The organism is Flavobacterium sp. J27, assembly GCF_004303025.1.
Taxonomy (GTDB): Bacteria; Bacteroidota; Bacteroidia; order Flavobacteriales; family Flavobacteriaceae; genus Flavobacterium.
In genome coordinates, this window is sequence record NZ_PJQW01000015.1 from 1 (window position 1) to 83,847 (window position 83,847).

Annotated in this window: 89 protein-coding genes, 3 tRNA genes and 1 riboswitch; of the genes, 30 read left to right on the forward strand and 62 right to left on the reverse strand. The window is 30.7% G+C overall.

Features of this window, described 5'->3' with window-relative positions; translation table 11 throughout:
- Window positions 1–112 precede the first annotated feature (112 nt).
- On the reverse strand, window positions 113–778 hold the full coding sequence (locus CX675_RS17160; RefSeq protein WP_130736481.1) for a hypothetical protein: 666 nt from the start codon (window positions 776–778) through the stop codon (window positions 113–115).
- 299 nt (window positions 779–1,077) lie between these two features.
- Here CX675_RS17160 and CX675_RS17165 point away from each other — a divergent pair, with 299 nt between their 5' ends.
- The 9 genes from CX675_RS17165 (at window position 1,078) to CX675_RS17200 (ending at window position 10,540) form a co-directional block, all read left to right on the forward strand.
- Complete coding sequence (locus CX675_RS17165) at window positions 1,078–2,484, forward strand: glycogen synthase (protein WP_130736482.1); 1,407 nt, start codon at window positions 1,078–1,080, stop codon at window positions 2,482–2,484.
- A 3-nt stretch (window positions 2,485–2,487) separates the two neighbouring features.
- Entirely contained in the window at window positions 2,488–3,750 is a 1,263-nt protein-coding gene (locus tag CX675_RS17170; protein ID WP_130736483.1) for a glucose-1-phosphate adenylyltransferase, read from the forward strand.
- Window position 3,751: 1 nt separating this feature from the next.
- Window positions 3,752–5,659, forward strand: coding sequence for a 1,4-alpha-glucan branching protein GlgB (glgB, locus tag CX675_RS17175; RefSeq protein ID WP_130736484.1), 1,908 nt, complete (start codon window positions 3,752–3,754; stop codon window positions 5,657–5,659).
- A 47-nt stretch (window positions 5,660–5,706) separates the two neighbouring features.
- On the forward strand, window positions 5,707–8,127 hold the full coding sequence (locus CX675_RS17180; protein WP_130736485.1) for a glycoside hydrolase family 31 protein: 2,421 nt from the start codon (window positions 5,707–5,709) through the stop codon (window positions 8,125–8,127).
- A gap of 141 nt (window positions 8,128–8,268) precedes the next feature.
- Window positions 8,269–8,394, forward strand: coding sequence for a carboxypeptidase-like regulatory domain-containing protein (locus CX675_RS20215; protein ID WP_240723681.1), 126 nt, complete (start codon window positions 8,269–8,271; stop codon window positions 8,392–8,394).
- Window positions 8,395–8,530: 136 nt separating this feature from the next.
- Window positions 8,531–8,740: a hypothetical protein gene (locus CX675_RS17185; RefSeq protein ID WP_130736486.1), complete on the forward strand. Its 210-nt coding sequence runs from the start codon at window positions 8,531–8,533 to the stop codon at window positions 8,738–8,740.
- An 8-nt stretch (window positions 8,741–8,748) separates the two neighbouring features.
- Window positions 8,749–9,297: a hypothetical protein gene (locus CX675_RS17190; protein WP_130736487.1), complete on the forward strand. Its 549-nt coding sequence runs from the start codon at window positions 8,749–8,751 to the stop codon at window positions 9,295–9,297.
- Between the two features lie 29 nt (window positions 9,298–9,326).
- A complete protein-coding gene (locus CX675_RS17195; RefSeq protein ID WP_130736488.1) occupies window positions 9,327–9,686 on the forward strand; it encodes a TfoX/Sxy family protein in 360 nt (119 codons plus the stop codon).
- Between the two features lie 185 nt (window positions 9,687–9,871).
- Window positions 9,872–10,540: a Crp/Fnr family transcriptional regulator gene (locus CX675_RS17200; RefSeq protein WP_130736489.1), complete on the forward strand. Its 669-nt coding sequence runs from the start codon at window positions 9,872–9,874 to the stop codon at window positions 10,538–10,540.
- Here the strand turns inward: CX675_RS17200 and CX675_RS17205 are convergent.
- The 3 genes from CX675_RS17205 to rmuC all read right to left on the reverse strand — a co-directional run bounded on the left by CX675_RS17205 (window position 10,537) and on the right by rmuC (window position 12,955).
- Entirely contained in the window at window positions 10,537–11,100 is a 564-nt protein-coding gene (locus tag CX675_RS17205) for an acyl-CoA thioesterase (protein WP_130736490.1), read from the reverse strand. The two genes, CX675_RS17200 and CX675_RS17205, sit on opposite strands and share 4 nt — an antisense overlap.
- Window positions 11,101–11,191: 91 nt before the next feature.
- Entirely contained in the window at window positions 11,192–11,572 is a 381-nt protein-coding gene (locus CX675_RS17210; RefSeq protein ID WP_130736491.1) for a 6-phosphogluconate dehydrogenase, read from the reverse strand.
- A gap of 3 nt (window positions 11,573–11,575) precedes the next feature.
- Entirely contained in the window at window positions 11,576–12,955 is a 1,380-nt protein-coding gene (rmuC, locus tag CX675_RS17215; protein ID WP_130736492.1) for a DNA recombination protein RmuC, read from the reverse strand.
- Between the two features lie 102 nt (window positions 12,956–13,057).
- Here rmuC and CX675_RS17220 point away from each other — a divergent pair, with 102 nt between their 5' ends.
- Complete coding sequence (locus CX675_RS17220; protein ID WP_130736493.1) at window positions 13,058–13,627, forward strand: pseudouridine synthase; 570 nt, start codon at window positions 13,058–13,060, stop codon at window positions 13,625–13,627.
- Window positions 13,628–13,778: 151 nt separating this feature from the next.
- Window positions 13,779–15,020: a T9SS-dependent choice-of-anchor J family protein gene (locus tag CX675_RS17225; RefSeq protein WP_130736494.1), complete on the forward strand. Its 1,242-nt coding sequence runs from the start codon at window positions 13,779–13,781 to the stop codon at window positions 15,018–15,020.
- A gap of 65 nt (window positions 15,021–15,085) precedes the next feature.
- Here CX675_RS17225 and CX675_RS17230 read toward each other — a convergent pair whose 3' ends face one another.
- The 5 genes from CX675_RS17230 to CX675_RS17250 all read right to left on the reverse strand — a co-directional run bounded on the left by CX675_RS17230 (window position 15,086) and on the right by CX675_RS17250 (window position 18,902).
- Window positions 15,086–15,850 carry a dienelactone hydrolase family protein gene (locus tag CX675_RS17230; RefSeq protein ID WP_130736495.1) on the reverse strand — a complete coding sequence of 255 codons (765 nt, stop codon included), beginning with the start codon at window positions 15,848–15,850 and terminating at the stop codon, window positions 15,086–15,088.
- Window positions 15,851–15,923: 73 nt separating this feature from the next.
- Complete coding sequence (locus CX675_RS17235; protein WP_130736496.1) at window positions 15,924–16,703, reverse strand: ABC transporter ATP-binding protein; 780 nt, start codon at window positions 16,701–16,703, stop codon at window positions 15,924–15,926.
- A gap of 429 nt (window positions 16,704–17,132) precedes the next feature.
- On the reverse strand, window positions 17,133–17,870 hold the full coding sequence (locus CX675_RS17240) for a class I SAM-dependent methyltransferase (RefSeq protein ID WP_130736497.1): 738 nt from the start codon (window positions 17,868–17,870) through the stop codon (window positions 17,133–17,135).
- A gap of 100 nt (window positions 17,871–17,970) precedes the next feature.
- Window positions 17,971–18,402 carry an SRPBCC domain-containing protein gene (locus CX675_RS17245; RefSeq protein ID WP_165396076.1) on the reverse strand — a complete coding sequence of 144 codons (432 nt, stop codon included), beginning with the start codon at window positions 18,400–18,402 and terminating at the stop codon, window positions 17,971–17,973.
- A gap of 5 nt (window positions 18,403–18,407) precedes the next feature.
- The gene (locus CX675_RS17250) at window positions 18,408–18,902 is read right to left on the reverse strand and encodes an SRPBCC domain-containing protein (protein ID WP_130736499.1); all 495 of its coding nucleotides are present in this window, start codon (window positions 18,900–18,902) and stop codon (window positions 18,408–18,410) included.
- A gap of 200 nt (window positions 18,903–19,102) precedes the next feature.
- Between CX675_RS17250 and CX675_RS17255 the strand changes: the two genes are divergently transcribed.
- Entirely contained in the window at window positions 19,103–20,092 is a 990-nt protein-coding gene (locus CX675_RS17255; protein WP_130736500.1) for a GlxA family transcriptional regulator, read from the forward strand.
- Between the two features lie 84 nt (window positions 20,093–20,176).
- On the opposite strand, the gene CX675_RS17260 is transcribed toward CX675_RS17255, so the two are convergent.
- The 34 genes from CX675_RS17260 to CX675_RS17415 all read right to left on the reverse strand — a co-directional run bounded on the left by CX675_RS17260 (window position 20,177) and on the right by CX675_RS17415 (window position 49,932).
- On the reverse strand, window positions 20,177–20,680 hold the full coding sequence (locus CX675_RS17260) for a YdeI/OmpD-associated family protein (protein WP_130736501.1): 504 nt from the start codon (window positions 20,678–20,680) through the stop codon (window positions 20,177–20,179).
- Window positions 20,681–20,714: 34 nt separating this feature from the next.
- Window positions 20,715–21,641, reverse strand: a complete 927-nt coding sequence (locus CX675_RS17265) for an AraC family transcriptional regulator (protein WP_130736502.1) — start codon at window positions 21,639–21,641, stop codon at window positions 20,715–20,717.
- A gap of 9 nt (window positions 21,642–21,650) precedes the next feature.
- On the reverse strand, window positions 21,651–22,526 hold the full coding sequence (locus CX675_RS17270; protein ID WP_130736503.1) for an SDR family oxidoreductase: 876 nt from the start codon (window positions 22,524–22,526) through the stop codon (window positions 21,651–21,653).
- A gap of 269 nt (window positions 22,527–22,795) precedes the next feature.
- Window positions 22,796–23,896: a hypothetical protein gene (locus CX675_RS17275; protein WP_130736504.1), complete on the reverse strand. Its 1,101-nt coding sequence runs from the start codon at window positions 23,894–23,896 to the stop codon at window positions 22,796–22,798.
- Between the two features lie 166 nt (window positions 23,897–24,062).
- The gene (locus CX675_RS17280) at window positions 24,063–24,716 is read right to left on the reverse strand and encodes a hypothetical protein (RefSeq protein ID WP_130736505.1); all 654 of its coding nucleotides are present in this window, start codon (window positions 24,714–24,716) and stop codon (window positions 24,063–24,065) included.
- 31 nt (window positions 24,717–24,747) lie between these two features.
- Window positions 24,748–25,248 (reverse strand): GNAT family N-acetyltransferase, encoded by a 501-nt coding sequence (locus tag CX675_RS17285; RefSeq protein ID WP_130736506.1) that lies wholly within the window; start codon window positions 25,246–25,248, stop codon window positions 24,748–24,750.
- Between the two features lies 1 nt (window position 25,249).
- Entirely contained in the window at window positions 25,250–25,726 is a 477-nt protein-coding gene (locus CX675_RS17290; RefSeq protein ID WP_130736507.1) for a hypothetical protein, read from the reverse strand.
- Between the two features lie 155 nt (window positions 25,727–25,881).
- A complete protein-coding gene (locus CX675_RS20285; RefSeq protein WP_255509231.1) occupies window positions 25,882–26,007 on the reverse strand; it encodes a hypothetical protein in 126 nt (41 codons plus the stop codon).
- Between the two features lie 29 nt (window positions 26,008–26,036).
- Window positions 26,037–26,609 (reverse strand): hypothetical protein, encoded by a 573-nt coding sequence (locus tag CX675_RS17295; RefSeq protein ID WP_130736508.1) that lies wholly within the window; start codon window positions 26,607–26,609, stop codon window positions 26,037–26,039.
- Between the two features lie 133 nt (window positions 26,610–26,742).
- Window positions 26,743–27,186: an acyltransferase gene (locus CX675_RS17300; protein ID WP_130736509.1), complete on the reverse strand. Its 444-nt coding sequence runs from the start codon at window positions 27,184–27,186 to the stop codon at window positions 26,743–26,745.
- Window positions 27,187–27,398: 212 nt separating this feature from the next.
- Window positions 27,399–28,319: a YeiH family protein gene (locus tag CX675_RS17305; protein WP_130736510.1), complete on the reverse strand. Its 921-nt coding sequence runs from the start codon at window positions 28,317–28,319 to the stop codon at window positions 27,399–27,401.
- 75 nt (window positions 28,320–28,394) lie between these two features.
- Entirely contained in the window at window positions 28,395–29,279 is an 885-nt protein-coding gene (locus CX675_RS17310; protein ID WP_130736511.1) for a LysR family transcriptional regulator, read from the reverse strand.
- Between the two features lie 498 nt (window positions 29,280–29,777).
- Window positions 29,778–30,089 carry a hypothetical protein gene (locus CX675_RS17315; RefSeq protein WP_130736512.1) on the reverse strand — a complete coding sequence of 104 codons (312 nt, stop codon included), beginning with the start codon at window positions 30,087–30,089 and terminating at the stop codon, window positions 29,778–29,780.
- A 126-nt stretch (window positions 30,090–30,215) separates the two neighbouring features.
- On the reverse strand, window positions 30,216–30,842 hold the full coding sequence (locus CX675_RS17320) for a hypothetical protein (protein WP_130736513.1): 627 nt from the start codon (window positions 30,840–30,842) through the stop codon (window positions 30,216–30,218).
- Window positions 30,843–31,112: 270 nt separating this feature from the next.
- Window positions 31,113–31,604, reverse strand: a complete 492-nt coding sequence (locus CX675_RS17325; protein ID WP_130736514.1) for a hypothetical protein — start codon at window positions 31,602–31,604, stop codon at window positions 31,113–31,115.
- Window positions 31,605–31,855: 251 nt separating this feature from the next.
- A complete protein-coding gene (locus CX675_RS17330) occupies window positions 31,856–32,350 on the reverse strand; it encodes a hypothetical protein (RefSeq protein ID WP_130736515.1) in 495 nt (164 codons plus the stop codon).
- A gap of 122 nt (window positions 32,351–32,472) precedes the next feature.
- Complete coding sequence (locus CX675_RS17335; protein ID WP_130736516.1) at window positions 32,473–33,054, reverse strand: hypothetical protein; 582 nt, start codon at window positions 33,052–33,054, stop codon at window positions 32,473–32,475.
- Window positions 33,055–33,665: 611 nt separating this feature from the next.
- Window positions 33,666–34,643, reverse strand: coding sequence for a hypothetical protein (locus CX675_RS17340; RefSeq protein ID WP_130736517.1), 978 nt, complete (start codon window positions 34,641–34,643; stop codon window positions 33,666–33,668).
- Between the two features lie 200 nt (window positions 34,644–34,843).
- Complete coding sequence (locus tag CX675_RS17345; RefSeq protein WP_130736518.1) at window positions 34,844–35,623, reverse strand: AraC family transcriptional regulator; 780 nt, start codon at window positions 35,621–35,623, stop codon at window positions 34,844–34,846.
- Between the two features lie 9 nt (window positions 35,624–35,632).
- Window positions 35,633–35,992 (reverse strand): hypothetical protein, encoded by a 360-nt coding sequence (locus CX675_RS17350; protein ID WP_130736519.1) that lies wholly within the window; start codon window positions 35,990–35,992, stop codon window positions 35,633–35,635.
- A 7-nt stretch (window positions 35,993–35,999) separates the two neighbouring features.
- Complete coding sequence (locus tag CX675_RS17355) at window positions 36,000–37,037, reverse strand: aldehyde reductase (protein WP_130736520.1); 1,038 nt, start codon at window positions 37,035–37,037, stop codon at window positions 36,000–36,002.
- A gap of 260 nt (window positions 37,038–37,297) precedes the next feature.
- Window positions 37,298–37,942 (reverse strand): hexitol phosphatase HxpB, encoded by a 645-nt coding sequence (gene hxpB / locus CX675_RS17360; RefSeq protein WP_130736521.1) that lies wholly within the window; start codon window positions 37,940–37,942, stop codon window positions 37,298–37,300.
- Between the two features lie 291 nt (window positions 37,943–38,233).
- Window positions 38,234–38,404, reverse strand: a complete 171-nt coding sequence (locus CX675_RS19905) for a hypothetical protein (protein WP_165396078.1) — start codon at window positions 38,402–38,404, stop codon at window positions 38,234–38,236.
- 487 nt (window positions 38,405–38,891) lie between these two features.
- On the reverse strand, window positions 38,892–40,478 hold the full coding sequence (locus tag CX675_RS17365) for a hypothetical protein (protein WP_130736522.1): 1,587 nt from the start codon (window positions 40,476–40,478) through the stop codon (window positions 38,892–38,894).
- A 176-nt stretch (window positions 40,479–40,654) separates the two neighbouring features.
- Window positions 40,655–41,299 carry a hypothetical protein gene (locus CX675_RS17370; RefSeq protein ID WP_130736523.1) on the reverse strand — a complete coding sequence of 215 codons (645 nt, stop codon included), beginning with the start codon at window positions 41,297–41,299 and terminating at the stop codon, window positions 40,655–40,657.
- A gap of 193 nt (window positions 41,300–41,492) precedes the next feature.
- The gene (locus tag CX675_RS17375) at window positions 41,493–41,996 is read right to left on the reverse strand and encodes a hypothetical protein (RefSeq protein WP_130736524.1); all 504 of its coding nucleotides are present in this window, start codon (window positions 41,994–41,996) and stop codon (window positions 41,493–41,495) included.
- 52 nt (window positions 41,997–42,048) lie between these two features.
- Window positions 42,049–42,516 carry a DUF695 domain-containing protein gene (locus CX675_RS17380; RefSeq protein WP_165396079.1) on the reverse strand — a complete coding sequence of 156 codons (468 nt, stop codon included), beginning with the start codon at window positions 42,514–42,516 and terminating at the stop codon, window positions 42,049–42,051.
- 218 nt (window positions 42,517–42,734) lie between these two features.
- Window positions 42,735–43,124 (reverse strand): hypothetical protein, encoded by a 390-nt coding sequence (locus CX675_RS17385; RefSeq protein ID WP_130736526.1) that lies wholly within the window; start codon window positions 43,122–43,124, stop codon window positions 42,735–42,737.
- Between the two features lie 226 nt (window positions 43,125–43,350).
- Window positions 43,351–44,025 carry a hypothetical protein gene (locus tag CX675_RS17390; RefSeq protein WP_130736527.1) on the reverse strand — a complete coding sequence of 225 codons (675 nt, stop codon included), beginning with the start codon at window positions 44,023–44,025 and terminating at the stop codon, window positions 43,351–43,353.
- 162 nt (window positions 44,026–44,187) lie between these two features.
- The gene (locus tag CX675_RS17395) at window positions 44,188–45,549 is read right to left on the reverse strand and encodes a Shedu immune nuclease family protein (protein ID WP_130736528.1); all 1,362 of its coding nucleotides are present in this window, start codon (window positions 45,547–45,549) and stop codon (window positions 44,188–44,190) included.
- A 126-nt stretch (window positions 45,550–45,675) separates the two neighbouring features.
- Window positions 45,676–46,713, reverse strand: a complete 1,038-nt coding sequence (locus CX675_RS17400) for a site-specific integrase (RefSeq protein WP_130736575.1) — start codon at window positions 46,711–46,713, stop codon at window positions 45,676–45,678.
- Window positions 46,714–46,827: 114 nt separating this feature from the next.
- A complete protein-coding gene (locus CX675_RS17405) occupies window positions 46,828–47,559 on the reverse strand; it encodes a hypothetical protein (RefSeq protein ID WP_130736529.1) in 732 nt (243 codons plus the stop codon).
- Between the two features lie 212 nt (window positions 47,560–47,771).
- Window positions 47,772–48,794: an iron ABC transporter permease gene (locus CX675_RS17410; protein ID WP_130736530.1), complete on the reverse strand. Its 1,023-nt coding sequence runs from the start codon at window positions 48,792–48,794 to the stop codon at window positions 47,772–47,774.
- Between the two features lies 1 nt (window position 48,795).
- A complete protein-coding gene (locus tag CX675_RS17415) occupies window positions 48,796–49,932 on the reverse strand; it encodes an ABC transporter substrate-binding protein (protein WP_130736531.1) in 1,137 nt (378 codons plus the stop codon).
- 80 nt (window positions 49,933–50,012) lie between these two features.
- Here CX675_RS17415 and CX675_RS17420 point away from each other — a divergent pair, with 80 nt between their 5' ends.
- The 7 genes from CX675_RS17420 (at window position 50,013) to CX675_RS17450 (ending at window position 57,156) form a co-directional block, all read left to right on the forward strand.
- Window positions 50,013–50,375 carry a cysteine-rich CWC family protein gene (locus CX675_RS17420; protein ID WP_130736532.1) on the forward strand — a complete coding sequence of 121 codons (363 nt, stop codon included), beginning with the start codon at window positions 50,013–50,015 and terminating at the stop codon, window positions 50,373–50,375.
- Window positions 50,376–50,443: 68 nt separating this feature from the next.
- On the forward strand, window positions 50,444–50,950 hold the full coding sequence (locus CX675_RS17425) for a bifunctional adenosylcobinamide kinase/adenosylcobinamide-phosphate guanylyltransferase (protein ID WP_130736533.1): 507 nt from the start codon (window positions 50,444–50,446) through the stop codon (window positions 50,948–50,950).
- Between the two features lie 5 nt (window positions 50,951–50,955).
- Complete coding sequence (locus tag CX675_RS17430) at window positions 50,956–51,600, forward strand: diphthine--ammonia ligase (protein WP_130736534.1); 645 nt, start codon at window positions 50,956–50,958, stop codon at window positions 51,598–51,600.
- A 116-nt stretch (window positions 51,601–51,716) separates the two neighbouring features.
- Window positions 51,717–53,393, forward strand: coding sequence for a nicotinate-nucleotide--dimethylbenzimidazole phosphoribosyltransferase (cobT, locus tag CX675_RS17435; RefSeq protein WP_130736576.1), 1,677 nt, complete (start codon window positions 51,717–51,719; stop codon window positions 53,391–53,393).
- A gap of 13 nt (window positions 53,394–53,406) precedes the next feature.
- The gene (locus CX675_RS17440; protein WP_130736535.1) at window positions 53,407–54,189 is read left to right on the forward strand and encodes an adenosylcobinamide-GDP ribazoletransferase; all 783 of its coding nucleotides are present in this window, start codon (window positions 53,407–53,409) and stop codon (window positions 54,187–54,189) included.
- On the forward strand, window positions 54,174–54,704 hold the full coding sequence (cobC, locus tag CX675_RS17445) for an alpha-ribazole phosphatase (RefSeq protein ID WP_130736536.1): 531 nt from the start codon (window positions 54,174–54,176) through the stop codon (window positions 54,702–54,704). Before CX675_RS17440 ends, cobC begins: the two co-directional genes overlap by 16 nt.
- Before the next feature lie 188 nt (window positions 54,705–54,892).
- Window positions 54,893–55,145, forward strand: a riboswitch (cobalamin riboswitch).
- A 79-nt stretch (window positions 55,146–55,224) separates the two neighbouring features.
- Complete coding sequence (locus tag CX675_RS17450; RefSeq protein WP_240723683.1) at window positions 55,225–57,156, forward strand: TonB-dependent siderophore receptor; 1,932 nt, start codon at window positions 55,225–55,227, stop codon at window positions 57,154–57,156.
- A gap of 56 nt (window positions 57,157–57,212) precedes the next feature.
- Here the strand turns inward: CX675_RS17450 and CX675_RS17455 are convergent, their stop codons facing one another.
- Window positions 57,213–58,643 carry a S41 family peptidase gene (locus CX675_RS17455; protein WP_130736537.1) on the reverse strand — a complete coding sequence of 477 codons (1,431 nt, stop codon included), beginning with the start codon at window positions 58,641–58,643 and terminating at the stop codon, window positions 57,213–57,215.
- 94 nt (window positions 58,644–58,737) lie between these two features.
- On the opposite strand from CX675_RS17455, the gene CX675_RS17460 reads away from it, so the two are divergent.
- The 4 genes from CX675_RS17460 to CX675_RS17475 all read left to right on the forward strand — a co-directional run bounded on the left by CX675_RS17460 (window position 58,738) and on the right by CX675_RS17475 (window position 60,810).
- Complete coding sequence (locus CX675_RS17460; RefSeq protein ID WP_130736538.1) at window positions 58,738–59,253, forward strand: RNA polymerase sigma factor; 516 nt, start codon at window positions 58,738–58,740, stop codon at window positions 59,251–59,253.
- A complete protein-coding gene (locus tag CX675_RS17465) occupies window positions 59,234–59,674 on the forward strand; it encodes a hypothetical protein (protein WP_130736539.1) in 441 nt (146 codons plus the stop codon). Before CX675_RS17460 ends, CX675_RS17465 begins: the two co-directional genes overlap by 20 nt.
- Window positions 59,675–59,681: 7 nt before the next feature.
- On the forward strand, window positions 59,682–60,209 hold the full coding sequence (locus tag CX675_RS17470; protein WP_130736540.1) for a DUF4252 domain-containing protein: 528 nt from the start codon (window positions 59,682–59,684) through the stop codon (window positions 60,207–60,209).
- Between the two features lie 73 nt (window positions 60,210–60,282).
- Entirely contained in the window at window positions 60,283–60,810 is a 528-nt protein-coding gene (locus tag CX675_RS17475) for a DUF4252 domain-containing protein (RefSeq protein ID WP_130736541.1), read from the forward strand.
- A gap of 235 nt (window positions 60,811–61,045) precedes the next feature.
- Here the strand turns inward: CX675_RS17475 and CX675_RS17480 are convergent, their stop codons facing one another.
- The 7 genes from CX675_RS17480 to CX675_RS17510 form a co-directional block, all read right to left on the reverse strand.
- Entirely contained in the window at window positions 61,046–62,446 is a 1,401-nt protein-coding gene (locus CX675_RS17480; RefSeq protein ID WP_130736542.1) for a pyridoxal-dependent decarboxylase, read from the reverse strand.
- A gap of 152 nt (window positions 62,447–62,598) precedes the next feature.
- Window positions 62,599–63,816 (reverse strand): hypothetical protein, encoded by a 1,218-nt coding sequence (locus CX675_RS17485; protein ID WP_130736543.1) that lies wholly within the window; start codon window positions 63,814–63,816, stop codon window positions 62,599–62,601.
- Window positions 63,817–64,028: 212 nt separating this feature from the next.
- Entirely contained in the window at window positions 64,029–64,595 is a 567-nt protein-coding gene (locus CX675_RS17490) for a YdcF family protein (protein ID WP_165396081.1), read from the reverse strand.
- Window positions 64,596–64,653: 58 nt separating this feature from the next.
- Window positions 64,654–65,955: a hypothetical protein gene (locus CX675_RS17495; protein WP_130736545.1), complete on the reverse strand. Its 1,302-nt coding sequence runs from the start codon at window positions 65,953–65,955 to the stop codon at window positions 64,654–64,656.
- Window positions 65,956–66,541: 586 nt separating this feature from the next.
- Window positions 66,542–66,623: transfer RNA gene (locus CX675_RS17500), tRNA-Leu, on the reverse strand.
- 41 nt (window positions 66,624–66,664) lie between these two features.
- Window positions 66,665–66,737, reverse strand: a tRNA-Lys gene (locus CX675_RS17505).
- Between the two features lie 24 nt (window positions 66,738–66,761).
- Window positions 66,762–66,834, reverse strand: a tRNA-Lys gene (locus CX675_RS17510).
- 129 nt (window positions 66,835–66,963) lie between these two features.
- On the opposite strand from CX675_RS17510, the gene CX675_RS17515 reads away from it, so the two are divergent.
- On the forward strand, window positions 66,964–67,479 hold the full coding sequence (locus CX675_RS17515; RefSeq protein ID WP_165396082.1) for a shikimate kinase: 516 nt from the start codon (window positions 66,964–66,966) through the stop codon (window positions 67,477–67,479).
- Here the strand turns inward: CX675_RS17515 and CX675_RS17520 are convergent.
- The 3 genes from CX675_RS17520 to CX675_RS17530 are packed head-to-tail and all read right to left on the reverse strand — an operon-like array spanning window position 67,471 to window position 68,928.
- Complete coding sequence (locus CX675_RS17520; RefSeq protein ID WP_130736547.1) at window positions 67,471–67,965, reverse strand: phosphoribosyltransferase family protein; 495 nt, start codon at window positions 67,963–67,965, stop codon at window positions 67,471–67,473. The genes CX675_RS17515 and CX675_RS17520 overlap by 9 nt on opposite strands.
- A gap of 8 nt (window positions 67,966–67,973) precedes the next feature.
- A complete protein-coding gene (locus CX675_RS17525) occupies window positions 67,974–68,552 on the reverse strand; it encodes a methyltransferase domain-containing protein (protein ID WP_130736548.1) in 579 nt (192 codons plus the stop codon).
- Complete coding sequence (locus CX675_RS17530) at window positions 68,539–68,928, reverse strand: RNA-binding S4 domain-containing protein (protein WP_130736549.1); 390 nt, start codon at window positions 68,926–68,928, stop codon at window positions 68,539–68,541. Before CX675_RS17530 ends, CX675_RS17525 begins: the two co-directional genes overlap by 14 nt.
- 75 nt (window positions 68,929–69,003) lie before the next feature.
- On the opposite strand from CX675_RS17530, the gene CX675_RS17535 reads away from it, so the two are divergent.
- Window positions 69,004–69,957 carry an FKBP-type peptidyl-prolyl cis-trans isomerase gene (locus CX675_RS17535; RefSeq protein ID WP_130736550.1) on the forward strand — a complete coding sequence of 318 codons (954 nt, stop codon included), beginning with the start codon at window positions 69,004–69,006 and terminating at the stop codon, window positions 69,955–69,957.
- 75 nt (window positions 69,958–70,032) lie between these two features.
- Here CX675_RS17535 and CX675_RS17540 read toward each other — a convergent pair whose 3' ends face one another.
- The 6 genes from CX675_RS17540 to CX675_RS17565 form a co-directional block, all read right to left on the reverse strand.
- Window positions 70,033–70,986 carry a transketolase family protein gene (locus CX675_RS17540; protein WP_130736551.1) on the reverse strand — a complete coding sequence of 318 codons (954 nt, stop codon included), beginning with the start codon at window positions 70,984–70,986 and terminating at the stop codon, window positions 70,033–70,035.
- Between the two features lie 72 nt (window positions 70,987–71,058).
- Complete coding sequence (locus CX675_RS17545) at window positions 71,059–71,907, reverse strand: transketolase (protein WP_130736552.1); 849 nt, start codon at window positions 71,905–71,907, stop codon at window positions 71,059–71,061.
- 144 nt (window positions 71,908–72,051) lie between these two features.
- Complete coding sequence (locus tag CX675_RS17550; protein WP_130736553.1) at window positions 72,052–72,771, reverse strand: glycosyltransferase family 2 protein; 720 nt, start codon at window positions 72,769–72,771, stop codon at window positions 72,052–72,054.
- A 4-nt stretch (window positions 72,772–72,775) separates the two neighbouring features.
- On the reverse strand, window positions 72,776–74,419 hold the full coding sequence (locus CX675_RS17555; RefSeq protein WP_130736554.1) for a glycosyltransferase family 39 protein: 1,644 nt from the start codon (window positions 74,417–74,419) through the stop codon (window positions 72,776–72,778).
- Window positions 74,420–74,519: 100 nt separating this feature from the next.
- On the reverse strand, window positions 74,520–75,905 hold the full coding sequence (locus CX675_RS17560) for an NAD-dependent succinate-semialdehyde dehydrogenase (protein ID WP_370277855.1): 1,386 nt from the start codon (window positions 75,903–75,905) through the stop codon (window positions 74,520–74,522).
- 10 nt (window positions 75,906–75,915) lie between these two features.
- The gene (locus tag CX675_RS17565) at window positions 75,916–76,194 is read right to left on the reverse strand and encodes a hypothetical protein (protein ID WP_130736555.1); all 279 of its coding nucleotides are present in this window, start codon (window positions 76,192–76,194) and stop codon (window positions 75,916–75,918) included.
- A gap of 183 nt (window positions 76,195–76,377) precedes the next feature.
- On the opposite strand from CX675_RS17565, the gene tgt reads away from it, so the two are divergent.
- The 5 genes from tgt (at window position 76,378) to dnaB (ending at window position 82,204) form a co-directional block, all read left to right on the forward strand.
- The gene (tgt, locus tag CX675_RS17570; protein WP_130736556.1) at window positions 76,378–77,508 is read left to right on the forward strand and encodes a tRNA guanosine(34) transglycosylase Tgt; all 1,131 of its coding nucleotides are present in this window, start codon (window positions 76,378–76,380) and stop codon (window positions 77,506–77,508) included.
- A gap of 14 nt (window positions 77,509–77,522) precedes the next feature.
- The gene (locus CX675_RS17575; RefSeq protein WP_130736557.1) at window positions 77,523–78,602 is read left to right on the forward strand and encodes an LptF/LptG family permease; all 1,080 of its coding nucleotides are present in this window, start codon (window positions 77,523–77,525) and stop codon (window positions 78,600–78,602) included.
- Window positions 78,589–79,500 (forward strand): DMT family transporter, encoded by a 912-nt coding sequence (locus CX675_RS17580; RefSeq protein WP_130736558.1) that lies wholly within the window; start codon window positions 78,589–78,591, stop codon window positions 79,498–79,500. Before CX675_RS17575 ends, CX675_RS17580 begins: the two co-directional genes overlap by 14 nt.
- Window positions 79,501–79,550: 50 nt before the next feature.
- Window positions 79,551–80,504 carry an acetyl-CoA carboxylase carboxyltransferase subunit alpha gene (locus tag CX675_RS17585; protein ID WP_130736559.1) on the forward strand — a complete coding sequence of 318 codons (954 nt, stop codon included), beginning with the start codon at window positions 79,551–79,553 and terminating at the stop codon, window positions 80,502–80,504.
- 152 nt (window positions 80,505–80,656) lie between these two features.
- Entirely contained in the window at window positions 80,657–82,204 is a 1,548-nt protein-coding gene (dnaB, locus tag CX675_RS17590) for a replicative DNA helicase (protein ID WP_130736560.1), read from the forward strand.
- 50 nt (window positions 82,205–82,254) lie between these two features.
- Here the strand turns inward: dnaB and CX675_RS17595 are convergent, their stop codons facing one another.
- Complete coding sequence (locus tag CX675_RS17595; protein WP_130736561.1) at window positions 82,255–82,773, reverse strand: hypothetical protein; 519 nt, start codon at window positions 82,771–82,773, stop codon at window positions 82,255–82,257.
- Between the two features lie 122 nt (window positions 82,774–82,895).
- Window positions 82,896–83,847, reverse strand: a 952-nt coding sequence (locus CX675_RS19910; RefSeq protein WP_165396083.1) for a T9SS type A sorting domain-containing protein, incomplete at its 5' end; no start/stop codon positions are given.

Sequence of the window (83,847 nt, forward strand, 5' to 3'; positions counted from 1 at the left end):
GCGCTTTTCTTCTTTGTTTGCTAGTCTATTCATAATAAGTCGATTTTGTGTCAACTTATTTCAGGACGGGACAATCATGTAAAAAAAAGCTCCAATTTTATTGGGGCTTTTTTTATCGAACTTGTTGAATGGTAAAAAAGCAATCTTCACTAGTACCTAAAATAGAAACAGAAAGAAGGTCACTAACAATTTCGAAAATGATAGTATCACCAGTTGTCATTTCTATCAAAGACTCTACTTGTCTTACTGGAGGAGTTACATTCGTAGAAAGTACACTTATATTTGCAAAACTATTTCTGTTTACTACTGTACCGTTTTTAGATATGGCTACACCAAAATTTGTCGCTACTCCTACAGTTGAATTCGATTTAATCTGAACTTTAACTGCATAAATACCATCTTGTTTTGCCGTAAAAGTATTAGTAGCTGTATTAAATTCGGTATTAGCATCAAATTGAATAAAATCAAAAGGGATTTTAACTCTATTGGAAAGTAGATTTAAGCTAACTAATGAAGTACTCGAAAACTGTCCTTTAATAACTGTCTTAAGATAACTGTTTACAACTGTTTTTGAAGAAACACGTTTAGAGTTTCCTATATTATCCACTACAATGATAGAATCTTTTGCAGCCGTTAAATTAGTTGTTAATGTCGTACTTCTAATTCTTAAATCACCATTAATATCTAATGTACTTGTGGGATTTGTAGTTTCTATCCCCACTTGGGCATACAGGCAAGTAGTAAGTAGAAAACTCACTAATAGTGTAAAATTTTTCATGTTTTTGTGCTTTAGATTGTTTCCTATAAAAGTAAAACACACGGGTGTTAATTTATTACATTTTTATTGTGTAAAATGTTAATTTATAATGGTTTAGGTTTGTAGTGGTTATAGGATAATAATGGAGAAATTGGAAGGCTTTTCTTAACAAAAAATAAGAGGTATTGTTAAAATTAATCAAATAATAACATATTGCTAAAATTTAAGCTTATAAAACACTTTTTTAGCAATAAAAAGAGCTATTTATTTTCTTTTTCTTAACTAGTTTTATGTGAAAAAATTGTAATTTAACAAAAAAAATGGCAATAATTCATATAGCATCTGAATGTTTTTCAATTGCAAAAGTGGGAGGTTTAGCAGATGTAGTAGGTGCTTTACCGAAATATCAAAATCAAAATAATCAAGAGGCAATGGTTATTATGCCTTTTTATAATGTGCCGTTTACTCAAAATAATCAGTTTACTACTGTATTTGATGGTGAAGTTCCTTTATATGGTAAAAATTATACTTTTGAAATTTTAAGTCTTTTAGACGATATTGGTTTTCCAATATATTTTGTAGCCATACCTGAACTTTTGTTTACAGAATATGTTTATTCACAGGATGATACCTTGCGTTTTTTAGCTTTTCAAATAGCCGTTTTAAAATGGATGATAACTTGGGAAAATCAACCCGATATTATTCATGTGCACGATCATCATACTGGATTAATACCCTTTATGATGACACAATCCTATCAATTTGAAAGTTTGAAAATGATTCCTACTGTTTTTACCATTCATAACGCACAATATCAAGGTTGGTTTTCACATGATAAAGTAGGATTGTTGCCCAAATTTGATTTTTCAAAAGTAGGTTTACTAGATTGGAATGGGGTAATCAATCCGATGGCTGCAGCTATAAAATGCGCTTGGGCGGTTACTACTGTTTCTCCTTCCTATATGAAGGAATTACAAATTATAGCTAATGGCTTGGAAAATTTATTAGCTCATGAAAAAAATAAATGTGTTGGTATTTTAAATGGAATTGATGTTGAGGTTTGGAATCCAGAAACCGATGCTTTTTTGAAGAAAAATTATAAAAAAACAAATCTTGTTACTGGAAAAAAAGCCAATAAAAATTGGTTATGTGAACAGTATAATCTAGATAAGGATAAACCTTTAATCGTTTTTATTGGAAGATTTGTGCATGATAAAGGGTGTGATTTGTTTGGGATGCTTTTTTCTGAGTTTTTACTTGAGTTAAATATTTCTGTTTTAATCCTAGGTTCAGGTGATGTAGCTATCCAAAATGAATTAGAAGGTTTAAATACTGTTTTTTCAGGAAAATATAAATATGTTTCAGGTTATAACGAAGCATTGTCTCATATTATGTATGCTGGGGCAGATTTCCTACTAATGCCCTCTCGTGTTGAACCTTGCGGCTTAAATCAAATGTATGCCCTTCGTTACGGAACAATTCCGATAGTCAATAAAGTGGGTGGTTTAAAAGATACGGTTGTCGATTTTAAAGAACACAATGGTTTTGGAATTGTAATGAATGAATGTACTATATTAGAAATGAAAAAAGCAATTGTAAATGCCTCTGATATATATGCTAATCCTATCCTGTTTAAAACCACAAAGAATCAAATCATGAAAATAGATCATTCTTGGTTAGCTTCTGCAAAAGAATACCAACAACTATATAAAAAACTAAAAATGTAAATTATGTTTTCAGAAAAAGTCTTATCGATTATTTTAGGAGGCGGACAGGGGTCTCGCTTGTATCCATTAACAGACAATAGGTCTAAACCAGCCGTTCCAATTGCTGGAGAATATCGTTTAGTGGATGTACCCATTTCAAATTGTATTAATTCTAATTTTAAACGCATTTTTGTCTTAACACAATTTAATTCGGCTTCTTTAAATAGACACATTAAGAATACATATCATTTTAGTTTTTTTAGTTCTGCATTTGTAGACGTTTTGGCCGCAGAACAAACACCGATGAGTCAAAAGTGGTTCCAAGGAACGGCCGATGCCGTAAGACAAAGTATGCATCATTTTGTGAAACATGATTTTGAGTATTTTTTAATTTTATCAGGAGACCAATTGTATCAAATGGATTTCCAATTAATGCTAGACAATCACATTGAAAATAAAGCTGAGATTTCAATAGCTACTATTCCAGTTAATGCCAAAGACGCTACAGGTTTTGGAATTATGAAGACAGATGAAAACAATACCATTACTTCATTTATTGAAAAACCAGCCAAAGAATTACTTCCCGATTGGAAATCATCTGTGAGTGCTGAAATGGAAGAGAATGGAAGAGAGTATTTAGCCTCAATGGGGATTTATATTTTTAACCGAGAATTATTGGTTAAACTAATGGAAAATCCAGATACTATCGATTTTGGGAAAGAAATTATACCTCAATCTATTCATACCAATAAAGTGGTTAGTTATCAATTTGAAGGATATTGGACCGATATAGGAAATATTGAATCTTTTTTTGAAGCCAATTTAGGTTTGGCAGACGATTTCCCGCAATTTGATTTATATAACAGAACTAAAAGAATTTATACTAATGCGAGAATGTTGCCTACTTCAAAAGTTTCAGGTACCCAAATGTTTAAAGCCGTTGTCGCTTCTGGTTGTATTATCAATGCAGAAAAAATAGAATATTCTGTGATTGGAATTCGCTCTAAAATTGAAAGTGGATCTATAGTGATTAATACTTATATGATGGGAAGCGATTTTTATCAAGCTTTAGAAGATATATTAGATGAAGACATTGTTAATATGGGTATTGGGAAAAACTGTTATATTAAAAACGCTATTTTAGATAAAAACTGTTGTATAGGAGATCACGTAAAGATAGAAGGGGGCTCGCATTTAGAGGATATTGATACACCTACATACACCGTTAGAGATGGCATTGTTATTGTTAAAAAAGGAGCAATAATACCATCTAACTTTACAATATAATATGGGGAATGTTATTGCACATAGTCTCTTTACAGAGTTCGATATTAATTTATTTAAGGCTGGAAAACAATTTCGGTTGTATGAGAAATTAGGATCACATACGATTCATTTGAACGGACAAGAAGGAACTTATTTCGCTGTTTGGGCACCTAGTGCTTCTCGTGTTTCGGTTATAGGCGATTTTAATTATTGGAATGAAGAGGAACATCTTTTACATGTACGATGGGATTCTTCAGGCATCTGGGAAGGTTTTATTCCTTATGTGAGAAAAGGAACTGTTTATAAGTATGCTATTCAATCCAAAATAACATCTGAAAAAATAGAAAAAGCCGATCCTTTTGCCAAACGCTGTGAACACCCACCCAAAACAGGATCCATCGTTTGGAATGATGACTATGCTTGGCAAGATCAACATTGGATGCAGGAAAGATTTCATAAGAATAGTTTGCAAGCCCCATTTTCAGTCTATGAAGTGCATTTGACTTCTTGGAAACGAAAAGTAGAAGAAAATAGGTCTTTATCTTATTTTGAATTGGCAGAAGAATTAGTACAATATGTAAAAAAAATGCATTTTACTCATGTTGAGTTTATGCCTATTATGGAATATCCTTATGATCCTTCTTGGGGATATCAAATTACAGGATATTTTGCGCCCACTTCAAGACTCGGTTATCCCGAAGAGTTAAAATATTTGATAGATGTTTTTCATCAAAACAGTATTGGTGTAATTTTAGATTGGGTGCCTTCTCATTTTCCTGAAGATACGCATGGTTTAGGTAAATTTGACGGATCTTGTTTGTATGAACATCCTGATCTTAAAAAAGGATACCATCCCGATTGGAAAAGCTTAATTTTTAATTATAGTAGAAATGAAGTAAGAGCTTTCTTAATTAGCAATGCTTTATTTTGGTTAGATCAATATCATGTAGATGGTCTACGAGTGGATGCGGTTGCTTCCATGATTTATTTGAATTATTCAAGAAAAGAAGGAGAATGGGAACCCAATATTTTTGGCGGAAATGAAAATTTGGAAGCCATCAGTTTTCTAAAGGAATTAAATGAAACTGTATATTTGAATTATCCCGATGTGCAAACCATTGCAGAAGAATCAACTGCTTTTCCCATGGTATCTAAACCTACTTCCATAGGTGGTTTAGGTTTTGGTATGAAATGGATGATGGGTTGGATGCATGATACCTTGCACTATTTTAATAAAGATACTATTTATCGAAAGTACCATCAAAATGAAATCACTTTTAGTTTAACCTATGCTTTTAGTGAAAATTTTATGCTACCGTTATCTCACGATGAAGTAGTTTACGGAAAAAAATCAATCATAGGAAGAATACCTGGAGATGAATGGCAACGATTTGCTAATCTGCGCTTACTGTATGGTTATATGTTTACGCATCCAGGTACTAAACTCTTATTTATGGGTAACGAAATAGGCCAATATGAAGAATGGGATTTTCAAAGTAGTTTAGATTGGAATTTATTATCCTATTTCCCACATATTAATATCCAACAGTTTGTTTCAGATGTAAATCTCTTATATAAAGAAAATAAAGCACTTTATGAAAAACAATTTTCACAAGAGGGTTTTGAATGGATTAGTTATGATGATACAGAAAATAGCGTAATGTCTTATTACAGAAAAGGAGAGAATAAAGAGGATACATTATTAATTATTTGTAATTTTTCTACCAATGCTCTTCATAAGTATAGAATAGGGGTATATAAAGAAGGAATATTAGAAGAGATTTTCAATAGTGATGCTTCAAAATATGGTGGAAGTAATGTAATAAATGAGAATCCAATTCCTGTAGAAAGTAGTTTCTATCATAATCAAACGTTTTCGTTCATAACTTCTTTGCCTCCATTAGGAATTTCCGTATATAAGTATAAATAATTTGTTATTTTAGAGGATATTAATAAAAGATTGTAAAAAAGTAAGTTATGATTTTAAATACAGAGTTAGAATATAAAGGAAATCTTTTTCCAGATAAAATAGTTTCCTTTAAAAAAGATGTTGATAAAATTTACTTTTATACAGCAAATAATGTAGTATTACAAGTTACCGTTTTGCGAGATAGTGTACTTCGGTTTCGGTTCACTACTGTTGGTTCTTTTAGTAGAGATTTTTCCTATGCAATTTCGCCTAGTGCCAGTAGAGGATATAATCAATTAGAGATAACAGAAACTACTGAAAGTTATGAAATTAGCACTTCAAAAATAATCTGTGTTATTTCTAAAAAAGATTTAAAAACGGTATTGTATGATGCTGTCGATAAAACCTTAATTTGTCAGGACGAATTAGGATTTCACTGGGAAGAAAGTTATGAATTGGGTGGTGATATTGTGAAAATGTCCAAACATTCGGAAACCAGTGAGAGTTTTTATGGTTTAGGTGACAAGCCCTGTCAAAATAATTTAAAAGGAAAACGTTTTGAAAATTGGGTAACCGATTCCTATGCGTTTGGAAAAGATACTGATCCAATTTATAAAGCGATTCCGTTTTACATTGGTTTACACTCTAAAAAATCCTACGGCATTTTCTTTGATAATACCTTTAAAACCTATTTCGATTTTTGCCATGAAAGAAGAAGTGTAACCAGCTTTTGGGCTATGGGTGGCGAAATGAATTACTACTTTATTTATGGTCCTGAAATGAATGATGTAATTGCTAATTATACCGATTTAACAGGTCGTCCTAAACATTTGCCACCCTTATGGGCATTAGGTTATCATCAATGTAAATGGAGCTATTTTCCAGAATCTAAAGTAAAGGAGGTAACTCAAAAATTTAGAGATCTCAAAATTCCTTGTGATGCCATTTACCTCGATATCGATTATATGGATGGTTTTCGTTGTTTTACATGGAATAAAGATTATTTTCCAGACCCTAAACGTATGGTGGCTGAATTAGCTGAAGACGGCTTTAAAACCATTGTTATTATTGATCCTGGTATAAAAATTGATCCCGATTATTGGGTGTTTCAAGAAGGATTAGAAAACAAATATTTTTGCAAACGGGCAGACGGACCTTATGTAAAAGGAAAAGTTTGGCCAGGAGAATGTTATTTTCCCGATTTTACCAATCCAAAGGTAAGAGAATGGTGGGCCGAATTATTCAAAGAATTAATAGAAGAAATAGGAGTAAAAGGGGTTTGGAACGACATGAATGAACCTGCTGTTATGGATGTGCCTAATAAATCGTTTCCAGATGATGTAAGACATAACTATGACGGGTCCAATTGCAGTCATAGAAAAGCACACAACGTATACGGCATGCAAATGGCTCGTGCTACTTATCACGGATTGAAAAAATTTTCGTATCCGAAGCGTCCCTTTGTAATTACTCGGGCTGCTTACTCTGGAACACAACGCTATACTTCAACTTGGACAGGCGATAATGTAGCAACTTGGGAACATTTACAAATTGCCAATGCGCAAGCCCAGCGAATGAGTCTTTCTGGTTTTTCATTTGTAGGTTCCGATATTGGAGGTTTTGCAGAACAACCGAATGGTGAATTATACGCAAGATGGATACAATTAGGCGTATTTCATCCATTTTGTAGAACCCATTCCTCAGGGGATCATGGAGATCAAGAACCGTATGCTTTTGGAACTAATATTACAGACATCGTTCGCAAATTTATAGAAATTCGGTATCAATTATTACCCTATTTATATACCGCTTTTTGGAAATATATTGAAGAAGGAGTGCCTATTATTAAATCCTTAGTAGTTTATGATCAAGAAGATCAACAAACCTATTTCAGAAACGATGAGTTTATCTATGGAGATAGCATTTTAATTTGTCCTATTATCGAACCCAATTCAAAAGGGAGAAGAATGTATTTTCCTAAAGGAAAATGGTATAATTTCTTTACCAACGAATTAGTTGAAGGCGGTGAGGAAAAATGGGTAGATGCCGATATAGATACCTTACCCGTTTTTGTAAAAGAAGGAGCTATTATTCCAAAATATCCAATACAACAATATGTAGGTGAAAAAGAAATTACCGAATTAAAAATTGATGTCTATTATAAACTAGGGAAAGAATCTTCCATGGTTTATGAAGATGGGCAAGATGGTTACGATTATATGAAAGGGCGTTATAGTATTCGCAATTTCAATGTGGTAGGAAAAGAAGAAGTATTAATTATTCAGCAATTTAAATCGGGTAAATTTACTACCTCTTATGAAATTATTGAATTGAATATTATTGGTTTGCCTTTTGAAAAAGGAATCGTAGAAGTAGACAGCGAAATCATCGATTATTCAGCTATTCAATCTAATATTGTAAAAGCCAGAAAAGATTTTACTGAAATCAGAATTTATAACAAATACTGTGAAATTCCTTTGAAAGACTAAATAAATTATGTTATAATGTTTAAAAAAAATGATTTAAAAATATAGTTATGGTACTCTTTTTTTATGTCGTAGCTTTTAGTCAGAGTAACATTAATAGGGGATAGTTTATCTGGAAAGTTGTCAGGAGATTTAAATTCAAAAATGAGATCAGGACAAACTTTTTTAATGCTGTATCCAAAAAAAGAAGATATATTAACAGATAGTTTAGGTAATTTTACAATTGAAAGTCTAGCTACAGGTAACTATTACTTATTAGCTACTGAATAAATATAATGAAAAAGAGAAAATATTTTTTCAAATTGATTCAAGCTCTATTACAAATTTTGAATATAAAGTTAAGATTGATTGTTCATTTTTAAGCAAAGAATAAGCTTTCGCATATATTAAAGAAGAATGCCTAAACTTGATAGTGTCATATGATTCCTCATTATATAGACAAGAAATTTTAGAGAAAAAATATCATTTTAAATATAATTCTTTAGGATGTATGGTTTATTTAGTTGGTTGTGCAAAGTTGTACAATGATGCAATTTTTAAATATTTAGATAGTAAATATGGAAAAAAATGGCGAACAGAAATTAGGAACGATGTAATTGGTCTTCAATTAGAATAAATTTCACCATGAACGTTTTAATTTATAAAATTGGAATCTTTTTTTTTATTTTGTTTTATAATGTTATCCTGTCTCAGGAACAAATATATACATCAAGAAAAGGATTAAAGTTTTTTCCATCTCATTTAGAAATTGTTGTAACTGTTTCTAATGAAACAATTAAATATGAACTGTTTAATCATTGGTATTCAAATTCCTATGTGCAACTAAGGGAAGTTGTTGTTCCTTTAGATAGTTTAACTAAGTTTAATAAAGAAAACGAAACCATAAAAATCAAATTTGAAAAAAATAAGATTAAAATTGTAGACAAGAAATATAAGGTTTCTAAAAAAATGAAACACACTGCTTTATGTACTTCATTAGATGTCATGAGGAAAATATCGTATGCATATGAAATCTCAAAAGCATATAAAAATATCGGACATTTTGTACTTTATACAACATTTGATCTTAAATTATCAGAAACCGATTTTAAAATAAAAGTTGATGAGAATTTAAAAGAAATACTTGAAAGAGATAATTCACGAAACCGTTTACTTTTAAATAATAAATTATAATTAAATTTAGAGAGTCAAATTGATTTTTAATGGCTTTTAATGAAAATACAATTCAAAGAATAAGATATTTCTTCCAAGAAAAAAACGTAAACTTTTACGAAAAGAAAATGTTTAGCGGTATTTGTTTCATGGTAGAGGATAAGATGTGTTGTTGTAATCATATTGATAAAAAATATGAGGAGGATTTTTTATTATGCAGAATAGGTGAAGAAGCTTATTCTAAAGCTTTAGAAAGCGAGTATGTTATTCCTATGGAATTTACTGGTAAAGCGATGAAAGGATATGTTTATGTTACAGAAAATGGGTTTTTAAAAACGAAAGATTTACATTATTGGCTACAACTCTGTTTGGATTTTAATCCTATGGCGAAATCAAGTAAGAAAAAATAAATGACATTTCTAAAAATTGTATTTCAGAATATATTTACTTCCTAATAAACGTTTTTCATATTAAGGATAACTAATAAAATACAAAACGAAATAAGTTAATTAAATGATAAAACTGCTCTAGAATGTCTGGAGCATTTTTTTATTGTAATAATATCAGTATTTTTGATATACTAAAATAATTGCTAATGAATTCCATGTGGTATTTTGAAGATGTAAACTTATTTAATATCATGTGCCCGCATAAATACAAAGATGCAGGGCACAGCCATTCGTCTAAAAATTATAAGAAAAACGATATCATCTATACAGAAGACGATGCAGCAGATAAAATATATCTGGTAAGCAATGGTAAAATTAAAATTGGGTACATCAACGAAGAAGGTGAGGAGATTATATCTGCCATTTTATCCAAAGGAGAAATTTTCGGAGAAAAAGCTATTTTAGGAGAAGAAAGAAGGAACGAATTTGCATTGGCACTCGAAAATAATACAACCATTTGCCCTATTGCAGCCGATGAAATGCTCGAATTAATTAGAGGAAACCGAGAACTTAGCTTAAAAATTTATAAGTTTATTGGTTTCAGATTAAAGCGATTAGAACGCAGGTTAAAATTATTATTATTTAAAGATACCAAAACCCGTTTGAAAGAGTATTTAAATGAATTAGCTTTAGATTATGGCTATAAAAATACAGTTTCAGGAGATACCGTTATCAGACATCCTTTTACTCAAAAAGAAATCGCTTCTTTAATAGGTACTTCTAGACCTACGTTAAATATTTTAATCAACGAACTTCAAGAAGAAGGTTATCTGCAATTCGATAGAAAAGAGATCATTCTTAAAAATTGTGGTTAAAAATCATGAGGTAAATCGATAATAACACGATAAGCTTTGAGTAAATCAATAGCCGCTTTGGAAGTATAGTCAAACGAACCCTCTTGATCAATTCGCTTTTTATTCTGTTCAATACGTCGTAGCGCATCAAAAAAACGTCTTACTTCTTGTAAATCAGATAAAACTAAATGAGGAACCGAAGTGGTTTTTCCCGATTCGTCTTTGGCAACCATAGTAAAATAACTCGAGTTGCAATGTTTAATCACTCCAGTTTGTATGTTTTCTGAAACCACTCGAATGCCTACAACCATAGAGGTGTTTCCTACATAATTTACAGAAGCTTTTAAGGTAACCAATTCTCCGATTTCAATAGGATTTAAAAAGTCTACCTTATCTACCGAAGCCGTAACGCAATAACAACCCGAATATCTAGAAGCACTGGCAAAGGCAATTTGATCCATTAACTGTAACAAATAACCACCATGAATTTTACCACTAAAGTTAGTGTGTGAGGGAAGCATTAATTCGCTCAAAGTAACTTTTGAAGCTTCAACGCTATTCGATTCTTTTTTCTTATTCATTGTTTTTATAAACTCCAAGTTTTTTTCGTTAGTATTTATGTTAGTTCGATAAATTCAGGTAATTAAATGCTATTTTAAAAAAAGTTATTCATTACTCACCGTTATTAAAATAAGGTGACGTTTCTTTTTCTACTTTGGTAATAAAATAACGGGTGTCTCCCCACCAAAAAAAAGTGCGTAAACGCTCTACATATTCTACTTTTACAAAGTTCCCTTGTAGTATTTTTAAGCTGTCTATTACTTTTTGATCTTTGTCTAAAACAGAAAAGTTAAAAACTTGAGCACCAGATATACCTTGACTTATTTCTCCTTCCCAAGTTTTAACAACATATCCTTTATGACTTATTTTAATTAATTCTCCAGAACGAATACCTGTACTATATGGAACATAAAAAACATAGGCCATATAAGCAGAAATGCTAAAAATAGCAATGATTATACTAAAAAAAACGATTTTCTTAAAGACAGACATAGGCTATTCATTTTCAATTGTTGTATTTATTTCATTCTCTGTAGCTCTTTTTAAAACGCTCTCTGGAAGTGCTTTTTTGGCTTTGGCACCCATTTTTTTCAAGCGTTCTACACTGGTAATTAAATTTCCTTTACCATCAACTAATTTGTTCATAGCATTGCCATATTCAGATTTAGCTTCGTCCATTTTTTTACCAATTTTAATTAAATCGGAAACAAAACCTTCAAATTTATCATATAATGCTCCAGCTTGACGGGCAATTTCGATGGCGTTTTCCTGTTGCTTTTGATTGGTCCACATACTATCAATAGTGCGAAGAGTAGCTAATAAAGTAGCAGGTGTTACAATTACAATGTTTTTTTCAAAAGCTTTGTTGTATAAGGTGTTGTCTTCATTTAGTGCCAATGCAAATGCAGGTTCAATTGGAATAAAAAGCAATACAAAATCCGGACTTTCCATATGGTAAATGTCTTGATAATTTTTATCACTCAATTGATCTACATGACGTTTTACAGAAGTAACATGCTCTTTTAAAATGATACTTTTAGCCGTTTCGTCTTCTTCGTTTATGTAACGTTCGTAAGCGGTTAAAGAAACTTTTGAATCGACTACCATTTTCTTACCATCAGGAAGATTGATAATTACATCTGGCATAATTCTATTGCCTTCTTGATTGGTAAAACTTTGTTGTACTTCATATTCACGGCCTTTTTCTAAACCTGATTTTTCCAAAACACGCTCTAAAACCAGTTCGCCCCAGTTTCCTTGCATTTTGCTGTCTCCTTTTAAAGCTTTGGTCAAATTAACTGTCTCTTTCGACATTTTATCATTCATTTCTCTCAAACCTAAAATTTGCTGACGTAGAGCGGCATGGTAATCGATACTTTCTTTGTGTGTATCTTCTACTTTCTTTTCAAACAACTGAATTTTTTCCTGTAACGGATTTAAAATAACTTTCAGATTTTCTTTGTTTTGTTCTGTAAACTTAGTTGTTTTTTCTTCTAAAATTTTGTTGGCCAAATTTTCAAATTCTTTGGTAAACTTTTCCTGAAGCTCATTTACTTCTTGTTTTTGCTCTTTATTTCGCTCTAATAAATTATCAAAATCATTTTCTTTTTTGGCTAAATGAATAGCTAAAGCTTCTTTTTCTTTTTGGATACTTTCTTTTTCATTAACAACTTGGGCTAAGTTTTTTTCAAATTGTAATTTTTCGGCTTGCAATTGATTTTTTACTTCTTCCATTTGGTTTACCAAACCAGAAACTCTCTCTTCTAAGGAAGATTTTTCTGCTTGTGATTGGGTTTTAGAAAGCAATTTGCCAAGGTAAAAACCTATGGCTAAAGCGAGGATAAATACGGCTAATACTAAAAAAATCTGTGACATATACATTGACGAATTTCAATTGTAAATTTAAGGAATTAATTCAAGTAAAAAATGAGAATTCTTATAAATTGAATACTGTATTTTTGTACCAAATTGATAAAAATGAATCACCAGCACTTTATGCTTCATAAACCACATGGCTATTTGAGTCAGTTTATTTATGAATTGAAAAGAAAAAAGAAGTTATTAGGCGAATTGTATCCTTTTCCAGAAGGCACAATGGCTATCGGAAGACTAGATGAGGATTCAGAAGGGTTGCTGTTACTTACAACAGATGGTAAAGTGAGTGAACAAGTGCGAAGGAAAACCGTTGAAAAAGAATATTATGCTCAAGTGGATGGATTGGTTACCGATGAAGCGGTACAACAATTACAAAAAGGAGTGGAAATAGGACTAAATGGTTCAAAATATACCACATTGCCTTGTAAAGCGAAAAGAATTGAAACGATTCCTTCTTATATAGGTATTGGTAAAAAAATACGAGATGAACGGCATGGACCTACTTCTTGGGTGTCCATAACTGTTACCGAAGGAAAATTTCGTCAGGTTAGAAAAATGACTGCTGCTGTTGGTTTTCCTACACTTAGACTTGTTCGAGTTAGAATTGGTAAAATGCATTTAGAAGGTATAGCTACTGGATCAGTTCAAGAAGTTGCAAAAATTTTGCTGTAATGTGATTGTTAATTTTCTTTAAGTAAAATAATATAAGTTTATTTTTTTAGTATAAATTATGTTTTTTTAACAAAAAAAAGTTAATAAATGTTAAATAATCTTTATTTTTTCATTGCTTTTTATATTTTTAGTGTAAATAAAATATTACAAAATGAAAAAAATTTTACTTACTGCGTTTCTTTTAGGAAACTTTTTTTTAGCTACATCACAAAATACTTGTGCAACAGCTGTTACGGCAACTGCAGGAACTACTACTGTTGGTACAATAGATGGAACACTTATAGATGGATGTGGTAATGGTTCTGCTTCAGCTTCAGAATGGTATACTTACACATCGACTATATCTGGAATTGTAACAATTACCTCTAATTTACCTCAAAATGACGGTATTACAAATAGTGATGATACTTATATAAATGTATATTCTGGAAGTTGTGCTACTTTAACTTGTGTAACATATAATGATGATGTTGCATCAAGTAATTATTTATCTGAAGTGAGTTTTGTAGTGCAACCAGGAGAAGTTTTTTTTCTAGAATGGACAGACGAATGGAACGATGCTGGTTTTGACTTTGAATTGACTGAAACGGTAGTAAATTGCCCAACTACAATGGCTCCACCATTTACAGAAGATTTTACCAATACAGGCGTTGCTTATGTTTGTTGGCAATCTTTAGATGAAGATGGTGATGGTTTTAATTGGGGTGTAGCTGATTATGATTTAGATAATAATGGTACTCCAGACGGAAATCCTTGTTTGCGTTCAGCTTCATATGATAATAGTTCATTTTCACCTTTAACACCTGATAATTGGATTATTTCTTATCCTATCGATTTATCCTCTTATGCTAGTGGAGCTACAATTGAATTGTCTTGGTTGGCAAGAGGTATTGATGAAAATTACCCTGATGAAAATTACTCTGTTTATGTAGCAACTACTAATACAATAACAGACTTTTTGGCATCACCAACTACATTTACTGAAGTTATAGGCCAAAATGGAGGCGATGGTGTTTTTGTACCTAGAACCTTAGATATTTCTTCTTTTTATGGACAAACAATCTATGTAGCCTTTAGACATCATGATGTTACTGATCAATATGAATTAAATATAGATGATGTAGCGGTTAGTGGTGCATTAAGTTCTAGGATATTTGCAGTAAATGGTTTTAGTATGTATCCTAATCCTGCAATAAATCAATTAACAATCTCTTCTGAAAATACGCAAATGAATTCTATTATTGTTGTAGATGTTAATGGAAGAGTGGTTAAACAAAACCTTGTTAATGCAACTGAAACTCAGATAAACGTTTCTGATTTAGTAGCTGGAGTTTATATGGTTACGATAGCTTCTCCAGAAGGTACTAGTGTTCAAAAATTTGTAAAGCAATAATTAGGTAAAACTATAAAAAACGAAAAAGGTTCACCATGGTGAACCTTTTTTAGTATTTATTTAATTTAATTGAAAATTTCTGTAAAGAAATCTTTCATAGCTTGCCAACTTCTTTTGTCTGCTAATTCGTTATAAGCAGCTCCTTTGCTGTTGTCTGTATCTAAATCTTTATGTGTAAAGGCGTGTACAGCATTAGCATAAAAATTCATTTGCCAATTTGCTTTTCCAATTTTCATTTCGTCTTGAAAAGCCAATACTTCTTTTTGAGGAACATAAGGATCATCTGCTCCATGAAGTACTAATATTTTTGGAGTGATAACCTGAGTTTGTCGCATAGGGTCTTTTCCTAAACCACCATGAAACGAAACTACACCTTTTACATTTAGATTACCTCTTGCTGCTTCTAAAGCACCTGTTCCCCCAAAACAATACCCAATAATAGCAATTTCATCTGGATTAGCTCCTTGTTTTACTAATTGATCAATGGCTAATTGAATTCTTCTTTGGTAATCTTTATAACTGTTTTTAAAATAACCTGCTAATTTTCCGGCTTCTGTGGTATTATTTGGGGTATTGCCAACACCATAAATATCTGCAACAAAAACATGATAGCCTAATGCAGCTAATGCTTCAGCAGATTCTTTTGCATGTGCATCAATACCCATCCAAGCTGGTAAAACAATAATTCCAACGTTTTTCGGATTTTCTGTGGTTGCTTTCGCAAAAAAACCTTCTAATTTTTGACCACCATCGGTATAAGCTACAGTTTTTAATTGTGCATTCATTGACAAGCTAATTAGGGAGATAAAAAGAACTATATATTTTTTCATGAATTAATTTTTTTATAAAATTACTAAATACTTTAGTTATTTTGGCAACCAAATTTGTGAAATAATTTTAGTATCAAACCACTTTAAATTTTCCAATCGTTTTATCGAAAGTAATTGCTTCATTCTGAAACAATTCATTAAAAATGTTTTGTTCAATTAAATTGCAGGGTTGGTCTTTTACTAATTTGTTTGGTGTTAAAACTATCATTTCATCACACAATTGAATGGCTAAATCAATATCATGGGTAGAATATAGAATTGTTTTGCCCGTTTCTTTAGTTAGTTTTTTTAAGAGTTTTATTAGAGAAACTTTGTGTAATAAATCGAGATGCGTAGTAGGTTCGTCTAAGATAATAATAGCTGTATCTTGTGCTAAAGCTCTTGTTATTAAAGCTTTTTGAAGTTGACCATCACTTATTTCATAATGTTTTTTATCGATAAAATTACGTATTCCAGTTAGTGCAATTGCATGATCAATTTTTTCTTTATCTTCTTCAGTTAATGTGCCTAACCAATTGGTATAAGGTTGTCTACCAAGAGCTACAATTTCATAAACGGTTAAATTACTTGGAGGCAAATGTTCGGTTAAAACAATGCTTAATTCTTGCGCTAATAAGTTAGGGTTGTATTTCTTTAACGGTTTACCCTGTAGCATTATTTCCCCTTCTAAAGGAGGAATAATACCAGTTAGTGTCTTTAATAGTGTTGATTTACCTATACCATTGGCACCAATAAGCGCCACCAATTGCCCCGCTTCTAAATTAATAGTACAATTTTCAAGAATCGTTTTAGAGTGATTTTTATATGTATAACCGATAGATAAATTTTTGCTATGTAAAACAGTAGATGTCATTAAGTGAGACTAATTTTGTTTTACAAAGTTAAAGTTTTACAAGGTAATAATATATTATGAGGATATATTTATTCTTTATCTAACATCTTATGCTTAGAATTTTGATATGTTTTTTAATAATATTAAAATGTACGCCCAAAAAATGGTAATAGTTTTTTCAAAGTCATTTTGGATACGATTCGAAATATTATTTCTAAAAGGATTCGAAAAGTTATTAAAGATAATACAATTAAGAATAAGGGGTATGCTTCTTTTTGAATGATTATATATATTGAAGATACTATGTTTACGATGAGTAAGGCACTGAATAATACTTTGATTTTTAAACTGATAGTAAGGTTTACAGAAATCTTATCAGGTTATTATAATTTTTTGATAAGGAAATGCTTATATCTTTTTCTGGAAATAATTTCATTTAAATACACTTCTTTAGTTTACATAACCCACACGCAAAAGTATAGGAAAACGCACTTCTCTTATTTTTTCCGTTCCCCAAATTTTTTCTAATTCAGTTTCTAATTCAAGTATTGGGTTAACCTGATTTTGTTTCATGTAGTGTTTTACAGCAGACCAAGTATTCAAATAACCTATAAGATGTTCCAAACTCCAGTGTTGTGTATTCGTAAAAAGTGGTGTTGCAATTTCATCAAATGGAAAAGGAATTGTGTTGTAATTGGCATCAATGTATTTTCGTTCATTATCCCAATATGTGCCAATAACTTCTGTGTAAAAATGAGTAATGATTGCATCGATTTCTTCTGAAATAGAGATTCGACCATATCCTAAAGCCACAAATACTGCCTTTTCTTTTGCAGTACGTTGTACTTCATCATAAAACTTTTCAAAATCAAACCAATGAATTGCCTGTGCTACAATAATTAAATCAAATAGGTTGTCTTTAAAATTGGTTTTCTCAGCGGGTTGTACCGAATAAAAAATTTGTTTTGAAGGTGCCGCATTATCAATTTGAGACCGACTAATATCGGTAGCAAAAACGGTTGTATAGGAGGTTGCTAATTCTTGAGCTACCTGACCATTACCTGTACCACAATCCCAAGCTTTTTCTTTAGTAAGAACCAAAGTATTCAGATATTCAAAAAGTTCAGCAGGATATTTAGGTCTGTATTTTGCATATTGATCTGATTGCGAAGAAAAATTATCTTTCATGTAAGTATTCGTTAACTTGAAATGGTCGTTTTATCCTCAAAAAAAACTAACCAAAACAAATATACTGGAATTACATAGAAAAGGTTAGAATATTTTTTACTTAATCTTCTAAGGCTACTTTTAAATTTTGTAAATATTGAGACCAAGCATTGGAACATTGCTCATAACACGCTATTTCAGGAATAAGTCCGTTGTGAGTAAAAGTAACTAAGGTTTGGTTTCCTGTTTCTTTCAATTCAAAGCTAATTTGCGTTTCGTTCCATTCGTCTTTTTGATCTAAAAAAGATAAATAACTTTGAGTAACTAACCAGACTATTTTTTGGTTTGGCACCCTATCAATTAGTTTTTGAACCGAAAAATGAGCACCATTTCCAGCTTGAAAGGAAAATTCGTCTCCAATTTGTTCACTTTGTCCTTCAATTTCTTCTGCAAATAATCCTGACCACCACTTTTTTGGGTTAGATACTATTTGAAAAATAGCAGCAGCCGATTTGGAACTGCTAAAACAATAGGTGTAATTCGTGTGTTTCATAATATTTATTTTTTTGGAAGTCCCCATTTTTCTACTAATTCAGCATTTAAACCTCCTTCTTTTGGATTTGGTTTTCCAATACCGGTTGTAATTAAACTATTTAAACTACCTTGAATATAACTTGTCCAAGCATCTTCACATACTTGGTAGCATTCATAGGTAGGAATTAATCCTTCGTGTGTAAAAGTTAGTTGTGTGCTTGTGCCTTGCGATTCTATTTCAAAAATAAGTTTGGTATTTACCCACTCACTTTGATCTTTCGTAAAATTAAACTGATTTTCAGTTACTAAATACACTAGTTTTTTATCTGTAATTTGTTCTGTAAGTTTTATTTTACATAAATGAACGTCTTTGTAATGATAGAAAAAGATTTCATTCAATACATTGGTTTTTCCTTCTATGTCCATAGACCACCATGCTCTAAAATCTTGTATAGCTTGAAATACTTCTGTTGGCGTTTGGTTTACTTTAAACGAAGTTGTAAATGATGTAGTTGTCATATTATTTTGTATTTTAATTATAGATTGATTTTGTGAATAGTATAGAATTATTTGTAGAAAAAGTATAAGGCATAAAAGGTGTGTTTTCATCTTTTTTTACAAATTTCAGTCATTTAATTTAAAATGTAACATTGTAATATAGACATTGTAATGGGTTGATTTAGACAAGTGTTTTTCGTATATTTGTGAGAAAAGATATCATGAAGCACTTAACGATATTGGTTCCAAATGGAGAAAACAATTTAAGTAGTATTGTAGGAGTTTATAAAATTTTTAATCGTGCCAATGCTATTTATGCCAGTAAGGGATTTAAAGCTGTTTTTAAAATTGAATTGGTTGGTACTTCTCAGAAAGTTGGGTTTTATGATGATTTGTTTACCGTAAAACCACATAAAAAGGTATCGGAAATAAAGAAAACAGATTTTATTATTATTCCTTCTTTGAATCATAACTTTGATAGTGCTGTCCATGAAAATAAGGAAATAATTAATTGGATTGCCAAGCAATATCGTTTGGGTGCAGAAGTTGCTAGTATTTGTACGGGTGCTTTTTTACTAGCTACCACAGGTTTGTTAGATGGGAAAAAATGTTCCACCCATTGGTCTGCGGTTTCTATTTTCAAACAGCGTTTTCCAGGAATACACTTGCAACCAGATCAATTAATAACAGATGAAAATAGAATTTATACTAATGGAGGTGCTTACTCTTTTCTAAATTTAATTTTGTATTTAATTGAAAAATTTTACGATAGAGAAACGGCTTTATTGTGTTCTAAGATTTTTCAAATAGATGTAAGCAGGAGTCATCAGTCTGAATTTATGATTTTTAATGGGCAAAAAAATCATGATGATGGAGCCATTTTAGAAGCACAAGAGTATTTAGAAAAGTATTTTCAGGAAAAGATATCTATAGCTTCTTTGTCTTCTAAATTGCATATTACAAGAAGGAATTTTGATCGACGATTTATAAAAGCAACAGGAATAACTCCTTTAGATTATTTGCAAAGAGTAAAAATTGAAGCAGCTAAAAAACAACTAGAGAATTATCCCAAAACGGTAACAGAAGTAATGTATACAGTGGGGTATAACGATGCAAAGGCATTTAGAGACGTTTTTTCTAGAATTACAGGTTTGTCTCCAGTAGATTATAAGTTAAAGTATAATAAGTTTTCAAACTCAGTTTTGTCTTAGTGAATTAGGAGATACTACAACATTACAGACTTCTATTTAGTGTTTTTGTTATAAATTAGTCGAAAGTTACAAAAGGAGCTATTATCATTCTTTTTTTATAGGATCTCTTCCAATAAATCTATTTTTCCCTTCTAAAAAACCTATAACTTTATCTATATTTCTAAGAATTGTGCTTTCTTGTTTTAAAAACGAGATATAACGTATTATTTCTTTTTGTAGCGAAGGTGATAAATTATCAAATACTTTTTTAGCTTCCAAGTTTTTATTTAAGGCAGCTATTAGTTTAGGATGTATTGCTATAATTCTTTCAATAGGGTCAAAAGAAATAGTAATGGTAATTATTTCTCCTATACGTTTGGGAGAATTTTTCAGCATAAAAGTATTAATGTAAAGTCGCCAAGCACCACTATATTTTACTAAATTTTGTTTATAGTTTTTTCCGTTAATTGTACCTGTTATTGGAATTGCGCCTTTGTTTTTGCTTGCTTTTTCAAAAATGTGATTTAGGATTTCTTCAGGAACAGGTACAAAAGGATTAATGCCAATGCAATCTATAGGAGCTGAAAAAGTATAAAATTGAGTACTCATTTTTTTTAGTAAATTATCATGTTTCTTTATTTCTTTAATTGAATGATTGTCTGAAGGCTAAAGGTGAAAGATGTGTTTTGGTTTTAAATAATTTACTGAAAGATTGTGAATGCTCAAAGCCTAATTGATATGCTATTTCACTAATCGAAAGAGTACTAGTGGAAAGTTTTTCTTTCGCTTTTTCAATCAATTTATCATGGATGTGTTGTTGCGTACTTTGTCCTGTTAGAACTTTGAGTAAACTGCTTAAATATTTAGGAGAAATGTTTAATTCGTTTGCAATGTTTTGTACAGAGGGTAGTCCTTTGGTTATTAAATCTTCATTTTCAAAATAATCTTCCAATATTCTTTCTAACCGTTCCAAAATTTGATGATTCACTTTTTCTCTTGTAATAAACTGACGATGATAAAAACGTTCTGAGTAATTTAATATGGCTTCTACATGAGAAATAATAATTTGTTTACTAAATTGATCGATTGTTGCATGATATTCTTGTCTTATATTTTCGATAATTCCTTGTAGTATTTTTTCCTCTTTTTCTGAAAGGAATAAAGCTTCATTTACAGAGTAATCAAAGAAGTCATAGTTTTTAATATTTTTTGCTAAAGCAGTGTTCCAAATAAAATCAGGATGAATAAGAAGCATCCATCCTGAGCGTTTTACTTTTGAATTGCGATCTACAGCAATATTAAAAACCTGATTTGGTGCGATAAAAAACAGGACACCTTCATCAAAATCAAAATCATACTCGTTTTGTCCGTATTTGAATTTGCCATCAATACCCCTTTTAACAGAAATCTGATAAAAATCAAAAATCCAGTTAATTTCATCGCTATCCATAGGTTTTTTTATCGAATTATAATCGATAATACTGATTAGCGGATGTTCTGGTTTTGGTAACCCTCTCAATTGATGAAATTCGCTAATGGTTTTGATTCTTTGTGTTTGTCTTTGTTCCACTATACAAATTTAAAAATAATTTTGGTCCATATCTTCAAGTAAACCAATATGTTTGGGTTGCCAATTTAATATTTCTTGTGTTTTTAGATTAGTAGCTGGTGCATCAAAAGTGATGAAATGACTCATCCATTCAAAATGTTTTGCAGTTTCTTCGTTAGATAATGCAACCAATGGTAAATTTAATTTTGTACTTATTTGTGTGGCAATACTTTTTATTGTGATACTATTTTCTCCAATAACATTATAGAGAGCACCTTGCAATCCTTTTTCAATGGCTAAGCGAAAGGCTTTGGCGGCATCTAATCGATGTACTGCTGTCCAGCGATTTAAACCCTCATTAGGATAAGCTGCACAACCCTTTTTACGAGCCTGCTCAATAATAAATGGAACAAAACCTTTGTCCCCTTTGTCATGAACAGAAGGAGCTAAACGAATTACCGAAGCATGTACTCCTTTTGCGGCTAATTCTAATGCCGTAAGTTCAGAGAAACGCAACGGGTTTTCGGTAGTACTTTCTTCTGTAATGTATCCGTTTGTAAGAGGTAAACCCAAAATACCTGCTGTTACGACCATTGGTTTTTTGGTCCCCATTAAAATAGTTCCCATAGCATTTATGGCTGCTTTATCCATTGCTGCTGCTTTTGTGAATTGAGAGAAATCATGAAAAAAAGCAGTATGAATTACTGCATCAGCGTGTTGAGCGCCTTGTTGTAGTATTTCCAAATCTTCTAAGTTGCCTAATAAAGGTGTTGCTCCTAGTTCTTTTATTTTTTTAGCCGATGATTCAGAACGTGCTAACCCGATGACTTGATGCCCTGCTTGAATTAATTCTGTTACCACAGCTGAGCCAATGAAGCCTGATGCTCCTGTTACAAATACTTTCATTTTAAGTGTTTTTTAATTAGAGTGTAAAGGTCTATACCAATTAAAAAAGTACTGTAGTCAAATGTCTGCTTGTTGTAGTCAAAAGGGAAGAAGGTGATTATTCAGAAAAATGATTCTTAGTAACCAAATAATACCAATAAAGAAACTAGCAAGTCCCAATAAAAAGAGAAAAGTATACACAGGATGTCCTATAGTTGTAAACTCTATACCATTAAGTAATCATCCGAAAAACAACATCGTTAGGTTTTGAAACTGTAACGATGTAACTATTATCTTGTTTTCTCAATCTTATCTATTTCATACCAGGAGTTTTCTCCTGATACCATATATTCGTATTGATTATTTAATGAATCTTCAAAGATAAATTTAGATTGAAACGTTAGTATTTCTGGATCAATAGATGTGTTTGCTTCAATGTAATATGTTTCTAGATATTTATAAGAATTAATTTTAATGGGTAAGCTGTCTACCCATTGTACATTGTTTTCTTTGCTCTCAATTTTGATTAAATTCACTGGAATACCAAAATTTTGAAGCATTATTTTAAATGACCAGGATCGATCATTTTTAAATCCTGTAAATTTTGAATTATAATACTGAAATTTCTTTTTTCTAATGACATCCCAAAAATACCAATCTATTTTTCCATCGATAATTGGAGAATCAAAATAGTGAATAGCTTCAATAATGTACTTTTCATTTCCTATAAATTTAACGCCATAAGACTCGCGTTTTTCAATAACATCATAATCAGTACAAATGGCTTGTTGCAGTTCTTGTTTTGTGAATGTTAAGGTGTCTTTACCCCAATTTACAATAGAATAGGTTTCGTTTGAATATTTAGGAACGTTAATTCTGTATTTTACAAAACTATAATAATCATTATTAATGGCAATTAATTTAAGTACGGTTATATCATCGTTTGGTTTTTGTGGGTTTGAAATTCTTAAATAGGCATTTTCTGAAAGTGATGCTAGTTTGTGTTGTACTTCTTGTGTAGCTATTTCATATGATTTTGCATCTTCATTATAATGGTTGTGTCTCATTATAGATTCTGCTATATAAATATAAACTCCAGTAATAATAGGTATCGTAATCAGTAGGATAGGAAGTAAAAAAGAATACCAAGGTGTTCTGATGGTATCTTTATTATTTATTTTTGTAATAATAAGATGAGGTATTTCGTATAGTTTACCCTGTTTTCTTACAGCATAAATTTTTCCTAAACTAAAAAAAGGAATCCAAAAAAGATGAAATACTTTTTGACGCACTTCAAAATCTGATTCTTTCCATTCTTCCATGTTTAATTGTAAATCTTTTGCAGTGTAAGATTTTATCTTAAAACTATACCATCCAAAAACTAAACTCATAATTATTTATCTTGTTTTTTGTGAAATGAATATTACTAAATGACCATGTTAAGGAAGAATGCAATACTATAACTAACCAAATCAAATATAGAGAAACTTTTAAGTATTTTAAGACGGGAGTGAATTAAAAAGATACAAAAAATGGGAAACTTATTTAATATTAAAGTTATTTTATGGTTATCCAGCTCATTATTGCCTCCGTATTTATGGGTTTTGAAGGAACTTCTGCTATATCATATTTTCCAATTCTATTATTTTCTTCAGTTGTAAAGATAAAGTCCCAGTTGTTTTTTTCATCATGCATATATTCCCAATCCATCATTAAATCAAGATTAACCTCAATATTGGGATATTTTGCTTGTATTTCTTTTACTGTTGCATTTGGAGTAAGACCATTTGTCGTTTTTATATTTTTAGCAACTGCAATAATGACCAATATTTCTTCAGAGTCTGCTTTAGTAATAAGCGCTAAAACATGTTGGTCTTCCCAATAATATAGATACGATTTGCTACCACCGTCATAGCCAAAAGCAAAAGCATCGCATTCCATTTTTGTTAAATTAACTAATTCTTTTTCTGCTTCAGAGATAGACATCCCAATTTTAATTGGGCCAAGATTTCCTTTACCAATTTTATACTTGTCGAAATTAATAGGAACTTTTTTGTCGTATTTTTTTGACGATTTATTTGTGGGTTCTACAGTTATTTGAGTATTATCTTTACAAGAAAAAAAGAGAAGAAGAAACATTATAAATACTAGTTTTACCAAATGATTAGCTATAATTTTTTTTATAATTTCTTGATTAGATTTATAGAACATATATTTTTTTCTGGTGTTAATTTTTTCAATCTTATAGTTTTAAAGCCATTTGATCCTCAGTAAAATAATTTCCTTTCCACTTAATGGCATTTGTTTCAGAACCAAATGTTACAAAACCAAACTTTTCATAGAGTTTTTTAGCAGTATCATTATGTGTAATTACAGTTAAATTGATGCTTTCAATATCTGAAATTTGTTTTACTCTATCCACAAGTGATGCAATTAACAATTTCGCAATTCCTTGTCCGCGATAATCTTTGGAAACATACATTCTAAAGAGAATACCTTTGTGCCTTAATTTTTCTCTATTTTCCCCATCTCTAGTAAAACTAACTATACCAGCTAAATTGTTGTTTGAAAAAGCGCCAAGTGTAAAACTGTCTGGTTTGTCTTTTGTAGGAAAAAGAGTGTCTAAATCATCATTTGGAGTAATCCGGAAATTTTCTTCATCATGAATGAGACCAAAACCTAGAAACTGTTTATACAATTCGATTTGGTTCGATTTAATTTCTGTAATTTGTATGGTATTCATTTTATAAATTTGTCGATAGGTTTTGCTTTGCAATATCTTTTAATGAGGAATATAATTTTCTAAGTTGGCTGTTATTAAACCCCAGGAAATTACTATTTAATTCTTCCATTTCTTTATCGGAATCCAGAATAATTACTCTTAATTTAGGGATGATGCTTTTCTTTTTTCCATTTCCAGTTTTTAATTCCGTTTTTAAATTTTTAAATTTTATTTTTATGCTTTTTGATGAAAAAAGAGATTCTTTATTTATTTCTATGTATTGTTGAGCAGTATTACTATTTATTTCATTGATTTTAAAACTGGTTAATCCATTAATTATTAAAGCAATACTAAGTAAAGGCCCAGCAAATGACCACATATTTGGATAAATATCATTTTTAAATAGATACATGAAAAAGGTTAGAATTACTGTTCCACTAATAAGCTCTATAAAGAAAAGTAACCTAAGCGGAATATAATGTTTATAGATGTTTTTCAAAGTATTAGATTGAGGTTTTTGTTTTTAGGGTTCCAAATAATTTCATTGTGTTGTTTAAATAGTGTTGTTAAAAAGCATTTCTTTTTTTAATTCTTGATTAGAAATTTTTTCTTTTTTATCCATTTTGCCTTCTTTTTTGCTAATTTTTATAAAGTTCAATGCTTTTTTCTAGGTTCTTGGTTTTCTTTTTCTTGATAGTATTTTTGAATGGTTTTAACAGCTTGTACGCCATATTTTCTAGAGTAGTAGTAACCAATTAATAAGGCGATTAAAATACGCATTGTGTCATTTTTAAATAGTACTATGTAACTTAACTAATATTTTGTAATTGCATGTACTCTGAAAGAACACTTTTAATAAAAATTAAATCTGTTTTTAAGTATTCTCGTTGGGTACCATAAATCGTTAATAAAATGATTTTATTATCTGAAAGAGTAGAGGTAACATATATAGAGCCAGCTGTTTCTCCCATATCGTCTGCTTTTTCAAACAAATAATCTAGCGTGAGAATTTGTTCTTTTTGTATCTGTATTACTTTTGCCTCTTCTTCTATGTGAATGGCACTCGGGCTAATGATTTTCTTTTTATTACTCTTTTTTAACTTGGATGTTTTGTTTATTTCTGTTCCACCAAAATAAATTAGACCTATAGGAAACAACATGAATATTTTGATTAATAGTTTACTTTTAACACCTATGTCAACCAATAAGCCTATTGCTAAAATAAAAAGTAATAGTCCAATAATTATCAAGGCAATACCAATGATTTTTTTTTGATTGCTATTTAAAGATTTTCCTATTTCTATTTGATTCAAACTTTCATTATAAAAAAAATGAATTTTATGTCTTTTTAATTTTAATCGAAGCGTTTCTAAACTTTTCATGCTATTCTTTTGAAATGATTTTTTAGCGATAATGCATCTAAACAAGAAGCAATCAAAAATAGCTAAAAATTAGAAAAATTGTATTTTTAAACAGTTACTTTCTTTTTGTATTCTAATCTTATGATAAATAGACTTAATGAAAATTGAACATTAGATTTAGAAGGCTGGTCGCAAGAAAACAAAATCCAATTATAAAAAGATTTACAAAAGCTCTGATAATCCATTTTTGATGCGATAAATCATAGTTGACTAGTTTAGAGAGAACGACTACAACTCCCATTATTAAAAACCAAACAGAAAAAAATAGAGCCATTTCACCTCTTAGTAATGAGGTTACAAAATCATGAATTAATCCGCAGAAAACAAATGTTATTACTATGGAAAGTTCTATGGGAAGTATTTTTTTTAGTGGGCGAAATATTTTTGTGCCTAAGTAATAACCAAAAATGGGATTCCAAAAATTCCAAAATGTTGAAAAATTGCTTGCCCCTAATGACCTTTTCAGATTATTTCGAAGTGAATTCGGATGCCCAAAAGGAACGCCATTTCTTTTTTTAACATATTCCGATAATTTCATTTGCTCTGTTTTTTTCTGTTTTATGACTATTTTTTTAGTCCTATTATTTCAGGAATAATATATTCATCCAAGAATTTGTTGTCTGATCATGAGACTTCATTCCTCCAAAGTTGCTAAAACCAATCAAAATCATATCAATTTACTCGTTAAACTAGTTTTTTACTCAAGTGTAATCATCCCATTTTTTATCATTTTCCAGATTATTATCCGTATTAATTCAAAAGGTATAGTAATGTAAATATAGAAATAAATACCCATAAAATTAAGGCTAAAATCATAGGTTTTAGCCCTGTAGATTTTAGGTCTTTTATTGAAATAGTAGTGCCCACCAAGAATAAAGTTATAATCAACAATCGTTTTGCCACTGTTACAATTAATGTAGTAGTCCATTCTGGTAAAATGTGAGAACTATTGATTATTATAGCGAGTAGGAACAAAACAATAAAATAAGGAATTTTTATTTTTTCTCCTTTAGTTTTAAACAAAAACATAGAAAAGATTGATAAAGGGATAATCCATAAGGTTCGAGACAGTTTTACCGTGGTGGCAATTCTTAAAGCATCATCTCCATATTCTAAAGCAGCACCCACAACCGAACTAGTATCGTGTATGGCAATGGCACACCATAAACCAAACTCTTCTTGTGTTAAATCTAGAAAATGTCCGATAGCTGGGAATACAAATAAAGCTACTGAGTTTAATAAAAAGACAATGCCCAAAGCAATACTTATTGTTTTACTTTTGGCCTTAATTACTGGAGAGATGGCAGCAATAGCGCTGCCACCACAAATAGCAGTTCCTGATGTAATGAGATGACCTAGTTTTAAATCTAGTTTTAAAATTCTTGTAAAAAATAAGCCCAATGTAATCGTTACTACTATAGAATAAAAAGTTAAACTCAAACCTGCGATACTCGTTTTTAAAGTTTCCGTTATTAACATTCCAAAGCCTAAACCTACAACAGCTGTCTTTAAAAAATAATGTATAGCGATATGACTATAGGTCTTGTATGGATTATTGAAAAAAAGTGTATATCCAAAGCCAAGTAATAATGCTACAGGACTATTTATAAAACCGAATAGAGCCACTGCGATTAAAAAAATGAAAATTATTTTTTGAAAAAAATAGTTCATATTGTATCTATTATTTGATACAAAAGTAATAAGGTTATATAACTTTTTTGCAAATTATATTGTTATATAATATAACTAAAAGTTATGGTTGTTGATGATAAATTTTTTAAAATAATCGAAAGTTTTAGAATGATATCCTGTTCTGTTTACAAAGTAAAACCATCTTTCAATACTTAAATCTTTAATGTCTATTATTTTAAGTTTGTGATTCATTAAATCATCTGTAATAGAATGGATAGATAGTAAGGCATAATCATTGGAGTGATGCAAATAACTTTTAATAGCTTCTGTACTGTTCAATGTTACAACAGAATTTAGTTTAGAAATTTTATTATCAATTAAAAAACGATCAATAATTTCTCTTGTACCAGAACCTATTTCACGTTCAATAATTGGAATTTTTTGTAGTGTTTTTAAAGTAAGACTTTCTTTACTAATTGAAGCATTATTAATATTGGTTACGAGAACGATTTCATCTTTAATGAACTTTTCAAAATAGAGTTTGGGATTAGAAAAATTTCCTTCCGTTATTCCAAAATCAATGTCTCCATTTAAAATTAAATTTTCAATATTTTCAGAATTATCACTAATGATATTAAATTTTGTTTCTGGGAATTGCATTCTAAACCTCGCTATTACTTTCGGAATGACATAGTTGGATAAGGTAGTACTTAAACCAAAGTGTATTGATTTGGGGAAGATGTCTTTTTTATTTAGAAACTGTTCATCCATTTCAGTATAAATAGACATTATTTTATTAACATAAATAAGAAATGCTTTTCCGGCTGTGGTTAATTCAATAGAATTCCTTTTTCTAACAAAAAAAGTGGTTTTATATTCTTCCTCTAAATTTTTAATAGCTTTGGAAATGGCTGGTTGTGAAATATATAATTGCTCAGCAGCTTTTGTGAAACTTAAGTGTTTCGCAACAATTTTGAATATATGTAGTTTGGTTTTCATTAACTGATGTTACGAAATAGTATTTATTAATTCCTCTGCTTTTTCAATATCTTGTTTGCAAACTAATCGTTTAGACTTTATTAATAAGATATCATTAATTATTTCAAATTCAAAGTTTTCAAATTCAGAAATTTTAGATAAAAGTGTTTTTGTATAGGGTTCAAGATAAGATTTTTTTATTCCTTCACAGTAATAATTATTATAAAATATTGAACTATTATTTATGTTTTTAACTAATTTTTGTATTGTCTTATAGTTTTGTGAAGTTATATGTTCTAACAACCTAAACCTTCTGCTAAGATATAATTTCTTAAAAGAAAAAATGAATTTTCGTACTTTTCGTAATATCACAAAACTATTATAGCGTTTATTTATAACTCTTTATGATAAAAGAAGCTCATGTTATGTGATTTTGTTTGAGTTATGCCAAATGTAATGACAGGTTAAAACATAAGAATTGTAAAATTTTGATGTTACTTGTTCAACGTTATTTTAAATTTACTTGTAAAACTTTCTTCTATCTATATAATCAATAATGGTATCACTATCATAAATCATACATTTTGGTCCATTTTCTAATTTTAATACATAGCCAGGATAGTCTATTGGAAGTGTTATGTTCCATTCTCCTTTACCGATTTCTTTTTCATTCTTGAAAATTTTGTAAATATAATTTTCTTGAACATCGATAAAACAAGTATTGCATATTTCTCCATCAAGTTTTAGTAAACGATATTTTTTAACAAATGATTTTTCATTTTCTTTCGATAAGAAGGAGTTACAACTTAGAAAAGAAAACAAGATAAACATTACATAATTTTTTTACATGATATAATTTTCATTTTTTAATTTTCGAATTTAGGAGCAAAAATATAATTTGTTGTTGAAAAACAAGTTTTACTTTTTTTCTTCATGCCAAACTATAACTTTCTTTTGTTAATAGTGTTTAAGGTTGTTAACCTTTAAGTATTTATTGCTGTTTTTCGAAATATCATAGTTGTAATCGTATGGAAATTGACAACTATCTTTTTCTAATGTTGTATTTTTTTCGTCAACCAATTTATACGTTTTATCAATAAGTTTAAAATCGGAATCATAAAACTCGGTTCGTGTTTCAAAAGCGATTCCGTTTGTACAAATACTATTAAAAAAATTGGTTTGTCTTTCAAATGCAAATGTTTTTCCTTTTTTATCAAAGTAGTGTGAAAAGGTAATGCTCCAATCTCCGCTTTCGCTAAATGGAAATTCAGAAACGAGCATTACATTTCCTAAACTGTCTTTGAGAATATTGTAGGTTGTTTCTACATTTTCGGGAAAATTTCCATTTTTAATTAGGATAGGTTCGTTACCATCTGTCAATTTAGCTACTACTATTACTTTGTCTGTGTTGTGTTTAAAAAGGGAGTCAATATTATTTTTTTGATATCTTAATCTTTCCATCACATCGGACTCGGGTAAAAGTCGTGAAGAAGTACTTAAGGATGTTTTGTTTTCAGACGAATTACAGGATGAAAAAAGTCTTACAAAAAGTATCAGCATCAATAGGTGGCTTAGTTTTCTCATTTATGGGTATGTGTTAAATTAGTGAGTTCTAAGTTGAGGCTAAATTTAAAGAAAATAAAAAATCATTTATTAAAACCATATTTTTGGAAATTTTTGTCATTATGTTAGAATTTATTCTAAGATTATTTAGAAAGCAGCTAAGTATTTCCTTTTAATTTTTTATTGCTTCAATTGAGTTCCATGTAATGAAATTTATAGTTGTACTTGTTCGATATTTTTGCTTTTAAAACTCAGGAGAATAAGCCATACTTTTAGTTATTTTAGAAAGAACTATTTTTTAATTTGTTGTAATTCAGAAAGTCGGTTTTTATACATGTCAAAAATTATCTCTGGATTCCATTCTTCGTTTTCTGTTTTTCCATGTCCCAATGAAATAAGCGTGATTAATTTTCCATTCTCTGTATAGAATTCGCAATTCCAACTTATTTGAGTAAAATGATTTCTAGGTATATAATTTTCGGTTTCTTTTGCATATATGAGTTTTCCGTTTTTTTCAAAGTAAATTTCCTGAAAATAGGTCTCTTTTTCGTGCGATTCAATTGTTATTATTCGGTTTCCTTTTTCCAAGTTACAAATACTCCAAAATTCTGTTTTCCCATTAACGTCGGTAATTGCGTTAATTTCACGATTACAATTTGATGCGTTTTCTTGAAATTCTGAGTTAATTTTTGAACGTATTTTTTCTTCTTTTTCACTTTGGCTTTGAGCGTTCCAACTTAAAAAAACAAAGGTTATTATGAATGTTAAAAGTGTTTTTTTCATAAAATGAAGATCCAAATATTTATTTTTAAATTTTTATATGATTTCCCAAAAGCAAAAAGGGTTTCTTAAGTTAAATCAATTTATATTATTGCAAGCATTGCCTTTTTATGATACCAGTTTTATGGCATTTGACTATAAGTAATGGTGTGATTGATAACTTTCCTAAATCAAAAATAGACAAAATTTAGTAAACTTGTAGTCTTAATTGAATCGAATTGAGATAGTGATTTTTCGAATTTTTATTAAAGGAGTTATTCTTGTTTATAGCTTTTTTGTAATTTATTTTTCACAATATCATAGCTTATTCCAAAAAGAATTAACGTAAGACTAACTAATGGAGAACTTACCAAAATAGACATGCCCGTTTGTCCATCATTTTCACAATTATAGAGTGTTCCAATTTGGAAAAGGTAAAATGGAACTTGAAGGATATAAAACTGTAATAATAAGAAAATTCCAAAAAGAAAGATTTTAGTTTTTTGAATAAAAATTGATTTAATTCTAAAACAGATAATGTAGAAAAGAATTGTAAATACTATGGCTATGGCTACATAGATGACAGCAGTTAAAATAACTTCTTTGTTACATTTATTAGCTGTATTTTGGTTAACAAGATAATTTTTTACAAATAAATAAACTGTTCGAGACTTAGTAGCTTCAATTTGAATTATTGGATATAATAGTGCAGTTGGAACTGTAAGTACGCATATAAATAATGATAGCATTGTTCCTAGTAATTTTTCCATTTACATATTTTAATTTGCTAGTATCTTCTATTCAGTTATTTTAATAGAAAGCGTAAACTACGTATACCTAATGAAAGTAGTAAAAATCATTACTTTCACAAAGTTCTTAGATGCTTAAGATTTTATTTTGCTCTAAATGTTGATTTTAAAACTGAATTTTCGGCATTTTTTCTGTCTTCTTCATCAATATTTATTAATAGAATCATAAATTCTTTCTCATCTATTTCAGCTATATAAAAAGATTTAGTTCCAACAAAGCCTTCTTCTTCAAAGAGCGTAGTTTGTCTAATGACATTAAATTTAATGTTGTCGATTACCATTTCATCAATGATAACAGTACTCTTATTATTGGGATATTCTTTTTTACAATTTTCAATTAATAAATCTTTCATTAATTGAGTATATCCATTTAATGTGTGTTCTTTTATCGTTAAATTATTTTTATAGCTAACAAATATTGCATTTGCACTTGAATCTTTTTTCTCAAGTGCTAGTAAAATAACATCATCAGTTGAGGATGTTATATTAGCCTCTTGTTTTAAATATTCTTCTCCTCTTTTTCTTTCTTTTTCAAAATTGTCAATTTTAGGTATATAGTTAATAGGAGTAGTATACGTCCATGTTATGGTATTTATTTTATATGTTTTTTGACCTATTAAATAATTGCTAATAAGTAATATTAAAATGAGAATTTTTTTTTTCATTCTTTTTTTGATTTTTGTAAATGTTACTGGTTATTTATAAAGATGTTTTTAACTAAAATAAGTCGTTTCAAATATAATCTATTTTTCTAGGTTTTAGTAAGTTGTAATGCTTAGTATGAAGGTCAAAAATTTGAGAGTGGGTAATGGCTATAATGTATATTAATACCGTGTATGGTTATTATTTAGTTCTGTTTTGTTCCGAAATGATAATTGGTAGTCAGTGGAACAGTAATGTAATTGGTTCTTTCTGAATATTCGTTCGTAAAAATTAAAAAATCAATATTTTTAGTTCCCATTTTTTTATAAATTCTTGATTAAGACATTTTCTTTACCCCTTGTTAACATCTGTTTTTTCAACTGTCACAAAAAAATGCTGCTAGTGTTAGTTGCGTAAATTTATGACATAAGATTAGAAGTAGAAAACCCCTTGTGGAATTTTACCCGAAAATTTCACACACACTAAGTCTAGTAATTTCTAAAGCGACTATTAGCAGTTTTAACTTTTTACTTTTTCAATAAACTTTTTAATTACAGTTTCATATTCCTTTCTTGCTCCTTTTATATTTTGGAGAAGTTGGTTTTCAAGTTCATTAATAGCTTTTTTTCTTCAGTTATTTTGGTAAAAACCTTTGGTGGTCGTACAATTTTTTTTCAGTAATATACTGTAAAACTAAATTCTGCTTTTGCACGTTTGTCAAATTCTGATTGTATTTATTTTGGACAATATTTTCCAGTCGGTTCAATTCTTCTTTTGGTAAATTTTCGAAATATGAAAGTATCAACTCTTTGTCTTCCAGTTCTTCTAAATTTATTTTTGGTAATTCTTCGTTTTGTGAATGGAGTTCTTTTGGTTTTTCTTTGACAACCTTATTTTTATTACTCGTTGTTTTTTCAGGTTTGGATTTTGCTTCTTTTGTGTGGTTATCAAAATCTTTCAAAGCATTTAAGTCGGAAAAACTCATACTAAAGACTTTCTTGATTACCAGTCCTATTAAAATGGATAGTGTAGCCTTTGTTAAGAATTGAAAGATATCAGTTCCTAATAAACCAAATGTTCCTAACAAAGAAAAAAATCCATAAACGATAAATGTATAACCAAGTATTTGAACTATTTTTTTTTCAACTAGATCCATTTTTCTTATTTTATTTCCTAGAAGAATGCAGATCAAAATAAGTGCAAAATTTGAAATAAAAAGAAATATGGCACCTGAAATAGATGAAGTTGCAAAAGCTGTTAAAGCATTAGAAGAATTTCCTTCTTCAAGCGATGTATAAACTCTAATTGAACGATAAACTACATTTGCCAAAGATAAAGTTGTAATACCTAAAAAGATTAAATGAGCATTTATCAATACATCTGCCTTACTGTAATTTAATATGCGGTTTAAAAACCGTTTGAATATAAAAAGTATTCCAAACCACATTAGTCCGCTTAAAACTGAAAATCCATTTGATGTAAACCCATGAAGCCAAGTTCCGTCAACATAGAAAAATTGATTGTAAATTGCATATGATAATAATAGAACTGAATAAATAAAGGCAATTAGTACTGTAACTTGATAAATTTTCGGTAAGTTATTTTGTTTCATGAATTTTATTTTTTTCTTTTTTAACTGTTTTACTCAAAATGGTGTTCAACGGTCTGTGGTTAAATAAAGTAGTGTGAGCCAAAAATAGACAAAATTTAGAAAATTTGGAAACAGGAGCACAAAGTTCGAACTCGTGAAACAATTTTCGGGGAATTATCGACTAAGTTTTTTGCTTTAGCTGATGTTAGCTGCTGGTCTTTTTATCTTTTTGTTAATTCTGTCGGTGTGTATTGAAATTGTTTTTTGAAAGCAACCGAAAAATGAGACAGACTTTCAAAGCCCAAATCAAGATAAATATCATTGACTTTTTGATGCATGTTTTCTATTAAAAAATGAGCTTCTTCCAATCGCTTTTTTACCAACCAGCGACTTGGCGTTTCATCAAATATTTCTTTAAAATCTCTTTTGAATGCGGACAAACTTCTACCTGTCAGAGTCGCAAATCTTTCATTACTCACATTGAAGACGAAATTTTTGTTCATATATGTTTCCAAATCTATTTTGCCTGGTTTTCTGAAATCAAATAATACTTCTGCCAATTCAGGTTTCATTTTTAACAAAATGAGTAACAATTCTTCATATTTGACATCTTCAAATTCTTTTTCTAACTCCATCACACCTTTGTAATAAGGCTTTATGGATTTTATAAAACTGTTGATTAACTGGTTTTTCGAAAGTTTGATAAAGGCTTCTTTTATCGCTTTATTTTTGGGTTGGATACCGTGCTTCTTTTTAAATTCCTGTAAAAACGGTTCATCAAAACAAAAAATAATCGGTTCAAAACCATCTTTGCTTTCCAAAAGCGCATACTTTGCCAGTCGGTTTTTTTGTGCAATGCCAAAATCACCTGCCTTAAAAATAGTTTTTTTATTTCCGTCAAATGTTTGAATAGCACCTTTGACAACATACAAAAACACGTTGTCTGGAATAAATTGTTCCATCAAAATATTGGTGCTTGTTTCTTCTGTTATCTTTCTCATTTCGATTATTTAAAATGAAATATTTTTTAATGGATGCCCTAAAAAAATCAAAATTAAAGGCATCATTATAAAAGGGATTTCAATTAAGGCAAATTTAAAATTTCCGGCTTTAAGTGCTAAAGCCATCATTACGATAAGTAGAACTGCCCGAACTGTATTGCCGATAAAGAATGTTTTTGGGAATAGAATTAATGAAGCCGAAAGAATGGAAATAACACCTATGGTAATTCTTATAGAATTTGTAATGCCTAAAGCAGACATCATTTCCAAGTATTGTTCGGTTGGTTTTTGAAATACTCGTGACCCGTGGTTAAAACCAATATATACGGTAGCTATAAGTAGGATTCCACTGATTATTTTAGTTGTCATTGTTTTTTTATTTGAGTAAGTTATATTTCGTGATAGAGTCTACAGCAGCTAAAATGGTATTTTCCTGTGTGGCAATTGGTTTCCAATGCAATGTGTTTTTTGCTTTTTGGTTGCTCACATTTCGATTCATTTTGGTAAGTAAAACACCCTCTTTGGCTTGTGCATTGAAAAGAGAAACGATTTTCAAAACAAAGTTTGGAAGTTTTCTTGAAGATACTTTTTGTGCAATTTCAGGTCGTTTGTTTCTTAAAAGTTCCGCAATTTTGGGTAAGGAAATTTGTCCGTCTGCTGATGCAATAAAGCGATTTCCGTTAGCCTCTGGTGTTTCCATTGCTCGAATATGCAAATCAGCAACATCTCTAACATCTACCACATTCAAAGGAATATTGGGAATGGCTTTCATTGTTCCATTTAGCAAATTCTCCAATAAATGAAAACTACCTGAAACGTGGGCATCCAAGGATGGGCCTAAAATTGCCACAGGGTTAATAGTCACAAACTCCAAATCGCCTCCTTCCTTTTCTATAAACTCCCAAGCTGCCTTTTCTGCAAGGGTTTTAGACCGCTCATATACGGAAACTGCTTTATTGTTGGTGTTTGTCCAGTCTTTTTCAGTTGTGGTTCTGTTTTTGTCAAATTGGGTAAAGCCAACCGCTCCAAAATTAGAAGTCATTATTACTTTTTTTACACCTTCCTTTTTGGCAAACTTCAAAACTCGTAAGATACCTTCTCTTGCAGGTCTAATAGCTTCTTCTTCATCTTTAGGTTTATCGAAAAACACAGGTGAAGCTACACTTAAAACATAAATGCAACCTTTTATTGCATTGTCCCAATTTTCATTTTTGGTGAGTTCGGTTTGTACAAATGATAGATTTTCAAATGACTCAATGCCATTTGCTTTTAAGGTGTTTTTGACCTGATCTACACTTTTAAGATTTCTAACGGTTGCTCTTACTTTGTAGCCTTTTTCTAATAGTTGTAGAATAATTTGCATTCCAACAAAACCAGTTCCGCCTGTTACTAATACTGTTTCTTGATTTTTCATTTTTTTACTTTTTGACTATTAATGATGATGCAAATTTCTGTATTAGTTGGTAGAATTAGTTTATTGAGAAGTCCAAAAATACTTTATTGAGAAGTCCGATTTTTGTAAAAGCCCAATTTTTTCAGACTTGTAGCTAACGTTCTCGGACTTTACGTTCTGGCGGGTTTCGAAGTACAAATTTTCAATTTATTTCTAAAGTTCATTAAAAGCACAAAACTGCACGTCAGCCCGCCTGACGCAAAACCTGTGTTAGCGATAGGTTAATTAAGTCGTTCAATATCGAAATCATCAAACCTATCAATTTTATAGTCTGCAATGTCAAAATTTAATAATGCGTTGTCATTGGTAAAAGCAATAACTGTCATACCTGCTTTCTTTGCTGCCAACATACCTGAATATGAATCTTCGATTGCAATACAGTTTTTAGCAGTAATATTGAGTTTGGCTGCTGTTGTCAAATAGATAGCAGGGTCTGGTTTTCCGTTTTCTTCAAAATCGGCTGATGAAACTGCATCAAACAGGTGTTCAATTTCTAACTTTTGCAAAACTGTTGGTATTATTTTATTGGGCGAATTTGTTGCAAGTCCAATTTTAAATTTTTTGGATTTTAGATTTTCTATAAAATTCTTAACACCATTAATTTTACAGTCTTCATTTTCAATAAGTTCTATAACCTTGTCAATAACCATTTGTTCTACAACGTCTAATCCTTTATCTTGCCAAGGAAATTTATCGAACCAAAATCTTGTAACTTCGAAAGTCGTCATTGACTTTGTTAGTTTAGAATATTCATCTGTTACTTTTACGCCCAATGAAGTAAAAACTTCTCTCTCAGCCTTTTTCCAAAGACACTCAGAATCTACAATTACTCCGTCCATGTCGAATATGACCGCTTTTTTTATCATGTCTATTTGTCAATTTATAGCCGTTTGTGTTACTTACCGTTAACGTTCTGTCTCTAGTGGTAGTTGTGTAAATTTATAGTAAAAGTTAACAAATACAAAACTCCTCATGGAATTTTCGGAGACTCGTGCACAATGTGCGAGTTGGCGTAGCAAAATTCGGAAGTAATCCAAGCCTAGCAATTGCTACAAATGGCTGTTAGCTGCTGGCTTTTATTCCTTTTTTAGATGTCTTTTTTTTATTATTTTATTCATCCAAATTGTTGTTAAAATAAAAGCTGTAAGAGAAGTAATTCATCCACAAAGAATAGCTAATATAGGCATTACGAATTCAGGATTTCCATTTGCATTAAATCTTTTTGAAGGATTAATATATTCTACAATTTCAAACGTTTTTATATATACAATCCAACTTGCCAATAATGTGAATGAAATACTAATTGTATATCGGATAAATGTTTTCATAGTTTGGCTTTTTTGGATAATCTTATAGTAAAGATTATTACGGTTATTAAACTAACATAACTCAGTAAAAATTTGAAAGATGAAGTATGAAAATTTCTAATAATTAACAAAGTAAAATAACCAAAAAGTATGAAAAAAATAATGTTTAAAATGTTCTTTGTCGTGCTCTTAAATTTTCCAAAATAATCAAATTGGTTAATTAATATGACGGTTAAGAATGGAACGAAAAGTAAAAAAAAGAAAGAATAAGCAATCAAAGTTCCAAAACCAAAATCAATTCCAGTCATAATCCTTTTTTTATTAATTAGACATTTTTCAACGTTACAATTCAGTTTTGTGTACTTACCGCTAACCTAACGTTTTGGGCTATGAGTAGTTGCGTGGGTTACCACTTAACTTTGCAAGTACACACCTAACTGACACTAGCGCAGCAAACTGACGTAAGCAAAATCCGCGAGGATTTTCAGAACTAGGCGAGAACAAGCAATTACTTATAGCCATTGTTGGCAGGCGTAATTATTTGTTTGTCAATACGTTTTCCGTTCTTGTCTAATGTGTATAAATATATTTCTTGTTTTACATCTATTGGTAGTTCCGTTTTCTTTCCTGATTTTATTATTGTTGTAAAATATGGAACTTTTTTAATATAATCGTACTGGTTTGCAATCTCATTACCAAAGAACAATGCAATTTGAACATCATTTTCAGTACTGTTTTTGTATTGATATGATGCTGTCATATTTTCCATTTGAATTTCTGTAGCGTTGTTAAGAATCAAATAATCTATGGAGTTTAATCTTTCATTATCAAAAAGGTTGCTGTTAATAATTCCATATTTTGATTTAATATGTTTTCTATATAAATTTAGATGCGTTTGGCTAATGGTAAGTGGGTCAATATTATAGTTGTTCTTAAAAACGGTAGCCATCCATTCTTTTCCTCTGCTTGTTGGTTTTTCAAGTATATGGTCAATTCCAGCTAAGACCACAACTTTACTGTTTGGGTTAATTAAAAAGGTTTTATTGTATAAATTTTCCGCTTGACCAATTTCCCTGTTTTTACTGTTGTCTGTGTTTTCATAAGCTATAAATTTAAATCCTAATTCTTTCGCCTTTCTTATAAGATTCGAGTAGTTCTGTTCACTCGTGTAAAAACCTGTTTCAAGAACAGGATAGGAATTCACTAAATTCAATATGCTGTCTTGTTTGGTGTTTAGTGCCTCCAAGGCCAGATAATTATAGCCTATTTCTTTTAAGTTTTTTAACAAATCGGAAACTAATATCCTATGATTGGGATAAAAGTGATTTTCATTTATCATTACAATGTTATGCTTTTCAGCTTCTTTAATAATTGTATCAATAACCTGCGAATTAAAAACTGAATTTTCTCCTATTATTTCAGAAATAGTGTCATTTGGTTTAAATCTCGATTCGAATTTGTTCAAATAGGTTTCATAAAATTCATTCTTTCCGAGAAACGAAGAAAACGTAAGCTCCATTTGTAGTTTAGACCATTCCTCTTGTTTGTCGTAGGTTGGAAATTCACTTATTTCATTGAGTGCAGCGTAGAATTTATTGGAAGGTTGATGTTTTTTCACAATGTCAAAAACTGTACTGATTTGTTTTCTATAAGTAGAGCCTAATTCTAAACTCTTGAAAATATTGTTCAAATCAATTTCTAAAGTTCTTTTTGAGTTTTTTGCCAGCGGATTCCCTATAAAGCATATCGTTTGATTATTGATTACTGTGTCAAAAACAATAAGTTCTTTTGGGTAGCTTTGGTTGCTTCTTTTTGAAACAGTTACAAAATATTCGTATGGAGGCTCATCAGTTTTGCCATAAACTAAAACACTATCTAACAGTTTAAATTTCTCATTGCGGATAATTTTCTTTAATTCCTTTTTGTTAGTTGTATAGGTTATATCCGCTGGTGTTTTAAAATATAGTTGCAGGGAATCATTTATTATATGAATGCTAAAGTTTCTAACGTATCTATTTTGTTCAAAATGTTCACTTATTTTTGGTGAACATCCAAGTAAAATAAAAAGTATTGATATGAATGTTAGTTTCTTCATTATGACTGCCAACGGTCTGCCGCTTGTGGCAGTTGCGTAAATTTAAGCCTAAAAATTACAAGTACAAAACTCTTCATGGAATTTTCGGAGACCCGAGCACTTTGTGCGAACTGACGAAGTAAAATTCCGAACACAAACCAAGCCTAGCAATTGATCGAAACGGCTGTTAGCAGGCGTTATTTCAACAATTCAAAAATTGCATTTTTTTTAGTCGTTCCGTAAAAATCTTCTGATTTTATTTTGTTGTTTTTAAAATTCAAAACTCTTGTGAAATTTGATTCAAAATGATAGTAGCTGTAAATATCATATGCAGTGATTATTAAGGCGCTTAATATATTAATATCTCGTAATTCAATATTTATTATAGAACCTTGTATAAACGTTTCTACAATTGGAAGTTCGTCCTTTTTAAGTTCTGATTTTGGGATTTTAAGTTGTCCATCAAAATCTGTGTAATAATATTTTTCATTGTATTTAATATGACCCATAGATTTGCTAATCTTTTTATCAATAAATTTTACAATTAGTGTGTCAAATACATTTGATTTATCGTAAATTCTCTCAATTTGCGTTTCACTTTTAATATTCTCTTCAGAATCGCCAAAATCTAAAATTATTTTGCTCTTTTTTATTGTGTACGTTCCTTTTCCAAACCAAGTTTGTCCATCATCGGTTTTAAATATATGCTCAAATTTGTTTGTTTTAGGGAATAATAAATATTTATTGCTAAACATTAAAGAATTCTTCTGTGAATAGATTAATGTATCTTGAGCAAACATTTTGACAGTTACTAGGAGAAAAATAAATAAAGTTTTTTTCATACGATTTTTCGATAATGACTGCTAACGATGAGCCGCTTGTAGCAGTTGCGTAAATTTAAGCCAAAAGATTACAAGTACAAAACTCCTCGTGGAATTTTCGGAGACCCGAGCACTTTGTGCGAACTGACGAAGTAAAATTCCGAACGCAAGCCAAGCCTAGCAATTGCAACAAACGGCTGTTAGCAGCTGGCTTTTATTTAAATATTTTAATAATTTTTTTCACTATGCTTTCAGTTTTTTGTTTGTCAAGATTTGCTTTCCAATTTACATCAAATTTTTCTTCACTATTTGCTCCGTTTTGAGATGAAGTTACAACAACAGCTTTAAATGGGCCAGTTCCTCTTTCTGTATAATAAATTTCATTTTCTTCTTTAAATTCGCGACTAAATTCAATTTTTACAATTGTTTTTTCTGAGTTCGTCAGGTAAATATTGCAATCAGCCCATTTTGGAGTTTTCCCATTTTTATAAAAAAAAGCTACAACCTGTTCAAACGATAATTCTTTATTCTGTATTTTTTTCCAAGTTTTTAAATATTCATTTTCTTCTTCAGATAAATATTCTCTAATATTCCAGTCACTAGGTTGTAAAATGAATTTATAATTTTCAGAAATTTCATTAAAGCAAAATCTTTCAGTTATCTCACGCAAATGAATTATTAAAAGTTTAAAATTTTCTATAAATTTTTCTTTTGTCATCTTTATCCACTGTTTTTTTAAGCTTACTAGCTGTTACCAGTAGTTTTTTTATTTAAAACGATTTGTACGTTTTCCAATTTACGTCTTCTTTATTGTAGCTTGTAAGTTCGTATTGCTTATATTTCGCTTGTAGTTTCGAAAGTCTATTTTGAAATTCTTGCAAGTCTTTTGTATAAATGACATATTCTCTAAAACCCGAAGTTGTTATAACAATTGGAACAATTGAGTTTAAATCTTTTTCAAATATTTCAAAAATGTCATCTTCTAAATTATTCAATTCAGGTTCTTTTTCTATTTGTGGCAATCCATTTTCATCAGGAAATTTTACTTGAAATGCAATTCCGCAGCCTGTAGAATAATTTTTATTTCCCGCAATTTTGTCGCAACCAACATTTTTTCGGATTAACATTGGTTTTCCATTATTTTCTGATTTTAGTATTGACCAGCTTTCAGGAATGTTTAATATTTCTTCACTTTGTTCGGTTACTTTCTTATTAAAAATTTTGTCAAATATTCCCATTTTATTTGTTTGTGAGTTTGTGCAACTTATTAAAGATGTAATTGTTAAAGTTAAAAAAGTTAAAATTTTAATATTTAGTTTCATAGATTTTTCTGTTTTCTACGGCAAAATTACAGCTAACGTTCCGCGACTACAAGTATTGGCGTAAACCATTACCAAGCCATTTCAAATATAAACTAATTTTAGAAAATTCGGAGAATTTTCGGAATAGTACTGACCTAGCCATTACTTGTAACCGCAGTTGTGTGTAGTTTTTTTGACCATTCAACTAATTTTTCTCTGACTTTGTCAAACTCTTTGCTTTTCATCCATTGTTTTTCAATCAGATAAAATCCATTTTCACCTTCAATTTCAATAACTTGGTCGTAAGTGTCTATTTCTCCTATATTTTTAATTTCCGAAAACATTATTTTAGTTCGTGTTTTCCAACGTCCAGGAATTACAATAAAGTCCGCTCCAATTTTCAAACCTCCAACATTGAATTTATTAATAAAAAGCCAGAGAAAAGCAATTCCCATTGCAATTGTCAAAAGAAAAAACACCAACGTTATAATTCGTAACCAGATTTCTCCGTTTCCAATTGTTACAGCACCAAACATTGTCGCCATAATTAATCCTCCAATTCCAACAAATAAGTATTTAAAAGGAGGTCGATATCTATATTCGTTTATCAATTATTTTCTTGTTTATCTGATATTCTAAAATTACACACAACGTTTTGCAGATTTGCGATGGGCGGGCTTTTTAGAACAAATGTTTATTCGGAGCACAAAACTTTCGGCTTCCACAAAACTGTCTGCGGTGCACGAAACCCCGCCTAATGCAAATGTGCTGTTATGCGTTGCCATTCTTTCCATTTAGATATTTGTCAAAGTCAAAAATTCCGTCATTAACATCGTCAACAAATTGTCTTACCGATTTATTTATAAGTTCAATTTTGTATGGGTCGTGAATTAATCCGAATACTTGTCCTTTGTTGTCAATTGCAATGAAGTTGCCGTCTTCAAGGTCTTTTATTTGGTAGTAAGTCTTGCCTTCAACATCAAACCCTCCAAGGTTTGTCAGGTCAAGCTGCTCACAAGTCAGACCGCTAACGAGTTTTTCAATTTTTGAGTCTGGGGCAAACTTGCTTTTACTTTTCTTAAATGATGATAAATCAATTTGAAAGTTATTAAATTCTAAAATGTTTTTTTCAATTTCAAAACCTATCCAAAGTCCTTCGTGAATTGTAATATTTAATTGGTATGCTTGTCCGTCCTGTTTAATAATGATACTCTCTAATTCAAACTGCTTCCCTTTTGTCATTGACTTATCGGATTGCGATGGGTCAAAACCTACGTAAAAATGTCCTTTCAATGAATGGTTTACTGAAAACCTTCTATAAAGTCCTTTATCAAGTCCCTCAGATAAAAATTGAAACTCGGCAGGCAACTGAATAAAAAGTTTCCGGAAAAAGTCAAGTGCTTTTCCTTCAATTTTCCAACTTGTCTTTTTAAATAGTCCGAACATTGTAGTCTGTCTTTTTATGGTTACGCATAACGGTCTCGGCTATGAACAGTTGGGGATTTTATGCCCTAACTTTTCAGTTTAGCACTGACCTTTGTTTTATGTTTATTTTTTCGTTTTATCACTTTCGCCCCAATTGTTTATAGCCATTGTTGTGCGTAGGCTTTACTTTATAATGTTGTCTTTGTAATTTTCTGCCATATTTAACAATTCGTCAAAGGTTATAATTGAGATATTGTTAAGTCCATTTCTCAATTTGGTAAAATCCCGTTTTACTTTTTGAAATTCTCCATCTGTTGGTTTAACTCCTTTAACTAAATGCTCATAACTAGAAATTATTATTAAACCTTCCGGTCTGTAAATATTTCCTTCAAGAATTTTTCCTTTAAGGTCTTGTTTAGCCTTTTTGTTTTTAATCTTTTCTTGGATTAGAGCGTCCATATAATTTATCGTTTGAATTAATGCTTTACTCATTTCAGATGAAAAAGCATAATTATCGTGGCTTGGGTCTTTTGTAAGAGCGTTTTTTAGATGTGTTTTGATTTCAATTACATCTACGCCACCATAATGATTTATCCCAATAAAGTCTGGATATTTTTTTTTCAGACTAACATTAAGTTCAATTTTCGGGTAAATTTCTCGATATGAAAAAATTAGAAACGAAAGGAAGTTTTCAAAGTATTTTTGCCATACTGATTCAAGTTGTTTAATTTTTCGCTTATCAGATTCAACTTTCTCTATAGTTTTTCTAGCAATTTGAGTTTTAATATTTGAACTTTTTAACGCAAGAATTTCACGCCCTAGTTTTATAATGTCTTCAAGTCTTGCCTTTATAAAATAGTCATTTAAAACTGTAAGGAATTTCGTTCCAAAGACTTCCTTTTGAATTAATTTCAAACTTAAATCTTGCAGAGAAATAAGGTCATTTTCGTTTAGGTATCTTTCAAAATCTGATTTAGTCCTTTTTGTTGGAAGATTAAAACGGTCAATTAAAAATGTAAATTCTCCCTTATTTGAAAGTGTTTTTCTTTCTCTTTCTAAACCAAAATAGCTCCTTTGATATTCTCTAGATTTATAGTTTACATATTTTGATTGGTAATTTTTTGCTCCTTCATAGATTTGATTGTATGTGTTCAAAACTTCTATTATTGCATCAGGATTAAAAATCAAAACATTGTTTTCTACTGTATAGTCATTAATGTCAGCAGAAATTGAAATGGCTATTATGTTGTGAGAGTTAAATTGAAAAACTTCATTAAGTTTTGAGTAATGCCGAAGTTTTAATTTATTATTTACAAAGTTTTCGATTGGAAATTCGATTGGAAATTCAATTCTTGTAAGATTATTGTAACTGTTTACATATGTTACTTTTCCTTCATTTGAAACTCTCCTGTCAAGTAGATTTAAAGTCGCATTTCCATTAGCTGAAGTTAAAAGAACTAAATCTGTCCCATCGATAGTAATGTCTCCATTTATTTGAAGTTCCTCCCATCCTAAATCTTGTATTTTCTGTATCAGATTTTGCATATTGTTTTTCAGCTTACGCACAACTTGTTTATATGTCTGACTTCGTCAGACCTATACAACAACCATTTGTTAGATAGGTCTGAAAACAGTCAGACTTTTTTCTTACCCAAAAATAATAATTATCTATTACAAATCATCAAAAGGGCTTTTTATTTGTTCTAAACTTTTTGTGCTTACATGAGTATATATTTCCGTTGTTCTACTACTATTATGACCAAGCAATTCTTGTATGTATCTTAAATCGGTACCGCTTTCTAATAAATGAGTCGCATAACTATGTCGCAACCAATGCAAGGTGACAGGTTTTGAAATTTTAGTTTTCTGCAATGTTTGTTTTAAAACACTTTGTAAACTCTTTTCAGAATATTTAACACCTTTATTTTGTCCTTCAAAGAGCCAAACCATAGGTTTGTATTGTACATAATAGACTCGTAGCATTTCTAAAATTTTGTTAGACAAAGGTACAATGCGGTCTTTTTTTCCTTTACTTTGTCTAATGAGCACAATACCTCTTTTGGAATCAATATCTGTAGGTTTTAAATGCAATAATTCGCTACGTCTTAAACCACAACTGTAAATCATTGAGAGCATTGTTTTATGTTTTAGATTGCTAGGTGCTTCTAAAATGAATTTTATTTCTTCCTTACTCAAAACATTAGGCAATACTTTTTCTCGTTTGGGACGATGAATTTTATCAATAATCAATACTTCATTACGTATGGTTTTAAAATATAATTTGATTGCATTTACAATCTGATTTTGATAGGAAGTGGAAAATTTGTTTTTTAGAATGTGTTCATTGGTAAACCATATGACATCGTCATTCGTAATTTCTGAAACAGTTTTGTGAGTATAAAACGTTAAAAACGATTTTAGTGCATCTGCATAAGTTTTAATGGTATTTTCACTATACCTTTTCGCTTGTAACCATTGTTTAAATTTTTCTAATTGCCGAATGCCTTCCTCCGATAGAATTGGAGTTGGAGGTATTTTAAAATGTGCTCTGTTTGCTATAGTATCAGGCAAATGCCAATATTTTTTAGAAGCACTCCAAGTTGCTCCTTTAAAAGTTTTAATACGTGAAAGTAAAAGTACGTCTTTATCAAAAAATACAGCAATACGAGGTATTCCTTTGTGAGTAATTAATTTGGCTTTCCAATACATTTTGTGTGGCTTATATACTTTCAAAAATACTATTATTTACTTATATATTTTAAAAAAAGCTTTTGTTTTAAAAATAAAACCAAACACCACCAACCACCAACCACCAACCACCAACTAACCCATAACCTCAACAACCTCCATAACTCCTTTCGATATAGGATAAAAACTACCATTTACTTCTTGAAATAAACGTCCAATGGCTACAACAATACAAGAATGATAATCGGTTAGTGGTGGTACAGCTAAAGCTACATCTCCTGAAAAACTACGATCTATTGCTACCTTTTCACTTTGTATAAATGAAAAATCCCCATTAGCATCAACTAAAACATAACGTAGAACTATTTCCATTTGACTGGCTACAGTACCCATAAATAAAGAAGAGGTATTGAAATGAGGTACTTGCAATCCATTTTGCCCATCAAAAGTATAGGCTTGTTGCAGCATGTTTTGTAAAGAACCGTCTTGGGTAAGTACATAACCGCATAATAAATCACGACCAATAGCTGTAGTCAAACCATTTGCAAAAGTACGTTGTCCTCTTTCTGAAGTAATATCAAAGGCTTTCAATTGGGTAAACACGCGTACCAACCGCTGATGTAGCTTGCCATCTTTTAAAAGCTGTAAATAGGGTTGGAGCATTTGCTTAAAAGAAGCTACCGCTTGCATACATTTTTTAAATTCCGAACTGTTCTCTCGCACCCGCACCATAGAGGCTTTGGTCTTTATGGCTTCTCCATTAAAACCGCCTCCCGCAGTACGCACTACTTGTTTGCCATCTAAAAGATAAAATGTTAATCCTTGTATGGTTCCTGTTAATTGTACAATGCCTTTTCCTTTTGCCATAGTAAAGTCGTTTAAAAGTCTAAGATACTAAATATTTATTATAAATATATACTAAATATATGGCTAGTATATGGTAAGGTTATAGTAACTATATAGTAAGTATAAGTGCAATAAAAGTGCTGGGTAAGTGTACAGTAACAGTACATTATGTCGTGTGAATAACGGAGTAAAGTTAGCGAAATGAAAACTAAAAAAAGGAATATAAAGAGGGTTTACCCAATTCTTTTTTTGCGTACCAAAAGCCAAACTACTATGGGGGCTCCTATAATGGAAGTAATCGCATTGATGGGTAAGGTAATATCATTACCGGGCAATTGGGCTACAATATCACAAAACAATAGCACAATAGCACCTAACAATGAGGTGCTCCAAAACAAGATAAAATGATTGCTGGTTTGAAACAACAACTTAGCCATATGGGGTACCGCTAACCCAATAAAGGCTATTGGGCCCACAAAAGCTGTAATACTTCCGGCTAAAATACTGGTAGCAAACAAAATAATGTAACGGGTACGCTTAAAATTAACGCCTAAACTGCTCGCATAACGTTCTCCTAATAATAGGGCATCCAAAGGTTTGATTACTAAAAAACTAAGGCTAATGCCAAGGCAGGTTACAATGGCTAAAAAACTAACATTGGACCAACTCAAATTGCCTAAACTCCCCATCTGCCAAAAAGTGTATTTCTGTAACTGTTCGGCGGTAGTAAAATAGGAAAGTACAGAAACGATAGCGCTGGTTAAACTACCAAACATCAATCCTACAATTAAAATAGACATGGTGTCTTTCAATCGTTCTGATACTAATAACACAGCCAATAATACTAACGAACTGCCTATTCCAGAAGCGAATACTAATCCTAGCGATGAAGTAAATATTTTAGAAAGACCTAAAGGTAAAATACCTGCTCCTAATACTACTATGGCTACACCCAAACTGGCCCCAGAACTCAACCCTAAAACATAGGGTCCTGCCAAAGGGTTTCTAAAAAGAGTTTGCATCAATAAACCACTAATCGATAAAGCAATACCTACTAAAATAGCGGTGATCGCTTTGGGTAACCTAAAGTTTAAAATGATATAATCCCAAGAAGTTTTTGAAGTTGAATTACCCATCAACGCTTGGGCTACTTCTTTAAAAGGTATTTTAATAGAACCTAAACTAATATTTAATAGGGTTAAAAATACTAAAACAAGTACTAAACAAATCAATAATATGGTAAACTTCTTGGTCACTTTAGTCTAACTTTTTGGCAAAGGTAAAGGTATAATTGGGTAAAACGGTAGGATGAAAGATTTTAATATAATCTTTTAAAACTAAGTCTGGTCTACTGGGAGCACTTTCATAATAAACAGTACCACCAGTAGCTCCTTTCTGACTTTCAAAGGAATACACGTTTTTATGTTGAAAAGCATCAAACTTCGCATAATGATGGTTTTCTTCTAAAAGTTGGTCTAAACTCATAATCGATCCATTGGTAATCCAAATATCGGCATGCTCAGCAGTATCAAATACACTTTCAAAACTTAAGGGTTCGCTACCCATTCCTGGTAAATCTTTCCATAAATAATCGGCTTTGGCATCTTGTATAAATTGTGCAATCCAACTATTTCCTCTAGCTACAAACCATTGGTCTTTGTACAAGGAACCATACAATACTTTTTGTTTGGGCGCAAAGTCTTTTACTAGGGTAAGGGTTTGTTGGTAATTGTTGGTAATGGAGTTAAATATAGAATCCCCCTTTTTTTCTTTTCCCAATAAGGCAGCATAAAACTTAATCCACTCGGCTTTACCTAATGGAGATTGTTCCATCCAATCGCCCTGAAATAATACATTTAATCCGTTGGAAGTCAGTTTGTCAACCATAGGATTGGTATTGTCTACTCCAAAGGTCACGATCGCATCGGGTTGCATGTCAAAGAGTAATTCAATATTTAAGCTTTCGTTTTGTCCTACATCTCTTACTTTGCCACTGTCAATTAAGGCTCTGGTTTTTGTTGACGAAATATAATTGGTATGAGGAAAGCCAATGAGTTTCGTTTCGCTGTCTAACATCTCTAAAAACGGAATAATCGTGGTAGACGTAACGACTAACTTTTGTAAGGGAACCGTAACCATAGTATAGTCTTTTAAGCTGTCTGGTATAACAACGTTTTGTTGCTTCAAAATATAGGTAAAGGGTTTTTCGGCTTTTGGCCAAGGATTCAAAACTTTTACGACACTATAACCATTGTATTTGTAAATGGCTAAGCCGCTAGCATATTGGATTTTATTTTTAGGAGATTGGCTAACAACTGAAGTGTTTTTAGTAGTTTCTTTACAGCCTATTAGTAAAAAAGGGAGTAACAGTAGAAGTCTATAAGCGAATTTCATGCGGTTTTTTCGTTTGCACAAATGTATGAAAAATTCTACGCTTCCATTTTATTAAAAATTAGAAACACTATCTTTACCACATGAATACGGTAAGAGAAAAGACATGTGCACAATGCCAAACTGCTTTTGGTTGTGGCAATCCATCAGAAACAATCAAATGCTGGTGTAATGATTTACCACCTATTTTTTCTCTAGATAATTATTCCGACTGTTTGTGTCCCAATTGTTTAAAACAAGCTACTATTACAAAAATTAACGAGTATGTGGCAACCTTAACTCCTGAAAATAGTAAAACCAACAAAGCAAAAGACTTGCCTAAAACCACACATCTTGTGGAAGATATTGATTACTATCTGGAAAATGGGAATTATGTGTTTACCAAATGGTTTCACCTCAAAAGAGGCACTTGCTGTGGCAACAGATGTAGACATTGTCCTTATTAATTAAAAATTATGAATTACAAGTTTTAATAAATAATAAAAACACAACATTACTAATCACTAATTACAAAATGATATATTTAATAACTGGAGGGGAACGTTCTGGGAAAAGTGGATACGGACAAGACCTAGCCTTATCTTTATCTGAAAATCCCATGTATGTAGCAACTGCAAGAAATTGGGATGGCGATTTCCAAAAAAGAATAGACCGGCATCAAAAAGATAGAGACGAACATTGGGTTAATATAGAAAAAGAGAAACACTTAAGCGAGATAGACTTCTCTGGAAAAGTAGCGCTAATTGATTGTGTTACACTTTGGCTAACCAATTTCTTTGTCGATACTAAAAATGATGTTGAGGCTTGTCTTGAACTGGCTAAAAAAGAAATCGAGCTCATCTTGGAACAAAAAGACATCACGCTGATTATTATTACGAATGAAATCGGAATGGGAGTGCATGCTGCCACACACGTTGGTAGAAAATTCACCGAGTTACAAGGCTGGATGAATCAGTATTTAGCTAAAAAAGCAGATAAAGTAGTCTTAATGGTTTCTGGAATTCCAGTACCAATAAAATAAAATACATGAAAGTTTTAAGCTCGTGGAGTGGTGGTAAAGACAGCTGTTATGCACTAATGAAAGCAGTGCAACAAGGATTACAACCTATAGCGCTACTCAATATGATGAATGAAAACGGGAAAGTATCGCGTTCGCACGGCATTCCGTTAGCTATTTTGGAACAACAGGCAGCCCAAATGCAATTGCCTTTAGTGGCGGTGCCAGCCTCATGGTCTCAGTACGAAGAACATTATATTGCTACTTTACATCAAATAAAAAAGAAGTATGCTATCCAAGGAGTCGTTTTTGGTGACATTGATTTGGAACCACATCGAGAATGGGAAGAAAAGGTGTGTACTGCGGCCAATTTAAAAGCGTTCTTGCCTTTGTGGCAACAAGATAGAATTGGTTTGGTGCACGAAATGCTAGATAATGGGATTCAAACCCTAATTGTTTCTTGTAATTTACAAATGGGAGAAGGGTATTTAGGAAAGGTCCTTACTAAAGAATTAGCTTTAGAATTACAAAAAAAAGGGGTTGATCCATGCGGAGAAAATGGGGAGTTTCATACCCTAGTAATTGATTGTCCTTTATTTGAAAATAAAATTCAATTGCCTAGTTTTGAAGTGAAAACCTATGAGAATTATTGTTTTATAGTTTGGAACGACTAACTTCAAATATGATAATTCCTCGTCAGTTCGAGTGTTTTTTACGGAAAGAAATGGAATAAAAAATGTATCGAGAACCAATAAGAAACGCTATCCATAACAAGATTTTAAAAGTAGAAATGAAAGATTTATATGATATCATAACGTCTCGAAGAGACACCCGACATTTTACTACAGATACAGTTCCAGAGGAAGTACTTGCCAAAGCGATTGAAGCTGGGCATCATGCTCCTTCTGTAGGACTGACCGATGCAACACGCTATTATATCATCACAGCAACTGAAATTAAAAAGCAAATTAAAGCTTTGTTTTTAGCGTATCATAAAAAGGCGGCTGATGCAACAGATACGGAAGCTCAAAAAGAAGCCTATCTCAACCTAAAATTAGAAGCCATTGAAGAAGCGCCTGTTGGAATGGTAATTGCTTATGATCGTTCGGTCTTAGACACTTTTACCATTGGAACTGTTGGTAGTAATGAAGCTATTAAATTTAGTGCAGTATGTGCTGCTCAAAACATTTGGTTGTCACTAACGGAACAAGGTTATTCAATGGGTTGGGTTTCTATTCTAAATTATTATGACTTCAAAACCTTATTGGATATACCTGAACATATTGAACCATTAGGATACTTTTGCATTGGTAAACCCGCTACCGATTATGGAAAACAACCTATGTTGCAACAATTGCATTGGAAAGATAAGAGAGGGTCAGCCAATGTTACTCATATTAAGTGTAGTAAGACTATTTCTAAAATTACAAAGGAAGAAAACACACCTTTTCAGACTCCAAAAGAAACGCTAAAAAAACAATTACAACATAAAATAGATCAGAAAACAAAACCAGAAGGTGCTTTAGGTCTTTTGGAAAAACTGGCCTTACAAATAGGACTGGTTTTTGAAACCGATACACCTCAAATAATTGAACCTCACATTGTAGTCTTTGCAGCGGATCATGGAATTGCAAATCATGGGGTGAGTGCGTATCCACAAGAAGTAACCCAACAAATGATTACTAATTTTCTAGAAGGAGGTGCCGCTATTAATGTGTTTTGTAACCAACACGATATTGCTTTAGAAATTGTAGATGCAGGGGTAAATTATGACTTTCCTACGAATACTAAACTTGTAAATAAAAAAGTAGCTAAGGGTACTCAATCCTTTTTACATACAGCCGCTATGAGTCATGAGGAAATGGAAAGGTGCTTTCAGAAAGGTGCTGAGGTGGTGAACCAAGTTTACACAAAAGGATCTAATTGTATTGGTTTTGGCGAAATGGGTATTGGAAATACCTCAACTGCATCAGTAATAATGGCAATGCTAACACCTTTTTCTATAAAAGAATGTGTAGGAAAAGGAACAGGAGTAGCAAATAAAAAATTAGAAAATAAAATAAATATTCTTTCCAAAGCAATTCAAAATTATAAAGGAAGTGATGGTTTAGAAGATATTGTAGCTTATTTTGGTGGTTTTGAAATCTTACAAATGGCTGGTGGTATGTTGCAAGCCTATCACCATAAAATACTCATTTTAGTGGACGGATTTATCTCCAGTGTAGCCTATTTAATTGCTTTTAAAAAGAACCCTGCTATTAAAGCGAATGCTATTTTCTGTCATTGTTCAGAAGAAAAAGCACACAAACTATTATTAGAATATTTACAGGTAACTCCTGTTTTGCATTTACAAATGCGATTGGGTGAGGGTAGTGGTTGTGCTGTAGCTTTTCCCATCATCCAATCTGCAGTAGCCTTTTTAAATGAAATGGCTAGTTTTGAAAGTGCAGGAGTCAGTAATAAATAAATTGAACCTATAAATGAAAAAAGAAATCGCTATATTTTTTACAGCAGTTATGTTTTATACAAGAATCCCTTGTCCTAAAAATATAACTCACCATCCTGATTATTTAAACAAAGCCACACGTTATTTTCCTTTGATTGGATGGATAGTTGGTGCTATTTCTGGACTTGTATTTTATGGGTTTTCCCAAATGTTGCCTGTTTCTATATCGGTTATTTTAAGTATGATAACTGGTATTTTAATAACAGGAGCTTTTCATGAAGACGGTTTTGCTGATGTATGTGATGGTTTTGGTGGTGGTTGGACCAAAGAGAAAATATTGAAGATAATGAAAGATAGTGCTATTGGCGCATATGGTGCCATTGGAATACTGCTTTTATTGCTTTTAAAATATGTTGCGCTTGTAGAGGTGTTGACTTCTCAAACCAATTTAATTAATATCCTGTTTATTTTTATTACAGCTCATGCTATGAGTCGATGGGCTGCGGCTACGATTATCTTTACACACGACTATGTTCGGGAAGATGAATTAAGTAAAAGTAAACCTATTGCCAAAACTTTTACATGGAAAGAAGTAGTCGGTTCGGCATTTTGGGGTTTACTTCCTTTAGTGTATTGGGTGTCTATAAATTATAAGGTAGTTTTTATTCTTTTACCTGTATTTACTTTTAGAGGTCATTTAGCACGTTATTTTAAAAAGTGGATTGGTGGTTATACAGGCGATTGTTTAGGTGCTACGCAACAAGTATGTGAGGTGGTTTTTTATATTTCATTAGTAGTAATATGGAGGTTTATTTAGTTAGGCATACAGAAACCGTTTGTGAAAAAGGAATTTGTTATGGGCAAGCCGATGTAGTTTTACGAGAGCCTTATTTACAGGAGTTTGAAAAGATAAAACAACAACTTTCTTTACAGGAAAAGATTCCTGTATTTTCAAGTCCGTTAAAAAGATGTACTCTATTAGCTGATTTTCTTTCAAATAGTGATTTTCAAACAGATGCTCGTCTCATGGAAATGCATTTTGGAGATTGGGAACTACAACCTTGGGATACTATTCCTAAAGAACCACTTAATAAATGGATGCAGGATTTTGTTTCGGTGCAAGTGCCACATGGTGAATCTTTTGTTTTACTATACGAAAGAGTGCTTTCTTTTATAGAAGATCTAAAGAAAAAAAATATCAAAAAAAACCTTATTATTACCCATGCAGGAGTAATTCGAAGTTTTTTATGTTACCAACAAAAATTGCCTTTACAAGATGCTTTTCAAAATAAGTGTAACTTTGGGGAAGTTTTTAAAATAATATTGAAATAAAATGAATACAGATTCAAAAGAGTTTATGGCAGCCGTATATACAATTATCGCTTTTCATGTAATTGTTGCGGTTGTACTTTTGATTAGAAAAATGAGAAAAAAGAAGTAAAAAACAAATTTCTTTATTTTAATTAAAAAAATAGTGGTGTTTTTGATTTCTTATTTAGAAAATATTTAAAAAATAACTACATTTGCACGCGAATTTTGGTTGTCGCTGAGAGAAATCGAAGCAACATTAAAAGGGAATTAGGTGAAATACCTAAGCTGTACCCGCAACTGTAAGCTAATAAGCTTGTTATTATCTACATTACCACTGTTAGATAATTTAGAATTTAGAGTTTAGAACTTAGAAAGTTTTTTTACTTAAGCATTCTAAATTATAACGGGAAGGTCAATAACAAGACGCAAGCCAGGAGACCTGCCTTTATTCAATGAGTAACAAACTTTCGGGAAAAAAAGTTTGAGTATGGGTAAATTCTGTGCTTTTCTCCCTTTTATTAAAAATTATTTATTAACTAAAATGAACGCAACGTTTATGAAATGGAGTGCTTGTGCAGCATTCTTAACCACGTTTTCTTATGCACAAGAAATTGATACTTTACAAGTGACCAACTTAAAAGAAGTAGTTGTTTCTGATACAAAATTCGAACAAAAAAAAGAAAAATCAGGTAAAATTATCGACGTAATTACGGCTAAAGATTTAGAAGCAAGAAAAGGGCAATCTGTAGCACAAGTTTTAAATCAGGTTGCAGGATTAGAAATTAATGGCAGTAATAGTTCTCCAGGTAAAAATTTAGAATATTATGTTAGAGGAGGAAGAAGTCGTCAAGTTTTAATTGTAATTGATGGAAATCCGGTAAATGATGCCACTTCTATTGCTTCAATATATGATTTAAGGCTACTACCAGTAGAACAAATTGAAAAAATTGAAGTATTAAAAGGGTCTTCAAGTGTCTTATATGGCTCTGGAGCAGCTACAGGAGTAATCAATATTACTACAAAAAAAGCAAGTAAAAAAGGATTGAATGGTACAGCTTATTTTAATGTTGGTACACAAAACACAACAGAAAAAACTAACTTATATGGGCAAGAATTAAATCAAGGATTTGCTATAAACGCTAAAACGGGTAAATTTAATTTCAATACCGCGTTAAATAGTACAGAAGTGGATGGAATTAGTGAAGCAAAAGGTACTAATTTTGAAAGAGACCCTTTTTCTAGAATCAACTTAAATCAAAAAATTGGATTTAAAGCTTCCGATAAATTAAATATAGAATCTTTTGTGAATTATGATAAATTCAGTTCAAATTATGATACTGGTGCTTTTCAGGATTCTGAATTTAATACCTATACAGCTGAACAGGTTAGAATTGGTTTTAAACCACAATACAAATACAATAAAGGAGAAATTTATTTGAATACGGCATTTGCTAACTTGGAACGTTACTATGAATCTTTTAGTACTTGGACGATGTCTTTAGATGAAATTTATTATAAATCGAGAACGATTAATGCGGATTTAGTCAATAAATTAGATGTAGCAAAAGGCATACATGTAATTACAGGTATACAATCGCAATTTATGGATATGTACCAAACAGGTGCTTGGGGAGAAGTGGATAACAGAGCAACTAAATTTAATGTAATTGACCCTTATTTTACAGCTGTTTATAACAGTGATTTTGGTTTAAATGTAAATGCTGGAGCGCGTTTAAATATCCACAGTGAATATGGAAGTAATTTAGTTTATAATGTAAATCCATCGTTTTATTTAGAAGATTATAAAGTAAGAGTATTATCTTCTTTTAGCACCGCTTATATTACTCCTACATTATACCAATTGTATTCTGCTTATGGAAATTTGGATTTAAAACCAGAAGAAGACAAAACTGTTGAAATTGGTTTTGAGAAAGGATTTTTAGATAATAAATTAATTATTAACGCGGTTGGTTTTTACAGAGAAGAAGTAAATAAAATTGATTTTATTTCTTTAAACGTAGCACCTTGGGGGCAATATCAAAATATTGAAGATAAAATTAATGCAAAAGGAATCGAATCTAATATTACCTATTTGCCTTTTGAAAAAATAAAATTAACGGCAAACTATACTTTTACTCAGGTTGAAACCAATGTAAGTCAGTTGCAATTAATACCAAAACATAAAGTTAATGCGGGTTTTGATTATGCAGTAACTAATAAACTAACTTGGACAGCTCAATATCAGTATACAGATGATAAAATTGACTTATTTTATAATTCATCTACATTTTCAAACGATGAAGTTGTTTTAAATTCCTATCAAACAGTACATACTACAGTTTCATATAAATTAAATAAGCACATCTCTTTCTTTGGAAATGTTACCAATCTTTTTGATGTTGATTTTACCGAAAAATATGGATACTCTACTAGAGGTAGAAACTTTAAATTAGGATTTAACCTACAATTCTAATCAATTTGTTTTAAACTTAGTTAATGAAAAACGCTCCATTTGGAGCGTTTTTGTTTTTATTTAAGGTTTGGAATGGCATCTATATACATTTCTGTTCCAAATGGTCGTATTGATTTAACATCCTGAAAATGCTCAAATCGATATTCTGGTTCTGGAATTGAAAATCTACCATTCGTATCCACATAATTTAAAGCAGTTTGTAATAAAGGGTCACTAGTTTCTCCAAGAACACCTAAATTAGATAAATCTTCCACTTGGTTTACGTCAGGTTGTAATCCATTTACATAATCACTAAAATTGTTTTTATTGGCAATTTTTAAAACAATAGGTTGCATAGCATATCTGTGATTTGGATTCACGTTTACTTTTCTATAATCTGGTGAATCATACAAGGTAACTGAGCCTACATTTTTACCAGTAGTAGCATCTCCTATTTGTATTACATTAATATGAGGTTTTAAACCATTAATCACTAATTCACTGGCAGAAGCCGTTCTTTTAGATGTAAGTACATATAATTTATCCAATTGTAAGCTTTGTAGTCCTGCACCGTTTCCTAAAGTTGTGGTAAACCTGTTTAGCAAGTCTTCAGCGTCAAAAACAGCTTGTAATTTATAATTCCATTGTTGTTTTGCAAAAATATCATTATTAAATTGTCCCGTAATCATACTGGCAAGTCTTGTAGCGGTATTTACTGAACCACCTGAATTGTATCTTAAATCCAAGATAAGGTGTGTCACTCCTTCAGAAGCAAAATAAACAAAAGCATTGTTTAATTCGCTTTCATATTGTGAATAGAAACCATTATACATTAAATAGCCAATTTTTTTGGTGCCAATAGTAAATGTTTTTTTTAAATACACTGGATTTTCTGAAAAAGCAGTCTTTGTTAAAGCAACCGAATTTCCGTTTGGAGTAATATTGCCATTATCATAATCGGCTAAATTTAAGGTATAAGTATCATTAGATAGTGCATTTGGATTTAAAACACCATTGTTAGCGGTTAAAGGAATGCCATTAACAGCATAAAATAAATCGCCTCTTTGAATGTTTTTGGAAGCCGCATCTGAACCAGGTAATATGTATCTCACCCAACCAAAAAGCTCTGTAGAACTTCCATTTTTATATCGCAATTCATAATCCACACCATTGTTTTTTTGTGTGCCCGATAAAACTTGCTCTAGAGCAGTATAATCAGAAAATATTACACTAAAACGATCGGTTTGTCTATCCACTACTAAATGTTCAAATAAGGCTTCAGGAGGAGAATAAGCGTTTAAAAAATTTTGAAAAGCATCGTCAGAAGCAAATCTGTTGTCTGCTAAATCAGGTGAATCTTGTAGCCAATAATAATATTGGTTTAATCCTTTCCAAATAAATTCATTTACAGAGCGACTTTGAGGGAAATCATCAAAATCATCACTACAACTTAAAGGAGTTAGCAGTAGTAAAAAAAGTCCTGAAAACCATATTATTTTCTTTTTCATAGCGTGAAATATTTATCAAATAAAAATAAGGTTATTTTTTAATGTAACAAAATTAATTTACATTCGTCTATACTTTAAAACCAAGCTAATTAAGATGAAACAACAGGAGTTTTTAAATATTATATCTCCTTTTAAAGACAAAATTTTTAGAGTTGCCAAAAGATTATTAGTCAGTATTGAAGAAGCGGAAGATGCCACTCAAGAAGTTTTAGTAAGACTTTGGAATAAAAATGAAGGTCTGGAAAAGTATAATAGTGTAGAAGCACTGGCCATGACGATGACTAAAAATTATTGTTTGGATCAGTTAAAATCTAAAAGGGCATCAAATTTGCAACTAGTACATAGTAACTATGGTGATCATACACCAGGAGTGGATAAGCAAGTCGAGGATAGTGATAGTTGGAATTGGGTAGAAAAAATTATTAACGATTTACCAGAACAACAGAAAATGATTGTTCAAATGAGAGATATAGAAGAGTATGAGTTTAATGAAATAGCTTCTGTTTTAGATATGAATGAAACCGCTGTTCGCGTAGCGCTTTCAAGAGCAAGAAAAACAATTAGAGAAAAATTAGTAGCAAAACATAATTATGGAATTAAAATTAGTTGAAATACTAGTAGAAAAATATTTGGAGGGCACTTCAAGTATTGCTGAAGAAAAACAATTAAAGGCCTATTTTTCTTCAAACGAGGTAGCACCGCATTTGGTTCAGTACAAGCCATTGTTTAGCTATTTTAACAACCAAAAAGAAGAACAATTTACTAAAACACTACCATTACAAGCTAAAAGACAATCGTATGTAAAGTGGATAAGTGTAGCAGCGTCAGTTGTAGTTCTTTTAGGAACAGTACATTATTTTTATAACAATGATAATTCAGAGACTGAGTTAGGTACATACTCAAATCCTGAAAAAGCATTTGTTGAAACACAAAAAGCTTTAGAGATGCTTTCAGAAGAAGTAAATCATGGAGTAGAAAGTGTTGCCATTTTAAAAGAGTATGATAAAACGAAAAAAACAATTTTTAAATAAGAAAGAAATGAAAAATTTAATAACGAGCTTAGTCTTTATGGTGTTTACTTCTGTTGCATTTTCGCAATCTGTTTTCGATAAATACGAAGACAAAGACAATGTAACTACCGTAATTGTAAATAAAAAGATGTTTGAGCTAATGAGTAAAGTGAAAGTTGATGTTAAAGATCAAGAAGCGCAACAGTATTTAAATTTACTCAAAAAATTAGAGAATTTAAAAGTTTTTATGACTGGTGATGCCAAATTAGCTGGAGATATGAGAGGAACGGTTACGAGCTATTTGAAATCAAATCCATTGGAAGAGTTAATGCGAGTAAACGATGATGGAAAAAAAGTAAATATTTATGTAAAGTCTGGAGCATCAGAAAATATTGTAAAAGAACTTTTAATGTTTATTGAAGCTCCTGGTGATAAAGATAAACAAGCCATTGTATTGTCTTTAACTGGTAATTTTAATTTGGATGAAATTTCTGCTTTAACGGAAAAAATGAATTTGCCAGGAGGAAATGAATTGAAAAAAGCGTCTAAAAAATAAATTTTAGATACAATAATACACAACAGACAACAATCTATTTGGGTTTAGGTTGTTGTCTTAAAAAAATAAAATCATGAAATCATGTTTACTAGCCTTACTTTGTTTGTTTTTATTTAGTTGTAATAATGAACCAAGTTTGCAAAAATATTTTGTAGAAAATTCAGAGTCATCTGATTTTATAGCAATTGATTTAGGTTCTTCAGTTATAAATACTGAAAAAATGACTTTGTCGAAAGAGGATAAAGAAGCCTTACAATCATTTGAAAAGATGAATGTCATAGCATTTAAGAAAGATTCTTTAAATGATAAAAAGTATACAACAGAAAGTGAAAAAGTAAAATCGCTTTTAAAGTCAGATAAATATCAGGAATTAATGAGAATGGGATCTGGAAGTAATGGTGGAGCAGTTTATTTTGTAGGAGAAGAAGAAGATATTGACGAATTTGTGCTTTTTGCAAATGGAAAAGATACTGGATTTGCAGTGGTACGAATTTTAGGAAATAATATGAATCCTAATCATATAATGAATTTAATGAATCTTATGCGTGAAGCTGATGTTGATTTAGAGCAGCTTAAACCGTTGAAGGGTTTTGTGAAATAAGAAAAGTTTTTAAAATAAAAAAAGTCCTGAAAGGGACTTTTTTTATTTTAAAATTATTTTATTTAAAAGGTTTGAATGGCTAAAAGTGAATTTTAAAATAGCAAATATTCCTTGTTATGTTATTCCATAATTTTCTTCTCAAATTGTTCTTTTATCCTTTTTGGTTTGCAATACGCTTTAATTTAGACACGGATTGTAAATCTAAAGTTTCAGCCACCATATTGTCAATACAATGTTAATGACTGGCAATTTTGATCATTTCATTTATTACCAATTCAATGTCCTGTTTTGTTGTTCGCCAATTTACAAATGATGCTCTTATACCTGTCTTTCCGTTGTAAACAGTTGGTGTCATAAATACTTTTGCAGTGCTGTTTAGTTTTGTTAGAAAATCTGAAACTTCACTTTGTCTTTCTTGTCCGCTCAATGTAAAACACACATTGTTAAGTCTAACTGGGGCTAATAATTCAAAATGATTATTTGCTTCAATAAATTCCCCTAAAGTCTTAGCCATTTCAATAGAATTTTCAACAATATGTTCATACCCTTTTTTACCGTAAGCGACCAAAGAAAACCAAACTGGTAGGGCTCTTAATCTTCTAGAGTTTTCTGGTAAAAAATTCAAGTAATTAAAATTATCTAACGGATTTCCTAAATAGGGAGCATTAGAATTTTGGAATATTTCTGTTTGAAGAATTTTATGTTTTTCCTTAACAAGAAAAACTGCGTTTTCGTATGGCACATTAAGCCATTTATGGCAATCAATAGTAATACTGTCAGCATTTTCCCAACCTTCCAATACGTGTTTGTGAGTTGGTGAGCAAGCTGCAAAAGCACCAAAAGCACCATCAATATGCCACCAAAAATTAAACTCTCCTCTAAGTTTAGAAATGGCTTTAAAATCGTCAAAATCAACTGTATTAACTGTTCCAGCACTTGTAATTAAAAGAAAAGGTGTTCCATTTAATTTTTTAATTTTCACTTTTAAGTCTTCAATATCAATACTTTCTCTGTTTCCGTTTTCGACATTTACTTTTATAATATTGTTACTTCCAATACCTAACATTGATAAGCATTTTATAGCAGATGAGTGAGGAACGGCTGATAAAATATTTATTTTTTGAGTAATGCCTTCTTTTGCAAAATCTTTGCCTGCTTGTTTCCCAATCCATTGTCTTGCAACTGCAAGGCAAGTAAAGTTTGACATCGTTGCTCCTGTTACAAACCCACCTATAAAATCATTCGGCAGGTTGAATAAATCAAGAATTAACTTTATTGTTTCTATTTCAATAATTGCAGAAATATCACCTTGTCCTTTGGTTGCTTGTGTGTTTTGGTCATAAATAGAAGTTAGCCAATCGCCCATGATTGAAGCGGGTGTTGAGCCACCAGTAACAAAACCCCAATATCTTGGCCCTGTTGAGCCGATAATTGCTTTTTCAAATTTTTTATTGAAAAGTTTTAATGCTTCAAGTCCACCTATTCCTGTTTTGTTTAGAGTTTCGGTAATTTCTCCCTTGTGTTCTGACGAAGTTGGTCTTTCAGGGAGTTGGTTCAAAAAATCAAGCCCTTGAAGTCTTACTGTTTCAAGCAGCCTGTCTATTTTTTGTAAGTCGTCTTTTAATTGTTCGTTCATCTTTTAGAATGTCGCTGTTTTTTGTTTGTTGATAACGGTTTTTTACTTGAAAATTCAAGAGAATTTTCAGATTACAAAACCAAGATATTAAAATTGCGTGTATTTTTCGCATGAAATTAGAAGTAATAAATTTTATACGGTATTAGTAACAGTTAGTTTTTGTAATTCAGTTCGGTTTGTCTACTTGCTGGTGTTAAAATCAGATAATCGAACCTGTACATATAATCTTTAAGAGATTTACCTTCAATTTTGTGTTTCCAAGATGATTTTTCTATACTTTTCAAATCAATTATTGTGTATTTGTTGCTATTAAAATCTATTATAGGATTAAAAAGATCTTCATCTTCTTTGTCTATATTCTTACTAATTGTTCCATCATCATTTAGATATGCAGAAGGAAAAATTAAGAGATGAACAGATTTTCTTTTATTATAATTGGCAATTTCCATCATAAAATTTCCGATATCATATATATTATGAAGACTTTTCCCTTTAGAGGCATGAACACCTCCTATTTTTAAAAAAACTTTTGGAAGACTGTCTGTTAGCAAAGCAGCATTGTAATAATCGATGAAGTTTTCTTGCATTAAGTATAATCTCTTATGTATGCTTTCGTATAGATTATTATCTTCTCTTAATTTATAAACTTCAGAAGATTTTTTTAAATCAACTATTATTTTGTTGATTTCTTTATTACTCTGGTCTAATTTTTTTAAATAATGATTCACCTCTGATGAGTTTAATAGAGAAGTAAAAACTTTATATTTTTGGTTTTGCCTTCCTTTTTTAATTTCTGAGATTACAAATTCTTTAGCAATTAGATAATAAGGTTCTATTTTCTCTGATCTGTTTGATAATTCAAATAATCTATCCATGAGAAAAATGGGAGAAGTTAGATACTCTTGGTCTAATCCCCAAATTTTAAAATCATTTTTCAAAAAGGATTTTAGGAAAACTTCATCTTCTTTGCCATCAAAGAATGGAACTGGTACATCTCCAACCAAATTATTTATTTTGGTGTTAAAGGGATATAAGGATTTTTGATTTTGGATTAATCTGGAAATTTCATCAGCACTATTCGGACCTATTTCAGCAGCAAAATATTTAAAATTATTTGCGGTTAATGTAGGAACAATTGAATTGGTAAATTCTGAAATTTTAGCAGAAAAATGTTCTTCTCCTAAAATTACAAATTGAGCTTTTTCTATTTCTTTTTTTAAGAGGTCAAAACCAGCTCCACTAGCATTGTTTTCATTTATCTCAAAGTAAAAAGTATTTTCTTTAATTAAATCAATTTCTGTTTTCTCCTGTGAATATAGATTTGGTATTAAAATAATTTGTATGATTAATATAGATATGGTTTTTTTCATAATCGTTGTTAATGCTTTAAATATGATTCTGTTACAAGGCAATTTGGTGGAGTTTATGAGTAAGAATTAAGCCAATTTAAAATTACTATTTTTAGTTTTTTTTATTCAGTTATTAATTTTTCCATTTATTTCGTTCGAGTAAATCTGGTTTTCCTAAAGCTCAAATGATTAAACCATTTCTTGAAATTGTTGTTGTGTTTTTCGTTGTTATTTTATTGTCCTGTCAATTTGCCAAGTGTATAATAAAATGTTTCATAAGTTAAAGAAAATAGTTTTGGAAAGAATGATTTATACATTGTAGTTTTTGTTGGAGAGGGTTGGCAATTAATATTCAATTTCTCGGCTATTTTCATAGATCTCTTCATGTGTAGTGGGTCTGATACTATTAATGCTGAATTTAATCCTAATGAATCCATAATATGCTTAGATTCAATTATGTTTTCAATTGTATATTTTGATTTTTTTTCAATTATGATCGCGCTATTTGGTATGCCATGAATTAATAAGTATTCTTTAGCAATTTCACTATCAGCTTTTAGTTGATTTATACCGAAGCCACCCGTTAAGATAATTTTTTTTGTTATTTTTTTATTGTATAAATAAAGACTTTGATTGATTCGTTCTTTAAAAATAGGGGATAGTTTACCACTGTTAGTTCCTGCTCCTAAGACTATAGCAACATCGCTTTTTTTCTCAGAATAGTTAAATGAATAATTATAGATTACGAATCCATTAAAAATGAAGTAGCTCAATATTATGATAAATACGAACAATGTCATTCTTCTAAATTTTATAAATCGATTTTTTTTCATACAATGAAATGGAACTTCCCGTGGTTTATACTCCTCTAACAACATAGTGTTCACTTAATTTTTTGTAAAGTGCATCCGAAAGATTATACCAATCTGATGTACTTAAGTTTGCATATGGTTTTAACGAGAATAATTCCTGATCCGAAAATGATTTAAAATTAATTTCAGTATCATTACAAATTAGAGTAGGTAATTTTTCATGAATAACTTCTGCTAATTTTTTTTGACTTGAATCAATACCTAATTCATTAAAAACTTTCGTGCCAAATTCTAATTTAGAAAAAAATATTTCTTTTAGATTTTTATGTTTAATAGCCTCATTATAAATTAGATTCATTTCGTTTAATACTTTGGCATGTATAGTTTCTGAACCTGGTAATTTTGATGTACTTAATAAATCTTCTAGATTGTATTTTTTAGTTTCTTTATATTTTTTCGAGTAGTTTTCTAATAATAAATAAAATACAAATCCATATTCGTTGTTTTCGAGCATGAATTTTGCCCTTTCAGTTGTTGTTGAAAATTTAGTTTCCTGAAATGGGATTTGAATTACGTATTCATTTGGTAAATTTAGAACTAAAGAAGCAACCCTAGATGAAATTTCAAAAGCTTCAATTATATCTGTTATTTCAAGTAAATTAGCAGTTATGTGGACAGCAACATTATAAACGACCAATTCTTGATTATAAATTAATTTTAATAGTACATCATTTTCAAAAAATTTTGCATGAAATGGTCTTTCCGTTTCACTTATGCTTGATAAATATATTCTATGCCAATATATTTCTTCTGCTGTTGAATTTGTTTCTAATAGCGAAGCAATCGATATGGGTACACGAATCAACGGCTTTTCATCATGACTCCTGAAATGAACAAATGGGATTGGTTTACTTTCATTTGGTAAACCAAATTCATTAAATCTTAAACCAGTTGTTGTTGTCCATCTCCATCTGTTAGCTAGATTAGTTACAGGAAAATAATTGTATTCTTCAGAATAGTAATTTGAATAAAATAATTGGCTTTCTTCATTTTTATATTTAACAATTTCATGAAAATTCATGATATCTCCATTAACTCTGACGTTTAGAGCTTTTAAATAATTTAATATTTTCTTTTGTCCCCACAAAGTTCCGATATGGTCAGCATAATGTTTTATCTCATGAAAAAGTGTTTTAATATTTTCAACATTATTTGCTGCTAGAGGATTTTCCCTTATTGTAATTAAATCTTTTTGTGAAATATCTTCTAAAAAAATAAAAAAGTTTGAATGATCATAAGAAGCTATGCTTCTTTTTAATTTAGGGTATAATTTTTTGGCTGATTTCATTTTTTTTTCAAGCTTTCTGCTAATTAGTCTATACCCTCTAAAACTAGCGCCAATCTACCCAAATGTAGCTGTGTATAAAGAAGTTTATTATCGTGTTATATTCTCTCAAATATACCTTTTTCTTTTGGGTTTGCAATACACTTTGATTTAAAATTTTGTGTTTAACTACAATCAATAGTGCATAAGATATCGATAGTAATAGTAGTGGAGTAAGATCGAAACAAACGGCAACCGTTAAAGTGTTAGAAAACGCTATAAGGGTACCTTTTTCTTTATACTTTACCAAAGAACCAAGATGGTAAAATGTGTGGTGGTTCTGCTTTACAATTCAATGTTGATGCTACTATAAAAATCGAAAAGACGTAAGCGATTATGAAATAGTTATGTCTATTTTCGACAAACACTGAAGGTAATCTATTCCACAGGAAGAATTGAAATATAATTTCTATGAATAGGGTGGAAGAGCTATTTGAAGTGTATGATTTTGTAAGAAAGAAAAAAGGCAATAATTATCGACTAAATGTTGAGGGAATTTATAAAAAAAACGCCTAAAATTTTAATTTTAAAGGCGTTATAAAAATATAAGTGACCATGATCAGATTCGAACTGACACGTCTTGCGACACCACCCCCTCAAGATGGCGAGTCTACCAATTCCTCCACATGGCCAAAAACAAAAAAAGCTATCCTAATTGGGATAACTTTTTTAGTGACCTGGCTGGGGCTCGAACCCAGGACCCCATCATTAAAAGTGATGTGCTCTACCAACTGAGCTACCAAGTCGAATGCATTTTCGGAATAATTTAGTGACCTGGCTGGGGCTCGAACCCAGGACCCCATCATTAAAAGTGATGTGCTCTACCAACTGAGCTACCAAGTCATTTTGTTTCCTTGAATGCGGGTGCAAATATATTAACTTAAATTTATTTTCCAATGGTTTTTTCTTATAAATTTGTCTTTTTTTTAAATTTATTTTTTAACTACTTAATTTTAAAGGAATTATTAAATTATGAAAATAATTTTAGTTGGTTATATGGGTTCAGGGAAATCTACAATAGGAAAACAATTGTCTAAAATTGTAGGAATTCCCTTTTATGATTTAGATAAAATTATCGAAGAAAGTGAAAATGATACTATAAAAAATATATTCAAGAGTAAAGGAGAGATTTATTTTAGGAAAATTGAAAGTATTCTTTTTAAAAGTTTTGTTAATAATACTAATGATTTTGTTTTGGCTCTAGGTGGAGGTACACCATGTTATGGAACAAATTTTGAAGTGCTACAAAACGAAGCAGTGCACTCTTTTTATTTAAAAGGATCGGTAACTACCTTAACTGGGAGATTGTTTCAAGAGAGAGAAAATAGGCCACTTATTGCCACTCTTACTACCAATGAATTGGAAGATTATATCAGAAAGCACCTCTTTGATAGAAGTTATTATTACTTGAAGTCTAAATATGTAGTTACAATAGATGAAAAATCTATAGATGAGATAAACAATGAAATTGTAAAAGAATTAACTTAAGTAAGCATAACTATTATTTTCTTCAAAAACAACCTGAATATGTTCTTGTAAAGAAGTAGATAATGATAATCCTTTAAAATCTGCTTTTACGGGGTATTTTTTGTGGTTTCGGTCTACCAGTACTGCAGTTTTGAATTTACTTAATGGAACTTCTAAAAAATGTTTTACACCATAAATTAAAGTAGTTCCCGAATTTAAAACATCGTCAACAAGTACTAGTGCTTTATTTTGATAAGTTTCAGGAGTAATAGAAGTAATTATTTTTTCCTGAGGTTTTTGTTTGTTGATATTTACTTCACATAAAGTAACTTTTAAATCGGAGATTTTTTCCAATTCGGCGACTATTTTTTGAGCTAAAATGTATCCACTTTTCGTAATACCAGCAATAATAACTTCTTTTTCATCTACAAAAGTTTCAAAAATTTGGTAACTAATTCTTTTTATTTTATGTTCTATCTCTTGATGAGTTAAAATGATATTTTGCATGTTGTGTGTTATTTTTTTTCAAAGATAAAAAAGAGTTCTCTTCCTAGACGTGGTTTTATGGAATTATATGCTTTTTCTAATTTTTTTATGTAAAATGATTTTGAAAATAAAGAGTGGTATTCTTCAAAACTACCGCCAAAAGGAGGTCCTTCAGTTGTTAAAGGAAAATCAAATAATAGCCCGATAATTTTTCCTTTAGGTGCTAACAAAGCATGCATTTTTGTAGCATATTTTGTTCTTAATTTTGGTTCCAAAGCGCAGAAGAAAGTTTGTTCAATAATTAAATCATAAGAATCTGAATGCTCAAAAAAATCACCATGAATGATTTGATTTGAAATGGCTTTGTGTTTTGAATGAAGATTGTGTATAGGTTGGGAAGAGATATCAATGACAAACACATTTTTAAAACCATTGGCAATCAGATAGTCAAATTCATAGCCATTTCCAGCGCCAGGAATTAAAATTCTTATCTCCTTGTTTTCTATTTGATCGATATATTCTTTTAAAGGAGTGGTTATTTTTCCAGTATCCCAACCAGTATCTTGGTTTTTATATCGCTCTTCCCAATATTTTTTATTCAAAATCATCGTCAAAATCTATGTCGTTAGTATAATCATCAATGTCTCTTCTGTCTTTTTTAGTTGGTCTTCCTTCTCCTTTTGCTCTATAATATTCTTTGCTTAATTTAAGCATTTCTAAATGAGCAAATGCTTCTTCTGGAGTAGTGTCTTTTCTATAAACATCAACTAATTTTGCTCCTACACGACTTTGAGGAATGTCTAAAATTGTAAACTGATAATTAATTTGATCTTTTCTCAGTACAATTTTATCAGTAGGATACACTTCTCTAGAAGCTTTAGCTAGCTGTCCATTTACAGTAACATGTCCTTTTTTAATAGATTCTGCAGCCATATTACGTGTTTTGAAATACCTAGTGCACCATAAAAACTTATCTACTCTCATTTTAATCAAAAATCAATGTTAATTTTTATACAAAAATACAGGAAAATTGTATCTTGCGACTCAAATTTTATGAAAATGAAGAATATTTTAAAGATTAGTTTTATTGTATTAATGTGCATTGCGTCGGTTTCTTGTAAAAAAGACGATTCTACATCCACCAGTATTACTTTAAGAGATCGTCAAGTAGTATATGATGAAGATATTTTAGAAATAGAGGATTATTTAAACTCATACTATCTTGAAGTTGATGGTGATTTAAATGCTACTATTAAAGAGATTGATAATGGACAAACATCACTTTGGGACGATACTACATATCCTTTACAGTCTGTAACTGTAAAAAACGATGTTAGAAAAACTAATTATGTCAATGGAGGTTCTGCTGATGTTGTAGAGTATAAGATGTATTATATTGTTTTAAATGAAGGTGGTGGTGTAAGACCTACACAAGTAGATTCTGTTTTTACAGCATATAAAGGATGGGATTTAAAAAATAACGAAATTTTTGATCAAAACAATCAAGGAATTTGGTTTACATATCCACAAACAGGGCAATTTGATCCAGTTTCAATTTCTGGATTTAGACAAATTTTATACCAGATAAAAACGGAAGAATCTTCAAGTCTTAATGGAAATGGAACTATTACACATAATAATTATGGAAATATTATTGTTTTTATTCCTTCAGGATTGGCATATTTTAACACATCAATTGGTGGTGAAGCTTATAATCCAATTGCTTTTCAAATAAAATTATTTCAAAGAAAAGAGAATGATCAAGATAGAGATAGAGTAAAAAGTAATTATGAAGATTTAAATGGTGATAACGACTTTTATAATGATGATTCTGATGGGGATAATATTCCTAACTTTTTAGATGCAGATGATGATAATGATGGAATTATTACTAAAGTAGAAATTATTGAGACCAATGATGGAAATGGACATATAACCTATTATTCGTTTGGGAATATTCCTTTTTGTTCAGGAGGTTCTGTTAAGAAGCACTTAGATAATTCTTGTCAATAATAAAAAATAATTCATATAAATTAAAAGGCTCAATTTTAAATTGAGCCTTTTTTTTATGAAGAATATAAAAATGTTTTATTTTCTTTTTATTGCTTTTTCTGCAGCATTAATTATTGCTTCTGCATTTAAGCCGTATTTTTCCATTAGTTGTGCAGGTGTTCCACTTTCTCCAAAACTGTCGTTTACAGCTACAAATTCTTGAGGTGCAGGGTGGTTTGAAACTAATGTTCTAGAAACACTTTCTCCTAATCCGCCTAATATATTGTGTTCTTCCGCTGTTACAATACAACCCGTTTTAGCAACCGATTTTAAGATGGCTTCTTCATCCAATGGTTTTATGGTGTGAATGTTAATTACTTCAGCTGAAATACCTTTTTCTTCTAGTTTTTCAGCAGCAAGTAAAGCTTCCCAAACCAAATGTCCTGTTGCTACAATCGTTACATCAGAACCTTCGTTTAATAATATGGCTTTACCAATTACAAAAGATTCGTTTTCTGGTGTAAAGTTGGCCACACTTGGTCTTCCAAAACGTAAGTATACTGGTCCATGATGATCAGCAATAGCAATAGTAGCTGCTTTCGTTTGATTGTAATCACAAGGATTAATTACCACCATACCAGGAAGCATTTTCATTAAACCGATATCTTCTAAGATTTGATGTGTTGCTCCATCTTCACCTAAAGTTAAACCCGCATGAGAAGCACAAATTTTTACATTTTTATCAGAATAGGCAATCGATTGACGAATTTGGTCATACACCCTTCCTGTAGAAAAATTGGCAAATGTACCTGTAAAAGGAATTTTTCCTCCTATGGTTAAACCTGCTGCAATTCCCATCATATTTGCTTCAGCGATTCCTACTTGAAAGAAACGTTCTGGATGATTTTTTTTAAAATCGTCCATTTTTAGAGAACCGATTAAATCTGCACAAAGTGCAACTACGTTTTCATTTTTTTGTCCTAATTCGGTTAGTCCTGCACCAAAACCTGAACGAGTATCTTTATTTCCTGTATTTGTATATTTTTTCATTTTTAATTTTACTGTATGTTGTATGCTTTATGTTGTATGTTACAATTGCTTACGCTATAATGCTTACTGGTATTAATAATCACCTAAAGTTGCTGGGTTTTGAGCTAAAGCATTTGCTAATTGTTCATCATTAGGAGCTTTACCGTGCCAAGCGTGAGTGTGCATCATAAAATCAACTCCGTTACCCATTTCAGTATGTAGTAAAACACATACAGGTTTTCCTTTGCCTGTTTTTGATTTTGCATTAGTCATACCTGCTATAATAGCATCGATGTTATTTCCTTCTTTAATTTCAAGTACATCCCATCCGAAAGCTTCAAATTTTGCTTTTAAACTCCCCATGTTTAAAACTTCATCAGTTGTTCCGTCTATTTGTTTTCCGTTAAGATCTACTGTAGCTATTAAATTGTCAACATTCTTGGCAGATGCATACATAATTGCTTCCCAATTTTGACCTTCTTGTAATTCGCCATCTCCTAAAAGAGTATAAACTAAATTTAAATCTTTGTTTAGTTTTTTTGCTTGTGCAGCGCCTAATGCCACACTTAGTCCTTGTCCTAGAGATCCTGATGCCATTCTAATTCCTGGCAATCCTTCATGAGTGGTTGGGTGGCCTTGTAATCTTGAGTTTAATAATCTAAAGGTAGCTAATTCACTAACAGGGAAATAACCACTTCTAGCTAAAACACTATAAAAAACCGGTGAAATATGTCCGTTAGAAAGGAAAAAAACATCTTCGTTCGTACCATTCATATCAAAACCTTCTTTACGATTCATAAGGTGTTGATAAAGCGTTACAAAAAATTCTGTACAGCCTAAGGATCCTCCTGGATGCCCAGAATTTACAGCATGTACCATTCTTAAAATGTCTCTTCTTACTTGAACTGTTAATTCTTGTAGTTGTTGTGTGTTTGGTTTCATTTTTAATGTTAAAATTTAAAAGCACAAATATAAGTAGATTATTATTATTAATTTCAAGAGAATAGTGAGGACTTTTGAAAAGTTATTTACAATAGAAAACTACTTATATTGTTGTAAAATAGAGAGATAGTTTTTTTTAGCGAATTATTTTATTCTTAATACGGCATATTTTAGAATACAAAATAATGCTCTAAATCCATCTTTCCATGAAATTTTTTTGCCTTCTTGATAGGTTCTACCATAATAAGAAATTCCTACTTCATAAATTCTTATTTTTGGAATTCGGGCTATTTTGGCAGTTATTTCAGGTTCAAAACCAAATCTTTTTTCTTTTAAAGAGATGTCTTTTATAATTTGGGTTCTAAATATTTTATAGCAGGTTTCCATGTCTGTTAAATTCAAATTGGTAAACATATTGGAAACAAAGGTTAAAAATTTATTGCCAATGGTATGCCAAAAAAATAAAATACGATGAGGCTTACCTCCTACAAATCGAGAACCGTAAACTACATCTGCAAAGCCATCTACAATGGGTTTTAGCAAGATATTATATTCTTTAGGGTCATATTCTAAATCGGCATCTTGTATAATTATGTAATTTCCTGTAGCATGTTTAATACCTGTATGCAAAGCCGATCCCTTACCTTGATTTGTTTTATGTGTATAATGATGAATAGTAAGGTCTAAATTTTGATCTTTGTAAGATTGAATGGCTTGATCGGTATTATCTGATGAACAGTCGTTTATAATTATAATTTCTTTCTCAATATTGTTAATTAAAACAACATCTTTTATCTTATCTAAAATAAGATGAATTGTTTGCTCTTCATTATAAGCAGGTATTATAATGGATAGTTTTTCCATTGTATTATTTGTCTATTTGGATTAAATATCTGTAATTTAGTACCTCTTTTCTTTTGCTCTCTAATAAGAAGTTGAGTTTTAATATCGTAATTCGATATTGTTTAAATGCTTTTTTTGATATAATTTTTAAATTCAACTTTTCAATATCCTTTAAATCTTCTTCATGAATGTATAACCATGTTTTTTTGTTATTCTTATGTAAATCTTCTTTTGTAACCACATTAGTAAAAGGATTTTGTAAATAAAAATTAAATAAATGAGAAGGTTTATTGTAAATAGCAACTTTTTCTAATGGGTGATTTTCTTTTAACCATTTGGCAGCCATGGCATCCGATTGAAAAGTGACTAATTTTGGATAAAAAATGAAAGACATAAAAAGGTTTAAAACGATGATTGGACTAATGCATTTTATAATTAGGTTTTCAAACTTATTTTTAAAGAAGAAAAGTAGTGTTACTTGTAATAGTACAAGAAAGATTACTATGACATAATTTTCTTTAAAAAATAAAATAGGATATATAATAAGAAGTAATAAAACTACATAACCTAAGCTTGTATTTACTATAATCCACTTTCCGATATTTTTTAAAGAAATTTTAGACCAATAATCGGCTACCAAAATAGCTGCAAAAGGAAATGTTACAAAAACATAATGTGGTAATTTGTATTTAGATAGTGATAAAAAGAAAAACAAACAAGTAAACCCAATGAAGCTAATTATTTCTGTACTTTCTTCTTTATTAAAAAATAGACTTTTAGTTTTATAATATAACGCAAAAAGAAGCATAAAAAACCAAGGAAAAAAATCCCAAAGGCTAGTTCCAATAAAAAAATGCCATGGCGTGTTGTTGTTCCAAACGCTTTCACCAGTTATTCTTCCAAAACTTTGTAGCCAATAATAAAAATACAATCCTTTTTGTCCTTTAATTCCATGGGTTATTTTTTCTGGTTGAAGGTCAAATTGATGGTATAATCCATACGACATCGGGAATAATACTAAAGCGACAATTAGTCCTACGAAAAGCCATTGAAATGAAAGGATTTGTTTCCATTGTTTCTTATAAATGAGATGTATTCCAATAGGAAATAAAATGGTAACAATACCTATAGGACCTTTGGCTAACATGGCTAAGCCAATAAAAATCGAAGCGAAAAGTAAGTTTTTAAATTTTCTATAGGTGAAGTATTCTGCAAAAAACCAACAACTAATAATAACACTTGAGGTTAATAGTGCATCTGTTCTTACATCGTTTGTCATTAAGAAATACGATTGAGTAGTGCCTAGAATTAAAACAGCATTTTTAGCTACTTTAGTGTCATAATAAAGGACACAAAAACGATACAATGCATATAATGAAAATAGTAAAAAAAGAAACGATGGTAATTTGTAAGCAATATTTGTAACTCCAAATAATGAAATACTCATGCTAGATAGCCAAAAAAGTAAAGGTGGTTTGTCTAAATAATCGGTTCCAAATTCTTTTACTTCTAGGTAAGAATTAGTTTTTGACATTTCTGCTGAAATACTAGCATATTGAGCAGCATCTACAGCCATAACATCCAAAAATAAATTGTGACTATAAATCGCTACTATGACTAGAAGGATGCATTTTTCAAATTTGGTAAACTGATTCAAAAAAGAAAACATAAAATACAATTGTTATCTTACAAAGAAACAAATAAAAAAGAATTGTATTTTATGTTTTGTAAATATTTACTCTAAAAGGGATGTATTATTTATTCTATTTTTATAGTTTTTGATCTTCAGATAACACACGAATTAATTTTTTATTGACAAATTCGTCTATGCCTAATGGGGACATTTCTCTACCATAACCAGATCTTTTTGTACCACCAAATGGAAGTTCAACAGATGATTTAGTTGGATGATTGATAAAAACCATACCAGAATTAATTTCATTTGCCATGATTTTAGCTTTCTCTAAATCTTTGGTAAAAATAGAACCACCCAAGCCAAAATCGGTATCGTTTGCCAAAGTAATCGCTTCTTCTTCATTTTTAACAATATAAAAACTAGCAACAGGTCCAAAAAGTTCTTCTTTGTAAATCTGCATTTTAGGGGTTATGTTGCTAATAATGGTAGGTTCTATAAATGCTCCTTTTAAAGCCGCCTTTTTGCCACCAGTTTCTATTTTAGCTCCTTCGGAAACTGCTTTGTTAATTTGTTCCAAAATGGTTTCTAAAGCATCTTCACTGGAAAGAGGACCGAGCTCAGTAGTTGTGTTTAATGGATCACCTAATTGTAGTGTTTTCATTTTAGCTTTAAATTTTGATAAAAATTCAGCGGCGATTTTTTCTACCACAATAAACCGTTTGGCTGCAATACAACTTTGCCCGTTGTTTACAGTTCTGCCTATAATTGCCAAAGCAACTGTTCTTTCAATATCGGCATCTTCTAAAACAATGAAGGGGTCGCTACCGCCAAGCTCTAGTACAGATTTTTTAATAAATTTTCCAGCCATCATTGCTAATTCTGAGCCTGCTTTTTCGCTACCTGTTAAGGATGCTCCTTGAATGCGTTTGTCTGCAATAAGTTTTGTTACTTTTGAACCTCTTACAAATAGATTAGTATACAAACCTTCAGGAGCTTTTGCTTCTTTAAAAATAGTTTCTATGGCTTTAGCACATTGAGGTACATTTGAAGCATGTTTTAATAAAATAGTATTACCAATCATAAGGTTTGGTGCAGCAAAGCGAGCTACTTGATAAAATGGAAAATTCCAAGGTTCTACACCAAGTAAAACACCTAGTGGGTTTTTTCTTATGAACGCTTCTCCTACGGTAACTTCTACAGGTTCATCTTTAAGAAAATCAACTCCATTTTTTGAATAATACTCAAAAATAGAAGCCGCATACTCTATTTCGCTTTCCGCTTGTTTAATTAGTTTTCCCATTTCTAAGGTAATCAACTTGGCTAATTCATTTTTTCGGGAACGCAAAATTTCGGCTACTCGACTTAAAATTAAAGCTCTTTCAGTAAGAGTTGTTTTTCTCCAAGAATAAAAAGTTTGATGGGCTTTCTCAATGGCATGATCTATTTGTTCATTGGTCATTTCGTCATACGATTTTAAAACTTCCAATGTAAATGGATTTATAGATTTTATAGACATCATATAGTTGGTTTTATTTTGTATCTGCTTGACTGTAATAATTGTTTTCTTCATCTTCGTTACCAATGGCTTCTTGTTGATCATCTAATGTAGCTCCAGGTACATCTAAGTCGGAACCTGTTATTGTAGTGTTTTCAATTGTTTTCGGAGTTTTTTTAGTTCTAGAAATGTCTTCAGGATCAATGTCTGTTTCCTTTTTATTTTGGGTGTAAATATCTTCCGATGCGGGATAGTTTATCTCTTTTAGATTAGACTTAATTTCAGCTTCTTTAGGGTTTTTTATATTTTTCATGATAGTACAATTTAGAAATAATTTATATACAAAGTTCCATTTATTTATTTTTTTATAAGTTACATATTTTAAATTAATTGTTCTATAATTATTAGGTCTTTTACCTATTTATCTGTTAAATAAAATAATAATTTATGAATCATCATTCTGAAAACAATTATATTTGCCCTGTAAAAATTTTATATGAAGTTTGAATTAGTAACGAAAGATCCAAAGAGTAAAGCAAGAGCTGGAAAAATAACAACAGACCATGGTACCATTGAAACACCGATCTTCATGCCTGTTGGAACTGTAGCTTCTGTGAAAGGAGTACATCAAAGAGAATTGAAAAACGATATCAATCCAGATATTATTTTAGGGAATACCTATCACTTATATTTAAGACCGCAAACAGATATTTTAGAAAAAGCGGGTGGTTTACATAAATTCATGAATTGGGATAGAAATATTCTTACCGATTCTGGTGGTTACCAAGTGTATTCACTTTCTTCGAACAGAAAAATAAAAGAAGAAGGTGTGAAGTTTAAATCACATATCGATGGTTCATACCATTTTTTTTCTCCAGAAAATGTAATGGAAATCCAACGTACTATTGGAGCAGACATTATCATGGCATTTGATGAATGTACTCCTTATCCTTGTGATTATCGTTATGCCAAACGTTCCATGCATATGACACATAGGTGGTTAGATAGATGTATTGCACATTTAGATAGATTACCTTATAAATATGGTTATGAACAAACCTTTTTTCCTATTGTTCAGGGAAGTACGTATAAAGATTTACGAGAACAATCGGCAGAGTATATTGCTAATGCTGGTGCACAAGGAAATGCTATTGGAGGATTGTCTGTAGGTGAGCCTGCTGAAGAAATGTATGCTATGACAGAAGTAGTAACTGCTATTTTACCAGAAGACAAACCTAGATATTTAATGGGAGTGGGAACACCAATTAATATTTTAGAAAACATAGCACTTGGAATAGATATGTTTGATTGTGTGATGCCAACCCGAAATGCTAGAAACGGAATGTTGTTTACTGCTAATGGTAGTATCAATATTAAAAATAAAAAATGGGAAGCCGATTTTTCACCCATTGATTCTATGGGACATACATGGGTAGATTTGGAATATTCAAAAGCTTATTTGAGACATTTATTTGCAGCCAACGAATTTTTAGGTAAGCAGATAGCAACTATTCACAATTTAGGATTCTATATGTGGTTAGTAAGAGAAGCTAGAAGACAAATCTTGGCAGGTACTTTTAGAGAATGGAAAGATAAGATGGTTATTCAAATGAGTCAACGATTATAAATCTTAGTTCAGCAATGAAATTAATAGATAAATATATTTTAAAGCGTTATTTGGTTACTTTTTCGGTTATGTTACTATTATTTATTCCCATTGGAATTGTAATAGATGTATCTGAGAAGGTAAATAGAATGATTGAAAGGAAAGCACCTTTTAATGAAATTGTTATCTATTATGGTGATTTTATCATTTATTTTGCCAATTTGCTTTTTCCTATATTTTTATTTTTATCCGTAATTTGGTTTACCTCTAAGTTAGCTAATAATACTGAAATTATTGCTATTTTAAGTTCTGGAATTTCTTTTAAACGGTTTTTAAGACCTTTTCTATTAGGAGCTACTATCGTTTGTATTTTTGCGTTATTAATGGGATTTTTTTTGGTACCCAAAGCTAGTAAAGGGTTCTTAGATTTTAGAAATACCTATTTAAGAGGAAGTAGTAATAAAACCATGGAAACGTCTGATATTTTCAGACAAATAGGAGATGGAGAATATATTTATATTAGTAATTATAATTTTTTATCTAAAACAGGATTTAATTTTACGTATGAAAAATTCAAATCAAATCAATTAATTGAAAAAGTAAATGCAAATAGGATTAAGTACGATGAGAAAACAAAGAAATATACTTTGTTTAATTATATAAAACGTTCAGTAGGTAAAAATAACGACATTTTAGAATCGAAAGATAAAGAATTTGTTAAGTATAACTTTGAACCTGATGAATTAACCCCTGTTTTTTATATAGCCGAAACGATGACTATTGGAGAATTATATACCTTTATAAATAAGGAGAAAAAAAAGGGAAATACAAGAATTAATGCTTATCTGGTAGTGTTGTATAAAAAATATAGTTTACCAGTTTCTGCATTTATTTTAACGATAATAGCTGTAGCTGTTTCTTCTATGAAGAGAAGAGGAGGAATGGGAGTCAATTTGGCAATAGGTATTGTTATTGCTTTCACTTTTATCTTTTTTGATAAAGTATTTGGTACCATTGCAGAAAATTCAGATTTTTCCCCTTTGTTAGCAGTATGGATTCCTAATATAGTTTTTGGTACATTAGCATTTTATTTACTTCGTAATGCAAAACGGTAATTATTTAAAGAATTATTTACATCTTCATTTAATTATTTTTATTTGGGGATTTACAGCCATTTTAGGTAAACTTATTTCTCTTAAAGCGCTAGATTTAGTTTGGTATAGAATGCTTTTTGCAACTGTATTTATCATTGGTTTTATCTGTTTCAAAAAGCAGTCTTTAAAAATTCCGTTAAAGACATTTATAGGATTTGCAATTTCTGGAATTATTATTGCTGCACACTGGTTTACTTTCTATGAAGCTATAAAAGTTTCTAACATTTCAATTACGTTAGCTTGTTTATCTACTGGAGCTTTTTTTGCATCTTTAATAGAGCCTATTTTATACAAAAGAAAAATAGTAGGTTATGAAGTATTGTTTGGTATTATAACCGTAATAGGACTGAGTATTATTTTTAAAGTAGAGACACAATATAAAGTAGGTATTTATTTAGCGATTACTTCTGCGTTTTTATCGGCACTTTTTTCAGTTATAAATGGAAAATATGCCAAAGAGTATGATGCAAATATTATCTCTTTCTATGAATTAGGTGTAGGAGTATTATTCTTAAGTACTGTATTGTTTTTTAATCAGCAATTTGACACTGTATTTTTTTCACTATCTATTAAAGATTTGATATGGTTATTAGTACTTTCGTCAATATGTACTGCTTATGCTTTTTCGGCATCTGTAAAAGTTATGAAAATATTAAGCCCGTTTACGGTTATGTTAACGATAAATCTAGAGCCTATTTACGGAATTATTCTCGCATTATTAATTTTTGATGATTCGGAACATATGAATTCTATGTTTTATGTAGGAGCAGCGATAATATTAACTACAGTAATTGCAAACGGAATTGTGAAAAATTATAAAAAAAGAAAACTAAATCAACGTCAATACAATATTAATTAATTTGAAAATTTTATCTTTGTAAAGACAAACGAAACCCAAAATTTAGTCCAATGGAATATTTAGATTTTGAATTACCTATCAAAGAACTTGAAGACCAGTTAGATAAATGTGTTATCATAGGTCAAGAATCTGATGTAGACGTTACGCAAACTTGCAAGCAGATTGAAAAAAAATTAGAAGAAACAAAGAAGAACATATATAAAAATTTGACAGCTTGGCAACGTGTTCAAATGTCAAGACACCCAAATCGCCCTTATACCATGGATCATATCAAGGCGTTATGTGGAGATACGTTCTTAGAACTTTTTGGAGACCGTGCTTTTAAAGACGATAAAGCAATGGTTGGTGGTTTAGGTAAAATTGGAGGACAATCATTTATGATTGTTGGTCAACAAAAAGGCTATAACACCAAAACACGTCAATACCGAAATTTTGGTATGGCTAATCCAGAAGGCTACAGAAAAGCATTACGTTTAATGAAGATGGCTGAAAAATTTGGTATTCCTGTGATTACTTTGGTAGACACACCAGGAGCATATCCAGGTTTAGAAGCTGAAGAAAGAGGACAAGGAGAGGCAATTGCGAGAAATATTCTTGAAATGATTCGTCTTAAAGTGCCTATTATTACAGTTATTGTAGGAGAAGGAGCTTCAGGAGGAGCCTTAGGAATAGGAGTAGGAGATAGAGTATTTATGTTAGAAAACACATGGTATTCTGTTATTTCTCCAGAATCTTGTTCGTCTATTTTATGGAGAAGTTGGGAGTATAAAGAACAAGCAGCAGAAGCTTTGAAATTAACAGCAACCGACATGAAAAAGCAAAAGTTAATAGACGATATTATACCAGAACCTCTTGGAGGTGCTCATCATGATAGAGAAACTACTTTTAAGACAGTTGAAAAGTATATTTTGAAAGCACATAACGAATTAAAAGAGTTATCAACAGAAGATTTGATAATGCAACGTATGGATAAATATAGTAAAATGGGAGAATTCAAAGAATAATTCATTTTGCCTTCGATTTTAAGTCCGAAGCATATTTGTTTCGGATTTTTTTTGCGTTATAAACAATTATAACAACTTTATGAACAGTTTCTTAACAAGCTGTTATTAATAATTAGAATTAGAAATAGTTAATTTTTGGTTAACTTCGCGTTATGGAAAATATCAGAAGTAGTAGTCCGTTGAAGGTAGATAAAACGACTATAATTAATTTAGAGAAAGGAAAACTACCACCTCAAGCTGTTGACCTTGAAGAAGCAGTTATTGGTGCGATGATGATTGATAAGAAAGGTGTTGATGAAGTAATTGATATTTTACAACCAGATGCTTTTTATAAGGAATCACATAAACATATTTTTGAAGCTATTGTACAATTATTTAATGATACACAACCTATTGATTTGCTTACTGTTTCATCTCAATTGAAAAAAAATGGTAAGTTAGATTTAGCTGGAGGCGATTTTTATTTAATTCAACTCACTCAAAAGATATCCTCTTCAGCACATATCGAATTTCATTCTAGAATTATTCTACAAAAATTTATTCAAAGAAGCTTAATAAAAATATCTAGTGAAATTATTGAAGAATCTTATGATGAAACTACCGATGTATTTGATTTGTTAGATAAAGCTGAATCAAAACTGTATGAAGTAACCCAAGGAAATATTAAAAGAAGTTCTGAGACGGCTCAAAGTTTAGTAATTCAAGCAAAAAAGCGAATTGAAGAAATTGCAGGTAAAGAAGGACTTAGTGGAATACCTACTGGATTTCATGATTTAGATAAGTTAACCTCTGGTTGGCAACCTTCCGATTTAATTATTGTTGCTGCACGTCCTGGTATGGGAAAAACAGCTTTTACGCTATCGATGGCTAGAAATATGGCGATAGATTATCAAGCACCAGTTGCCTTTTTTTCTTTAGAGATGTCTTCTGTTCAGTTAATTACACGTTTAATTTCATCTGAAACAGGTTTGTCTTCTGAAAAGTTACGTACAGGGAAATTAGAAAAACATGAATGGGAGCAATTATCAATCAAAGTTAAAGACTTAGAAAAAGCACCATTATATATTGATGATACTCCTTCCTTGTCAATTTTTGATTTGCGTGCAAAAGCCAGGCGATTAGCATCTCAGTATGGTATTAAAATGATTGTAATTGATTATCTTCAGTTAATGACTGCTGGGGGAAATGGAAAAGGTGGCGGAAATCGGGAGCAAGAAATTTCTACAATTTCTCGAAATTTAAAAGCATTAGCTAAAGAATTAAATGTTCCAGTAATTGCATTATCTCAGTTATCTCGTGCTGTTGAAACGAGAGGATCTAGTAAAAGACCATTACTTTCAGATTTAAGGGAGTCTGGAGCGATTGAACAGGATGCTGATATTGTATCGTTTATTTATAGGCCAGAATATTATAAAATTGATGAATGGGATGATGAAGAGAGAAGCCCTACTCAGGGTCAGGCAGAATTTATTGTAGCTAAGCACAGAAATGGTGGATTAGATAATATTCGATTAAAATTTGTGGGAAGTTTAGGTAAATTTGATAACCTAGATGATTTTAGTTCTCCTTTTGATGAACTACCTTCAAAAATGAATTTAGATGACCAAAATCCATTTGCTACACCAAATCTACCATCTCCAAATGATGCCTTTGGTAGTAGTTTTAATTCTGACGATGATGATTCAGACGTGCCTTTTTAACATGAATAAATAAAAAAAGAGATTTTCAAATTTGAAATCTCTTTTTTTATTTATGCTTTTACTAAATGAAAATCAAATATTGAGAGTGTATGATTTTCTTTCAAATAATTCTTCGGACTATCATCAATTTTTAAGTTCGGATTGTATTTCCAAATGGAACAATGAACATTACATCCAAATCGAGACAAGTAAAGTTCGCTTACAAGTGGTTTATAACCTGTTGCGATAATTTCAATAGCAACTCTTTCTGTAACTTTTTTATTGGCAATTGAAAAGCCTGTTTTAATTTCATAAGAACCATCTTTTGATTCAATTGTTTGCTTGTAAGCCAATCTATTTTTTAAAGGTTTGACTTTCATTATCACAGATGAAATTGGTTCTAAAGTGGCAGCATCTATAAAATTCCCTTTTAATATCATTTCTCTATCAGTAAATGTTAAAGGTGAAAGATCAATGGAATTATTTTTTATTTCATTTTCTGTCTCAAATGAATATAAATTAGATCCAGATAACAGGAGTGAGCCTGTTGCTAAGGCACTCATTTTTTTTACAAAATTTCTTCTTTCCATTTTTATAAGGATTGTTGGTTAGTAATGCAGTAGTAATATTAGTGAAAAATTTTAAGCAAAAAGGGTCGTTACAAAATATCGTAACAACCGCTTTTTGTATTTCCAATAATTAAAAGTAATAATTATTTTTTAATTATAAGTCTTTGTGCCTTAATCTGTTGGTTAGTTAATCCTTTGATAAAGTAAATGCCATCTGCTAAATTTTCAACATTAATATTGTTTTCAATATTTGAATTAAGATGGAATGTTTTTACTGTTTGACCTAATTGATTTACTATTACAAATTCTCCATTCACATCCGTTTTAATAGTTACTAGTCCATTGGATGGGTTTGGATAAATTACAAACTTAATTTCATTTTCAAATGTTTCAGTATCTAATGTAGTGACTGTATAACAAGTCGATTCTACTGTACAACCATTGAAAGATATTGATACTTTATAATCTCCAAGAGTAGAAGGTGTAAAATCTTGATTTGTTTCACCCACTAATAATGTATTTGGGCATTCATACCATTGGTAAGTCATACCTGCATCAGTAGCATTAGCGGTTAAAATACCAGTTGTATTTTCAGAAATCGTATTATCAATTGCAGTTGGTTGTGTAATGGTAAAGTTTACGGAAGTCGTACAACTGTTAGCATCCGTTACTGTACAAGTCCAAGTTCCAGCTGATAAACCAGTTACTGAAGGTGTTCCATCGCCTGTAGGGTTACCTGGAGTCCAATTATAGGTATATCCTCCTGCACCACCAGTTGCCACGTTTACAGTTGCCGCACCGTTTGAACCACCGTTACATGATACATCGGTTTGCGAAGAAGCAGTAAGAGCTAAAGCTGTTGGTTGTGTAATGGTAAAGTTTACAGAAGTCGTACAACTGTTAGCATCCGTTACTGTACAAGTCCAAGTTCCTGCTGATAAACCAGTTACCGAAGGCGTTCCATCACCTGTAGGGTTACCTGGAGTCCAATTATAAGTATATCCTCCTGCACCACCAGTAGCCACGTTTACAGTTGCCGCACCGTTTGAACCACCGTTACATGATACATCGGTTTGCGAAGAAGCAGTAAGAGCT

Coding starts and splice junctions, on each gene's coding strand:
- CX675_RS17160 (WP_130736481.1), bottom strand. CDS start 778: ATGAAAAATTTTACACTATTAGTGAGTTTTCTACTTACTACTTGCCTG.
- CX675_RS17165 (WP_130736482.1), top strand. CDS start 1,078: ATGGCAATAATTCATATAGCATCTGAATGTTTTTCAATTGCAAAAGTG.
- CX675_RS17170 (WP_130736483.1), top strand. CDS start 2,488: ATGTTTTCAGAAAAAGTCTTATCGATTATTTTAGGAGGCGGACAGGGG.
- glgB (WP_130736484.1), top strand. CDS start 3,752: ATGGGGAATGTTATTGCACATAGTCTCTTTACAGAGTTCGATATTAAT.
- CX675_RS17180 (WP_130736485.1), top strand. CDS start 5,707: ATGATTTTAAATACAGAGTTAGAATATAAAGGAAATCTTTTTCCAGAT.
- CX675_RS20215 (WP_240723681.1), top strand. CDS start 8,269: ATGAGATCAGGACAAACTTTTTTAATGCTGTATCCAAAAAAAGAAGAT.
- CX675_RS17190 (WP_130736487.1), top strand. CDS start 8,749: ATGAACGTTTTAATTTATAAAATTGGAATCTTTTTTTTTATTTTGTTT.
- CX675_RS17195 (WP_130736488.1), top strand. CDS start 9,327: ATGGCTTTTAATGAAAATACAATTCAAAGAATAAGATATTTCTTCCAA.
- CX675_RS17200 (WP_130736489.1), top strand. CDS start 9,872: ATGAATTCCATGTGGTATTTTGAAGATGTAAACTTATTTAATATCATG.
- CX675_RS17205 (WP_130736490.1), bottom strand. CDS start 11,100: ATGAATAAGAAAAAAGAATCGAATAGCGTTGAAGCTTCAAAAGTTACT.
- CX675_RS17210 (WP_130736491.1), bottom strand. CDS start 11,572: ATGTCTGTCTTTAAGAAAATCGTTTTTTTTAGTATAATCATTGCTATT.
- rmuC (WP_130736492.1), bottom strand. CDS start 12,955: ATGTCACAGATTTTTTTAGTATTAGCCGTATTTATCCTCGCTTTAGCC.
- CX675_RS17220 (WP_130736493.1), top strand. CDS start 13,058: ATGAATCACCAGCACTTTATGCTTCATAAACCACATGGCTATTTGAGT.
- CX675_RS17225 (WP_130736494.1), top strand. CDS start 13,779: ATGAAAAAAATTTTACTTACTGCGTTTCTTTTAGGAAACTTTTTTTTA.
- CX675_RS17230 (WP_130736495.1), bottom strand. CDS start 15,850: ATGAAAAAATATATAGTTCTTTTTATCTCCCTAATTAGCTTGTCAATG.
- CX675_RS17235 (WP_130736496.1), bottom strand. CDS start 16,703: ATGACATCTACTGTTTTACATAGCAAAAATTTATCTATCGGTTATACA.
- CX675_RS17240 (WP_130736497.1), bottom strand. CDS start 17,870: ATGAAAGATAATTTTTCTTCGCAATCAGATCAATATGCAAAATACAGA.
- CX675_RS17245 (WP_165396076.1), bottom strand. CDS start 18,402: ATGAAACACACGAATTACACCTATTGTTTTAGCAGTTCCAAATCGGCT.
- CX675_RS17250 (WP_130736499.1), bottom strand. CDS start 18,902: ATGACAACTACATCATTTACAACTTCGTTTAAAGTAAACCAAACGCCA.
- CX675_RS17255 (WP_130736500.1), top strand. CDS start 19,103: ATGAAGCACTTAACGATATTGGTTCCAAATGGAGAAAACAATTTAAGT.
- CX675_RS17260 (WP_130736501.1), bottom strand. CDS start 20,680: ATGAGTACTCAATTTTATACTTTTTCAGCTCCTATAGATTGCATTGGC.
- CX675_RS17270 (WP_130736503.1), bottom strand. CDS start 22,526: ATGAAAGTATTTGTAACAGGAGCATCAGGCTTCATTGGCTCAGCTGTG.
- CX675_RS17275 (WP_130736504.1), bottom strand. CDS start 23,896: ATGAGTTTAGTTTTTGGATGGTATAGTTTTAAGATAAAATCTTACACT.
- CX675_RS17280 (WP_130736505.1), bottom strand. CDS start 24,716: ATGTTCTATAAATCTAATCAAGAAATTATAAAAAAAATTATAGCTAAT.
- CX675_RS17285 (WP_130736506.1), bottom strand. CDS start 25,248: ATGAATACCATACAAATTACAGAAATTAAATCGAACCAAATCGAATTG.
- CX675_RS20285 (WP_255509231.1), bottom strand. CDS start 26,007: ATGCGTATTTTAATCGCCTTATTAATTGGTTACTACTACTCTAGAAAA.
- CX675_RS17295 (WP_130736508.1), bottom strand. CDS start 26,609: ATGAAAAGTTTAGAAACGCTTCGATTAAAATTAAAAAGACATAAAATT.
- CX675_RS17300 (WP_130736509.1), bottom strand. CDS start 27,186: ATGAAATTATCGGAATATGTTAAAAAAAGAAATGGCGTTCCTTTTGGG.
- CX675_RS17305 (WP_130736510.1), bottom strand. CDS start 28,319: ATGAACTATTTTTTTCAAAAAATAATTTTCATTTTTTTAATCGCAGTG.
- CX675_RS17310 (WP_130736511.1), bottom strand. CDS start 29,279: ATGAAAACCAAACTACATATATTCAAAATTGTTGCGAAACACTTAAGT.
- CX675_RS17315 (WP_130736512.1), bottom strand. CDS start 30,089: ATGTTTATCTTGTTTTCTTTTCTAAGTTGTAACTCCTTCTTATCGAAA.
- CX675_RS17320 (WP_130736513.1), bottom strand. CDS start 30,842: ATGAGAAAACTAAGCCACCTATTGATGCTGATACTTTTTGTAAGACTT.
- CX675_RS17325 (WP_130736514.1), bottom strand. CDS start 31,604: ATGAAAAAAACACTTTTAACATTCATAATAACCTTTGTTTTTTTAAGT.
- CX675_RS17330 (WP_130736515.1), bottom strand. CDS start 32,350: ATGGAAAAATTACTAGGAACAATGCTATCATTATTTATATGCGTACTT.
- CX675_RS17335 (WP_130736516.1), bottom strand. CDS start 33,054: ATGAAAAAAAAAATTCTCATTTTAATATTACTTATTAGCAATTATTTA.
- CX675_RS17340 (WP_130736517.1), bottom strand. CDS start 34,643: ATGAAACAAAATAACTTACCGAAAATTTATCAAGTTACAGTACTAATT.
- CX675_RS17345 (WP_130736518.1), bottom strand. CDS start 35,623: ATGAGAAAGATAACAGAAGAAACAAGCACCAATATTTTGATGGAACAA.
- CX675_RS17350 (WP_130736519.1), bottom strand. CDS start 35,992: ATGACAACTAAAATAATCAGTGGAATCCTACTTATAGCTACCGTATAT.
- CX675_RS17355 (WP_130736520.1), bottom strand. CDS start 37,037: ATGAAAAATCAAGAAACAGTATTAGTAACAGGCGGAACTGGTTTTGTT.
- hxpB (WP_130736521.1), bottom strand. CDS start 37,942: ATGATAAAAAAAGCGGTCATATTCGACATGGACGGAGTAATTGTAGAT.
- CX675_RS19905 (WP_165396078.1), bottom strand. CDS start 38,404: ATGAAAACATTTATCCGATATACAATTAGTATTTCATTCACATTATTG.
- CX675_RS17365 (WP_130736522.1), bottom strand. CDS start 40,478: ATGAAGAAACTAACATTCATATCAATACTTTTTATTTTACTTGGATGT.
- CX675_RS17370 (WP_130736523.1), bottom strand. CDS start 41,299: ATGAAAAAAACTTTATTTATTTTTCTCCTAGTAACTGTCAAAATGTTT.
- CX675_RS17375 (WP_130736524.1), bottom strand. CDS start 41,996: ATGACAAAAGAAAAATTTATAGAAAATTTTAAACTTTTAATAATTCAT.
- CX675_RS17380 (WP_165396079.1), bottom strand. CDS start 42,516: ATGGGAATATTTGACAAAATTTTTAATAAGAAAGTAACCGAACAAAGT.
- CX675_RS17385 (WP_130736526.1), bottom strand. CDS start 43,124: ATGGCGACAATGTTTGGTGCTGTAACAATTGGAAACGGAGAAATCTGG.
- CX675_RS17390 (WP_130736527.1), bottom strand. CDS start 44,025: ATGTTCGGACTATTTAAAAAGACAAGTTGGAAAATTGAAGGAAAAGCA.
- CX675_RS17395 (WP_130736528.1), bottom strand. CDS start 45,549: ATGCAAAATCTGATACAGAAAATACAAGATTTAGGATGGGAGGAACTT.
- CX675_RS17400 (WP_130736575.1), bottom strand. CDS start 46,713: ATGTATTGGAAAGCCAAATTAATTACTCACAAAGGAATACCTCGTATT.
- CX675_RS17405 (WP_130736529.1), bottom strand. CDS start 47,559: ATGGCAAAAGGAAAAGGCATTGTACAATTAACAGGAACCATACAAGGA.
- CX675_RS17415 (WP_130736531.1), bottom strand. CDS start 49,932: ATGAAATTCGCTTATAGACTTCTACTGTTACTCCCTTTTTTACTAATA.
- CX675_RS17420 (WP_130736532.1), top strand. CDS start 50,013: ATGAATACGGTAAGAGAAAAGACATGTGCACAATGCCAAACTGCTTTT.
- CX675_RS17425 (WP_130736533.1), top strand. CDS start 50,444: ATGATATATTTAATAACTGGAGGGGAACGTTCTGGGAAAAGTGGATAC.
- CX675_RS17430 (WP_130736534.1), top strand. CDS start 50,956: ATGAAAGTTTTAAGCTCGTGGAGTGGTGGTAAAGACAGCTGTTATGCA.
- cobT (WP_130736576.1), top strand. CDS start 51,717: ATGAAAGATTTATATGATATCATAACGTCTCGAAGAGACACCCGACAT.
- CX675_RS17440 (WP_130736535.1), top strand. CDS start 53,407: ATGAAAAAAGAAATCGCTATATTTTTTACAGCAGTTATGTTTTATACA.
- cobC (WP_130736536.1), top strand. CDS start 54,174: ATGGAGGTTTATTTAGTTAGGCATACAGAAACCGTTTGTGAAAAAGGA.
- CX675_RS17450 (WP_240723683.1), top strand. CDS start 55,225: ATGAACGCAACGTTTATGAAATGGAGTGCTTGTGCAGCATTCTTAACC.
- CX675_RS17455 (WP_130736537.1), bottom strand. CDS start 58,643: ATGAAAAAGAAAATAATATGGTTTTCAGGACTTTTTTTACTACTGCTA.
- CX675_RS17460 (WP_130736538.1), top strand. CDS start 58,738: ATGAAACAACAGGAGTTTTTAAATATTATATCTCCTTTTAAAGACAAA.
- CX675_RS17465 (WP_130736539.1), top strand. CDS start 59,234: ATGGAATTAAAATTAGTTGAAATACTAGTAGAAAAATATTTGGAGGGC.
- CX675_RS17470 (WP_130736540.1), top strand. CDS start 59,682: ATGAAAAATTTAATAACGAGCTTAGTCTTTATGGTGTTTACTTCTGTT.
- CX675_RS17475 (WP_130736541.1), top strand. CDS start 60,283: ATGAAATCATGTTTACTAGCCTTACTTTGTTTGTTTTTATTTAGTTGT.
- CX675_RS17480 (WP_130736542.1), bottom strand. CDS start 62,446: ATGAACGAACAATTAAAAGACGACTTACAAAAAATAGACAGGCTGCTT.
- CX675_RS17485 (WP_130736543.1), bottom strand. CDS start 63,816: ATGAAAAAAACCATATCTATATTAATCATACAAATTATTTTAATACCA.
- CX675_RS17490 (WP_165396081.1), bottom strand. CDS start 64,595: ATGACATTGTTCGTATTTATCATAATATTGAGCTACTTCATTTTTAAT.
- CX675_RS17495 (WP_130736545.1), bottom strand. CDS start 65,955: ATGAAATCAGCCAAAAAATTATACCCTAAATTAAAAAGAAGCATAGCT.
- CX675_RS17515 (WP_165396082.1), top strand. CDS start 66,964: ATGAAAATAATTTTAGTTGGTTATATGGGTTCAGGGAAATCTACAATA.
- CX675_RS17520 (WP_130736547.1), bottom strand. CDS start 67,965: ATGCAAAATATCATTTTAACTCATCAAGAGATAGAACATAAAATAAAA.
- CX675_RS17525 (WP_130736548.1), bottom strand. CDS start 68,552: ATGATTTTGAATAAAAAATATTGGGAAGAGCGATATAAAAACCAAGAT.
- CX675_RS17530 (WP_130736549.1), bottom strand. CDS start 68,928: ATGAGAGTAGATAAGTTTTTATGGTGCACTAGGTATTTCAAAACACGT.
- CX675_RS17535 (WP_130736550.1), top strand. CDS start 69,004: ATGAAGAATATTTTAAAGATTAGTTTTATTGTATTAATGTGCATTGCG.
- CX675_RS17540 (WP_130736551.1), bottom strand. CDS start 70,986: ATGAAAAAATATACAAATACAGGAAATAAAGATACTCGTTCAGGTTTT.
- CX675_RS17545 (WP_130736552.1), bottom strand. CDS start 71,907: ATGAAACCAAACACACAACAACTACAAGAATTAACAGTTCAAGTAAGA.
- CX675_RS17550 (WP_130736553.1), bottom strand. CDS start 72,771: ATGGAAAAACTATCCATTATAATACCTGCTTATAATGAAGAGCAAACA.
- CX675_RS17555 (WP_130736554.1), bottom strand. CDS start 74,419: ATGTTTTCTTTTTTGAATCAGTTTACCAAATTTGAAAAATGCATCCTT.
- CX675_RS17560 (WP_370277855.1), bottom strand. CDS start 75,905: ATGATGTCTATAAAATCTATAAATCCATTTACATTGGAAGTTTTAAAA.
- CX675_RS17565 (WP_130736555.1), bottom strand. CDS start 76,194: ATGAAAAATATAAAAAACCCTAAAGAAGCTGAAATTAAGTCTAATCTA.
- tgt (WP_130736556.1), top strand. CDS start 76,378: ATGAAGTTTGAATTAGTAACGAAAGATCCAAAGAGTAAAGCAAGAGCT.
- CX675_RS17575 (WP_130736557.1), top strand. CDS start 77,523: ATGAAATTAATAGATAAATATATTTTAAAGCGTTATTTGGTTACTTTT.
- CX675_RS17580 (WP_130736558.1), top strand. CDS start 78,589: ATGCAAAACGGTAATTATTTAAAGAATTATTTACATCTTCATTTAATT.
- CX675_RS17585 (WP_130736559.1), top strand. CDS start 79,551: ATGGAATATTTAGATTTTGAATTACCTATCAAAGAACTTGAAGACCAG.
- dnaB (WP_130736560.1), top strand. CDS start 80,657: ATGGAAAATATCAGAAGTAGTAGTCCGTTGAAGGTAGATAAAACGACT.
- CX675_RS17595 (WP_130736561.1), bottom strand. CDS start 82,773: ATGGAAAGAAGAAATTTTGTAAAAAAAATGAGTGCCTTAGCAACAGGC.